Consider the following 115,343-nt stretch of genomic DNA (forward strand, 5'->3'; position numbering starts at 1 on the left):
TGAGATTGAGAGTGCGCGCGATACGACGCCCTCCGCTAATTTCTCGGTGAATGACTAAAGCTTGCCCCAAAACTTCCAAAGCTTTGGGCCTCAAACCCATTTCGCCATAAGCTTCCCCCATATTATTGAGGGTTTCTCCGATTCCCGCTTGGTCGCCGAGTTGCTTGCGGATTGCCAAAACTTGCTCAAAAGTCTCGATTGCTTCTCTAAACAAACCCTCGCGGTGCTGTTTTACTCCTGTTTCAAAGAGTGCGTCTGCTTGCGTTTTGGGGTCAGTTGCCTGAGCGCGTGAAGCGAAGCTATCCCGTAGGGAATCGCTCGCTTGGGCGCGCCTCGCATTTATAATTGGGGCATAAGCCCGGGCGTCTGAAATTGCCAGCAAGCTGAGTGCGGGCGATAAGACAATACTTATAGCTGCGAGATAGCTGAAGTGATAAGAGCGGCAGTGCACCGATCGAGTCCTCCAATAGCTAAGTGATAACTATTAAGATAGAGCTTTTTGGGGTGTTCCTGCCAAATTTTTTCTCAATCTGTAGGTTCTGATACCAGTTTCAAAAAAGAAGGCAACTGTAGACCCGTGCTTCAAACCCATACACAATCAGTCATTCCCAATTCTTCAATCCCAAATCTCAAATCTAAAATCCCATGACTGGGTTTTTGTGTTGGCTGAGTGTCAGAATCAGCGGCATATTGTTGAGAGCGGATATGACAGCAAAGTTTTTGCTGGGTGGAAGCGATGCTTTTTCCTGGCTGTGCAAGATGATGTCCTGTTGGTCAAGTGTGATCCAAGCAATTCCTGACAAAACTTGAATTTCTTGATTAGTTTGAGGCAATCTGTATACCTCGTTTCCCTTCAAAATAATGCGATCGGGCGCTGCACATTCGGAATATGTTTGAAGCATACCATCTCCTTTGGAATTAACACTCAAAAATCGCCAAAGTTTTTCCAAGTTTCCTAGTGATGAGTTCACCAAAATCCTTGATAATCGCAAACCCTCCATAAAACTATCCTCCATAGGGCTAACAATTTATATCAACTTTTATGCCAATATTTGTCTCATCAAAAATTCACAATTTTTTCGCAAATTCGTAGGCTTGGGCTCGCCAAAATCTTTGATAACTGCAAACAATCTACAAAAACCTGTCGCTACACAACCAACAAACTACTATTGGCAATAACGCCGATCGATCCAAGCGCGCATTTCATCATCCGTCGCCACGCAGGTAGAACGACCAGTCGCCCGATCGCAACCGTGCCACCAAGTGTTACCATAGCGATCGCACGTCTGCCAAATTCTCAGTTCGTCCTCACCCGAAATGAGGGAGAGCAAAAACTGCCCAATTTGATTTATAGCTGAAAAGAGAGATGGCCCTTTCTGTTGTTCGGATGGTTTAGCTCGATCGGCAATCGAAAAAAAACTCATTATTCGGGGATCTATCCAACTTTTGTAAGTAGACATAGCCAACACCTTAAAGGGATAATTTTTACAAAAATTGCACCAATAAAATTACCAAAAACAGCTTTTAACTGCAATAATTTCATCGCAATTAAAGCACAAAATTGTTGTCGTGCAAGTCCTGTAAAAGTCTATCTGTTACCTGATAAATTAACCTTAACTCTGGGGCAATTGACAATCAAAGCATTGCTTGCATAGGTTGTATGAATAAAATCGATATATCGAAGCCCTTGTGACAATTTGGGTACTACTGGCACAAACGCTATGAACGAAATCAATACGCGGCGGATGAAACTCTCTCAGATTCAAGCTTTGATAGCTGTAGCAGACTGTGAAAACTTTAGTGAGGCGGCTTTGCAATTGGAACTGTCCCAATCCGCCGTCAGCCACGCCATCGCCTCTTTAGAAACAGAATTGGGAGTGCAATTGTTCCACCGGGGGCGACACGGTGCTCAACTGACGCCAGTGGGGGAAAGGGTAGTGAGTCACGGGCGTCAAATAGCCTGCGCCTTAGAAATGATGGTCAAAGAAGCGGATTTAGAAAAAGGTTTGCAGGGAGGCCAGGTACGGATAGTTACTTTTCGGAGCGTTGCAACTCATATCCTACCGGGTATTATTGCTAAATTTCGCAGTTGCTTTCCCAAAATTGCCGTCAGCATTACCGAAGTTTATTATACCCAAGCTGTGGAAGAGGCTTTGCGATCGGGCAAAGCAGACATCGGCTTTGTCTCTCTTCCCATCTCCGCTGAATTTGAAACCAGAGAAATTTTACGGGATAAATATGTTGTGTTGCTGCCGCCGAAGGCGCAATGTAAAAGTGCTAAGATTACCTGGGAAGAATTAGCGGCTTATCCGCTGATTTTGCAGCCGGTAGAAAATGCTTGTTCGATACCGCTTCGCAAGTATTTGACAACTTCGGGGTTTCCCTTAAATATCGGTTACGAACTCAGCGAAGATTCAACGATTGTCAGTATGGTGATGCAAGGTTTGGGTGCAGCTATTCTGCCCCGTTTGGCTGCGGAACCGATACCTACTTCGGTGAAAGTTTGCAGTTTGCCTGCGGATTTTGAAAGGGTAATTGGGGTGGCTGTTTTGAGGGATGGGTTGTTGATTCCGGCCGTGTTTGCGTTCTTGGATTTAGTTAAAAGTGCCGCAGAGGTTGATAGTGAGGGCGAGTTTCCGATTAATCCTTCATGAGAAACCTCAGTCAGTTGTTATTGGTTATTGATTAGATTGGGATTTTGTTACCGCAGATATCAGCAGATGAACACAGATGAACGCGGATGGGTGTATCTGCGTTGATCTGCGTTCATCTGCGGTTTAAAAAAATCGCATAAAATAGTACGATCGCTGATTGCCTACTTCATGCGCTTAGCCACAACACTAGAACTGTCGCCTTGGTGGAATTTGACTCGACCATCTACCGAGTTTTTATCCTTGAATTTGAGCCAACCGCTACCGGATGCAGGATCGCATTCATCATTACCGTCCCAGGTAAACTCAAATCGCTGATTCTTTCCATCTTTTACGACTTCGCCGTCAATTTGACCTGATACTAAACCGAATTGAAATTCTCCTGAACCTGTTCGATCGATCTCGATATACGCTTCAACTTCCATGTCCAATTAATCAGTATCCCACAGTTCCATCTCTGTGATCCGCCATTTACCGCAATATTCCATTGCTTTTATCCTCCAGTTGTGTTAACGGGAACAAAACTAATATAGTCGAAACAGTTACGCTCAAGCAGTACGCAAACGCTCAATATCCCGGATCGGCGGCGCACCGAACATCCGAGAATATTCGCGGCTGAACTGTGAGGGGCTTTCATAACCCACCTGATACGCAGCATTTGCCGCATCGGAGTTTTCGGCAAGCATCAGGCGACGTGCTTCTAATAGTCTTAATTGCTTTTGATATTGAAGTGGACTCATCGATGTCACTTCCTTGAAATGGTAATGGAAAGATGAAGGAGACATATTGGCTTGTCCTGCCAAATCCTCAACACGCATCGGTTTTACAAAATCAGTTTTAATCAGTTTGAGCACCTCAGCGATGCGCTGCATATTGCTGCCAGATGTTGCGATTTGGCGGACAGCTTCGCTTTGTTCGCCTATTAAAAGACGATAATAGATTTCGCGGATAATCATCGGTGCCAGGATAGGGATATCCTGCGGTGTATCCAAAAGTCTTGTCAGTCTGAGGGCGCAATCGAGCAACGGTGCATCGGCGGTGCTGACGAACAAACCTCTAACAGAGTTTTCTTTCTTATTTGCACTTGGGTTGGTTTGGGCAGTAATAATGTCACAGAGTTGGCGTGGATCTAGATTCAGCTTGAATCCTAAATACGGCTTGTCTGGGGTAGCCTCTACAACAAATCCGTTAATAGGTAAATCAACTGAGATCACAAGATATTGAGCCTCGCCATAACGATAGGTTTCCTCACCCAGCAACGCTTCTTTTTGACCCTGAACGATGATGGCGAGAAGAGGTTCATAAACACCATGTAGTGCTGCGGAAACTGAAGATTCTCGCGTCAATTCCAGCTTATCTATAGCTGTTTTATGCAAACCGTTCCCCTTGCCTTCAGTGTGCCGACTTACTAATGCCGCCAATTCTTTACATTGATTAGCGATTGCATCTTGGTTTATTACTTGGTTGAGCATTTCAATTGCCCTGCTAGTTTTTTGATTGATTTAACCATTTCCTTTTGCTCATCATACAGCATCTTGAGCCATTCCTAAAATATGGGTTTGGAGGATTAGGCAATAAATTGCGAGGTCTGTGTATTCAAAACCCTTGCTTTTACTCATACGATGAACACATCTGAATGAAACAGTAAAAGGATAAGGCAATGACCAAAGACCAGACAAAAATCGCATTGGTAACAGGGGCGAGCCGAGGACTTGGCAAAAATACCGCTTTGACTCTTGCCAGAAAAGGAGTCGATGTCATCGTGACATATCACAACAGCGATGAGGATGCCAAAAATGTCGTATCTGCGATCGCCGATATCGGAGCTCAAGCGGTTGCCCTGCAACTGGATACTTCAAACACGAAAACCTTTGACGGTTTTGTGGAACAAGTCAAGGAGTCACTTCAAGATAAATGGCAGACAGAGCATTTTGATTTCCTCGTGAATAATGCTGGTATTGGGGTTCATGCGTCTTTTGCTGATACCACCGAAGATGATTTCGATCGCTTGATGAATATTCATGTAAAAGGCGTTTTCTTCCTCACGCAGAAACTTCTGCCTTTGATCAATGATGGAGGACGGATAGTCAATATTTCGTCGGGGCTTGCCCGTTTTGCTCTACCTGGCTATGCAGCTTATGCAAGCATGAAAGGAGCGATCGAAGTTTTGACTCGATACATGGCTAAGGAATTAGGACACAGACAGATTGCTGTGAATGTGGTAGCCCCAGGCGCAATTGAAACGGATTTTAATGGCGGTGCGGTGCGTGACAATCCTGAGATTAACAGCTTTATCGCTTCGCAAACTGCCTTGGGTCGCGTCGGTATGCCTGATGATATCGGCGGTGCGATCGCCGCTTTACTATCCGAAGACAACAGATGGGTGAATGCACAGAGAATCTAAGTCTCTGGCGGTCAGTTTCTGTAATTCAAACTAATCTCAACATAAGGGAAATCATGAAGGGAAAGTTTTTAGCTTTAACCGTAGGGGTAGTTTTAACTTTAACCATAGCGGGAGCAATTTTTATTGCTTCACCTATGGAAGCGCAAAAAACAGTTCCGCAACCTTCACAAACGCTGACACGCCAAGAGCGTGGCGAAAGAGTTGTGAATAGTCTTACGGGTGGAAAAGGACTACCACCGCATTTTGAACAGCTTCAAAGGGATTTCCCAGAACTTGCCGACATGACTCTCAAATATGCGTTGGGCGATATCTGGGCGCGTGAGGTGCTGGACAATAAAACCCGTCAGCTTATTTCTCTGGGGGGATTTGCCGCACAGGGCACGATGCCGCAGTTCAAACTTCATGCACAATATGCTCTCAATTATGGAGTTACACCACAAGAACTGATGGAAGTCATTTATATCACCACCGTGACATCAGGTTATCCCCGTGCCTTGATTGCAGCAGGAACTCTCAAAGAGCTATTTCAAGAAAACCAAATCAAATTCCCAGTAACATCACAAAAATAGGAGATTTCAATGTCTAACTTAAACGGGAAAGTCATCATAATCACTGGAGCCAGTAGTGGAATCGGTGAAGCCAGTGCTAAGTTGCTTGCTAAAAAGGGCGCAAAAGTTGTTTTAGGCGCACGTCGCACCGATCGCCTAGAAGCGATCGCCAAGGACATTCGTGCGGAGGGTGGAACAGTCGAATACCAGGCTCTAGATGTGACGCAACGCAGTCAAATGGAGGATATCGTTCAATTGGCCCAAAGTAAGTTCGATCGCGTAGATGTCCTGATTAACAATGCTGGCATCATGCCCCTATCCGCACTCGAACAACTGAAAGTTGAGGAATGGGATCGCATGATTGATGTCAATATCAAAGGTGTTTTGTACGGCATCGCGGCGGCACTTCCTGTGATGAAAGCCCAAAAGTCTGGTCAGATTATTAATCTTTCTTCAATCGGCGGACACGCGGTTTCTCCTACTGCTGCTGTTTACTGTGCTACTAAATTCGCCGTTAGAGCCATCTCAGAAGGCTTGAGACAAGAAGTTGGGGGCGACATTCGGGTGACGGTGATTTCTCCTGGAGTAACCGAGTCTGAGTTAGCCGAGAGCATCACTGATGAAACTGCAAGATCGGGAATGCAAGAATTCCGCAGAATAGCTATTCCTGCTGCTGCGATCGCGCGGTCGATTGTATTTGCGATCGAACAGCCTGACGATGTTGATGTTAGCGAAATTATCGTCAGACCAACAGCCAGCCCTTACTAAGTAGGTTAATTTAATTAAATCTAAAAGGCGATGGTTATTAGATAGCCGACTTCTTGAAGAAGTCGGCTATCTGAGTATTCTGCTTTTTTAATGTGACTTAGTTAGCTTACCAATTCCCATTGATAATTACCAACTTTTCCTTACACAATTTAAAACTATTCACGGTATCTTTGCCGCAAAATAAATTCCGCTAGTGCTAAATCTACGGGTGTGGTGACTTTCAAATTCGTCTCTTCCCCCTCCACAATTCGGACTGGTAAACCGCATTTTTCAAACAAAGCCGCATCGTCTGTAACTTCCCAACCTTTTTGTCGCCCTTCTTCGTGACACTGCTTTAACAATTTCACTTCAAATCCTTGGGGAGTCTGGGCCGCCCACAAATTGCTTCTGTCTGGGGTGTCTCGCACAATCCGACGCTCATCTACGACCTTAATCGTATCCTTGACCGGGACGGCGACAATCAAGCCCCGACAGGTCAAGAGGGCCTGTGCAGATCGATCGAACAATTCAGCAGTTGCCAAACACCTCGCGCCGTCGTGAATCAACACTCGATCGGCATTGGGCGGCAACGCCTGCAAACCGTTGTAAACTGACTCTTGCCTGGTAGCGCCACCTTGAATCAGTTCCACGGGCTTGACCAAAGATAAATCGCTCAGAATTGCTTTAAAATCAGGAAAATCGTCTGGCTGGCCCATGATGCCAATCCAGCTAATGTGCTGCGAAGCTTCAGCAGCAGCCAAAGTCCAACTCAGCAAAGGTTTTTCCAGCAAAGTCAACAGCAGTTTGTTCCGCTGACTCCCCATCCGTCGCCCCGAACCCGCTGCAGGAATTAATAAGTGCATTTACTAACCGTTTTTAACCCAACTAGATATATATAATAAGAGCGTCCTGTACTTTTGAGTCAGTTGTTTAGCTGTCAGCCAGTAGCTTTTAAGGTCTAGAAATACTATAAGCTGATAGTTGAGAGCCGATCTCTGAGAGCTACCTCGATCAATAATAGCCCGATCGTTTATGATGCGAATACTAGCACTTGTCCCTGGCGGGATTGGCGACCAAATTTTATTTTTCCCCACTCTTGATGACCTCAAGCAGTCTTATCCCGACGCGCAAATTGATGTCATCGTGGAACCGAGGGCAAAGGGTGCTTACCGAGTCTGCAAATCCGTCAAAGAAGTCTTGACGTACAATTTTAAAGACCGCAACGCTATGGCAGATTTGGGCAATTTACTGGGCGTAATTCGCGATCGCGAATACGAAGCAGTTATTTCCCTAGGCCAGCGGTGGACTGTAGGGCTGCTGCTGTGGCTGACCGGCATTCCGCAGAGAGTTGGGTATTCGGGAACCAACGGCGCTCGATTTCTCACCGCTGCGATACCGCTGAAAACTGAACAGTACGCGGCTTCAATGTACCACGATTTGCTGCAAGGATTCAACATTAAAAATCCTTGTCCGCCACTGGCAATTAATGTACCTAAACAGGACATTCAGTGGGCGGAAGCCGAACAGCAGCGGTTGGGAATCAAAGAAAGCGGTTACATTCTAATTCACGGCGGTTCGAGTCAATTAGCTGTGTCTAAAGGTATTGACAAAATTTACCCTACAGACAACTGGAAGCAAATAATTGAAGATTGTCAGCAGCGGCAGCCGAATTTGCCCGTTGTTGTTGTGAAAGGCCCCGAAGATGCAGACTTCGTGAAAAAGTTAGTCGAGTCATGTCCAAATGTAAAAGTTATCTCGCCGGATGATGTCGGCAAGTTGGCTGCCACTATTGCTGCTGCTAATTTGATGATATGTACGGACAGTGCGCCGATGCACTTAGCTGTGGCGGTTCAAACTTATACAATAGCTTTGTTTGGCCCGACTGAACCGGCGAAATTGTTGCCAAAGAGCGATCGATTTTTGGGCATTAAATCTCCTACTGGCAAAATGGCGGACATCTCTCCTCAAGAGGTTTTAAAGAAGGTTTGGGGCGGCTAAAAACTAGGATATCTAAGTCAGGACACGGCGCTGTGCCGTGTCCCTACAATTTAGCTGGTTCCCAGGCAAAGCCTGGGAACCCATATCTAGAGGCTCTGCCTCGCTTATCGCGGCTTCACAGGAGGCATAGCCTGGGGACGAGGAATCATTTTCCGTAATTCCTCTTTCGCTCTTCGTTTTTCAACAAGCTCCATCATCTCCTGTAATTCCTTCTTCTTTTGGTTTGCAAACCGAGTGGCGGCAACAGTTGTTACTCCTCCCGCTGCAGTAGTGATAGCACCTTCCCGAACTTGATTAACATAAACAAGTCCCACACCTACGAAAGCAAGAATTGCCGATGTACCGATGACGGTAAGGGCGACATTGTAGCTTTGGCGAACTTGTCGCAGCCATTCTTCCAGTATTTCTTCTGCAATGTCGCTATAATCTTCATCAGGGTGCGATTTGCCGAATAACTTAAAATTCATTTTAGTGACCTCTCTGGCAGATAAGTAATTGTTTTGTGGATAATGAAATTCTGGCATGACTTGAATGGAGTTAAGTTGACTAGAGGTATAGACATTGGTATATTAAAAGTAGGTATATCCAAAGTATATTCAAGATCTAATTAAAGTATAAAAAATATTTTTTTTGGACTAACGTACACTCCAACATAACGCCAGATATTAATTATTAATTGACTTGTTTTTTTGCAGATGTTATAATTAAAGATTGAAATTGCAGGTTGACCTAGATGAAGTGGAAGGAATTTATTGAAGACCAAGCTGGGAGACATGGGTTATCTGGGGAACAAACAGAGACATTATTAGAAGCACTGCCCTTTTCTGATAAAGCACCAGCAACTCAGGAAGAGATTAGAGCCAAATTAAACATCGGAATACCTGCTGTAAAAGGGCGGATGAAAGATATTTACAAAATATTTGAAATGAGTTTCCCTCTACTTATTGACAAAAAAAGTGCAGGCAAGTTGAAGTTTTTGCATACTGAATTAAAAAAGAAGTATTATCAACCACCACAACCAGTAACTGAGGAGCAACCTTCTAACTTATTTCCCTACCCAGAACAATTTAGATCGTTAATAGAAGAACAAAATAGGACATTTTGCGGTCGTCGATTTGTTTTTGAAGCTTTTGAGAAATTTATCAGCACCAATGCCAAAGGTTATTTTATATTAGAAGGGTATGCAGGAATTGGTAAAACCTCTCTCGCTGCCAAGTATATTTATGACAATCTAGGGGTAATTTGTTACTTTTTTTTAGAGGGAAATGAAAATAAACCAGAGCAATTTTTAAGTTGTATTCGCCAACAACTTATTAACCGTTATAATTTGGATAATTCAGAAGAAGATAACTTACCTTCTTTGCTATCTAAAGTTAAAAACAACCCGAAATTTAGTAAACCCTTAGTAATTGTTGTTGACAATCTTGATGAAGTTAATCAATACACAGCAGGAGGAAAAAATATTTTATATTTACCTAAAAATCTGCCAGATGGAGTTTATTTTTTTCTAACAAGACAACCTTCTAATCTTAGGACCGATACCGATTATTATAATCTTAATAAAGATTGTTTGAGTACGGGCTCAGGTACTGAAGTATATAAATTTAATTTAAATTCTCAAGATTATATGGAATTCAACTATAAAGATGTGACTCAATATATATCATATGTTAACGAGCAAGACAATCAATTAAATAGGAAAATTAACTGTTGGATCAACAGCCACAATCTCACCAGAGAAGCAATTATTGATATGATAGCTAAAAAAAGTGAAAATAATTTTAGATGTCTCAATTATTTAATAAAAGCTATTGTTAATGAATTTTATGAGCAACCAATTTTTAATAAGTTATCGCCCGATCTGAGCAGCTACTATCAAACTCATTGGCTGGACATGGGAATGCAGAATCATAAAGATGAATCAAGAAGGCAAATTCTATTGTATATATTGGTTTATAAGGGTGGGTGTCAGATTCCTATCGATCAACTTCATGTAATTGCCGGTGAAGAGGAATCTTATATTGAAGATGTTTTGAAGGATTGGCTTAAGTATTTGAAACACAAAACAATATCTGATAAACACTACTATACTATCTGTAATGCCAACTTTATTGAATACATACAATCTCAACATATTATGAAATCAAACCGAGCTATCTTTAAAATAGTAAACCACAAGATAAATGAGTATTTAAATTTAATTTAAATTAAATTAAACTACTTGATTAAATTTGAAAAAACACCAACCCTACCGAAAAGAATACTATGCGTCAACCCGATAAAGTTCAATCGAGTGCAACTGGAAAAATTAAGCTTAGAGAATCATACAAGAAAGCTGGATTAACTATCGAAACACTAGCGACGAAAGCTAATGTTTCCTCGGACGCAATTAAGCGTTTACTCGGTACAAAAAACAGTCCCAAGGGCGTAGCAAGAGGGTTAGTGACCAATATATCTAAAGTATTAGGTATACAACCCACAGATATTGTCGCCCCCCAAGATTGGTACGGTTACAATCCGCTGCCGCTAGAATTTGAATCACTGATAGCAGAAAAAATTCGGACATTTTGCGGTCGCCAATTTGTTTTTGATCATTTTCAGCAATTTATCAGCGCAAATCCTTGCGGTTATTTTACGATCGTCGGTGCTGCGGGAATGGGCAAAAGTTCGATCGTTGCCAAATACGTCTCCGAACATCAATCTCCCTGCTATTTCAATATTCTGGTAGAAGGACGCAACAGACCGGAATCGTTTTTGAAGAGCATTCGCGAGCAATTAATTGACCGCTATGAATTGCCAAATTCAGAAGAGGCTGATTTACCGACTTTACTGGCAAAGGTGGCGGGAAAACTCACTGCTGGCGAACGTTTGGTAATTGCAGTTGATGCACTGGATGAAGTCGAACAAGAACCGGGACAAAATCTTTTACATTTGCCAAAAACTCTGCCAAATAACGTTTATTTCCTACTAACGAGGCGACCTTATAACCTCGGTAATGAGCGGCTGTCTGTATCTCCGAAAGTTCCGGTAAAAGAGTTATATTTGAGCCAGTATGGCAATTTTAATCAGGATGTTATTAAAGAGTATATCCAGTTTGCGATCGATGCCGATTCTGACTATAAAGATGGATTGAAAAAGTGGATTCATGAGCGCAGCATTGCAAATGATTTTTTTGTCGAAGAACTGGCCAACAAAAGCGAAAACAATTTTATGTATTTGCGGTATGTTTTACCTGCGATTGCTAATGGCGATTACAATGACTTGAGTTTAAAGCAATTGCCTGACGGGCTGCAAGAGTATTATCAAAATCATTGGGTGCGGATGGGCATGGAAGCTAAGCCTGCGCAATTGATGGAGATTATATTGTATATTTTGCTGGAGATTGGAACACCGATTCCCTGCGAGATGATTGCGGGAATAGCCGAGGTGGATAAATGCGATGTAACACAGGTTTTAGAAAATGAGTTGGTTGAGTATTTGAAAAAGCAGAATGTAGACGGAGAAATCTGCTACAGCATTTATCATTCTAGCTTCCTTGAGTTTCTTAAAAACAAAAGAATGATGGATTCAAAGCGGAAGATATTTAAGGAAGTTCATCAACGAATCACTGAATATTTATATAATATGATGCCCTGAGATGGGAAAAATTACTGAGAAGCGTGCGGGCTAAAAATATGATTGTAATTTTGAATTAAAATAGCTATACTATGATAGTATAAACCAACTAGAAAAACATAATGTATGGATGTCAACAAAATTTAATCAACCCAGATAAAGACTTGGTGGCAGTTCTAGAATTTTTATGTAGCGAAGCCTCTAAATTGATCAATTGTGGGGTTTATTACTCCCGCCAACTATTTTTCAAAACAGGGAAAGTGCCTAATCGCGCCAAATTGCATAAAGTCTTAGGTACGGAAAATCAGAACATCCATTACAAAGCTTTCTATTCCGATACCGCACAACAGATCCTAACTAGCGTAGCAGAATCTTTTCAATCCTATTTAGGATTATTAAGTGGGATCAAAGAAGGGAGTGTAACACAACGCCCTAAGCTTCCTGGATATCGTCAAGGCGGACTTGCTCTTGTAACATTTACAGGTAGGTCGGTAAGGCTCAAAGATGGAATGCTGCGGTTTCCACTAGGTAATAAAGTTAAAGCCTGGTTTGGCATGGATTCCTTCTACCTTCCAATGCCGTTAAACCTAGAACATTCTTCTATTAGGGAGTACAGAATATTACCGAGAAATGGATGTTTCTATTTAGAGCTAGTTTATCAAAAACAAGCTATCCAAACTGATGTAAATCCCGAATCGGCATTAATGATTGACCACGGGATGGACAATTGGATAACTTGCGTTAGTAACGTGGGAACTTCATTTATTGTAGATGGAAGGCATCTCAAATCTATAAACCAAGGCTACAACAAGCGAGTTGCAGCGTTGATGTCGGGGAAAGATAATGGATTCTGGTCTAAAAGATTGGAACGATTGACCGAAAAAAGGAATCGAACGATACGAGATGCTATTAACAAAGCTGCTCGTAAAGTAATCGACCATTGCCTAACTAACAAAATTGGTACAATTGTATTCGGCTGGAACAAAGGGCAAAAAGATTCTATCAAGTTAGGTAAAAATACCAATCAAAAGTTTGTACAGATTCCGACAAGTCGATTGAAAGATAGAATCGCTCAATTGTGCGAACAGTACGGAATTAAGTTTGTAGAAACTGAAGAATCGTACACATCCAAAGCCTCGTTTGTCGATCTTGATGAACTGCCTAAATTCGGCGCAAAACCTGAAGGGTGGAAATCAAGCGGTGCGAGAATCAAACGTGGATTATATCGCACAGCAAAAGGATGGTTGATTAATGCAGATTGTAATGGATGTGCAAATATTGGCCGAAAAGTAGCAACAATACTTGGACTCGATTTAAGTGGAGTTGGTAGAGGTGACTTGTCAGCACCTGTAAGACTTAAATTATGGTCTTATAAATCTTTTCGCCTTTAGGCATGGAGAGTTGTCAATGCTGATGGCAAACGTGTGATTCTTGGTTCAAACAATACTATCAAAGTCTGGGATTTGTCGAGTGGAAAGGTTATTGCCAGTTTCACGGCTGAAAGCCCGATCGCATCTTGCGCGATCGCCCCCGATGGAGTCACAATTGTGGCAGGCGACGAATCCGGCCGCGTACATTTCCTGCAGCTAGAAGGGCTGAAATCACTTCCCATCTATACCGTTGCTGACCCAAAGGAATTTCAGCAACTCCTGCGAGAAAAAACCGAGAATTTTGTCGGGCGCAAGTTTGTTTTTTCTGCGATATCCGACTTTCTGCACTCCCACAGCCGCGGTTATTTCACAATTGTCGGCACTCCCGGCTGCGGCAAAAGTTCCATCCTCGCCCAATATGTCAGGGCCCATCCTCGCAGTATCTATTACAACGCTGCAGTTGAGGGCAAAAATCGAGCTGAAGATTTTCTCGCTTCTGTCTGCACTCAACTGATTGACAAATACCTTGCCGCCAATGGGGAAACATCCGAAATCCTCAAGCTCAAATCTCAACTTCAAAATCTCGAATCCGATGATGGGAGTTGGTTTCTGTCTTTGTTGCTTCAGCAAATTAGCGATAAATTAAACGATCGCCAACGGTTGATAATTGTCATTGATTCTGTAGACGCGATCGCCCGCACGAGTCAGCCTCCCAGTACCAATCTGTTTTATCTGCCGAGATATTTGGGCGATCGTACTTATTTTATCCTCGCCCGCCGCCCGTTTTTGAGAGAAAAATCTGGTTTGTTAATTGAAACGCCCTCTCAAACTCTCGATTTAAGAGATTATCCCGCCCAAAATCGCGAAGATGCCCTTAACTACATTCAGCAATACCTATCAACCGCACCCGATTTAACTCAACCGGAATTCGGCCAACAACTCGCCACTGTCAGCGAAAACAATTTCATGTATCTGACTCAGATGTTACCTGCCATTAACGAGAATTCACACCCCGATGCTAATCTGGGGGAGTCCTCACTTGTCTGTGAACTTCCTCCCGGTTTAGCAGCGTATTATCAAAACCACTGGCTGCGGATGAGAGGTGATGGCTTATCGGCGATCGAGTTGTCTGTGGTGAATATTTTGGTACAATCAACAGCAAGTTTATCTGTAAGTGCGATCGCCAATATAATTGATGAGGATGAATACGATGTTGAAAAAGCGTTAGATGATTGGATCGAATTCTTAAATAAGCAGGAAATCGGAGGAGAAATTTGCTATAGTTTCTATCATGCTAGTTTCCGCGAATGGCTGGAAAAACAATCTCTTTTAGAATGACGAGTTTACCTAGACTTGCATTTCTTCTCTTCAATCCGCGCAGGCGGACTTTGTTTGTGTAGACGCGATTTCAATCGCCGAGTTATATCAAATATAGTACAACAATGAAACGAGCAGTATTTCTTGACAGAGATGGCGTTCTCAATATCGAAGCCGGCTACATTCACAAAGTAGAAGATTTGCATTTAATCCCCGGAGTAGCACAAGCTGTACGCCGTTTAAATGACAAACAAATATTTTGCTGTTTGGTTTCCAATCAATCCGGCCCGGCGAGGGATTATTATCCAGTTAGCCACGTAGAAGCTTTGCACAAACGCCTTTGTCAGCTATTAGAAAATGAAGCAGGAGCCAAGTTAGATGCTCTTTATTACTGTCCTTATTTAAGCGCAGCCGAAGGCGGAACCAACCCAGAATTTACGCGGTATACAACGTGGCGAAAACCGAATACAGGGATGTTGGTAGCGGCCGCTTGGGAACAGGATTTAGACTTGCGAAATAGTTTTATGGTCGGGGATAAAGCGACTGATGTTGATATGGCTCACAATGCCGGCTGTACTGGTATTTTGGTGCAGACTGGTTACGGAGAAAGTGTGTTGAGTGGGGAGTATCAGCACCATACTAAACCGGATTTTATTGCAGCAAATTTAGCCGCAGCGGTGGAGTGGATTTTGCAACACTTTGATTAGTGTTTGTAGTGGTGTTTAAGTTGTTTCTCGTTGAGTCCTACAGGAAAGTGCTACGTAAGGAAGCGCGACTGTGAAGGTTGTACCGACGCCCATTTTGCTTTCGCAGGCGATCGCCCCTCCTTGCAATTCCACAGCTTTTTTAACAATTGTTAATCCCAAACCATTACCTTTAATCTTTCCAGTATTCTTGCAGCGGTAAAACATTTCAAATATTTTCCCTACTTCAGTTTCTGGGATACCGATACCTTCGTCTCGGATACGCAGAATTAGTAAGGGAGAGTTAATATTTGTAAATAGGGAATTACCAAACAAACACTGAGGAGACAAGCAGAAAATAGCTTCTTTGTCTCCCTCCCCTGCTTGACGGTATTCCAATTCCAAGGTGACTTGCCCGCCGTTTGGGGAATATTTGATGGCGTTGACGATTAAGTTAGAAAGGATGCCGTGCAGCAATTGTTGATCTAACATCGCGCTGGTAACATCTGACGGGATTAATGTTAGTTTGTGCTTGGCTTCATTTCCTAACTGCAATTGAGCGAGCAAGTCTTGACAAAATTCGACTAAATTTATCGGTAATGGATTGCATTTGAGTTGGCCTGATTCTGCTCTGCCCATGAACAGCATATCGTCGATTAGCTGGTTCATCTTTTGGGTAGCTGAGTGCACCAGCCGCAGGGTTCTAACTTGGGCTTCGTCACTGCTGCGAGTTCGATCGAGATCCAGAAGTTCCGCAGAAATTAAAATCGCGTTGAGCGGGTTGCGCAATTCGTGAGCGGCCATTGAAATATACTGGTTTTGGCGGTGCGATTTTTCTTCCACCGACTCTCTGACTGCTTCCGCAGCTTTGAGAGATTCTCGCATCTTGGTTTCGATTTCGTGTCTGTGCAGGGCAATCTCGATCGCCACCCGCAAATCATTTTGTTGAAATGGTTTGATAATATAACCGAATGGATCTGTAAGTTTCGCTCTTTGCAGCGTTTGATCGTCGGCATAAGCTGTTAAAAATACTGTCGGCACATTCCTATTAGTTCGGATTTTTTCTGCCGCTGTTACTCCGTCCATGTCACCTTTAAGCACAATATCCATCAACACCAAATCTGGCGGGTTTTCTATAGCTTTTTGAATTGCTTCTGCTCCTGAAGAAACTGTAGCTGTTACTGCATATCCGAGTTTTTTTAATCGACCTGCTATGTCTTGGGCTACAATAACTTCGTCTTCTACAACCAAAATTTTTATAGGGTTCATTTTTCCTTAAATGCGCTGCCGATAATTTAACTGTTTAAAAACTAGAGTGTAGCAGATCCCACACTTACTGTCAATTGCAATAGTTGCCTCTAATTGATAAGCCAACATTCTCACTAATCGTAATCCTAATGTTTCAGTATTTTCTACGTCAAAATCAGCCGGAAAACCGCTACCGTTATCTTGAATAATTAATTTAAATTGCTGTGAATTTATTTCACAAAAGCTAACAGTAATCAAACCTGTTAAACTTTTAATGAAAGCATATTTTAAGGAATTAGAAACCAACTCGTTAATAATTAAACCGCAAGGAATTGCTGTTTCTATGTTTAAATAAATGGGGTCAACGTTGAGATTGAATTGGATGGCTGTGTTACCACAACCAAAAGATTGATATAAATTAGCAACCAAGTTCTCGACGTAGGGGGGAAGGTCGATGCAATCGAGATGTTCGGATTGATAAAGTTGCTCGTGAATCAAAGCCATTGAATGGATGCGGGTCTGGCTTTCTTCAAATAAAGTTAGCGTTGCTTCGTCTTCAATGTATTGAGCTTGAAGTTGCAGCAAGCTGGAAATTACCTGCATATTATTTTTGACTCGGTGGTGAATTTCTTTGAGCAATACTTCTTTTTCGCGGAGTGCTGCTTGGATGCGGGCTTCGGTCAATTTGCGATCGCTGATATCTTCGCAAATACCGGCGATGCGGTAAATTTTGCCCGATTCGTCGTAAATGGGAAAAGCTCGATCGCACACCCAGCGAATTATGCCGTCTGGCAGAAAAATCCGATATTCGATATTGGTGGACTCGCCCTGCAACACTCGCCCCATTGCCTCTTCCAAGAAATGTTTATCTTCTGGATGCACCCACTCCATCATTTTTAAGGGCTCAGCATACAATTCTTCGCGACTCCGCCCCCAGATTTGCTCGTAAGCTGGACTCAGATACAATAAATCGGTGAATTCCGCAGACATTAGCCAGAAGGAATCTTGGATATGTTCTGCTAACTGGCGGAAGCGTTCTTCACTTTCGCGGATGGTTTTCTCTGACTGTTTGCGTGCGGTAATATCTACTGCAATGCCCACGATGCGGTAAACTTTATCAGATGGATTTCTAATCGGAAAAGCCCGATCGCGAATCCAGCGGATTTGACCGTCCGGCCTGACAATTCGATATTCTATCTCGTCTTCAGACTCAATTTGTTTAGTTACATTAGCAATAACCCGCTCGCGATCTTCTGGATGGAGGGAATCTGCAAAAAAGTGCCCGTAAGCATACAAATCAGCGCAGCTTCTGCCCCAAATTTTTTCGTAAGCCGGACTGATATAAATAATTTCATGGGGTTGAACGTTGACCATCCAAAACACGCTTTCAATGTTTTCGGCTAGCTGTCGGAACCTTTCTTCGCTTTCTTTCAGCGCTGCTTCGGTTTTTTTGCGATCGCTAATATCGCGCTGCACGCCAAAGTACCCCACGATTCTGCTTTGAGAATCGTAAATGCAAATATAGTCGCCTTCCACCCAAATTAAAGTCCCATCAAACTTGCGATTGTCATTTTCGACGTGAATTCTGCCAGCATCAAAAAATTCCCTGATTATCTCTCTACCGCCAGTCAAGTTGTGCGATAAAAAAGAGTAAAGCGTCCTGCCAATAAACTCTTCTCTACTACCTTCGTATTGAGCTATCAAAGCATCGTTTGCCTTCGTTACTCGTCCTTTAGCAAATACGTAATCCAAGACTTTTTCTTTGTCAACTGTATCGTCCCAGTGCACTGGTTCCTCCAGCATCATAAAGAAAAAACCCTCTAAAGATTGAGAGAAAAAGAATTCTAGCTGTTCCTGGCTTTCCCGCAGAGCTTCTTCGGCCCGCCCGCGAGAGAGAATTTCTTCCTGCAATTGATTGTTGGCTGTTTTCAAGTCTTCAGTGCGCTTTTGATATTTAATTTCTAGCTGATTTTTGATTTCTTCTAGCGCTATTTCTGCCTGTTTTTTTTCGGTAATATCTTGAGTAACGACCATTCCTGCAAAAATTTCTTCCCGGTCGTTTTTGACGGGCGCAATTGTTGTTGAATAAACGCGGCCGCCGTATTTATATTCAAAATTATTCTCTTTGCCTGCCAAAGCAGCGCGATATGTAATCTCAAAAAGGGGCAAATCTTCAGGTGGCGATACTTCCCACAATGTTTTGCCTTCCAACAGTTCTTTAGACAAACCAACTACTGCCAAACCTTGGCCGTCAACCAGAGTATAGCGCAAATCGCAATCGAACAAAAACACCGAACCATTCGGATAATGTTTGATGAGAGTTCGGTACATTTCCTGGCTTTTTTCCAGAGATGCGATTAACCGAAGGCGATCGTCCTCGGTGATATCAAATTCAGTTACGGAACCCGAAAAGCCAGCATTCTCGACTGCTTTGAGTTGTGCTTCTAATTTCTGGCACAATTCTCTCTGCTGCTGCAAATCCTCTTCTAGTTGCAGAATTTTTACTTTTTGCTCTGCTACTAATGCTTCGCAGGTTTCCAGAGGTCGATCGCCCTTTGTAGGATCAATACACATAATGCTCTATGTTTTGCAGTTGCGGGCTTGAGCTTTTTCAAGCCCATACTAACAAAGCTCAAGCCTTAACTGGATTAGCAAAAGTTTTTCTTAACTTCTGCCTTCTTCCTTCATTTAGGAACTCCCGCCGTCAAGACTTCATGGCCCTCAAGTGTCACCAAAACATCATCTTCAATTCTCACGCCAATACCGCGCCATTTTTCAGGAACCTCCGGCTGTCCTTCAACTGGTTTAATATAAGGAGAAATATAAATCCCCGGTTCCACAGTCAGCACTTGTCCTGCCTGCAAAACTTGCGGATTTTCACCGTACTGATAAACGCCGACATCGTGCACATCCAGTCCCAGCCAATGACCAGTGCGGTGCATATAAAATGGCTTGTATTTCTCTTCTTTAATTATCTCTTCAATGTCGCCCACCAAAAGTTTTAAATCCATTAAGCCTTCCACCAAAACGCGCACTGCTGTTTCATGAATTTTGCTGTAAGGATTTCCCGGATATACTTGACTAATTGCCTGCAATTGTGCTTGCAAAACTAAGTCATAAATTATCTGTTGTTCAGTTGTAAATTTGCCGCTAACAGGAAAGGTGCGAGTAATATCAGCGTTGTAATAGCCACAAGCACAACCGGCATCTATTAGCAACAAATCGTTTTCCTGCATTTGGCGGTTGTTTTCGATGTAGTGGAGGACGCAGGAATTGTAACCGGATGCAACAATTGAAGGGTAAGCGGGAGTGCAGCCATTCATGCCAAAAATATGTTCGATTTCTGCTTGAATTTCATATTCGTATCTGCCAGGTTGGGCGAATTCTTGGGCGCGGTTGTGCGCTGCAACTGAAATATTAGCCGCTTTTCGCATTAATGCTAATTCTGTTTCGCTTTTCACCAGCCGCATCGGGTGTAAAATAATGTTGGAATCTTCGATTGCTGTCGGGCCTGTGCCGCGTTTCGGGTAGGTTGCCATCAAGCGCTGCCAGTGATTGAGAACTGTTTGGTCGAAACTACGATCGCGCCCGAAGTGATAGTATATTCGATCGGCTTTTTCTAAATATTTCGGCAGTTTTTCGGCAAGTTCCTTAATCGGGAAAGCTTCATCCGCGCCGTACAATTCCTTAGCCCCTTCTACTCCGGCGCGATAACCGTGCCAAGTTTCTTTTTCCAAGTCTTTTGGCTGCACAAACAACACAAATTTGTGTTCTTCGTGGTGCGGCGCGAGCACTGCTACCGCCGCAGCTTCATTGAAACCGGTTAAGTAGAAAAAATCGCTATCTTGCCGATAGGCGTATTCTACATCGTTGTGCATGACGGCTGCGGGGGCGCTGCGAAATATCGCCGTCCCACTGCCAATTTTTGCCATTAACTGTTCGCGTCTTTGCCGGTATTCGGTGGGGTTTGTCATTCGATTTTAGATTTTAGATTTTAGATTTTAGATTGAGTTTAATATTAACACTCGGCGGTTTCAAGTGCTGCTTGTCAGACTTGCACCCGCAAGCCTAGGGTTGAAGATATAGGTGATGTGTCTTTTTTCTTGGTCTACTTACTTATTTATTCTCTTGTTCTGCGATCGCCAATTTACCAGACAGAATTGGTTTAAAGCCCCAAGCCTGATCGGGAGAAATTAAAAGAAGACTATTCATTACTCTAATCTTCTTCCTTCGAGGTAGAGGTCGCTATCAACTGTCAACTGTCAACTATCAACTATCAACTGTCAACTGTCAACTGTCAACTGACAAGTATAGTCAACCAGCCGAGACAAAGACGACTTGCGATCGACTAAAATCCATCTCGGATCAAAATTCGACCAATTTTCGCCATCTTCGCTAACTCTGACAGTTCTAAACTGTCGCTGCTGGCAGTTAACTTCCATTTGCGCCAACAATTTCTCGTTACTAAACTGTTGAGTTCCTAAAATAGTTCTGACTGGATAAGAAGGAGCACCGGGAATATCCGATTTACTTAATTCAACGCTGCTGGGGTCGATGCAAATATCTACAAAACATCTTAATTTCTCGGCGCTGGCGCTCAAAGTAGTGACGGAAATTAATGTTGAAATTACTATCAAACAAATCGATGAACTCTTAATCATATAGCTGCAGGAAGAAGTTTCTTTTGACAAGCGAATTTCAAAGGTGGTACCCGCCACGTCATTTATCCGTGGAATCAATCCAAAATCTAAAATCTAAAATCCTCAAGCCCCCGCATTTATCCGTGGACTCAATCCAAAATCTAAAATCTAAAATCTAAAATCGAATGACTCGGCGGTTGAAACCGCTGCTACACAGACAAAACCCGCCTGCGCGGGTTGAATTTCTTCAGTCCGCGCAGGCGGACTTTGTTTGTATAGCAGCGAATTCTATTCGCCCTCAATATTCACTCTTCTTTTTAAAGCTGAGGAACGTATTGTTCTTTTTCAGGAACAAAAGTGTATTCAGAGACGATTAGGCGCAACTCTTCGCCGTCGATGGTTTCTTTTTCGATCAACAAATCGACTAAGCGATCGATCACGGTGCGATTTTCGCGAATAATTCGGCGGGCATCGTCGTAGCAGTGATCGACAATTGCTCGAACTTGTCCGTCAATCCGAGAGGCTATTTCTTCGGAATATTCCGATCGCGCTGTGTAGTCGCGGCCGAGGAAAATTTCGCTTTGCTGGGCTTCCAGGGCGATCGGGCCCAAGGTAGACATCCCATAGCGAGTCACCATTTGCCGCGCCATGCCGCTTACTTGCTGCAAGTCGTTGCCGGCACCGGTGGTTACTTCGGCATCGCCGAAAACTACTTCTTCGGCTGCGCGGCCACCTAAAGCACCGCTAATTCGGGCTAAAATTTGCGATCGAGAAATCAAACCTTGGTCTTCGCTGGGCATGAACCAAGTCAAGCCGCGGGCCTGTCCGCGAGGAACTAAGGTAACTTTTTGAACTGGATCGTGGGCTTGAATGATTGTACCGACGATCGCGTGGCCGATTTCGTGGTAAGCAATCAAGCGCTTGCTCTTGCTGTCTACCAAAGGAGTGCCTTCCATACCTGCTACCACGCGATCGACTGCATCGTCAATTTCGAGCATCGTAATCGCTTCTTTTCGGCGGCGGGCGGTTAAAATAGCGGCTTCGTTGAGCAAGTTAGCCAAATCAGCGCCGGTAAAGCCAGGAGTACGGCGGGCGATGGCGTCCAAAGAAATCTCTGCAGACAGCTTCTTGTTGCGCGCGTGAACTTCCAAAATTTCCAAGCGACCTTTAATATCCGGCGTATCTACGGTAACTTGGCGGTCAAAACGTCCCGGACGCAGCAACGCTGAGTCGAGCACGTCGGGGCGGTTCGTGGCAGCAATGATGATAATGCCAGTATTGCCCTCAAAACCGTCCATTTCCGTCAGCAACTGGTTCAGGGTTTGTTCCCGTTCGTCGTTACCGCCGCCGATACCTGCGCCGCGCTGGCGGCCGACTGCATCGATTTCATCGATAAAGATGATGCAAGGAGCATTTTCTTTAGCTTTCTTGAACAAGTCCCGAACGCGGGAAGCGCCGACACCGACGAACATTTCGACAAATTCCGAACCGGAGATGCTGAAGAAAGGTACGCCGGCTTCGCCTGCGATGGCTTTTGCCAGCAGGGTTTTACCGGTTCCGGGAGGGCCCACTAGCAGCACGCCTTTGGGAATCTTCGCCCCGACTGCGGTGAAGCGTTCGGGTTTTTTGAGGAATGTCACCACTTCTTGAAGTTCTTCTTTGGCTTCCTCAACGCCTGCTACGTCGTCGAACAGTACGCCTGTTTTAGCTTCCATTTGAAAGCGAGCTTTGGATTTGCCAAAATTCATGGCTTGGCCCGGGCCGCCGGGAACGTTGCCACCGCGGCGGAAGAGGAAAAACAGGCCTCCTACTAATAAGAGGGGAAACACTAGATTGCCTAAAAGTCCCCAGACAGCGCCGTCGTTGCGTAGTGGGTGAGTGTCGAAGCTGATTTTGGAGTCTCTGAGCCTAGAAACCAGTTCCGGGGCATTTGAGGGCAAGTCTACCCGCCACCGCTGCTCGTGATTGTCCAGTTCGGGATCGACTGCTAGGACAATAGCCGTCCGACCTCCGTCGTAAAGGTCAACGCTGGTCACTCGACCGGCGTTTAAGTAATCTAAGAATCTACCGTAGCTCAGGCGGGTGCTGGCGGTGTTCTTGCTCATTTCTGCGGGGGATGGGGCAAAGGCCCCCTGCCACAAGAAAAAGCCGATGACTAAGGCGGGTAAAGTCCAAAGTAGTATAGTTCGCCAAGAAATTTTCATAAATGCGGATGCCTTGAATTGGGGACAGATCGGGTAAGATCGCGGTGTCGGAGAAGTGCGACAAAAGTTTACACTCAGAATCTTAACTAAATTTAACTTAACAATGCACTCTCAGGCAACAGGCCGTATTGCCGCGATCGATCGAGAATACTCCTCGACCGAAACCATCCAGGGTACAAGCCCCCGGACCGCGGCCCCTGTTGTCGCCTCTAAAATCTAAAGTCTAAAATCTAAAATCTAAAATCTAAAATCTAAAATCTAAAATCTATTAAGGGCGATCGTCCCGAATATAATGTTTGGTGCTGATTTCGATACCGATCTAGGTAGAGTTAGAAGAATCGCCGCTTTCACCCACTGTCTTTAAGCGTGGCAGTGTCAAGGGATAAGGCATGATAATGGTGAGGCTCAGTGAGGTAACACATTTCAATGACAACTAGACAGCTTGTTCCTAATTCGGCTATGCTGACCCAGCAGACTAAAGTCGCTTCTAACAAATCGATTATTAGTGCTGATTTGGGTCGGACGGCAACTAAAGCTTGCGTGAGTCGCAACCCGAGTAGCGTTGTTTTCATCCCTGCCAACGTGGCTACTATGCCCGTGGAAAAGGTGCGGGGTGGCAGCTTTGAGTCCAAAGCAACAGACCCTCTGTTGGATATGTGGCTGGAGTACCAGGGCAAGGGTTACGCTATAGGTCAATTGGCTGCAGATTTTGGCGCTAATCTCGGTGGCGCTGACCAGTCGAAAGTAGTAGATGCTTTGGTTAAGGTCTTTTCCTGTGCTGGATATTTCCAGATGAAGGGCGAAATAGCAGTTGTGCTGGGTTTGCCGTTTTATTCGCAGGATCAGTTTGAGAAGGAAAAGGAAGAGATTATCAGCCAACTGCGCTCTCCCCACGTTGTGGTGTACCGGGGCGAGCGTGTCGATATTAATATCAGTCACGTTTGGGTGATGCCGGAAGGGTTCGGCAGCCTGATTTGGTGCGAGGCTCAAGATAACAAGGAGTTTACGCCGGAGTTGCCCGAACTGTCGGTGGCTGTTGTGGATATCGGACACCAAACTACCGATTTGTTAATGGTCGATCGTTTCCGGTTCGCCCGGGCAGCTTCTAAGAGCGATTCCTTCGCAATGAACAAGTTCTACGAACAAGTTGCCTCAAAGATTCCGGGAGCAGACCCTCAATCTCTGTCTTTACTGGAAGCGGTGAATAAACCGGAAGGCCAGCGTTTCTACCGTCCGAGAGGAGCGACTAAGCCGACTAATTTAGATCCGATTATTAAGGATTTGCGAGAGGCTTTCGCTAACGAACTGTCCGAACGTTTGGTGCAGTGGCTGCCGGAACGTGTGACGGATGTTGTTCTGACTGGCGGGGGCGGCGAGTTTTTCTGGGAGGTGTTGCAACCTTTGCTTAAAGACGCCAATCTTAAGGCTCACTTGGCTCAGCCTTCCCGGAAAGCTAATGCTTTGGGACAGTTTATTTATGCTGAGGCTCAGCTAGCCACGATTAAGTAACGCATTAAGGCTTGAACCCTATGGCACTGTGGGCAAAAAATAAGGCGAATTTCTCGGTGGCGTTTACGGAAGATGCTGCGGATCAAACTTTGCTGGCCGCTATTGAAAAAGAGTTGGCTTTCACCAAGTATCAGACTTTCAGCAATCTCTGCAAGCAGGCTTTGTGGCAGTTTTTGTCTGTATCTGAGTCTACTAGCTCTACACAGAGCTTTCAGCGGTTGGAACAGCGTATTGCTGAACTTGTGGTCAAATTTGCTGAGTTTGAGCACAATGTTTCGGCAGAGGAATTAAGCCGTTTGGAGGGACTGGAACATCACCTGAGTAAACTCAGCGCGCAGTTGGATCAATTGCAGGGGAGTGTTAACAGTAAGTTTGCTCAAGTTTCTTTTGCCCCAGTTTCAAAAGTAGTAGAGCCTGGCCCCATTGAGTCTGAGCCTGTCGCGGATGATAATGTAGTGTCTGATGCTGAAGTTGCTCCTCCTCGGAATTCCGATCCTTTGTTGGAGCGTTTAAGTTCTTTGTTACCCCAAGATTTCTAAAATGAGGTAGACCCAGGCTTAAAAGCCTTGAAATGTAATGTTAGTGGCCCGCTGTTGGCAGCCGGTACTGAATACAGAAACAAAGCGATCGCTCTTTTGAAAAAAAAAGGGCGATCGCTTTGTTATATCAATTCATCTGCGTTAATCTGTGTTTATCTGCCCTCATCTGCGGTTAAAAAATAATTTCGTAACCGCAGATGACAAGAGATTAACGCTAATTCACGCAGATGAAGAGAAGAAAGATAGGAATAATTCCGATGCTAACAGATTTATTTGATATTATTTGTCATTTGTCAGTTTACAGTTGACTTTGGTCGGTTTTCTGTGGTTACAAATTACAAATTACCAATTACCATTATTCGATCAATCCTAATTTTTGTAATCGCGAACGAATGGCACTAGGCTGTCGCTGAAATCTCTGAGCTAATTCGTCAATTTGTTGACCGCTAGCATATTCTTTTTTCAAATTTTCGTCTTCATCCTGACTCCACTTGACGTAAGCTCTGGGATATTTCTGGCGAATTTTCTCATTCTGGGTTTTAGGTCGATAACCATTCTTTTGAGCGGCATTCAAACCCGAACCAAACTGTGGGTTAATTTCCCCACTGCGACTAGCTAGCGCCTCTTGCACGCGGCTGGGAATCACAGCAATTTCTTCTGAGAGTTCAGCCAAAGCATTGTCTACTTTTTGCTGAAGTTCTGTTAGCTGCCGCTGCTGCAAACTGCCCCACTGCGGTAGTTCGTTGATAAACTGCTGCAAGTCGAGAATTATTGTTGTCAAAGTTTCGACTTGTTGCAACTCCGGCCGCTGTTTGAATTGGCGGCTGGTGAGTTCGATCTCGCTTTGAATCATTTTAATAGTTTTTTCTAAAATTATTAGTCGCTGGCGCAGGTTCTCAATGGCTGAAATGAGAGAGTGTACGTTTTCTCCAGGCCCAACACTGAGATTTTCGCGAGATGTTTGAGCAACAGCTTCGTCTAAAGCATTTACAGCAAGTTGCAATTGCTCGATCGCGCGATCGGTAGTAGCTGCTTGTTGATTTACGCGATCGAACGTGGCCGCCGTACTTGCTTTAACTTGCTGGTGCAGCTTCTGCCGGTTCACAAAATTCAACACCAATGAAATCACTACAGGCACTTGAGCATAAACGCTCTGCCCCCAAACCAAACTAACAGCCAATCCCACAGCAGAGGCAGCAATAAAAACCACTTCAGCAGTTTCTAACAAATTGCTCGACTTGGGATTTTGGATTTTGGTGGGTGAATTGGATGATGACATAGGCTAATACCATTTTAGATTTTAGATTTTAGATTTTAGATTTTAGATTGGGAATGACTGAGGAAGCTCGGAGTTTGGATCGCGAACCTATAGTTGCATTATTTTTTTCAACTGGTACAAGTATGCGGATAAAAATAAAGTAAGCGCGAGCGCACCTATCCGGTATGGAATCGGACGCCGACCCCCAAATTAGCAGTGGTGAAAAACAGATTAAGTTTTTTATTCACAGCCATCTAATTAAATATATTAAATCTGCAAAATTAGTCGAGCTAAAGTGAAATAAATCAATACCCCAAGGACATCAACTGCGGTGGTAATAAAGGGAGCAGACATTAAAGCGGGGTCTAAACCCAAAGAACGAAATAGAAACGGCAGAGCTGAACCGGCAATAGAAGCTAAAATTGCGATCGCAAACAAACTCACTCCTACCGCGAGTGCCACTGCTAAACTCCCTTGCAGAGTATAAGCCCAGCCCGTCGCTACAGTCCCCAATATAGCTCCTAGCAGCGCTCCCGCCATCCCCTCGCGAACAATTACTTGAAACGGGCCCATTGCTGTAATTTCATCAGTGTTCAAACCGCGAATTACAACAGTTGAGGACTGAGCTCCGACATTGCCTCCAGTGCCAGTCAACAGGGGAATAAAGGCTGCTAGGGCGACTACTTGGTGCAAAATATCTTCTTGAGCTCTAATAATTGCGCCGGTGACAGTATTAGTTAAAAGCAGAACAAACAGCCACACGACCCTTTTCCGGGCAACGGTGATTAAATCGGTCTGAAAATAATTATCACCGCCGGACTGGACACCGCCCAAGGTATAAATATCTTTGGCTGCTTCTTGTTCTAAAATGTCGATCGCGTCGTCAACTGTAATGATGCCGACCAGACGCTGTTCGCGGTCTACAACGGGCACAGCTAAAAAATCGTAACGCTGGATCAGCCTAGCGACTTCTTCTTGATCCGTGCCAGTTTGAACAGAAACTACGTCGCGGGTCATAATTTCGCCGACAGTTTTGTCGAGGGGGGAAGTGACTAAATCCCGCAAAGATAAAATACCGGTCAAGCTGCGTCCGGCGTCGGTGACGTAAAGAGAATAAATTGTTTCGGTAGTTTTAGCCAAAGAGCGAATTCGGTCTAAAGCTTGGGCGACGGTAAAGCTTTCTTTCAGAGAAATGTATTCTGGGGTCATGATCCGACCGGCGGTACTGGCTTCGTAACCCAACAGTTGAGCCGTAGCTTCGCGTTCCGTTGGGCTCAATTCCCCCAACAGGCGACGGACTAATATTGCCGGCAGTTCGTCAAACAGTTTAGCTCGATCGTCCGGGGACATTTTGTCTACAATGTCAATGACTTCTTGGCGTTTGAATTTTTCGCAGAGGGACTGCTGAACGCTGGAGTCGAGATATTCGTAAACTGCGATTGCTTCGTCTTTGGAAAGCAAGCGGAAAGCTATTACTTGCATGGTTTCTGGCAAACCTTCGATAGCTTCAGCTATGTCTGCTTCCTGCACCGGGTGCAAAATCGCTTTTGCTCCTTTAAAGTCTCCTTCTTCCAACAGGGCCCTTAACTGCGATCGAACTAATTCCCGGAGTTCTTTTCGCGCGTAGGTGGGTAGAGAAGACGATTGATAATTTTTTTCTGTTGTCACTGATGACCCTCCTAAACCTGTGCTGCGCGCCTTCCTGAATCCAGTTTAGAGCCTATTGACGCCACTGGTTGCAGCGATCGGACTTGCCCTGACAAGATCCGCACCTGACCCCTATTCTTCTGGTGCGCGCCGAGCACCTTGCGCGATTTAGGATCAAATACATTTATCTTGATCTGCGACACTCATCGGTAGGAAAGGAGAATTGCGTCCGAGCACTTTTTCCAACAGGTTCGTCGCACTTTGATTGCGAATATAATTATTGACTGTTTCTTGCCATTCAGTGTCACTTGCTGGCAAGATCATGCCGTAAGAAATGCAGGTTAAAGGCTGCTCCGGTATAACAGAATATTGGCTGGGAGTTAAACCCTGTCTCAGCGCTTCTCCTACTAACAGCATTCCGTCGCTAGCGAAGGCATCGATTGCTCCTGATACTGCATCTTTTACACCCGACTGTCTGCCCGCGATACCTTCATAAATTCGCTGGTTGGCTAGTTGATATCGGCCTGCAATGAATTGTTGGGTAACAGAACCGCTTAGCACGCCAATGGTCACGTCTTGCAGGAATCCCGAAGGGTTGACTCTCAGTCTGTTTTCTGGCTTGACTAACAGATAAGTGCCGCTGTATAAAAAAGGCAGTGAATATGCAATCCCGTTGGGAGGATTTTTTAGAATTGTATTAGGCCCGCATTCTAGGTGAGTCCGCTTGCTGGTTACGCTGCGGAAGCGCCCTTTTTCCGCTGATTCGTTTAGATCTGTTTCTACTTTTTCTAAGCGGATGGAGCGATTTAATTTTTTTTCTAAGTCAGCTCGGAAAAGTTCTAAGCCTTCCATGCAAACTCCTTGCCATTTTTCACCTTCTAAGTAGCCGAAGGGAGGGGCATCTTTTCGGATGCCAACTTTTAGAATGCCGGTTTGCCGAATTTCTTCCAGTGCTGTCTGGGCTGAGGCAACTGTAGGTAAAGCTGCAGGAAATAATATCGAAAATATGGCTGTAAATGCTGCGAACTTGAGGTTTTTCTTGGTTAGCGTTGAGTTCATTTGTTCAGCATCCGAATAGATATTTTACGGGTTTTTAATATAATACGCAAAAAAACCATATTGTCAATATATTTGGGTGGTTGTATTTTGGGTGAGCGGTGTGTTGTTGGTGGTGCGATCGGCTAACTTCAACCAGCACCGTCTAAAATTAAGTTTCGGGGGCTACGTAAACCTTTTTTCTGCCGCGTCACGGGTTATACACACAAAGAAGTTTTGGGCAAGAATTGGTTTGACAACTTATTACCTTGCTATAGTCAACAATTAATTAAAACTGTCAATATCACCTGCCAGCAGTGATAGTGAATCCCCTCGCTCCAGCTATACTTCCTGTTCAAACTACCAATGTGTTGGGCTGGGATTTAGACTCTCAAAGCAAGGAACAGGGAACAGGAAGGGATCATCTCAATGAAAGCAGCCCAGCCCAAAATTGGAGTTTTGAGGCAGGAGGAAAGAGGAACAAGGAATGAGGAAGAAGGAATGAGCCAAAAGAAGTGTTTTTACACATATGAGATGCTCTTGAACAGGAAAACCCTTTTATGTAGGAATGGGTTTCAAAAGCTGCATCTGAATAGTGTAGAATTATAACACACCAGAGGGGACATTAGAAGGTGCGTATTGTGGGATAAAAATTCTCTGCGATCTTAATTTTATTACGTAATGTTTAAAATTGTATCTTTTCCTTAACCCTTTTATATTCTTTACCAAATCTTTATTTTGTTTCGAGAGTCTTGTTATGGTTGCTTCTAGCGAGCTTAGAGCACTTTGCAACAACAGTGAAATACCCTTTAGTTAAAAAAGAGGTCTTTATGACACACTGCCCCTGCTGCTCCAATCAAATGCTGCGTCACGTTTGCGATCGCCAAATCTACTGCTTTTGTCGTCAATATTGGCAAACAATACCTATCTACAATCTGAACAGATGTGGCTCATCGCCCTCTATAAATCTAGTTAAACGGCTAGGGGTTAAGGAACAACATTCCTTACAGAGGGAAGTTAACTGATCAACTTAGCGGGTATAAAGTTTAGAGAGTGCCTTATCGCTAACTGGTTTTCAGGCTCAATACTTAGTTTTATTGCATCATTGAATTACCTAAGTATAGCCCAAAAAATTGCAGACAGCTCTATTCATCTATTGCTTAATTTATGGTAATCCCTCGACGCAAAGTAATTATCAGTTTAGACCAAACAAAACTTAAACGATTGCTACCTCTTTTGCTTGGTGTGGTGGCTTCTCTTGCTGTTTTATTTACGTGGCAACAGCTAACCATCAACGGACAAATTCACATGGAGCAGTTAATTCAGCAGGAAGCCAATGCGATTCAGTCACAACTGAGCGAAGGATTATCAATTCGGGTGTTAACACTTCGGCAAATGGCGAATCGCTGGCAAGCTAATGGCGGTACACCAAAGGCTCTTTGGGAAGCCGATGCTGAGGCTTATTTAAAGGATTTCTACGGTTATCAGGCGATCGCATTAGTCGATCCATCATTTCAAGTGCGATGGGTTGTGCCACTAGCTGGGAATGAGGCAGCCCAAAACCTAGAGTTTAATCGGGAACTGCGTCGCAAAATCAGTTTGCAAGTAGCTCGTGATTTGCGTCAACCTATCTTAAGTCGCAAGATTTCACTCGGTCAAGCGGGTCAAGGAATTCTAGCAAATTTTCCTTTATTTGTAGGTGAACGTTTTGATGGGTTTATTGTCGGAGCTTTTGAGTTTAAAACTCTATTTGAAAGTATTTTAAAAGTCTCACCAGGGTACAAGGTGGCTATTTATGATGGCACAAGTTTGCTCTACGGTCAAGAGTCTTTTTCTCAAAATTCCGATCGTAAAACAGTTGTAGTGAAAGCCTATGGTGTAGACTGGAGAATAGATGTTTGTCCAGATTTAGATTTAGTAGAAAGAGTCAAGTTTTATTGGCCTAGAATTGTATTAATTGGTGGCTTAGTTTTAGTGGGGCTGCTGATGTGGGTCATGTATCTCGCACAAGTTAGTTATTGCAAAGTCGATAAATTCAAAAAAGCCAATCGCCAGTTGCAATGGGAAATTCACCAGCGACAACAGGCAGAAATTGCGATCGCTCGACTAGCTGCGATCGTTGAATCTTCGGAAGATGCCATTCTCAGTAAAGATTTAGAGGGTGTAGTTACAAGTTGGAATGTAGGAGCAGAAACAATTTTTGGCTATACAGCGGCCGAAATAGTAGGGCAATCAGGGAAAAAACTGATTCCTGCAGACTATCGAGATGAGGAAAACGAAATTCTCACCAAAATCCAGCGAGGAGAACGCATCGAACACTACGATACAAAGAGGCTGAGGAAAGATGAAACATTAATCGATGTCTCGATGAGTGTCTCCCCCATTAAAGACCAAGCAGGGAATATAATTGGAGTCTCAAAGATTGCCCGGAATATTGCTGACCGCAAACAAGCAGAAGCAGCACTACGTGAAAGTGAAGAACGCTGGGAACTTGCTGTACGCGGGACTAACGACGGCATTTGGGATTGGAATGTTCAAACCAACGAGGTCTTCTTCTCTAGTCGCTGGAAGGAAATGCTGGGCTATGAAGACCACGAAATCCAAAACATTGTAGACGAATGGAGTAAGCGGGTACATCCCGATGATTTGGGATGGGTGATGCAAGCCATTCAAGACCATTTTGCCAAGAAAACTCCTTTTTATATCACAGAACATCGCGTTCGCTGCAAAGATGGTTCCTACAAGTGGATTTTGGATCGGGGTCAGGCACTTTGGGATGATGCAGGTAACGTAATTCGGATGACTGGCTCTCACACCGACATTACCGAGCGCAAGCAAGCTGAAGCTGCTTTACAGGTAAGCGAAGCCAGATATCGGCAATTGATCGATAACTTAAATGCGGGTTTTGTGATTCATTCGACAGATACCAGCGTCCAATTATGTAATGAAACGGCCGCTGAATTACTAGGGTTTTCAATGGATCAAATGCTGGGAAAAACCGTGAGCGATCCGGCATTGCATTTGGTGCGGGAAGATGGCAGCGTTATGCCCCTAGAGGAATATCCCGTGAATCAGGTTTTATCAACTGGAAGTTCCCTCAAAAATTATGTTTTAGCAATTAAAAAAGAAATTAATAATTTTGTTTGGGTATTAGTTAATGCCTACCCAGAATTCGATAAGAACGGTCAAATAAAACAAGTGGGAGTTACGTTTATTGATATTAGCCAACGCAAAAAAGTAGAGCTGGAAATCCAACAAACTCGCAATTTCTTACAAGCACTGCTGGATAATCTACCGATTGCGGTTTTTGTTAAGGACGCACAGCCTAAACAATTTGGCGTATTTCAGTTTTGGAATAAAACCAGCGAACGGTTATTTGGCATTTCAGCCGAACAAGCGATCGGCAAAAGTGGCTATGATTTTTTCCCCACAGAACAGGCTATCTTTTTTGACCAAAAGGATAGAGAAGCCTTTGAGAAAGGTAAGAGTGAGGATATTCTCGAAGAAGTTATTGACAGTCATAGTTTGGGAAAACTTTGGCTGCATACGGTGAAGATTCCCATTTACGACGAGCAGCATCAGCCACAGTACCTACTTTGTTTTTCAGAAGATATCACAGATCGCAAACACGCAGAAGCAGAGCTTAGAGAACTGAGTGAGGTGATGAAAAATGCGGTGTCCGGCATTTCCAAAGTGGATGTACAAGGACGTTACCTCTATGTGAATAAAGCTTATGCTGACGTGACAGGCTATCAGCCAGAAGAAATGATCGGGATGTCTTGGGAAAAAACCGTACATCCCGATGAGTTGGAAAAACTGGTTGCGGCCTATTGGCTGATGGTGCAAGAGGGCAGAGTTGAAGTTGAAACGAAAGGAGTCCGTAAAGACGGTTCGGTTTTTTATAAGCAATTGGTGATGATTTCAACTTACGACGAACAGCACCAATTTATGGGGCATTACTGCTTCATGAAAGATATTAGCGATCGCAAAAAAGCAGAACTTGCCCTAGAACAGGAACTCCTGCGGACTAAAACACTTTTCAACACTTCAATGGATGGTGTTGTGGTCATGAATCGCCTCGGAAAAGTCGTCGAAGCCAGCCCCAGTTTTGCGCGGATGCTGGGTTACAGCCTAGAAGAAACCATGAATATGAGTGTCTTTGATTGGGATGCTCAATTGACAAAAGAAGAACTACAGCTTTTCATCCTCAGAGACGAGATTGTTCCTCTGTTTCAGACGCGACATCGCCGCAAAGATGGTTCCATCTATGATGTGGAAATTAGCTGGGATCGGGTAGAATTAGAAGGTGAAATGATGAACTTCTGTATCTGCCGGGATATCACGGAACGCAAACAAGCGGAAATTGATTTACAAATCTCTCAATCGCGATTTGCAGGAATTTTAGAGATTGCCAGCGATGCGATTATTTCTATCAATACCAATCAGCAAATTACTCTGTTTAACAAAGGAGCAGAACGAATTTTTGGTTACGCGGCTGAGGAAGTTTTAGGGAAACCCCTGGCGATGTTGATGCCCTCGCGCTTTGCAGAGGTTCACCATCAGCACATCAGCGAGTATGCCCACAAGGGAGCCTATGCAAGGCAAATGGCACAGCGAGGAGCCATTTTTGGACGGCGCAAAGATGGCACAGAGTTTCCGGCAGAGGCTTCCATTTCCAAAATCGAGATCGGCGGTGAAATTATTTTTACTACCTTTCTGCGAGATATTACGGCTCGCCAACGCAGCGAAGCGGAACGTCAACAAGCAGAACAGGCACTCCGAGAGAGTGAAACTCGCTTCCAAGCCTTCATGAATCACAGCCCTGCTGTTGCCTGGATTACCGATGAAAATGGTGTAATGCTCTATGCCAGCCAGACTTATCTCAATACCTTGGAGTTACCCAGTGAGGATGTGATTGGAAAATCCATTTTTGAACTTTACCCTGCCGCCTTCGCCCAACAATATCTAGACAATATCCAAACGGTTGTTGAAACCAACGAGCTAATTGAAACGATTGAGATGGCGTCCCGTCGAGATGGGACTCTGGGTGAGTTTTTGGTTTACAAATTTCTCATCCCCGACTTACCTGGGCAAATGCTAGTAGGTGGTGTGGCGATCGATGTGACGCGACAGCATCAAGCTGAAACCGCCTTACAACTGAGTGAGGAACGCTTGAAACTGGCACTAGAAGCTTCTGGAGATGGACTATGGGATTGGGACATTGAAACTGGAAAACTTTACGTGAATTCCTACTACCAGGAGATGTTGGGTTACAAGCCGGGTGAATTGGTGATGGATGTGAACGTCTGGGAACAGATGATTCACCCTGATGATAAATTCTGGGTTTTTGAGGCTCTCCATAGTAACTTGCAAGATAGCTCAGTTAAGTATGCCTTTGACTATCGTGTGCGTTGCAAGTCAGGTGAGTGGAAGTGGATCGCTAACTACGGGAAAGTCGTTGCCTACGATGAAGATGGTAAGCCTTTACGGATGATTGGAACGCACAAAGACATTAGCGATCGCAAACAAAAAGAACTGGCACTGCAGCACGCAATGGAAGCAGCAGAAGCAGCGAACTTGGCAAAAAGTACCTTCCTAGCCAATATGAGCCACGAATTACGCACTCCTCTCAACGTAATTCTAGGATTTGCTCAGGTGATGACCCATGACCCATCCCTAACTCCCAACCAAAAACAAGACCTGCAAACAATTCGACGGAGTGGAGATCACCTCTTGAGTTTGATTAACGATGTGCTGGATCTCTCGAAAATTGAATCGGGACACTGCACAGTTGAACAAAGCGGATTGGACTTAATTGCGCTGCTGCATTCCCTGCGAAATATGTTGGCGGAACGAGCAACTTCTAAAGGACTTAACCTTTGTTTCGAGATTGCGCCAGAAGTTCCCCAATTTATGCTTGTCGATGCTCAAAAACTGCGCCAGGTTTTGCTGAATCTGCTGAGTAATGCCATCAAATTTACCGATCGAGGAAGCATTACTTTGCAAGTCAGCATTGAGGCTTGCGGTACAGTGGCATTAAGCACAACTCGGCCGATTCTCCAGTTTGTAGTCGCTGACACAGGTTTAGGGATTGCACCGATCGAACTCGATACCATCTTCGATGCGTTTGTGCAAGCTCAAGCTGGGAAGCGATCGACCGGCGGTACGGGGCTAGGTCTAACCATTAGCCGCAAATTGTTGGAACTCATGGGCGGAAAAATTTCTGTCAGCAGCACTGTGGGACAGGGGAGTACCTTCACCTTTACCCTTCCCGTCAGCCCCATCAGTGGAGTTAATGTTACACCCGAAGAGAATAATCGCCTCGTGATTGGGCTGGCTGCAGGTCAACGGGATCATCGCATTTTGGTGGTTGACGATCAAGCAGAAAATCGCTTGCTAATGGTCAGATTACTGACACAATTAGGATTAGAGGTAAAAGAAGCTACCAACGGACAGCAAGCTGTGCAGATTTGGCAACAATGGCAACCCGACCTAACCTGGATGGACATTCGGATGCCCGTGTTAGATGGATACGAGGCTACGAAGCAAATTCGGGCAATGGAAGACGGACAGAACAGTATCATTATTGCACTTACGGCCCAGGCTTCCCAGAGCGATCGCGCGCTCGCCTTGGCTGCTGGCTGCAACGACTACATCAGCAAGCCGTTCCGGGAACAGACCCTATTTCTTAAGATGGCGGAATACCTAGGTTTAGAGTATGTATATCAGGAAGAGGAAACAGAAAAAGGGGAACGGGGAACAGATGGTTTTCCTTCTTACCTCTGTTCTGTTGCCTCTTCCGTTTCAGATTCCCTCGATCCAATGCTTCTGGCGACATTACCAAAAGTATGGGTGGTGCAGTTGGAAGATGCTGCTTTATGTGGGGATGATGTTGCGATAATTGAACTGGTAGCTCAACTTTCCTCGGAACTCGCTCAATTCGGTACTCATCTGACGGAACTCGCCAACCAGTATCAATTTGAGAAAATCATTAATCTAATTCAAGGTAATTTCCCAAGTGGAATTCCTCCATTGGATTTATAAGCTGTTGTGCAGTTAAACGTTTGATTAGGACTAGGGAATTAGGAACAGCCAACAATAAATAATACAATTTAGTTATTGGTAATTCTTGACCAAAGTCTCCTTAATTTTTATTGAAAATTACTGCTATAATGCCTCATAAAATTACCAAAATTTCCCAAATCCCTCCTTTAACTTTAACAAGTTTAGAGGAATGCAGCCAAGAATCCGTGTATGATGCCGGTCATATTCAGCCCCACGGAATCGTTTTATTGATGCAAGGAAAAAGCCTCAATATTTTACAAGCGAGCGAAAATGTAGAACAGTTTTTTGGCATTTCTGCCCAAGAATTGCTAGGTCAGCCATTACCAGATTTATTGGGTCACGAGCAAGTACAAGAAATTGTCAGGCATCTCAATCAAGAAGAAGTCAACATTCATAATACTTTCGAGCTAAAAATACCTCTAAAAGACGGCAAAATTCAAACATTTAGAAGCACACTGCATCAACTACCAGATGAGTTGATTCTGGAGCTAGAACCCCAATTGACTATTGAAAATAATCATTCAATAGATTTTTATCAGCGTCTGCAAACAGTTATCCTCAACTTTCGTAGTGCGCTCAATATTTCGGATTTAGCTCAAACCATTGCTAAAGAAGTAAAAGCCATGACCGGTTTCAATCGCGTGATGATCTATCGTTTTGAAGCAGATGAGCATGGCGTGGTGATTGCTGAAGAGAAAGAAAGCTATCTAGAAAGCTACCTGGGATTGCATTACCCGGCGATCGATATTCCCGTACCCGCCCGCAAATTGTTTTACAGCAATTGGGTGCGCCAAATTCCCAATATCAATTACACCCCGGCCCGCCTAATTCCTACCAACAATCCCCTAACCGATACACCCCAGGATCTAAGTGCTTGTGTGTTAAGGGGAGTATCTCCCTGCCACATTGAATATTTGCAGAATATGGGAGTTGCTGGGACACTGACGATTTCGTTAATTGACGATCGGCGCCTCTGGGGATTAATTGCCTGTCACCATTACAGCTCGCGATTGGTAGATTACGAAACTCGCAAAACCTGTGAATTTTTAGGACAATTTGCCTCGATCGAACTGGTACATCAGCAAGAGCGAGAATTGAACGTTTACCGATCGCAAGCGAAAACTATTCAGGATCAACTTCAGCAGGCGTTCCGGCGAGATTCTAATTTTATCGAACAGGTGTTGACCGAAAATGCTTCTCAATTGCTAGATTTAGTTCATGCTCAGGGAGCTGCAATTATGCTCGATGGTCGTCTGACATTGGTGGGTCAAACACCATCTGAAGCTGAGGTTGACGAACTCCTGCAATGGTTGCTGGAACAGAACAAAGAACGAGTATTTGCAACAGCTTCTTTGTCTCAGTTGTATCCCCAAGCGAAGCAATTCAAAGAGCGAGCTAGCGGTGTTTTAGCAATCTCAATCTTCTTATGCTACGCCATACAAAAGTCATACCATATCCTTTGGTTCCGACCCGAACAAATTCAAACCATAAACTGGGCAGGTAATCCACAGGATGCTGTGTCGATCGACGAAATTGGAAAAATGCACCTGTGTCCCCGCAAATCCTTTGGACTGTGGCAAGAGACAGTGCGGGAGATGTCTTATCCGTGGCAAATTGCAGAGTTAGAAGCTGCTGCTGAAATGAGACATATCCTCATGCTGGCGGTGTTAGAATTTTCGCAAGCTGCCCTAGAACACGCTGCAGAAAGGGCAGCTATAGCCAACCGTGCCAAAAGCCAGTTCCTTGCCAACATGAGCCACGAGCTCAGAACGCCACTCAACGCCATTCTGGGATTTACCCAGCTTATGAACCGCAGCCCCTATATTCCAGAAGAATTTCAAGAGCATTTAGGGATCATTACCCGTAGTGGAGAACACCTGCTGACACTGATCGACGATGTTTTGCAAATGTCTAGGATTGAAGCAGGGCAATTGGTACTAAGTGCAAGCTGTTTTAATCTGCATCGACTGCTGGGTTCTATTAACGAGATGTTCACCCTCAAAGCGGGTGAGAAAGGGTTACATCTAAGCAGCGAGTGGGATGCTACTGTCCCCCGTTATGTCTGTGGCGATCAAGCAAAACTTCGCCAAATCTTGATTAATCTGCTGGGGAACGCGATCAAATTTACAACAGCAGGAAGCATAGCCCTGCGCGGACGAGCTTTTTCATCAGATGATATGCCATCCGGTACAAATGGCGATCGCGCCACTCATCAACCCGACGTTCAACCAACTATTACCCTGTGTCTCGAAGTTGAGGATACCGGATCTGGCATTTCCCCCTCAGATTTAGAATCAATTTTTGACGCATTCATCCAAACCAATCGCGGTCGTCACGATCGAGGAACAGGTTTAGGACTGTCTATCAGTCGTGAGTTTGCGCGTCTGATGGGAGGCGATATCACCGTGCGAAGCACCCTGAATCTAGGCTCGACTTTTACCTGCCAAGTCGTTTTGGAACTACCAGAGTCCGTTGATTTAGAGGAACCTGAAATTAGCGATCGGATTATCGGGATCGAACCTGGGCAACCTATCTACCGAATTCTAGTAGTAGAAGACGTTCCAGAAAATCGGCAACTGCTGGTGACGCTGCTGGAATCAGTTGGGTTTGATGTGTGTGCGGTGGAAAATGGGGTAGAGGCGATCGCTTGTTGGCAAACATGGCACCCTGACCTGATTTTGATGGACATTCAAATGCCTGTCATGGATGGTTATGAAGCGACGAGACAGATTCGAACACAACAGTCATTAGTCATGAGTCATGAGTCATCAGCAGGTAACTCAGGGCAAATGTCACAGGACAAAAGACAAATTACACGCATCATTGCCCTCACTGCCTATGCTTTTGAAGACGATCGTATCGCCAGCCTGCAAGTCGGTTGCGATGACTACATTGCCAAGCCGTTTACTGAAGACACACTTTTCAACAAAATAGCTCATCACTTGGGCGCCCGCTACTGCTACGCCGAAAAAGCTGGGCCAGACTCATCAGCTTCCCCAGCAAAGATATTTACTCCTGACTTGAAAACCATGCCAACCAAGTGGATTGCAGAAGTTCATGAAGCAGCACTAGATCTTAGTGATAATAAGCTTTATGAACTTATTGCTCAAATTCCCAAGGAGAAACAAGATTTCATCGCGGCGATGACATCTTTGGTGGATAACTTTCAGCTTGAAGCGATCGCAACTCTCACCCAGATTTAGGAATAAGACCATGACAGCTTTATTCAAACTTGCGGCCCAAACGAATATTCTCATCGTCGATGATACCCCAGACAATCTGCGCTTGTTAGCCAAAATTCTAGAGTCACAGGGCTATATTGTGCGTAAAGCGCTCAACGGCCGAATGGCACTCCAAGGTGTTCAGCGCGATCCACCGAGCCTGATTTTACTTGATATTAATATGCCGGAGATGAACGGGTACGAAGTCTGCCAAAAGTTAAAAGCATCGGAAACGAGTTCTCAGATACCGGTTATTTTTATCAGTGCGCTCGAACGACTGGAAAACAAGGTACGAGCCTTTGAACTGGGGGGTGTAGACTATATTACCAAACCATTTCAAGAGCAGGAAGTGCTGATGCGAGTAAAAAATCAATTACTCATCCAACAGCAACGCCAACAACTGATAGAACAAAATCAACGTTTAGAACACGAAATCCAGGAACGTCTGAGGGCAGAAGCCGAAGTAAGGCAGCTATCTGTGACCGATGAATTAACTGGATTATATAACCGACGAGGCTTCTTTTTACTAGCAGATCAACAACTAAAAATTGCTCGACGCACGCAAACATCCTATTTTATTTTGTTTGCTGACTTAGATGGTTTGAAAAAGATTAACGACACTTTAGGACACGAAATGGGAGACAGAGTAATCGTTGACGCAGCTCAAATATTGAAGCAAACCTTTCGTGAGGCGGATATTGTGGCTCGACTGGGAGGAGATGAATTTGCTTTATTTATTCCTAACTTTTCTGGCGATCCATCTACTAATTTCCATTCTCGGCTGCAAGAAAATATAGATCGCTTTAATCAACAGTCCGAGCGAGCTTATATATCAATAAGTCTTGGTGTGGAGTTTGGCGATTTAAACAATGAATTTTCATTAGAACAATTGCTGGCAAAGGCTGACAAACTCATGTACGAGCATAAACGCACCAAACGCTGTTTAAATCCTCAACCGTTCTTTTGATAACAAGGATATTGGAGCGCCATAAGCATTATTTATTAAACGTGAGTTCAACCGAGAAAGAGTAAACTGAAAACAAGATAGGTAAACAGCTTGCAGACTTTAGCCCCTGGGCCGGAAAACACGATGCAGTACACATCATCACACCTAAACCTGACAGGGTACCAACCGGGTTAAAAGCTCTCTCTGTATTAGGTTAATGGTGTGATAAAAAGATGTCGTAGGTATTGTCCAAAATCCTGAGCTAAAATTGACTGACTGATGCTGTATGGGTGGATAGTTTGCCTACAGTTGCATTCTTTTTTTAAACTGGTATTATTGGCACCAAGCGATTTTATCTATTTTCCTAATCGCGCTAAAATGATGCCTAACTGAACTGCAATTACTCCTAGTATGGCACTGCCTGCCCAGTAAAAAGCGGCGATGCGGTAAGATCGATCGCGCCATAAGACATTCGTCTCTAAACCGTAAGTTGAAAAAGTAGTATAAGCACCCAAAAAGCCCGTTGCTACCATTAACCGTACTTCCGACGGAATAGTCACCACCCGTTCAAAAGCGAGGGTGATAAAAAATCCCATAGCCAAGCAACCCGTGATGTTAATAAAAAAAGTTCCGTAGGGAAAAGCCGTCCCGAAACGATTGGCAAACCACAAGGTGATATAATACCGGCTCAAAGCGCCGGCAACGGCACCTAAACTAATTGCGATCGGGTGGCGCAGATTCGGGTCTTGCAGCATACAGCTATTAAATATTTGGTACTTGATATAGAGATGAATTTTAAATTCAGCCGACTTATGTAAAGTATTGTAGGATTAAATTGGCGATCGCTCTAGCTGTTCGCAATTAAAATTAAGAGAGAGTATTTATGCAAATTGTGCTAGCTACCTTAGACGATGGTTTAGTTAGAGCGTGGGAAAGCACTTGCGGCAGTATGGAAAATGTAAAGATACATCACGGTTCAATATTTGATGTCAAATGCGATGCTATTGTTAGTCCGGGGAATAGTTTTGGTTTCATGGATGACGGCTTAGATTTAGAAATTTCGGAATATTTTGGAGGGCAGGTTATTGAACGCTTGCAAAAAATAATTCAGGCTCGACATCACGGCGAACTTTTAGTAGGACTGGCAGAAATTGTAGACACCGATCATGCTGAAATTCCCTATTTAATCGCGGCACCAATTATGCGGGTTCCCACAGTTTTAAGAGAAACAGTAAATGTTTATCTAGCAACCCGCGCTATTTTGACTCTCGTAAAATTTGGCTCAGTCCCAGATGGAACTCCAGTCAAACATATCATTGAAACTATCGCTATTCCAGGCATGGGTACGGGAATGGGCAAAGTGCCTCCACATATCTGCGCCAATCAAATGAAAGTTGCACTCGAAGAGATCCTCTTATCTAAGTATGAATTTCCTCAATCTTTACTGCACGCTCAAAGATGTCACCACTTGTTATATACGGACGGAAGCGAAGATTTGCAGTTGGAAAATTAAAGCTCTTAAATTGGCCCATTTTATTGTGTTGAGAAACCAAGTGTATTAGTGTGTCTTTTTTTAGGTATAGAGACCGATCGCAAATTTAAGTGCGCTAAACCGTACCTGCAAGTTGGCGGTATCCTACACAGGACAGCAACTTTGGTAGATATAATGTAATAGAACTGAGGTCATTCCAACTAGGTAAGCGCGGATACAAAAGTTGATAAAGCTGGAACAAGAATTGCCTAGTTTTTATTAAATGTCAGAATTCCTTCTGGCGCTACACGTACAAAGTCTGTATAAAAGACCACAATTGTTTCTGGCGCTACACCTACAAAGTCTGCATCCAGGGACTGTTAGTTTTTTTCAAAATGTTTACTACCAAAGGAGAAGATTGATATGACAGATCCAAAAGTAACCGAAGAACCAATTTTAGAGGCAACTCTCGAAACGACGGATCTCGTCAAAAAAGAGATGCCCGACGCGACTGATGAGGCGATCGCAGAAACTGCAGCGCTGTTTGAAGCAATTAAAAAACGCGCCACCGCCGAAGTGCAAGCAGCGGGCGAACTCACCCGCGAAGCTTATTTAAAAGCTGTGAATAAGGCCTCCGGGGCGATCGAAGAAAATAAGGATCTCGCCCACGAGAGATTCACAGAAGCAGTCAGGCTGATTAAACAAGAAACTGAGAAAAATTGGCTGGTGATAGATGCGATTAAAACGCGGGCGCAAGCGCAAGTCCAAGATGCAGGCGTTGTCAGTCGCGAAGCTTATTTGAAAGCAGTGCGGCAAGCGCGAGAAGCGGTGGAACAAAATAAATTGATCGAACGATCTCGCATCGAACAAGCTGTCGATCACATTCACACGGAAGCTGAAAAGAATTGGCACGTTATTGTGAAGCAAATTGAGTCGATCGGCACTCGCTTGACGGATGCGGCTAAGTCTGCATGGAACGCGCTGACGGCGTTTTTTGACAAGTCTCACAGCGATCGCGGGGATTCGTAGAACATGGTATTTTTGGGGCGGGCGGGACGCCCACCCCACAATAATTTCATCAGCATTGACTGTAAAATTGAGATGCGCCTCTGCTTAAAAATCGTCCGGGCATTTGCATTCAGCAGAAGTTTCAGGCATACTGCATAATTAAAAAGCTTTATTTTTAGTCCACAATCCCCAATTATGAGAAGTTACTACTGCGGCGAACTGCGAAGCGAACACATCGGAGAGACTGTCACCCTTTACGGCTGGGTGGATCGCCGCCGCGATCATGGCGGGGTGATTTTTCTGGATGTGCGCGATCGATCGGGTATCGTGCAAATTGTCAGCGATCCTGAACGCACTCCCGATTCCTATCACGGGGCTGAGGCTTTACGCAGCGAATACGTGCTTAAAATTACGGGTAGAGTCAGCAGCCGCCCCGAAGATTCCCTCAACCCGAAATTGCCTACGGGTGAGGTGGAAATTTACGCTGACGAAATTGAGTTGTTGAATGCGGTTCGCAAACAGTTACCGTTTCAGGTAGCGACGGCGGATACCGAAAGCGTGCGGGAAGATTTGCGGCTGAAATATCGCTATTTGGACTTGCGGCGCGATCGTATGAGTCGCAATTTGCAGCTTCGCCACCAAGTTGTGAAAGCTATGCGCCGCCACCTGGAAGATGTCGAAGGTTTCATGGAAATTGAAACGCCGATTTTAACTCGGGCGACTCCCGAAGGTGCGAGAGATTACTTAGTTCCCAGCCGCGTCAATCCCGGTGCATGGTATGCTTTGCCGCAGTCGCCGCAGTTGTTCAAACAATTGTTAATGGTGTCTGGTTTTGACAGATATTATCAAATTGCCCGCTGTTTCCGCGATGAAGATTTGCGCGCCGACAGACAGCCAGAATTTACGCAATTGGACATGGAAATGAGTTTCATGTCTGTGGAAGAAGTAATTGCCTTAAATGAAGGTTTAGTCTGCCATATTTTCCAAACTGTCAAAGGCGTTGAATTGCCTTGTCCTTTTCCGCGTTTGACTTACGCAGAAGCGATGGATCGCTACGGTAGCGATAAACCGGATACTCGCTTCGGTATGGAATTAGTCGATGTTTCCGATTTGATGAAAGATTCGGGATTTAAGGTATTTTCCGGGGCGGTTGCTGCGGGCGGAATTGTGAAAGTTTTGCCGATTCCGGGCGGGAATGATGCGATTTCTAACGTGCGGATTAAACCGGGCCCGAAAGGGGATTTGTTTAAGGAAGCCAGCGAAGCGGGTGCGAAGGGATTGGCTTACATTCGGGTGCGGGATAATGGCGAAATTGATACGATCGGCGCTATTAAGGATAATTTGACGGAAGCACAAAAACAGCAATTGCTCGATCGCACGGGCGCGCAACCAGGTCATTTGTTGTTATTTGCTGCGGCTGATGCGATAACTGTCAATAAGACTTTGGATAGATTGCGTTTGTTTGTCGGTAACGAATTGGGATTGATTGACAAAGAGAAGATGAATCTGCTGTGGGTGACAGATTTCCCGATGTTTGAATGGAACGCTGACGAGAAGCGTTTGGAAGCTTTGCACCACCCGTTTACTGCGCCGCATCCTGACGATATTAATGATTTGAAAACTGCGAGAGCTCAAGCTTACGATTTGGTGTTAAACGGTACAGAAGTCGGCGGCGGTTCTCTGCGGATTTATCAGCGGGAAGTTCAGGAAAAGGTGTTTGAGGCGATCGGCTTATCGACTGAGGAAGCTTACAATAAGTTTGGCTTTTTGTTGGATGCGTTTGAGTATGGAACTCCGCCCCACGGAGGTATTGCTTACGGTTTGGATCGGTTGGTGATGCTGTTGGCTGGTGAGGAATCTATTCGCGATGTGATGGCGTTTCCGAAGACGCAGCAGGCGGGTTGTTTGCTGACTAATGCGCCGTCTGGTGTGGATGAGAAGCAGTTGAAGGAGTTGCAAGTGCGATCGACTTATACGCCCAAGTCATAATTGTATAAAACACCTTGACAATTTAACCATTTGTAAATTCCTGACTTCTTTGAGAAGTCGGGAATCTGGGTAGTTCGAGTTTGGTCTCATTGATGCAGAGGAGTTGGAGAGTTTGGTTGAGGTTGGTTTCGGTGAGTTGGGGAAACCAGGATTTGGGGAAGTTGGGTTAGGTTAAGGGTTGGGTGTGGCTATGCCATAATGAATGAGAGAATGAAATCAACCATTAACCATGACAACCACCGTTGAACTTAACGAAGAATTAGTTAAAGAAGCCTTTCGCTTAACCAATTTCAAAACAGAAAAAGAATTGATTGACTTTGCTTTGCAAGAATTAATTCGCACCCGTAAAAAGCGGAATTTACTCGATTTAAGCGGACAAATTCAATTTTCGACTGACTACGACTACAAAGCTTTGCGGGAAAACCGAAATGTTTCTGATTGATACCTCAGTCTGGATCAGCGTTTTCCGCGACAGGACAGGTGTAGTACGCGAATCCCTGGAAGCAATAATTAAAGATGAAAGTATTTTTTTGAACCGATTTACTCAGATGGAACTTTTGCAAGGTTGCCGAGACGATCGCGAGTGGACACTATTAGAAACTTATCTCCAAGAACAAGATTACATCGAGTCTACGCCTAATACTTGGGTAGCGGCTGCTCGGATTTACTACGATTTGCAACGACAGGGGTTGACGGTTAGAAGTAGTATCGACTGCTGCATTGCCCAACTCGCGATCGAACACCAACTTATTTTAGTTCATAACGATCGCGATTTTGAAACTATTCAGAGAGTGCGATCGCTCAATTGTTTGCGCTTCCGGCCTGACAATTAATGAATATATAGCGGTTCTCAAAAAAGTGAGGTATGCCCTATGCCCTATGCCCTATGCCCTATGCCCTATGCCCTATGCCCATCTTTCTGAGAAAGGCTATAGTTTAGGATAATAGTTTTAATTAATTTTGCCTAAAAAATCTTTGTAAGTTAAAATTTCCGTCCCCTCAAAATTCACCAAACTCAATAAATCTCCATCTCCTGTAATCAAAAAATCAGCTTGACTATCTTTCGCTAAAGCCAACAAATAATTATCTTTATCATCTCTACAAATAGAGACTTCCGAGGTTATTTCTACCCATAAACCAATAATTCTCAACAATTCCAGCAATTCTTGGACTTTCGTTAGCGGAAAATATTTTTGAAGTTTGGGTCTTTGAGTTACCAGATTGATTTCTTCGATTATTTGTTCGCACAAGACAACTTGGATAGCTTGATCCACTATTAATTTTTTGAGATTAGCTAATTCTTTGCCAATCAAGAAGCTAATCCAAAGATTAGTGTCTATAATTACTTTAATGGCTGGTTTTTCTGGCATGAATTTCGCTTCGGACTGCTTCTACTTCTTGGGTGATAGTTTCTAAAGAAAGCTCATCGGTACTAAATGACTCCAAAAGAGCTGTTAATTTACTATTTAATACTTCTTTTTCCAGCTCTTGACTTAACTGCAATTTTTCTGGATAGGGCAGTTGTTTGACTAGGGCTAAAATTTGCTCAAAGTTTAGGGAAAGTTGATAGTTGGCTAGAGTCATTGTTCGTTATGTTTAGGGCTTGTCGATATTTTATCTCAATTTTTTGGATTGAGGATGGCTTTAATAGTGCTGGACGCACGGCTGGCGAGAAACCGGGTTTTTTCTAGAATACTTCGTTCCACCTGGCAGAAACTGCTAAAAACCTGGTTTCTTTGGTTTGCGGGTAGTCAGAAACCAGTTTTTTTTCCTAGAATACTGCATCCGGGCCTTTAACTGTCGTGAAAAACCGGGTTTCTTTGGTATTTATTGGTAAGCCCTAAATGAGACAGAAAGGGCGATCGCACTTCTGGAATTCGTGCGATCGCCCTCAACAATTACTCTTTCCAGTAACGGGTTAAAATCCGAATCACCTCACCCGCTATCGGCGATGGTAGAGGCGGGCTCCATTCTCCAACTTCTGCAAAACCTAAAACGTGCAACAGATTAACGATGCTGTCTACCGCTTTGGGAACGCCACACAACAGCAAACGAATCGGTTGCTTACCTTGAGGTACATCAGGAATTTCTTCCCGGAGCAGTTCGGGAACTGACTTTGGCTGTGATATCATAGACTTTGAATTACACGAATAGTGGAATTGCGATCGCCCTCAAGTTTTCCAGGCCAGGGGCGATCGCTTTTCCGTTTGTACATCCTCAGTCTAGCACAGCTATGGGAATATGGGAATAGGTAACTAAGGGAATTTTAAACTTTTCACACGTAAACGTGTGAAAATAAAGTTATGGCAAATGAAAAAGACACCATCAAACTTGTAATTCCCAAGGCATTGAAGATCAGGTTCAAAGCCTTGTGCGTTCGTGCGGAAAGGGATATGAGCAGCGTCGGAGGTCAACTAATAGAAAACTGGTGTCAAGAGCAAGAGCAAGCCCAGGCGAAACGGGATGAGTCAAACACCTGAAGGGGCGGCACCAAAGAGGCGTACAAAGAAAGTACGATCGATGTATGAAGTAAATTCCCAGTTGCCTAACTTGCCAGCAAAAAACCTAAAACGAGTCACCAGCTACGTTCCTCCAAACGCCTACAACGTCTTGGAAGATTGGGCCAAGGAAGAAGACCGGACAGTCAGCAATCTCGTAAGTCGGATTGTCTCTCAAGCTGTAGATGCTTACTTGGCTAAAAAGACTACAGAAGATGAACCCAGCAGCAATTAACCTTTGATCTCTACGCTGATGGGTCATTCTCAACTGCCAACCTGTCGGGCCGTTTATTTTGTGTTGGAGTTGGGTTTTGTTTTTCCTCTAACCCGAAACCCGATCCACAGGGTCAAATTCAGCAACCTGTTTTTGACCAAGAGAGGTAATCGCTAAGACTAAAACACTTAACGTCAGGCCTAAAATCGCATAACTCGGTAGTGAAAAAATAGTTACTTTAAACAAATAAGGCAATTCCCCCCCCTTCCAGTTCCACCGCTTTCCTAGAAACACCAACAGCCCGCCATGAATCACAGCGGTTTGCACCATGACACAGCCAACGCCCAATAACCAAACCGACATTCTTTGCCTAGAGAAGGCACAATTTTTAATCTGAAAACATAAATCATTCAGCAAAAAAACCACCGTCGGTGCTAACATCACAGAACTGGTTGGCTGAGAATAGTTGATAGCAATACTCAAAGTGGAAATTAGCACCATTTCAGATAAGTCAACTTTTTTTGACCAAGCATTGCGAGATTGTTTTTTGTAAAAATACCAACTCACTAAACCAACTAGCACTAGACAGATCGAGTCAGAAAATAGCTTCGCCGCGAAGGGACTATCGGGGAAAAATCTCGGCCCCATAACCCTTAAATCAAGGCGACTCATAGAAATATAAGCATTATTCGATGGATCGTTGAGCCAGAGTGGAAATCCACGAATCGCATCCTGTAGAAATCCTGTTAAGGAATTGCCCGTTACAGCTAAACCTATAACTGCCAAAAAAGTTACCGTGACTATAGATATAAAAACTAGCTTAAACCGTCTTTTGATTAAAAAATAAGGAATAAACAATATAACTAAAGTTGGTTTAAAAAGGGCAAATCCTAATAAAACTCCTGCAATTATATCCTGACTTTTTCTAGCACAAATAAACATCCATAACAGCAGAACCGCAATAAAAGTTGCTACATTGCCAACTTGAAGATCGAAGACAAAACCGTAGAGGAATGCAACTGATATACTACAAATAGTCCGAAAAGCTCGTGAGTGCGACACCAACAAGATATTCGCTCCCCATAAAACAAAACCTGTGGCAATAAGATGCAGCCAAGTCCAGATTGTGAATGCAGTCTTCATCGGGAAATAGCCCAAAAACCAGAGGGGAGGAATGATATTAGGTGGATAAACAAAAGATGGAATAAACCCACACACTTTTGTGATGCGACAGAAAGCGCTGTTAAACACCTCCACATTAAAGGGACTCAAATGCTGATGGGCTAATTTACTCGCTACATAAAACCACTTAAAATCCCAGTAAGGCGGATCGGGCCGATGAGTCAGATTGTAAACCAACCAACCGGTATAACAGAGAAATCGGGTGAGAACTAATAAAATAACTGCTTGCAAAATAAAGTTAACGATAGGTTGACGAAAAAACTGAGTCAACCTTTGGATCGAAGGATGTTTTAAAAACAAAGAATCTTGCCATGCTTTTTTTTCGCTATCTAGTCGCCAATTATAATTGAGAAACAAAGCGACTGTAATTAGAATAATTACATTCCAGAATCCAAAGCTAATCATAGTAAATATTTTTAATAAATTTACTCTTGGATGATATCACAACCCGAAATTATATCATGTCCGATCGATTAACAATAATATCCCGGCAGGGGCGGGTTTTTAAGATGGTAAATTATTGGCAGGTATTGTTGGTGAACCCGCCCCTACAAAAATCGCGGTTGCTCGATCGGACATGATATTATCAACTAAAACTCACCCTTTTCACCTAGACTCTAGACCTTTATTCCGGGTTTTTACCTAACTCTCTTTTCTCTCTTTTCTCTCTTTTCTCTGCGCCCTCTGCGGTGAAAAAAAAATCTTATTCACAAACGAAATAGGATTGCTATCTAAAAGCCCGATCGCACTTTAGCCCCTTATAACCCTGTTCACCCCCAAACATATGCGTTACCCTAGTTGACTACAACTTGTACTGCACTCCCCAACTAAATTCATGCTTCCCCGCATCCAAGAATTAGCCGCCACCCTCGCCCCCCGCTTAATCGAAATTCGCCGCCACATCCACTCCCACCCCGAACTCAGCGGCCAGGAATATCAAACCGCCGCCTACGTAGCCGGAGTTCTCGCTTCCAGCGGAGTTCACGCCATCGAAGGAATCGGCAAAACAGGAGTCATCGGCGAACTCAAAGGCAACAGCAGCGAGTCCCGGTGGCTGGCAATTCGCACCGATATGGACGCTTTGCCGATTCAAGAACGCACTAACTTAGAATTTGCCTCCCGCAACGAGGGAGTGATGCACGCCTGCGGCCACGACATCCACACCACCGTCGGTTTGGGCGCAGCCATGATATTGTCTCAGCTCGAAGAAAAATTGCCCGGTCACGTCCGCTTCTTGTTTCAGCCGGCGGAAGAGATAGCCCAAGGTGCTCAATGGATGATTAAAGATGGGGCGATGCAAGATGTTGACAGCATCCTCGGAGTGCACGTTTTCCCGACGATTCCCGGCGGTTGCATCGGTATCCGCCACGGGGCACTGACGGCGGCTGCAGATGACCTAGAATTGATTGTGATGGGCGAATCCGGCCACGGTGCGCGCCCCCACGAGGCGATCGACGCAATTTGGATTGCTTCTCAGATAATTACCACTTTGCAGCAGGCCATTAGCCGCACGCAAAATCCCTTGAGGCCGCTGGTTTTGACGATCGGGCAAATTAACGGCGGACGTGCGCCCAACGTGATTGCCGATCGAGTAAAATTGCTGGGAACCGTGCGATCGCTGCATCCAGAAACCCACGAAAAACTACCGAATTGGATCGAACAAATTGTCTCCAGCGTTTGCGCGACTTACGGCGCTAAGTACGAACTCACCTACAAGCGCGGCGTGCCCGGAGTCCAAAACGACCCAAAACTCACACAATTAGTCGAAAGTGCGGCTTTAGAAGCTTTAGGTCGATCGCGCGTCCAAATTTTACCAGAACCATCCCTCGGCGCGGAAGATTTTTCGATGTACTTAGAACACGCACCGGGAACCATGTTTCGCTTAGGAGTGGGACTGACTGACAAACCGAATTATCCCCTCCATCACCCGCAATTTGAGGTTGATGAAGCCTCCATTGTGACGGGCGCTGTCACCTTAGCCTATGCCGCCTATCAATATTGGAAACAGCAAGCAAGTAAGTGATATCGTTTCTAATCGTAGCTGTAGGGTGTGTGGCGATCGACAATCCCTCAACTAATAGTGACAATCTAATAGCGACGCACCTTACCAAATAGCTAACTCAGAATGAAAAATTCTCAATTCGCGATCGCGCTCCCAATTATTTTACTGCTTTTGTGGAAAGATTGCGCGATTTATCCACAGTAACCGCACAAGAAGTGAAGATGAATCGCAGTCAATCTCTTCGGTGTCATTCGATTAAGTGGCGAGAAACAACTGAACCCAATGGATTTGGTATTCCCAACGAAAAAGAATTAGTAACAATTCCTTATCAGTTTTCTCTTTCAACTAATGAACACGGTCGAGTGCAAAGATTCTTTATTGAAAATGTGTTTTATATTGTTTGGTTAGATACGAACCATAATCTTTATCAGTAAGCACTCATTGTCAGAAAGTGAGATAGAAAGGGCGATCGCTCTTTTTCAGAAAGTGGAAAGTGAGGGGCGATCGCGTGATTTAATGATACTTGTATGTGATTCAATTAATTGATGAGTGGAATTAAGCGCCAAATCACCCTTGACAGCCGGCACATTGCTAAACATTTGCCAGACACGCCACAAATGAGAAGATTACTTAATAAAGGACGTGCTGCTCATATTTTTAATGATGAACCTACAATGAATCAGGTAGCTCAAGCCATAATAGAAGATGGAGACTTTACAGGTACGATTCGGGGCTACGATCGTTATGGTATGTTTTTTATTGAATCAATTGGTTATAGGGTTGACCCGGATGGTAGCCGTCTTTTACTTTATTACGGAGAGATAAAAATTGATGATGAAAACCGATACCACGTTACGCCTCGAAGCAGACCTAGTAAAGAATAACTGGGAATTTACAGAGGTATGGATCGATCCAAATCTTTCACCCCCTTATCTGCTTTTGTTACTAAGTGATGCTGAGGGAAATAGTCGGATTTACGATCCGGCTGAGGGTTATAAAATTGTGTTTTCTAGTAAGAGTTATGATGAGGCACAGTATTGGCTTTTAGAAGATGAGTATGAGCCCATAGAAGGGCGACTGAGAATGTCAGAGTTAGTTTGAATAGTTTATGTTGAAAGGGCGATCGCGCTTTTTTCAAAACTGGGAAATAAGTTGAGTCGGGTTTCAACCCCTCGATAAATCGCAGGGGTTGAAACCCTCCTACGCTATTTCCGATAGCGACAGGCTACCAGCCACCATAGCAGAATCCTCAACTGCTGATAAAGTCCGCTGCTGTCAAGCTCGCTGGTGTTAGACGAACACCAACCGTTGGACTTCGCTCCAAAAGTCCAATAATTCGATTAGTTGATTTAACTCGTAGAGCTAGATCTTGATCGGCACCAGCACAGATGCCACAAAAGGCATTCCAGGGTTCAAACTGCCTTTCCACGAAACGTGGATTCAACCGAGCAGTTTCAAATGTCAGGACTTCGATGTCAGCAAATGTCAGACCTTGTGGAAGTGCAATTTTGTCTTCCCCAGGGAAGAAATCCTGTAGAAAATCTACTGTATTAGTAGCGACTTCATCTTGAATAATAAACGTGTCTCGTCCAGCTCCTCCATTCAGAACATCAAAACCTAAATCTCCCGATAAAATGTCCGCACCCTCGCCACCCAATAGCAGGTCGTTATCACGCCCCCCAAACATTTGATCGTTGCCGCGTCCACCAATAAGAGAATCAGTGCCCGCATTCCCAAACAAAACGTCATCGTCAAGTCCACCGTCAAGAGAATCTGCATCTTTACCACCGTAGAGGGTATCGAACCCGCCCTCACCATCTAGTGAGTCACGGCCCTGATTCCCGAACAGTTCATCATTGCCACCCAAGCCACGGATTCTGTCATTACCCCCCAAGCCCAGCGTTCTGCGGCTGCCATCAGTATCACGAATGAAGTCATCATCCTCTGTGCCTTGTGCATCGGGAGTATTTGCAATATTGATGTTAGCCATTGTTTCTTAGAAATTGCTTAAATTTATTGCGTGCTGATTTTTTAGCATATATAAAAAATATACTCAAATCAAGTCAAATCAATAGGATTTAGTAGGCATTTTTTTACCTGTCCCGATTTATCTCAGTGGGATCAAGTAGGATTTAGTGGCTAAAGTATCAAACGGTAGGATAAAGTAGAATCGCAACAGGCAAAACAACAACCCCGACTCTACCTATGGATGTTCAAGAAGTTTTAAAATTGGCTGACGACATCGTATTCGCTAAGACAGGAAAACACCTCAATCATCTGCAAGAAGGTATATTGCGCGGTACTTGGCAACGCCAGAAATACCCTGAAATTGCCAAAACCTGCCACCGTAGCGAACCTCATGTCAAGAAAGTCGCAGCAAAATTATGGAAACTTCTATCAGAAACATTAGGTGAAGACATCAATCAATCTAACTTTGCATATACAGTGGAAAGATGGCAATTTTCAATAGTTTCATCACATTTTGGCGACAATGCACAAGTTGGTAAGTTTAAGGTGTGTGGAAACCCTCCTAAATCCTTAGAAACTCCCAACTTAGAAAAACAAAATCAGGAAACCTCTAGCAAAACTCAGCCCAAACAGCGATTAGACTTATCCGATGCACCAGAACCCAACTTATTCTATAACCGCACATCCGAACTCACCACCCTCAAACAGTGGATTTTGGAAAACCGCACCCGCCTCATCACCATATACGGCTTATCCGGTATCGGCAAAACCACCCTGACTCTCCAACTAATCCCACAAATTCAACACGAATTCGATTATATTATTTACCGCAGTTTCCGCAATTCTCCACCCCTGCAAACCCTGCAAACAAACTTAATTCAATTCCTCTGTAGGGGCGGTGCCCCCGTGCCCGCCCCCGAAGAAAGGGCAACCACGGGGGGATTGCCCCTACTAAAACATTTGCTTTCATCCCGCTGTCTCCTAATCCTCGATGACATACAAACGATTTTCACCAGCCGCCAACTCGCAGGCCACTACCAACCAGGCCATGAAAATTACGGCACATTCTTCAAACAACTAGCCGAATCGTCCCACAACAGTTGCTTAATTTTACTCAGTTGGGAAAAACCCAGAGAAATTGCCGCCCTAGAAGGCGAAAACCGCCCATGTAAATCGCTACAACTCAACGGTTTGGGCGCGGAAGCAGGGGAAATATTCCAAGAAAAAAGATTAGCTGAAGAGGAGAAATGGTCACAACTGATTGACCTTTACCGAGGCAATCCCCTATGGTTAAATATAGTTGCAAATATAATTCAAGATTTATTCGGGGGCAGCGTTTCCGAGTTTCTCTCCTATGATACCCTATTTTTAGGTGATTTAGAATCTCTGCTGCACCAGCAGTGCGATCGCCTATTTGACTCAGAAAAACAAGTGATATCCTGGTTAGCTAGTGAAGTCGAACCAGTGGAAATATCAAAAATTTCAGCCAATCTCCAATTATCTCCATCAGCCTTATTACAAGCTGTGCAATCCTTGGGACGGCGTTTATTAATTGAAAAAGTCAAACAAGGTGAGAAAACGCTTTTCACACTCCAGCCTGTATTGATGGAGTATGTGAAAAACCAGTTCCTAAAGGTTGGATAGTTTCAGGGCTTCTCGTGGGAGGCTAGAAACCGGGTTTCTACGAAATTTTGTGTTTAGTAGCGAGAAATCACGCAAGAAACCCGGTTTCTGAGGACACAACTATTTTGCAAGGTGCGTCGCTGCTCGAAAAGTCGCTCTTTTTTAGGGATTTATCGCAGGCGACACACCCTACGGCTAGCTCAAGCGTATTGCCCTATCTTCGGCAATTCCCCTATACCAGCGGCCAAATGTGCTAACCTACAATCAAAAACCCCCCATCTTCAACTATCGCGAGACAGATAACCGTGTTCGCTCAAGCACCTCCAACTCCCAATTACAAATGGTTTAGCTGCATTTCTAGCACTGTGTTCACCGCATTGTGCCTGTGGCCCATTTTTAGCGCTGCGGGATACGCCCAAACTCCCCAAAATAGACCCATCAAAATCGGCGTAGTGCAGCGGTTTGGCACAAAAGCAACCGACAAACTGACGCTGAAAGCATTACCGGGCGACAGCTTAACTTTGCGTTACAAAACTCCTCAAGGCATAGAAACGAAAACTGCTGCTAGCGTCAAGTTAGAAATAGCCCCGAAACCGCTGGAATCGCCGGCAGTAGAAGAACGAGTGGTACTAAGTTCTCACCGCAGTTTTGAGAGTGCGGAAGACAGCGCCAATCAGTGGCGCGCTAAGGGCATTGAAGTAGAAATTGCTCAACCTTTGCGCTGGCAAGTTTGGGCGAAAAGAGATGTTTATAACTCTCCTATAGTGCGGCGCTGGTTGTTGCAAAGTTTGCAAGATCAAGGTAACAAAACCGCTTTTTTGGATTCCAAAGTTATTAAACAAATACCCCAGGCATTTTGGGTTTTAAACGGCTTTCGCTTCAACCGCAATGAGTTGGATGTGACGGCGGGGAAAAATGTGATTGAGGTATTGGAACAAACTACCCAAGAGGCGACAGCCATTGAACCCGAAAAAGCTATTCAACAAACTCGCCGTTATGGTGGGAGTTTGCACCTGCAAAAAAATTCTTACGGCACTTATACTTTGGTAAACAAAGTGCTGACGGAAACTTATTTGCGGGGTGTTGTTCCTCACGAAATAGGGGCTTTTTCGCCTTACGCTGCGATTGTCGCTCAAACTATTTTGGCGAGAACCTACGCCCTGAGAAATTTGCGCCGGTTTGCTGTGGATAATTATGAGTTGTGCGCTGATGTTAACTGTCAAGTTTATCACGGTTTGACCGAGGTTTACCCGCAAACTGATAAGGCGATCGCCCAAACGAGCGGTTTGGTGCTAACTTACGAAAATCAGCTAGTAGACGCGCTCTATTCCGCGTCTAGCGGCGGCGTCACAGCCTCTTTTAACGATGTGTGGCAGGGCGCGGAACGTCCATATTTGCGATCGATCGTCGATTCGCCTAATAATATTTGGGATTTGTCCAAGCAGAGTTTGTCTGACGAAAATAACTTCCGCCGCTTTATCAGTTTGCAAAAAGGGTTTAATGAGGAAAAAGAAGACACTTTTCGGTGGCGCGAACCAGCTTCTTTGACCGCGATTGGTGGATTTCTCAAACAGTATCTTCAGAAGAAACAGCACCCACTGGCTAATCTTAAAACTGTCACTCAAGTGGAAGTGGTGGAAAGGTCGCCTGCCGGTCGAGTTTTGAAAATGAAGGTTCAAACTGACTTGGGCCCCATCGATATCGACAAAGACGAGATTCGCAATGCTTTTTACCCGCCGATTAGCACGCTTTTTTACCTAGAACCAATTTACAATCCCGACAAAACTCTCAACGGTTATGCTTTTGTCGGAGGCGGTTTCGGACACGGGGTAGGAATGAGTCAGACTGGTTCTTACAATTTGGCTAATTTGGGCTGGAACGGATCTCAAATTCTGAGCTTTTATTTTCCCGGCGCTCAAGTTGTCCCTCTCAGCGATAACATTACATTTTGGCGCCAATAGTCGATCGAATTCTGCCTAAGAGTCGGCGATTTAAATCGCTACACAAACAAAGTCCGTGCAACGCGAGACTAAATATTAGTCCTAAAACTTTTAGATTTTAGACTTGGGATTCTAGATTGGTTTCACAGTTAATCTAAAATCGGCCATCTAAAATCTAAAATTATTTGGTCAGCTATCTGCTCAAACAGCTATGAATTCATAGATGGGAGTGAGAGACTGCTGGCGGCTTTATTGCAGTGTTAGACACAGAAACCCGGTTTCTTAACATAATTGCGCTATTTCAGCTTAATTTGGGAAACGAGAAACCGGGTTTCTTAGGGTATCACGCAGAGCGTCCTTTCTTAGTAGAGCGATTCTTCTTTGTGAGTTTCGATCGTACAGTCAGACTTGGGATAGGCGACGCAGGTGAGGACAAATCCGGCCTCGATTTGGTCGTCGTCCAAGAAAGATTGGTCGGATTGGTCAACTTCGCCTGCGGTGATTTGGCCGGCGCAGGTGGAGCAAGCTCCAGCGCGACAAGAGTAGGGGAGGTCGAGTCCTGCTTCTTCAGCAGCATCAAGAATGTAAGTATCGTCATCAACGTCAATGGTCTGGTTAATTCCTTCGGCTTCGCTGATGAGGGTAACTTTGTAAGTCGCCATGCACTAATCCTCTCAAAAATTCAACAAGATTTATAATTTTTCCTAATGCAACCTTCAAGGCTCTATTAGCTTTGAGGTTAGCTCTTAGGTTTGTTCCCTCTATGATAGTAGGGGATAGAAGGGAGGTTGACACACTTATTTACAAAACATTTGAATGGGATTAGTTATAACTTTTTCTAATTTCATCTTGATTACTTATACCTATGTTGGGTTCAGCCTTGTGATACTGTTGCCGCAAGACTTGCGCTAAACCACCGGGTTTCTAGGAAAAATCCTATTTTGATCCCTACAGTACAAAAACCGGGTTGTTGGTATGCGGTGTGTCGATCGAGTTTTGGCAATACTTGCTGCAAAGCAAGTCTCTGCAGGCGGTGAAATGTATAGTGAGATCGCATCAATACTTGGATGTTGAAGGCTCGATCGAATAAATCGCACCACAACCACAGCTTAAAATCGGGGCGACAGAACCCTAAAGCCCTGCACCGCAAGTCTGTAACTATCTAAAATCTTAAATCTCAAATCCCATGACTAATATTGATACTCACTTTGGTTTTTCGGTTAATTCTCCAATTCGCGTGGGGATTGTGGGTACTGGTTTTGCCGCTAAGTTGAGGGCCCAGACAATTCAAGCTGATGGGCGATCGCACTTGGTAGCGGTTGCGGGCCACAGCCCGGAGAAAACCGCAGCATTTTGTCAAGGGTTCGGGGCAGAAGCTGCGGTTTCCTGGCGCAAGCTAGTAGAAAGAGACGATTTAGATTTGGTAATTGTCTGTACGGTGAATCGGGATCACGGGGCGATCGTCCTGGCGGCGCTAGAAAATGACAAGCACGTTGTGGTGGAATATCCTCTATCTTTAGACGTATCTGAAGCAGAAAGGGCGATCGAACTTGCCACCCAAAAGCAAAAACTCCTCCACATCGAACACATCGAACTGTTAGGCGGGTTGCACCAAGCAATCAAAGAATCTTTGCCCTTAATCGGTAAAGTTTTTTACGCCCGCTACATTACTATGACTCCTCAACATCCAGCGCCGCAGCGGTGGACTTATCAACATTCCCTCTTTGGCTTTCCCTTAGTTGGTGCAATTTCGCGACTGCACCGATTTACCGATTTGTTTGGGGAAGTGGCAAGCGTTAACTGTCAAGCTCAATTTTGGGACAGTCAGCCGGATTTCTACAAAGCTTGTTTGTGCAATGCACAGTTGCGCTTTGCCAATGGCGTTGTCGCTGAAGCTGTTTATGGAAAAGGAGAGAATTTTTGGCAGTCGGAAAACATTTTTACCATCTACGGAGAAGCAGGAACGCTGGTTTTCACTCCTGAATCCGGTCAATTAATTCAGGGAGAAAATCGGCGCAACCTCAAAGTAGGGACGCGGCGCGGTTTGTTTGCCAAAGACACCGATATGGTGTTGGAATATTTGTCAAACGGTACGCCTTTGTACGTAAATGCTGCCAGTAGTTTGTACGCTTTGAAGGTCGCAGATGCTGCGAGGCGATCGAGTAAGACGGGGCAAAATATAGCGATTGGTAATTTACCATCGGACATGATAATTTTGCAGTAAGGAATTCAGTCCTCAGTTGATGCTTTTAGTCAATTAGGATTCTTCGTACTTACTACGAACAACTTTTATTTATGTGCGATGCTAATATATCGAGGTTGATTTTTTACTCGCTCGATCCAAGTTTGAATTGCCGGAAATCTGGTTAAATCAAATCCGCCCTCTCCCGCAACGTGAGTGTAAGCAAATAAACCGATGTCAGCAATAGTATAGCGCTCGCCAACAAAAAAAGCATGGTTTTCTAAATGCTGCTCCATCACCCCCAAAGCAGCATAACCCGGTGCTTGTTTTTGTTGAAGTGCTTCTTGATATTCCTCAGCTTTACCTGTCAAATACCAAAAACGAGAAGTCGCAATAAAAGGTTCATGGCTGTATTGTTCAAAGAATAACCACTGCATGACTTGGGCACGTTCAATTTTATCACTGGGGAAAAACTCTGTTCCTTCGCTCAAATAAAACATAATTGCATTTGATTCAAATAGAAATTTATCCGGTTCTATTTCTAAAACAGGAATACGCCCGTTAGGATTTTTAATCAAAAATTCAGGAGTTCGACTTTCTCCTTTTAGAATATCAATTTCCAGCCGCTCGAAGGGAATATTAAGCTGAGTTAAAAGCAAGCGAATTTTGTAGCAATTCCCAGAGGGAGAATATTCGTAAAGTTTCAACATGAGTATTTTTTTTTATATACGGCAGAGAACACAGAGCACGCAGAGTTAAGAAAGAAAGAGAATTTCACAACTTATTATTGTAGCATTTGGGGGTAAGAGCAGCATTGCTACGTTCAGAAGTAATATGGGTTAGGTGCAACCCAGAGCACCCTAAATTCATCAATATTGGAGAATCAATGAAATTATACTGGAAAAATCCTCCCTTAAATAGCGTTAGGGAAGGGGCACGGAAATGGACGATGAGCTTCAATAGTGGTATAAAAGTAATGATGGCGATGGAGCTCGCCGAAACCGCCCTTCGTTATTCATAATCTTCATAACGTTTAAAAGGCTGATGGCTCCTACTGTTCCGACTTGTGGCGGAAGGGTAGGATGGTGCGGATGCCTCGATCGATCTTTCCCCTACAAGTCACGTTCATCCATTCAGCTTCAAGGTGGCGTGATGTTAGAAAGTATAATCTGGATTTTATTAATGGGCTTTTTTGTCGGGCAGATTGCTCGACGTACGAAAGCTCCAGCACTCGTAGGTATGGTGCTGGTGGGCATTTTATTAGGCCCGCAACTGGGGAATGTCATTAGCCCAGAGGTTTTGGCCGCAGCCAATTCCCTTCGCACCATTGCCGTGATGGTGATTTTGATGAAGGCGGGGTTAGGACTCGATCGCGAAAAGCTATCCCAACAAGGAACCGTGGCGCTGCGATTAGGCTTTCTGCCTGCTGCTTGCGAGGCCATCGCCATTGCTGTCGCTGCGATGTGGCTACTTCAGTTTGATTTTTTGACGGGGCTACTGCTAGGCTGCATCATTGGCGCGGAATCTCCAGCAGTAATTGTTCCCGGAATGCTGCGGTTAAAAAGTTTAGGTTGGGGAGTAAAAAAAGGAATTCCAGATGCGATTCTGACGGGAAGTGCCTTGTCAGATGTATTGCTGTTGCTGGTGTTTAGCCTACTGCTAGCATTTCTGTCCCAAGGGAAAGCTACAGCCCTTACCTTACTGGGAGGAATTACCCTCAGCCCTCTGCAATTGCTGCCATTTCAAATCCTCATCCAAATTACCTTGGGGGTGCTTTTGGGATGGGTAACTGCTCGAATTTTGGTGTCACTATTAGTCAAGCAAAACTGGACTCAAACTGCGGTTCAGGACTCCCTAGTCGCTGCTGGCTTTGCCCTAGGGCTGGTAGTATCAGCCGAACATATTCCGGTTTTCTCTGGCTATTTAGCTGTCATGGCGGCGGGGTTTTTCCTGATTGAGTTGGATGCGCCTTTAGCACGAAGATTGCGGGGCGGCTTTGACAGTTTGTGGACGATCGCGGAAATTATTTTGTTTGTGCTGCTGGGAGCCAGTCTTCAACTTAATGTCTTAGGAAATACATTGCTGGTTGGTTTGTTGGTGTTGGGGATCGGGACTCTGATTGGGCGAGCGCTCGGTTGGTATCTTTCCACTTTAAGTAGTAATTGGACTGGGAAAGAACGGCTGTTTTTGCTAGCAGGAAATTCCGCTAAGGCAACGGTACAGGCGATTGGGGCGATTCCCCTAGCTCATGGCATTGCTGGTGGCGAGACGATTTTGGCGATCGCAGCTCTCTCAATTCTAGTAACCGCTCTCTTGGGTGCTTGGGCAATTCCTACCTTTGCTCCCAAACTATTAGAAAAAGGCGAAGTAGACCCGACCAAAGTAGCTATTTCCGGTCGTCCCGTTTTTCTCGCAGCAGTAGACGCTTCTCCCCTAACAACAGATGTTTTAACTAAGACCGCAGACTTAGCTCGGCGCAGTGATGGGGATGTGATTGTTTTGTATGTAGATAATCTGGGAGCTCAAAGCACCAACTTACAATTACAACAACAAGCACAACGAACCTTATCAGATATTCGCTATGAGTTTCTGAGTCTTTCGGGTACAGTTCCAGAGGAGATTATCCGCGTGGCGCCAGCTCGGCAAGTGACATATATTGCGATCGGAAAACGAGGGCATCAACCTTGGGAAGAAGTGCTAGTAGGTTCGGTTTCTCAAGCCGTCTTAGAAACCAGTCCTATTCCTGTCATCTTGGTGGAATCTAGTTACAAGTAATACCAAATATGGGTTTTATATCCCCTTGAGCCTCTTCTCCCCTCTCTGTGTCCTCTGCGTCCTGTGCGGTTCATAATCAAGGCGGTAATTAACGCAGATTTAGGCTCGCTCGCAACGAGCCTAAATTTATCCACAAGAATCATTTCTTATGAAACGTCTCCCTCAATTTGAACAGTTCCCAGTCATTCCGCAACTCCGCAAGTGGTTCATTATTTCTTGTATCGTTGGTATGCTTTCCGGTCTTGGTTCCGCCCCTCTCCTCGCATCTTTAGAATGGCAACTAATTGGCGAGAATCTCATGTATGGGCGATCGCCTTGGCAGCATCTCATATTTGTAAAAACACTTCTTGTGGCTCCTTCCTTCTGACTCTTTCCTCCTGGCTCCTGGCTCCTGGCTCCCAACTCCAATTTAGGGCTTGGCTGCTTTCATTAATATCCTCCCGACAGATCTCGTTTCAAAACTTAATTTTTATTCATATTTGCTACTTCGTAACCTGTAGGAGCATCATTTTTTATATCCATATTTTAGTTTTAATTTACGTACTTTAATTTTTCTAAAGTGAGAGTTTATGGCTGCTCGCTCCCCTTCACAGCACCAAGATACCACTACTTGAGATCCTTTCGGTCTAACTCCTCCGCAATGCCTTCCTGGCTGCCAAGTTCAATCCTATATGCAGAAAACTTAGTGCGGTTTAGTCTAGTGTTAGGTGAGTAAAGAAAGCGATCGCCCAAAAAAATCATTGTTTAGGTAAAATGACAGCGATCGCCTATTTCCTCCAAATAGTTTCTTCAAGTTAATTTATGCAGACCAACCTTCGCGAAAGTCAGCATAGAGGGTCAATCCACCATCAATATAGAGCGTTTGTCCCGTAATATAAGCCGCTTCATCTGATGCCAGAAATGCCGTTGCTGCTGCCATTTCCTCCGACGTGCCTGCCCGTCCCATTGGGATATGGCTTTCCACTACTGCCTTTTGTTCTGGATCGTCCGTCCAGCTTTCATTAATCGGTGTAATTGTTGCACCGGGCGCAATAGCATTGACGCGGATGCCTCGGTTTGCGTATTCCAATGCTAGGGTTTTAGTCATATTTCCCATGCCGCCTTTGCTGATGGAATAGCTGATATACATCGGGCGGGGAATGATTTCATGCACACTCGAAATATTGATAATCACCCCAGAGCGCTGCTGCTCTAACAGATGCTTAATGGTTTCCCGGGCACAGAGATATGCACCTCGCAAATTGACGGCAATTATGCGATCGAATTCATCGGTTGGGACTTCATGGGATGCGCTTTCTGTTTGAATCCCAGCATTATTAATCAGGATATCCAGACTACCAAATTTATCAATGACACTCTTCACCATACGAAGGATGTCGTCTTCTTTGGAGACATCTCCCTGAACTAATAGCGTTTCAACCCCGCATTCCGATGCTTGTCCACAGGCTTTTTGCAGAGCTATTTCTTCAGTATCTTCTGCCTCTTCTAAGCTTTTTCGATAGTTAACGGCAATGTTGCAACCTTCTTGAGCAAGACGAATGGCGATCGCCTGCCCAATGCCTGAACTCGCTCCAGTAATTAGTGCGTTTTTTCCCTTTAAACCTTTCATAATTGCTCTCCCAGAGATTTAAAACAAAATATCTTAACCGAAACCTCAAGCGAACTAGCTTCAATATCAACCAGAAGGTTGTTCTGTCTTTTTCCTACGCATTTCATCAATATCCAGAATGCCGATCACCACGCCCGCGATCGGGAGGGAGCATCTCATATTTGTAAAAACACTTATTCTGGCTCATTCCTTCTTCCTCTTTCCCCGCAGCAAGGGAGCCTCAAAACTCCTGCCTCAAAACTCCAATTTTGGGCTTTGCTGCTTTCATTGAGATGCTCCCAGTGCTATATACCTTATTGATGTGATTTATGCTTACCTAATTATTGAATTTTCCACGCAATCAGACCTACAAGCACAATCAGACCTAATGCTCTACGAAAGTAATTCACCCCTTGAAATAATTCTTCCCAAGCCCAAGTAAACAAAGAGCCAAAGGCTACTAGCTGCAACCCTAAATTAATTTGACCTGTTGTAACAATGAGGGTTAATAAAGTAGCTACAATCCCGACACTCAGTGGTAGATTGGGCATCTGAGCTATAACAATTTGGCCTTCGCTGTCCCGGAATGTGCGATCGAACAATGTGTTTTCCATGAGTTTCTCCTGTCAATGTAATAAATAGAACCAGGTTAACATTCAATACTGCGGGCTTTTTGGGGAACGATACTACAAGCTTTAGAAGGCAAGGATCATAAAAAACTCGAATTAAATACAAGTCAGGAGGGGAGATGACATTGATTTAATTATCCACAGTGGCTCAAAGTCATATAAAATTAGCCATTGGACTCTAGAAAAGCTATCAACCATTGAACAGTTAAATCTGGGATTTATCCTAGCTCAAGTTTTTTTGATTCCCTAGCATGAATTTATTCAGCTTATTTTGCCATCCTTTTAATGGTTTTTATTTGACTTGATAAATGGTATTTTTATAGTAAAATTTCCAATTTCAAATTTCATCTCTCGGTTGGAATAGTTTAGATTAAAAGGTTATCTATAATTGGATAGACATCATCGTTTCTGTAGTATCGCATCGAGATCGATCGACCTCATGCTCAAATCTCTGGTTAGCAATTCACACGTCTAAACCTTTTCGTCAAGCAGACTTGAACCTTGGGAGTGCAGTAATTTCTGTTTGCAGAGCTTGAATTGATTGTGTAGCCGCTATTTCTGCTCGATCGCTCTCAGCATCCTGACTCACAAAAAAAGTGACCAGCGTTGCTGTCAAATAACCACATATCGCGATCGCACACAACGCCAGGAAACAACAAAGCACCTGCCCTTGGGCTGTTTTCGGGTAATCACAGGCGATCGTGCTCATCAGCATTGCCGTCCACCACAGCGCAGTGCCATAGTCATTAATCCCCCCATTACCATTAGGAAGTTCGTGCTAAAACGCCTAACTTCCAGCCGATCCAATTAGGGTGACGAGCGCTATCAGTTTACAGAATAATTCAGAATTCAGGAGCCAGAATGAATTCTGTGCGACAGGATGGAGAATCGAGGTTGAAATCCCCCAATTTTAATCGTGGAGCCGAAAAAATTATTTTCGTGACGCATTTATGAGAGTTCCAGACTTGTGAAAGGAAATCAGATTATTCTTATCCCAAGCGTATTGGGGTCAATGCTTCAATCTAAAATCTAAAATCAAAAATCTAAAATCGATTGACTCCTGCTTAAGCAAGATGAGCAAACCGCTTTAAAAACAGAGCAGGCACAATGACTGGAAGCCCTGCACCGATACAAATGAGAGCTTGGATAAAACTAAGCGGTTGGGTAGCAAATAGCGGGTTTATGAAAGTCAACTGGCTAAAGAAAACTTGAAAAAACACACAAGCCACACCGATCGCAGGAATAAAAGCAATTTCTTGAGTGCGATATTTTAAATACGCAAACAGAGAGGGAAGACATTGGCTAATACTCAATACGTAAAAGGTTTCTGCGGAAACCAGCGTATGGACTGCCCTTGTCCGAGCCAAATTAATATTACCTGTGGTTTGCGAAACCCATTCAAAAATGCCAAGTACAGCAATGAGATTGAAGATGGAAATAATCAGGATACGCCACAGCAATTTTTTCGTTAATAGGGGTTCATTGGGGCGGCGGGGCGATCGCTGCATAGTCTCAGCCGATTTGGGATCAAACGCTAGAGTGGCACTCAGGGCGACGGAAATCACCATATTCAGCCAGAGAATCTGCACCGGCAAAATTGGCAGGGTGGTACCAGCCAAGATTCCCACCAATATCGTCAGCGCCTCTGCACCATTGACGGGTAGGATAAACCCAATGGTTTTCAGCAGGTTGCCATAAACGGTGCGTCCTTCTTCTATGGCGGCTTCAATGGAGGCAAAGTTATCATCGGTCAACACCATATCCGCCGCTTCTTTGGCAACTTCCGTGCCTGTAATCCCCATCGCTATGCCAATATCCGCCTGCTTTAGTCCTGGGGCATCATTGACCGCATCTCCGGTCATGGCAACAATTTCACCCTTGGACTGCAAAGCTTCCACCAGTCGCAGTTTCTGTTCAGGCGCCACCCGGGCAAACACATTACTAACTTCAACGGCATTGCTGATTGACGGTATGAATTAAGTTCTACGAAAAGACTCCAAGGCACAAAAAGTCTGTCTTCGGCAAAGATTAAAAAATGTACATTCATACTAAAGTTCAGCAACGCCAACACTTCTTCTTCCTCCTTCCTTCTGACTCTTTTCTCCTGACTACTGGCTCCTGGCTCCTAACTCCTATTTTGGGCTTGGCTGCTTTCATTGAGATGCTCCCGCTCCAACTAACGCATCTATGATTCATCTAATAATAGCAGTTGCCATAAATTTAATAAATCCTCAGCATTTAATAAATTGGTTGGCTAGCGGTTGCTATTGCACCTCATAACCGCGAAAACTGCTGTATGTATATCGCCCTAAAGAACAGAAAAAAAATATCGCAGACGGAGTACCTTTAGCGCTGATTGAGATGGAGAGCTGTGAGTCCATTATCTGGCTCAATATTCAGTAGATGTGCCAGAATTAATGAACCTAACTCCCAATAAACTTTGCTTTTCTCAACAGGGTATACAAGCTGCAACCCTTATTTAGTCTAGTTCCTAGGCCTCTTTGTCACACTCCCAGATGAGTCAGTTACAATACTTCTGACACTTTGGGGTAAAATGGCTGGAATAGTTGATTTTTCCTGAGTCGTGACTTGGCTCAAACCCTAATTATGCCGTAGAGAATCAAAAACTGTCCGAAGTCTTGAGTGAGTTACACAAATGAAACTGTGAAATCAGGGTTTATAATTAAAAAACCTGCCGTTGATGAAAAAACTAACTTACAAACAACTCACTTTTGGATAATTGAGCAATTGCATCAATGTAGATAAAATTTGAAATCAGAGAAAATTAAAATGAAATCTTTCAGCAGAAAACTTGGTTTTGTAGAAATGTGGATGGCGCTAGGCCATGAGGTGGGAGGTGGACTAATTGTCAATGTTGTCTATCTGGAAGGAATTTTAACAGCAGAGCTTGTTGAACAAGCTCTTAAATTAGTCCAACAGCGTCATCCCATGCTCCAAGTTTACATTGTTGAGTCTGAAGATGGATTATATTTTCAATCGACAGGAATAACGGAAATTCCGGTACAAGTTATATACAAACAAGATGAAAATGAAGCAATTAAAATTGCTGAAAAAGAACTACATACAAAATTTACACCAGGCAAGAATCCTCTGTGTCGCCTAACTCTTTTGTATTCTCATCAACATCAAAATAGCTGTGAAATGATTATTACCTTTCATCATGGAATTGTAGATGGCATATCATGTATGCGTTTTATTGATGACCTGTTATTTTATTATCAGCAAATTAATGAAGGAGAGAATATATTTCAAGTAGAACCCCTAGAATTTATTCCTCCCATAGAAACTATAGTTAGTTATAATATTCCCAGTCAAAACCCAAGGGAAAATCATCAACTCGTAAATGAACAACCAAGTCTACCACCACAATTAATTATTGAACATCAAGCATCCGCCAACGAACGTTTTACTCGGATGCTACCGCGAATGCTTAGTCAAGAAAAGACTAAGATACTAATTGATAAATGCAAACAAGAAAAAACAACTGTGCATGGTGCTATGTGTGCCGCAATGCTATGTGCTGCTGGTAAATTACTATCAATAGATACACAGGTAAATTTCTCCTATGGTTTACCTGTAAATTTGAGAAAATATTGTGAGCCTGAAATCACAGACCAAAATCTAGGTTGTTTTATATCTGTGCTGGGGTTTAATCAGTTAGTTGAGCCAAATACATCTTTTTGGGATTTAGCTAGAGAATGTAAATCCCAAATACATGATTCTTTAATTAGCGGTGTCCATATAACTAAACTACAACAAGGTAAATTACGTAATTCTGACAGCTATTCCCTGAAGCAATTCGTGATTCACTATATGTTTAGTAAAGAAGATACTATGGGAAGAAATAATTTTTTTTCAATTTCCAATACAGGCAAATTTAAATTCCGATATCAAGCGGGTAAGCTGAAAATAAAGGAATTATACTTTGCTTTTCCTCAACATATTAGTGGTGATTGTTTTTGGTTAGGCGTTCTCACTCTAAATGAGCAGTTATTTTGCAATTTTATTTATGTACAACCTGTAATCAGCGAGCGAACAGCACAGTTATTTGCTGATGATGTGATGACAGTCATAGAAAAAGTGTGTATTAATCAAAATTCGACATTAACAATGTTGTGTGAGTCAGTGACACAAAATTAAATACTCTTGATTTCAAATTTTATTTGATAAGACCATAATTTTAGTATACAATATTTATATCAAAAATTTTGTAAAACTCCAATAATATCAACTGGGACAATAAGTCAATTGTAATTTATTCCTATTTTCCATTTCATGTAGAAGATTTGTCTCCTTTATCTGTAAATAAAGGTATTGGCGGAAGCGAGGAAGCGATCATTTACTTAAGTCAAGAATTAGTTAAGTTAGGCTACGCGGTTACTGTTTTTAATCGATGCGGTGATATGGAAGGGGAATATAATGGAGTAGTTTATCAGTCTGTTGATAAATTTAATCCCCAAGATAACTTTAATGTCTTAATCTTTCATCGGGCTTGGACACAACCTATGCTAATGAAAGTGAAAGCCAGAAAAACTGCGGTGTGGATGCACGACAACCCGCAATTATTTCCTCCTGTAGAAGAGTTTCAGCGTTTAGAATTTCTGGCAAGTTTTGACAAACTTTTATGTTGTCAAATTTTCATAAATCTCTGCTGCCAGACTGGATTCCTGGAGACAAGATTTTTTTAACAACCAATCGGATTAATCTCGAAGATTTCAACTTAACAGGAATTGCTAGAAATCCCAAGAGACTAATTTCGATTAGTGATTACACAAGAGGCATTGAAAATTTACTGACTCAATGGGATCGAGTTATCAAAGAAGTGCCCGATGTTGAATTACATATTTTTTATGGTTGGCAAGGAATTGATGCTTTAATTAATTCACCTTATCTTGAGAGATTTCCATGCTTACCAGATAAAAAGCAAAAACTTTTACAACTTTTCGCGCAGGAAAATGTCTATGAACATGGCAGGATTGGACACAAGGAGTTATACTAATTTTTTATGAGGTTGCATAGAATCCGATCCCCCCTAGCCCCCCTTATTAAGAGGGGGACAAGATTCTTCTCAAAGTCCCCCTTATTAAGGGGGATGCGAGGGGGATCGAGTTATGTGCAACTTCACATTAAATTGGTATTAGTGGAAGAATTATTCAAATCAGGAATCTGGGTTTATCCTTGTCATACTGCGATAGAAATTTTCTGTATTAGTGCTTGGAAAGCACAAGCCGCTGGTTGTGTTCCGGTGGTGACAACTTATGCAGGTTTAGATGAAACTGTGAAATCAGGTATCAGAATTAAGGGGCCTGCTGGCGATGAGGAAACTAATAATGCTTTTATTGCAGCAGTGATAGACTTGCTAAAAAATCCTGAAAAACAATAAGCTTGAAGACAGGAAGCATTATATCTTAAAGATTCATTCGGCTGGGATAGAGTCGCTCAACAATGGCATCAGGAGTTTATATCCGCTGAAATTAAGTAGAAAATAATGAATCAACAACCCGTATTTTGAATGTGGTTCAGGGTTCAGGTGATTCAGCAGACGCACCATACAACCGCTATCTTTAAGCCATCAAGATGGTAAAAAAGTCCTGCTTATTTATCCTTTTTTTGACGAAATGGATCGAAACCAGCCACTTCTGCCAGCGTATAAAGTGGGCGGCCCTTCACCTCCTCATAAATACGCCCTATATATTGACCCAAAATCCCAATACTGACCAACTGCACCGCACCCAAAAAGAAAACCGCCATAATCACAATTGTCAAACCAGTTAATGCCGAACCCGGAGAGAAAAGACGCCAATACAAAACCAAAAAAGCCATCAAAACAGACACCAAAGCCGAAAATAAACCCAAATAAATCGACAATTGCAAAGGAACCTTTGAAAAAGAGACTAAACCATTCATCGCTAAACTAAAAGATTTTCTGAAGGTATACTTAACCTCGCCTGCAAAGCGCGGATCACGTTCAAACTTAACCGCCGTTTGTTTAAAACCAATCCAAGCGCGCAATCCCCGAATGTAGCGGTTGCGTTCAGGCATAGCATTGAGCACGTCCACCACGCACCTATCCATCAAACAAAAATCTCCGGTATCTATGGGAATATCAACATCAGCAAGATTCCGCAAAATGCGATAATACATATAAGCTGGCAACCGCTTAAACCAACCTTCTTGACGGCGTTGAGTGCGCTGAGCGTAGACAACTTGATAGCCCTGCCGCCACTGTTCTACCATATCTATAATTAGCTCTGGCGGGTCTTGCAAATCGCCGTCCATGATGACTACTACTTGACCTCTAGAAAAGTTTAAACCAGCAGTTACAGCTATTTGATGACCGAAATTGCGGGCCAAACTGAGGTAACAAATTCGTGAGTCTTTTTCGTGCAATTCTCGCAAAAGTTCGAGAGAGCGATCGCGACTGCCATCATTGATTAAAATTAATTCTACTGGGCCGTCCATTCGATCCATCACGGCCCTAATTCGCCGATACAATTCAGCGAGATTTTCTTCTTCGTTATAGATAGGAATTACCAAAGAATACTTAGGTGTATCGTTCATTGCTGTTTCTGTTTAAAAATCGGCTTTTCAACTGTTAAATCAAAAGTTTATTTTTCCCAAACACCCCGGCTGGTTTACGAGAGAGGTTCGGCACGTAATTTCGCTTTTTTAGCCAGACAACAGCAGCCCCCAAAATAGCAGCATACCCAAAATTATCTATTTTATTAAATACGAAAAATAAAAGATACCATAAGACTGACACACGCCAAGTGAAAACATCTGTTATCATAGATGTTTAGTCAGACTATAAAAATTACAATCATAACCCATAAATTCAAAATTGCATGACAAATTCCAATTATCTTTGGCAAGCAAATCAAGACTTAAGCGAAGCTTGTCTGCAACATCCCTTTGTCAGAGGCATTGCTGACGGCAGCCTCCCCCAAAATAGTTTTGCATATTACGTTGCACAAGACGCATTTTTTCTGGGAGCCTTCGCTCGCGCTTATAGTATCGCGGCCGCAAAAGCACCCGACTGGGAGGGGTTTGAAATCCTCCACAATCTCGGTAGTGGCGTTTTAGATGAACTTCGTTTGCATCAAGGATATGCAGCAAAATGGGGGGTAAACTTGCAAGAGGCAAAACCGGGAATCGCTACCCGCCGCTACACAGATTTTTTATTAGCGACAGCCTGGGGAAGTGGTGTAGGTTTGACAGCAGCCGCGATGACTCCTTGCTTGCGGTTGTATGCTTTTTTGGGACAGCAGCTAGCTAAACCTAATATACCGGAACACGCCTTTAGCGAGTGGATTTCCACCTATAGCAGCCCGGATTTTGAGATTTTAGCAAAACGGCTGGAAAGTTTGGTCGATCGCTACGCCGAAGCTGGGCCAGAAGTAGAAGCAACCTATCGCTACGCTATGCTGTGCGAAAGAGACTTTTTTCAGGCAGCTTGGGAAATATAAGAATCCTTGCAGGAGTCGTAATTTTTTTACCCCACCCAACCCTGCCCGAACCAGCCGGGAGAAAGTAAGAAATTTACCAATGATGCGAGGATTGCTATAGAGTAAATTCAGTTGGTGCAAGAAATATAGAAAACTATCTTAAGCTAGCTACACGCAGTAAATTTAACAGCTATTTACAGCAGTAATGCAGCCAATACTTCTATTTACCGTCCTAATGCGAAAACAGTTCCCGGCCAGTTTTAGGGAGTCAGCCGCTGACAAAACCTCGATGCTGCAATCCCATACACGGGCTATTTCTTACAGAGTAAATGAGCAATTACCTGCATCCCGATCGCCCTTATCGATCGGCTTAGAAACCACATAGCAATTACAAAAATTAACCCATCCCGGCTTTTGGAGCGCTCCAGGCGCGGAATTACTTCTAGCCCTAAATCAGTATTTGTCATGGCTAAAACAGCCCAAGACTGTAGATTTAAAATTAAAGTATAGTCCGCTGCCGAGCGATCGCCAAATATATACGTAAGTACCGCCGTACTGCTAATTTTAACGTCCGAGTTTATTGGGAATCCCTTCGCAGCCGCCGGGAATAGTCTCTCTCGACTTCGCTCCGCACCAAGCGCAGCAGTAATAGCGCTGCTCCTCCGACAGCCGCTTGACAGCCGTGAAATCAGCGCGTTCAACCACAGCGCCGGTATGTTCACCCGTTTGATAGTTGGGAAATTCGGTACGGCTGCGGGGGGATGCAGTTTGTGCCGAGCCGTAGAATAATGCGGTGGCTCTCATGTCGGCGCGAGCGAGATTGGCGTCGTACAAGACAGCGCGCGAGAGGTTGGCTTTCACTAAATCGCACTTGCTGAGATTAGCGCGGACGAGGTTGGCTTCGCTCAAATCCGTCCACCGCAAATCGGTGCCAGCCAGGTCAGCACCCGCTAACATGACATTGAGATCGATAACGCGGATACCGTGATCTCTATCTTCAGCGTAGCCGCCGTCGCCGTCAAGGATGGGGCGGCCTAAAAGCCGATCGCGCTTCAGCGGAGTAACCAATCTCGACTGCGACAAAAACCGCAGAATTTTAGCTTTACCTTCAGCATCTACACTGCTCATAATCGCAGCGGTGCGGCCTTCTGCGATCGCCCTTTCCTGCGGCCAGTCTTCCAAAAACCCTTGTTCGTCAAGGGCTAAGTCGGAAACCCCTTGAAAATAAGCATCGATCGTTTGCTGCTGCGTAATTCGATTTTGCTGAATCGTCAAATCTTTCGAGATCACGTACTGCCGCCAAGCCACGTAAACGCCCAAAATTGCGATCAAAATTTGGCCCAAAGCGCCGATCAACTCGCCGAGTGCGCCGATGGCGTCCCAGTTGATTTGGATGTTGCGGCTTCCCGGTTCAGTATTACTACCGCTGAGCATCAGCAAGCCAACAATCCCAGCTAAAAGCCCGAAGCAGGCGACAATCAGCGTGCGCCAAGTCGGCGGAATTACCTGCGCCCAGATTTTGCCCCAACTCGGCCACATCAGCCGCAGCGATAGGCCGATCGCACCGATGGCGCCAATTAAGCCCAGCCAAATGTTGTCATTTGCCAGCCCAAAAATCATCGCTGCGATCAACCCCAGCGTCAGCGCCGACCCCGACTTCTCAGTAGTCGTTTGTTCCGGCTGCGCCGGCAAAAAAACCTTGCGAGTTGGAGGCGGCTGCACCGGTTTTTCCGGTTCAGCAGTAACGACGATTGTCCCTGATTCTGGTGGCACAGTAGGGCTCGCACCGTTCTGACTTTCTACAGTCACGTTAGACTCAGGGCGATTGGGTTGAGAAGAGTTGTTTTCTGGTGTCATGCGTTGAGGCAAATTCTAATTTTAGCCGGTCACTAAAACGATTTTAACTAACCAAGCAGGATTCTAGATAATATTACAATATAAATCTCCACTAATTACACTCAAAAGAGGTGACATACTATGACCCTGGTACTTCCCAATCTGCAAGAAAAACAAATGGGTCAAGTAATCACTACAATCGCCGTCACAAATTTCATCGATCTAGTTATGGCTGAACGGGGATTTATTGGTGCTGAGGAAGTTCGCTCTGTTACCCTCGATAACGTTGTTGTCGATACCGGAGCCACTCTGCTTTCCTTGCCAGCTCCTATTATTAGCCAAATAGGTTTAAGACAAGTAGGAGAAAGAGATGTAGAAACATCAGCGGGCATCAAAAAAGGTCGAATTTTTGCAGGCGCTCAAATTATTGTAGAGGGCAGAGAGGGCAGATTTGATTGTTTAGAATTACCCGAAGGCGTTTCTGCTGTTTTGTTGGGCGTGATTCCAATGGAAGAACTAGGCTTAGAACCTGATTTAAAAAATAGACGATTGCGAGTATTGCCGATGAACAATCAGCAAACATATCTGATGGGTTAGTTGAGCGGCATTTACCGTAGCACAAACCTCTCGCGTGTGATTACTATCATGTCCCTTCAATTACCCGCCCTCAAAAAAGTTTGTACTGAGGACTCAACTACTCATAAAATTTACATGACTTTATTCCTCAATACCAACTAATTTATTTTTATATAAAAATATTACTTACAGTTAAAAACATCATACCCAAAAATTTAATTTTTGGGTATGATGTAAGTTTTTTGCCCTACATCTAGCGAGCAGAATAAGCCTTGAGCAAATACACGCCAACCGTCCCAAATATCAAAACAATTATCCCCAAAATTAACCCCACACTAAACCTTTGAGCATTGCCCAAAGCGACAAGAATTTGCTGCCGCACCACAAACGCCAACAGCCAGCAAATCTGGGCCTTCAGCCAAGCCAAAAGGCCTCGCCCCAACAGATATTGCCGATGAGCGTTCTCAGAAGTAATCGGTACCGGATAATTAAAATTATGGGGATAGCGCGAAACCGCAGTTAAAACGGCAAAAATAATGGCAGCAACCGCCGGCACGATCCAAATCATCACCTTGTCTCCCCAAGCATCAGCCAGCCCCCCCAAGCCGAAATGAATCGGAATTCGATCGGGCAAAACCGCCCAAAACTTGACGATGAGCAAAACAGCCAGCAAAATCGCGATCGCACCCAAAAGCTCTACCGCCACTAAAACGGGCGAAAGTCCCAGAGAAATAACGGGCCGTTGGTTTGGTGTGTTTCCAGTCATGGCTACTGAAAATTAGATTAATATTGAAAATAATAGTATTGGTTCCCATTTCATCCCCCAACAGCTTTCGTTGGGGGTTTCCAAACATCCCGCGAGGTTCTATGACGGCTCAGGTCTTGATTGAAAAGAAAAAGTTAGAAAAACCGCCCCTAACAATACACACATTAGGCGATCGCGTCCTGCGGCAGCCAGCCAAGCGCGTCAAAAGCGTCGATGCAGAAATTCGGCAGCTAGTCCGAGAAATGCTGCAAACCATGTACAGTGCCGACGGTATCGGTTTGGCTGCCCCCCAAGTCGGAGTCCACAAACAAGTAATCGTCCTCGACTGCGACCCGGAAAACCCCGCCACACCCCCAATTGTTTTGATCAATCCCACCATCAAAAGTAGCAGCAGCGATATCTGCAGCTTGCAAGAAGGGTGTTTGAGCATTCCGGGAGTTTATTTAGAAGTCAAACGCCCAGAAGTCATTGAAGTATCCTACCGCGACGAATACGGCCGCCCACAAACCCTGATAGCGACAGACTTACTGTCGAGGGCAATTCAGCACGAAATGGATCACCTCAACGGAGTGCTGTTTGTAGACAGAGTAGAAAACAAGCTGTCACTAAATGAAGCATTAGTCAAGCATAAATTTTCTCCAAAGGCAGTAAAATCAGTATGATGGCAGGAACTCCGAAAAGTGGTTTACTCTTAGCTCTTTCGTGCATCACTGCGATCGCGGCAGTCGGCTCCATCTTTGAGCTGTCATCGGGAGAAGCTCAACTTGGCAATTTAGTCACGGGCATCATTCTCGCCCTTAGCGTACCGCTAACTGGCATATTTTTCTATGCAGCCGTTCAGGATGCCAGGGCAAATCTATAAGCAGAGTTTTTAGTCATTAGTCATTAGTCAGCAGTTATTAGTAATTAGTAATTAGTAATTAGTCAGCAGCTAACAACCAATAACTGTGGAATAAAGACTGCTCAAAAATAACATCACCTAACAGCTCGCGAGCTCATGACCAATGACTAATGACTAATGACTAATGACTTATAACTCATGACTAATGAAATCGGATTTCTGCGACAAGTGCCAGCCAAAGATGCTGCGGGAACCCCAGCATCCAAGTACCAACTTTCTGAAGAAGGGGAATTGGTCATCGGACGCGATCGCAATTGTCAAATAGCTTTAGAGTCGATCGCCCACGGCATGGTTTCCCGCCGCCACGCCGCAGTCCGTCCCCTAACTCAGGGTACTTTGACGAGATGGGAAATTTGCGACCTCAACAGCGCTAACGGAACTTATATCAACGGAAAAAAGCTCTCTGGCTGCCAAACTTTAGAAACAGGCGATCGCATCAGTCTCGGCCTTGACGGCCCTGAATTTATATTTGAATCTCCCGTAACCCCTTACCAAAATCAACCCGGATTAAGATCACAACAGACTGGCAATTTTGCGGGTAGCGAAAAAGACGCTCTCACTTTAACTCAATTATTCCCGATCGCCTCCACTGGCAAACAATTAAGCCAAAAAGCTTACTTATATCCAGGTATTGCCACAGTTATTGTTGTCGTGTCGATGTTTGTCGCGGTTGGAAATTCCGCAGCATTCAACTTGCTGCTGTCAGCTTACCTCGCCGGTGCGGCTTACTACTTTATCTATCAACTGTGCGGCAAACACAAGCCTTGGTGGGTATTGCTTGGTTCGGCTTTAGCTACAGTCCTGATTGTGATCAGCCCCTTATTAATTGGATTTATATTAGTATTTAGAGAAATTTTGCCCGGTCGCCTGCCAACCGAAGGCGAAACAATCAGTTTTTTGCCTTTTTTGACCAGAATGTTTTTCGGGGCGGGTCTAATGGAAGAATTGCTGAAAGCCCTGCCCGTTTTGGGAGCCATGTTACTGGGAAATTGGCTGAAAAATCCGTGGCGCGATCGCATCGGCGTTTGGGAACCTTTAGACGGAATTCTGTTAGGAAGTGCCTCAGCAGTCGGCTTTACACTGTTAGAAACTCTGGGGCAGTACGTTCCCAATGTCATCCAAAATGTCACCCTGCAAGCAGGGCAGGACGCGGGACAATTAGTAGGATTGCAGTTGCTAATTCCCCGCATTTTGGGTTCGGCTGCTGGACACATGGCTTACAGTGGCTATTTAGGATATTTTATCGGTTTGAGCGCCCTCAAACCTAGGAAGCGCTGGCAAATTTTGGGCGTAGGCTATTTCAGTGCTTCCGCACTTCACGCTTTGTGGAATGCGTCAGGAGCCGCCAGCGTACTTTTGCTGGCGTTGGTGGGAGTTTTGTCCTATGCGTTTTTGGTAGCCGCGATTTTGAAAGCCAGAGCTCTGTCTCCGAATCGAGAGCAAAATTTTGCAACTCGAATATTCTTTGAAGGCAGAAGGTAGCAGATCAAGTTTTGAATTTTAAAGTTGTTTCCTTCCTCTGGCAATTTTGAGGTTATGCACATTAGTCACGTAATTTGACCTACCCTTACCATAAAGCGTAGCTTGTGTCAATAAAGAATTTCTACAAATTTTACCGTCTACCGTCAGCCGTCAGCCTTCTGTCGTCTTGATCCTTCCTTCTCTTAGAAATTCTTCACAAATAGTTTGACTGTGGTACTATCTGGATGGCTGTGAGTAGCTGAGGGAAGCCAAGGGGCTTGATTCCTGTGGTGGTGGAGGAGAATCCAGGAGTGCTAGATAGGATGTCATTGGGATACGCAAACGTTTTCGCCCAGCGAAGTCAACTCGAACCCCTCCGCATTGGGGTGATTGGGGTTGGCAATATGGGCCAGCATCACACGCGAGTTCTGAGCTTGCTAAAAGATATCGAACTCGTGGGTGTTGCAGACATAAATGTAGAGCGGGGAATAGATGTAGCAAGCAAATACCGGGTTCGCTTCTTTGAAGACTACCGAGATTTGCTCGCCCACGTAGATGCAGTTTGCGTCGCCGTTCCAACTCGCCTGCATCACCCTGTGGGGATGTCTTGTCTCCAAGCGGGTGTTCACGTTTTAATTGAAAAGCCGATCGCGGCTAGCATTGCCGAAGCCGAATCTTTGGTCAACGCGGCTGCTGAGGCCCACCGGATTTTACAAGTGGGTCACATCGAGCGCTTCAATCCAGCTTTTCAGGAACTCGGCAAAGTGCTGAAAACTGAAGAGTTACTGGCATTGGAAGCTCACCGGATGAGTCCCTATTCCCAGCGGGCTAACGACGTATCGGTAGTTTTGGATTTAATGATCCACGACATCGACTTGCTTTTGGAATTGGCAGATTCCCAAGTGGTGAAGCTGACCGCCAGCGGCAGCAGGGCCTCAGATTCAGGTTATTTAGACTACGTGACAGCGACGTTGAACTTTGCTAACGGCATTGTCGCCACCTTGACTGCCAGTAAGGTGACGCACCGCAAACTCCGTTCAATCGTGGCTCACTGCAAGAATTCTCTGACAGAGGCAGATTTTCTCAACAACGAAATCTTGATTCACCGACAAACAACCGCCAATTACGTGACGGATTACGGTCAGGTGCTTTACCGTCAAGATGGGTTGATCGAGAAAGTTTACACCAGCAATATTGAACCGCTCCACGCAGAATTGGAGCATTTTATTAATTGCGTGCGGGGTGGAAATCAGCCCTCTGTGGGAGGAGAACAAGCTCTCAAAGCTCTGCGGCTTGCGAGTGTGATCGAGCAAATGGCTCTCGACGGTCAAGCTTGGTATCCGAAAGAGCTAGAGTCTACTTTGCAAGTTAGCTAAATCGAGACAAATCCTGTCGTTTCCGGGTGCTTTTACAGTTTGGGTTTGTTGTTCGTTGAAGACGGTAATTGTTCCCATGCAACCGGATTCGATATCAGTCGATTTGAGATTGGACAATTCGGCGTGAGAAGTTCGGCGAGTGCGATCGTCGAGTTGCCCTCGGTCAAAGGATTTTAGACTTTAGATTGACAATCAAGCATCCAGGATACAAGCCCCCGGATTCATCCGTCCAGAAATAAAAAACCTGTATCCGATGAAATTTGCCCCCCGAATTTATCCGTGAGGTGAATGCTTCAATTCTAAAATCTAAAATCTAAAATCTAAAATCGATTGACTCTGCAGATGAATGTGGGGGCTTGAACTAAGGTTTAAACTTTTTTGCCCTCGACAACAGGAGTCGTGGGCAAGTATCCGTCTTTAGGTGAAGTCACGATTTATGCCAAAAAAGAGCGACTATTTGACGACTGATGGTTTTGCTAACTAGCTGATTTCCTTGAGGACTCAGGTGAATGCTGTCTCGATACAAAGTTGGAAATTCGGCCGCACAATTGAAAATGGGAAGAAAATCTATGTAAGTAATTTTCTCTGTTTCTACGAGTTCGGCGAGACGCGCTCTAGCTTTGACTTCCCAGTCGCGAGGGCCCAGGCCGCCGAGTTCGCCCCGCTTCGGCGTGACGGCTAGCAAAAACTCGACGTTGGCGGATACAGCTATTTTCTGGATTTGGCGAATAGCTTCTAAGTTGGAGCCTACTACATCGCTGCTGGTGGCTGCGGGTGCTGCCAATTGGGGAGTCGGCACTGCCGGTAGTAGGTAGCGGCTCAATAACTCTAAGGTAGCCGATCGGGGTTTGTGATCCGGGTAAGATCGATCGCGCCCCACAACCAGATCACAAGGAGCCGATGCAAACAAATCGTCCGTATTAAGCAGCAAAACCACAGCCTTTGCCCCAAAAACACCGAACCGCTTGGCGTAAGCAAGTTGATTCCTCGGCCCCCAAGAATTGGCTGAGGCGTTGAGAACTTCAAAATTTGAATAGTTGACTTGTGAACCTAATTGTGCATGGCTCGCCAGATTCTGTACGAGCAGTCTTAAATTCCGAGTCATAATTTCCGAGATCGTATCTGTCTGATGTGTCCACCAACCGCCGTTGGCGACAGAATCTCCCAACAGCAAGACGCGCAGAGTTTCTGGAGAGGCGATCGGGGCGATCGCTGGGCTACGCATAGAATACTCGTTAATCTCAATCCGGTTGCCCAAGCGACGCACCTTCTGGTTCGGCGCCAACAAATAGCCACACTCGGCATCGGCAATGTAAATCAAAGGATTACCAAAACCCAGCAGCACCCGCAGCAGCACTTCGATTGCCGCCCCCAATCCTGCGGTGACAGCCAAAATTATGAGAACAACTTTCACCACTTAACCTCGAGAGAGAAGGATAAACCCCTGCCGACACCAAGGTATAAAAAAGAATGCAACAGCAGTCAAGCTCTCAACCCCGATTGTAGTCAGTAGATTTTAGATAAAAGATTAAAGCATTGACTCCACAGATGAATCTGGGAAATCTCCCTAAAATCTAAACTTTTTTTGCTGTCGAGGACTCCTGTCTTGAAGCAAGTATCCCTCTGGGAGTGAAGTAAGTAGGTCGTCCTTGTAAAATCTAAAATCTAAAATCTAAAATCTAAAATCTAAAATGTTATGGCTTAGGGGTTTGAGCAACTTGGCGACCCGATTAAGTCAACCGAATCGCCCCCGTGGATATAGAATTCTAGAATATACCGTGACTCATCCGCCGTCAGCAGTCAGTGAACTTGGTGGTTTCAGGAAAATCCGTGGACTTAAAACAAATATTCAAAACGCCGAATCCCATAATCGGTGTCGTACATTTACAGCCTTTGCCAACTTCTCCCCGCTGGGGCGGAAACCTCAAAGCTATTATCGGAAGAGCCGAGCAAGAGGCTACAGCGCTGGCTTCTGGTGGCGCAAACGGTATCATAGTCGAGAACTTTTTCGACGCTCCTTTTGCTAAAGACAGCGTAGATCCGGCGGTGGTAAGTGCCATGACTCTGGTAGTTGAGAGGCTAACAAATCTCGTGACGCTGCCGATCGGCGTTAACGTGCTGCGAAACGACGCCCACAGCGCGATCGCCATCGCCTCCTGCACAGGAGCTCAATTCATCCGCGTCAACGTCCTCAACGGCATCATGGCTACAGACCAGGGCTTAATTGAAGGCCAAGCTCACCAGCTACTGCGCTACCGCCGGGAATTGGGCAGCGATGTCAAAATATTAGCAGACGTGTTAGTCAAGCACGGGCGACCCCTAGGCAGCCCCAATTTGACCACAGCCGTCCAAGAGACGATCGGGCGCGCTTTAGCCGACGCCGTAATCCTTTCCGGCTGGACAACTGGCAGCCCTCCCAATCTCGAAGACTTAGAACTCGCGAGTGCAGCAGCGGCGGGAATTCCAGTTTTCATCGGCAGCGGCGCATCGTGGGAAAACATTTCTACCCTCATGCAGGCGGCTGACGGCGTAATCGTATCGAGTTCCCTGAAGCGAAACGGCCGCATCGAGCAGCCTATAGATCCGATCCGCGTCAGTCAGTTTGTAGAAGCCGCCCGCCGCAGCTTGTCCCAGAAAGAGCGCGAACAGGAAAATAGAGATGCTAATGGCTCAAGAGGGCCAACACCGGAACCGGGCAAACTCACAAGTAAAACGTAAAATGGGAATTGTTGACAGTTGACAGTTGGCAGTAGTCATCAGTCATCAGTCAACAGTTATCAGTCATCAGTCATTAGTTAACCATTAACCGTCATTAGTCAACAGTCAACAATTCCCAATTATCAATTACCAAATCAAAAAATGATTCGCCGACGTTCCACCCCTTGGATTCATCGCTGGTCTAGGACTCTGATGGCAGCGATCGCAGCCATAGGCGTCGTAGAAACGGCCTATCTCACGATCGCTAAATTCACGAATGGCTCGGTCATTTGTCCCACCAGCGGCTGCGACAAAGTTCTCAACAGTCCCTACGCTACAGTCTTTGGCACCGTGCCTTTAAGTTTGTTAGGCTGTCTGGCTTACCTGAGCATAGCAATCCTGGCATTGGCTCCCAAAGGCGTCAATCCCAACACCAATAAAGGACTGCACTCTCAACTAGAAAACACAACTTGGCAAGCGCTATTTATCATCACCGCTGCGATGGTAATTTTCAGCAGCTATTTGATGTATTTGATGGCTTTTGAAATTCAGGAACTGTGCATTTACTGCATCACATCTGCCTTATTTGCGCTGTCGCTGTTTGTGTTGGTGCTAGTCGGGCGCGAGTGGGAAGATATCGGACAGTTGGTGTTTACAGGCATTTTAGTGGCAATGGTGAGTTCGATCAGTGCCTTGGCACTTTATAACAGCGTCAACTCACCTCCTCCTACTGTCTCTACCCCCGGAATTGTACCCCCTGCCGTCACTACAACCTCCGGCCCGGCACAAATTGCTTTGGCCCGCCACCTCCGACAAATTGGCGCTAAAGAGTACGGCGCTTATTGGTGTCCCCACTGCCACGACCAAAAAATGCTGTTCGGCAAAGAAGCAGCCAAAATAATTGATTATTTTGAATGCGATCCCAGGGGGCAAAATTCCCGCGCTGAAATTTGCCAAGCTGCTGCTGCGAATGTTAAAGGTTTCCCGACTTGGGAGATTAATGGTAAGTTTTATGCGGGGACACAATCTTTGGATAAACTCGCTGATTTATCAGGTTACACCGGCCCGCGCAACTTTCAAAACTAACAGGAAAGTTGGAGATGTTAGATGACAGATTTTAGATTGATGGGCAGGGAATATCCTGGTTTTTAACTTAGTTTATCGTTGGTTCTTGCTGCGAAATCAATCTAAAATCGTGCATCTTTAATAAATAAAAAATAGTCTAATTAGTTAGAAGAGAAATTTTAAAACAAGTGGTGGCTTTTGAGTATTTAGATCGGCGAATAACTACTAAAAACTTTACATAAAAATGCAAGAAACCGGGTTTCTGCTTCCAGAGTGATTGTTGAAATGACATATTTTGGTTGCGAAATCCGGTTTCTGCTGTTGCAGCCCGATCGTACCGAAAAACCAAAAAATTGGATAATCTAAAATCTAAAATCTAAAATCGACTCGCCCCACCGAAAAACCAAAAAATTGGATAATCTAAAATCTAAAATCTAAAATCTAAAATCGACTCGCCCCCACCGAAAAACCAAAAAATTGGATAATCTAAAATCTAAAATCTAAAATCGACTCGGAGATGTAAAACCTATAGGTAGTAGTAGTTTAGATGCTCACAGGGCGAGCCCCCAATCCCCAAAATATGCTAAAAACTATCAAAAAATGGGTCGATCAAGAACGCCGAGTATTGATTACTGCGAGTGCCGTTGCTAGTACGGTCATTGTAATGCGCTGGTTAGGATGTTTTCAGGTGTGGGAATGGGCTGCTTTCGACCACTTTGTGCGCTGGCGGCCGGCCGAACCAATTGACTCGCGCATCGTCATTGTAGAAATTAAGGAAGCTGACTTGCAAAAATACGGCTACCCAATTTCGGATGCTGTCTTGGCCCAATTGCTGCAAAAATTGCACGCGGGCAAGCCACGGGCGATCGGCCTTGACGTTTACCGAGATTTGCCAACTCAACCGGGTAACGCCGAATTGCTCAAAACTTTTAAAACTATTCCCAACTTAATCGGCATTGAGTTGATGCCAGACGAAACCCGGCTCGGAGTTCGCCCGCCTCCGGTACTTGACAAGCTCGATCGAATTGGTTTCAACAATGTTGTCATCGACGCTGACTCAAAAGTGCGGCGAACTTTGCTCTACGCTTGGCCCGGAGACGGCAAAACTCATCAAAGTTTCGCACTCAGACTGGCTTTGCTTTACCTCAAAAGCGAAGGAATTTCCCCTCAACGAGCAAGCGTCAATCCTAAATACTTGCAGTTAGGCAAGGGGGTTTTTCGGCCTTTTCAACCGAATGACGGTGCTTACGTTCGATCGGACAGCCGCGGCTATCAAATTTTGACCAACCTGCGCGGCCCGCGAGGCAGTTTTCGCACTGCATCAATGAGCGATGTGCTCTCTGACACAGTACCTGCTGATTTTGTACGATCGCGCGTTGTCTTGATCGGCTCAAATGCCCCCAGCCTCAGAGACTTTTACCAAAATGCTTACAGTTCCGGTTGGTTTGGTCCTCCCCAACAAATACCGGGAGTCGAGCTTCAGGCTCATTTCTTGAGCCAAATTTTGAGTGCAGCCCTCGACGGGCGCGGCGGTATCAATGTCTGGCCAGAGGCTGCGGAGTTGCTGTGGATTTTACTGTGGTCTTGGGCCGGAGCAAATGTGAGTTGGAATTTGCGATCGCTGGGTCGATCGGCTTACTGTTTATTAAGTATCTGTCTAGGTCTGAGTTCTAGTTTATACTTAGTATTCTTAATAGGTTGGTGGCTACCGTTAATTCCTCCAATCCTCAGTCTTGTGGGTTCTGGTGTCGCAGTTGTGGGTTATCTGGCTCACTTGCAAGAAGAATTAAAACGGTCTAAAGAATTTTTACAATCGCTAATCGATACAATTCCCGACCCCATTTTTGTCAAAGATAGAACTCACCGCTGCGTAGTTTTGAATCAGGCATATTGTCGGTTTATTGGCTATCCTTTAGAAATTTTAACTCGCCGAACCGATTACGAATTATTTCCCCAAGCCGAAGCCGAGATATTTTGGCAGCAAGACGAATTAGTATTTCAAACTCACCAGCCGCGAGAAAATGAAGAATATTTTACTGACGCTCACGGAATGACGCATCTGATTGCGACTAAAAGATCCCTACATAAAGATGCTGCCGGCAACCTATTTTTAGTCGGAGCAATCAGAGATATTACCGAGCGCCAACTCCGGGCAAATGCCCTAGAACAAAAAAATGCTGAGCTCAGCCACCAAGCTTATCACGATGCTCTTACCGGTTTGGCCAACCGCCAAATGTTCTACGAATGCTTGCATAAGTCTCTAGAAATAGCCTCCAGCACTCAGGAATTGGTAGCTTTACTGTTTTTAGATTTAGATGGATTTAAATCAATCAACGACACTCTCGGACACAATGTGGGTGATTTACTCTTAAAAACAGTTGCCAGTCGGCTCAAAAAATGCTTGCGCGGCAGCGATACAATCTCGCGGTTGGGCGGCGACGAGTTCACAGTCATTTTGCCCGCAATTCCAGGTCGCGAGGAAGCTGCGAAAGTAGCTGAAAAAATTTGCGACGCCATCATGCAGCCTTTTATTTTAGAAGAACATACCGTTTCTGTAACTACAAGTATTGGCATTAGTTTATATCCCATTGACGGTCAAGAGCCAGAGATGTTAGTTAAGAATGCCGATGTTGCGATGTATCGTGCTAAGGAAAGCGGGAAAAATCAATATCACTTTTATTAATTAAGAGGAGTTAAAAACTTAATGCCACTGTAGGTAAAGTCCCCACCCCCTTCTTGATAAGCCTGTGCAGCTAACTTAAAAAAATAGCTAGCTCCTTAAACTGTAAGCCCTATAAGCTTTTTGAAACCGTTGAAAAAAATGTCCAAAGTAGTGAAATATCAAATCTAAAATCATGTAATTTAGAATACTCTAATCTGTCATCTGCCCTTAGATATATTTAGCCAAATATAAAACTTATGAGAGCAACTTGCCGTTTTCTCTAAATGTTACAAAATATTAAAATAAATCACAACATGAAACCAAATTCAAACCGCCAAAAAGCCTTAATGAAAAAAAATTTATGTAAACTTATGAAAGTTAATTAAAGTAAATGTAAAGATATCCGTGGAAATACGGAAATTGATAGATATAATAGGTGGTACAGACGTGGATCGATTGCGGTGATTTGAATAAGGCTGTGAATACTATGCGTACTTTGATTCAGCTCACAAAAACGGCAACCCTGGCGGCCTGCCTGCAAGTGAATATAGTCGGCACTGCAAATGCGGCTCGACTTGCCAGCAACTCAACTAGCAATTTCACAAAGGCCCGTAGCGCGGGCGAGAACCCGACGCCATCGACCCCCAGAGTTTGGACAGTTACACCAACCTCTAGGTTTGGAAATCCCAAAGAATACGAACCACCCCCGAACGGGAACCCCGAAAGTGACGGTACGGGAACGCGCTGACCCTAAATTTTCAATAAATTTTCAATCTTCTATTCGCGGAGATTTGTACCAATTGGATTGGTTAATTAAAGTATGGCTGCACCAATCCGGATCGGTGAGGGGATAGTCCACTCGGTAATGACCGCCGCGACTTTCAGTGCGAAAGGCAGCACTTTTGACAATTAAATAGCCGATATCCAATAAATTCCCCACTTCTCCCCAATTTCGCAAAATCGAGCTATTTTCCGCCTCAGCAGGGGAAAAATCAATAATTTGTCCGGGCCTTAAATTATCAAGCGTTTGACTCAAAGCCAACGAAGCAAATTCTTGCCGCCAAATCTCAAGTTGGACGATCGCACTTTCCAAATCGCGTTGTCCCCGGCAAATTCCCGCACTCTGCCACACCAAATTAGGCAATTCCACCCGCAACTTTTCGATCGCCTCAATGTCCTTTTCAGAAATCGATTTTTCCAAGATTTCCCCCGCCTCGAACTGATCGGCCAATGCCTCGGATATTCCATCTTCTAGCTGCAAAAGTCCCATCTGCGCCCCAAAAACCAGACATTCCAGCAGCGAATTACTCGCCAACCGATTAGCGCCATGTACCCCCGTGCTCGCAGTTTCGCCCACCGCGTACAAACCCGGAATCGAAGTTTGGTTGAACTTGTCAGCCACAATCCCTCCCATCCAGTAATGGGCGGCGGGCGTCACCGGCACCGGTTCGGAAAAAATATCAATTCCCCAATCAGCGCACACTTGAATAATATTGGGAAACCTGTAGCGCAGTCGATCGACCGCAATCGGGCGCAAATCCAGCCAAACATGAGGTTCACCCGTCTTTTGCAAGTGGCGGAAAATTGCGCGGCTGACAACATCCCTAGGGGCGAGTTCCCCGCTGGGGTGAGAGTCAAAAGCAAAGCGATATCCCTTACTGTCAACCAAATGAGCTCCTTCTCCCCGCACCGCTTCGCTAATGAGAAACCGAGGTGCGCCCGCTGTGCTCAGCGCCGTCGGGTGAAACTGCACAAATTCTAAGTCTCGCAGCAGCGCCCCGGCGCGCCACGCAATTGCCACCCCGTCCCCGGTACTTACCGACGGATTGGTCGTTTGAGCAAAAACCTGTCCGCCGCCGCCTGTCGCCAGCACCACGGCCCCGGCCTGCAGCCACTTGACTTGTGAGCCACAAATCGAACTAATCCCCTGACAGCGCCCGGTTTCGTCTAGCCACAGACTCAAAGCAAAGGCAGGAGATACGAGTTGAATGTTTTTGCGGCTCAATACTTTTGCTGTCAGCGTACTGATCACGGCTTTGCCTGTAGTGTCGGCGGCGTGGAGAACTCGGCGGCGGGAGTGGGCTGCTTCTAGGGTGAGGGCTAAATCTGGGCCGGTGCGATCGAATGCAACGCCCATTTTCACTAGGGAGTCAATGCAGGCTGAAGCTTCCTCGACTAAAAATTTCACCGCCTCCAAATCGCAAAGACCGGCTCCCGCAGCCAGTGTATCCTGAATGTGCAGTGCTGCCGAATCTTCAGGGGCGATCGCTGCCGCAATCCCTCCTTGAGCCCAGTCACTAGCAGAAACAGGCAGGGTATTTTTATTGATCAAGCCCACCTGCAAATGCTCTGGCAGGCAAAGTGCTGTGTACAAACCCGCCGCGCCAGCACCTATTACCAATACGTCAAATTTGTCAGTCATAAGTCTGCCGCCAGTCAATTTTAGATTTTAGATTTTAGATTTTAGATTTTAGAATTGAGTCTACAGATGAATCTGGGGACTTGAACTAATGTCAGTCAAGGGATTTTAGATTTTAGATTTTAGATTTTAGATGAATCAGGAGAACCCGCTTATTTAAATCTAGCGAATTTGGGTCGGCTTTTGCCCAATGGTGGTTGAAAGTAAGTCTCTAGAAATTAAAGGCAGAAGTCATCAGCCTCTAGAAAAAAAATATTTTCTTTCGGCCGTTTGCCTTCTGCCCAATGACTTCTGCTTCAAATAAGACCCGCTGCTACCTAGTCGTAGAGACCATTATTCAACCGATTGTCTCCTTCAATAAAGACTGATTCAACATCAGTTACGGTGAATTTGTCCATGTTAGCTTGCAGCACTTTTTTCTGAGCATCCGTCAAGTCTGAAATATTGAGTACGTCCTCAACATTTTCGTAAGGAGCATTCTTAATAATTAGTCGAGCTAAAGTGGGATACAACCCTCGAAATTCCCGAAAGTCCCGGACGGCGCTGTTGTTCAAATCAAGTTTTTTGCCGTATTCTGTGGCAAGCTTCTCATCGGCGCGATTGGTTCTAGCCGGAGCTTCAACAGCTAGGAGCGAGGATGATGGCAAGACGATACGGCTTAATGACGCCGCGATCGCGCTTTGGTCTCCCGCCCATGCAAAGCAGCCCAGCACTAAGCCCAATACTGCCAATAGACGACCCAATCGTTTCATGAAGTTTTGTCTCCCAATTTCATACACAGCATTTATGTAGAGACTACCATTTTGCTTATGCAGTTTTTCAGATAAATCCGCAATAGGTAGAGGGCTGTTATAAACTTTACATTGAGGTATTGACAACGCGAACTATATGTGATAATGCCAGACTTTTAAGCATCGCAGGCAAGTTTATAAAAGGCCCTCCAAATTAAAAACTCGGACTGCCATTTTCAAGGGTTAATTTTTGCCCTGCACCCAATTTTCTAGCTATCGAGAACTCTTTCCTTTCGTTTTCAGAAAAGCGTTCAAGTCAGCATAAGTACCGCCGTAAGCCACGCTGGGATGGTCGTAACCCTTCAAAGAAACGGTGTGCTGCTCGAAAGCGCCCTGGGCCCCCAATTGCGTCAGGTATTTGTAGGTAGTTTCTCCCACAGCGATATCCTTGCCAAGTTGCTTGGTGCAAGACTCCAGGCGAAATGCTGCGTTTACAGTATCTCCCAAGGCGGTATAGTCCGATCGGTCGCTGCTGCCAGAATTTCCCACCATTGCATAACCGGTATTGATTCCGGCCCCGACTCGCAAAGGAAAAGGCAGGGGGTAACGGCTGCTGAGTTCGTCTGTTGCCTTGTGCAGTTCGCTTAAAGCTTGGCAAATCCGCATCATTTCCTCGCTGCTGACACCGCTGGTTTTGTGGAACCAGACGGCCATGATGGCATCGCCGATGTATTTGTCCACCCAACTGCCGTGTTCGCGAATGATCTGTCCTGCTTTGCGGAACCAATTGCCGATGACTTCTGACAGCAGGGTTTCGTCTAGCTGCCTAGTTAAAACTGTAAAGTCTCGGATGTCCATTACCATGACGCTAATCAGGCTACGCACCGTCAAAGTCGCCGTAAAATCATCCGAGTCTGTATCGTGTATGGGATCGTGCCGATGGCCCGCGGTTGGGTTGTAGAAGTCCAATTCGGTTTGACCGAAAATAATCCGATCGCCATTTCTGAGAGTTACAGGAATACTGACCCGCCGCCCATTGACAAAGGAACCATTGCGGCTACCCAAGTCGATCAGGTAGAACTCTCCTGTCTCCATCTGCTGTAACATCGCGTGATTACGGGAAATCCAGCGATCTGTCAGTACAAAATTATTGTCATCGCTCCGCCCTACTGTCCAGCAATTGCTGCCGGAGAGCGGCAAGTAGCGATTGCCGCCTTCTGTGCGAAGTACCATATGTGGATTGGGTTGCACTCGTCACAACAGTCCTAGAAACGACACAAAATTAACCGATTTGAAATTTGAGACTTCAGATTTTAGATTTTTTAGTCCATCGTAGATGCACCTAGCCCCTGCAGGATTTCAGAACCATAAATTCGATCGAGCGAGCGAAGGTATTTATGATTCGATCTACCAAAGCCGCCAGTAAAAACATACTGTCTACCAAGATTGTACCTGATAATACTGCCTGCCCCGGAGCGGAGACAACTTTTATTTATTTTGATGGGCCAGAAAAAAGTGGGAAAATGGCTCTCTGGCTAGCCGGCTACCCTATACACACAAGTCCGAAATCTTTCAACACAATTCCTGAAACCCAAGTTTCGCATGAATCTCAGAAAGGAAGCTTATTTTCATGAATTTTAAGTTATTGATTCGGCCAAACGAGAAATCAAGATTCTAGGAAACAGGGTTTCTAGAATATGGGTCAGCGAGCAACTTGTCTGTACACGGTAGAGCTAGGCGGGGCGTAGGGGGTGTGGCCTGGTATGCAGATCAAGAGTTCTGTGTACGACTCCCTCTGGTGTAAGCTTCCAATTTCAACCGGAACAGCCGCTCATACCGAAGATTTCCTTGCAACCATCAGACTGACATTCCGTCCCTGGGCAGTAGTGCTAGTTCCTAACGCTAATAATCCCAGCCCTTCATCGCCAATAATGATAGCAGAATTCACATCTCTATCGTGGTTAGTTTTGCAGTTGGAACAAGTCCAGCTACGCACTTCCAACGGAAGGCGACCCACCTGATTCAAACCTACGTGGCAACTCTTACTCGTTGGTGCAAAAAAACGACCAGTGTCTAGGTAAGTTTTACCGTCTTTTTCAGCCTTGTATTTCAACGATCGGGTCAAAATTGACCAGCCGCAATCGCTATTTTTTTGGGCGATATTTTTTTTATCAAGTTATTAACTGCCAGCTTTTCAACAAGGATGACTTGGTTTTACTGCACAAATTTGGGAGATGTTTTTTCCTGGACGTTCTCACGAGCGGTTGCCATTTTTCGTGATAAATCACAATTATACGGGCTTGATGGCGAAGATTTGAATCTTGATATTTGTGAGATAGTTTATGCTGCTTACGGTTTATATGTTTATAATTTATGGTGGATTTTAGCAAAACAAAACCAGCTTTCCTAGAAACTTGAGGAATTTCTCACAAACAATTTGAACTTTTTGTGGGGTACTGAATTGATTGGCCTGCCTTGACTAGAACTTCGGGAAAGATGCCGGTTCTTCAAAGAAGTGGATGAATGCTGTGCATAGGTTTAGTGAACTCAACTGATGCAGTTTTGGGTGACAGGGCAATCGCATCTGGTAAATAGCACTTTGTGAAGCAAAACTGAGCTAGCGGGGTAACAAGCAAGCTGGAAAACTTAGCCGGCAATGGTTGAAGGGAACCGTCTCTGAGCGCTGATATATTTTACTGTGCATTGTGCGATCGTTACGATCGCCATTCTTGGGGGTAGCAATAATCATTATAAATTAACCTGTTTTCTCAGTATTTTTACTTACAATTCCGAGAGCAATTCACCCCCATCAACTCGAAATAACCGATGTGAGAGTTGAGGGTGCGGAAGGAAGTTATAAATTTACCTAAATTTTCCTTTTCTTGCGGATGAACATAGTTAGGTCTAGTAAATTATGTAAGCCTATGTCACGACCAAAAGTTTGGTGTTATTAATTACTGCCTTTGCAAGCAAAATAAAGACGGTAAAGCACCAGCAATGGCTAGCTAATCAATGCTTAACATCCTACAGAGCGTCGTGAGCTAGGTTCGTAATAACTTATTTATCCAGGTTTGTAATGATAACCAGCGAAAAACTCAGCATTCATAAGTTAGTAGAATCCCAAGTAAGGCAAACACCAAATGGTATTGCTGCTATTTTCAATAGCGAGCCAATAACTTATCAATAATTAAACAATAAAGCAAATCAATTAGCACATTATCTGAAAAGCTTAGGAGTTAATTCAGAGACGCTTATTGGAGTATGCGTTGATCGATCACTGAATATGTTAATCGGACTTCTGGGAGTCTTAAAAGCCGATAGTGCTTACGTCCCTCTTGACCCAACTTATCCCGAAGATAGGTTAGCATTTATGTTGGAAGACTCCCAGCTTCCGCTATTACTTACCCAAACCCATCTTCTCAGTTGCCTACCTAAAAGAAATGGTATGCGAGTGGTATGTTTAGACTCAGATTGGCAAAAAATTGAGCAATTTAACCAAAATAATTTAGATAGCAAAGTCACACCTGATGATTTAGCCTATACAATATACACTTCGGGTTCAACGGGTAAACCAAAAGGCGTGCAAATTATTCACCGGGCTGTAGTCAATCTTCTCCTCTCGATGAAACAAGAACCAGGATTGACAGAGCGAGATGTACTACTAGCAGTCACTACGATATCCTTTGATATTGCTGTTTTAGAACTTTTCTTACCATTAATAGTTGGGGCTCGCGTTGTGATCGTTAGTCGCGCAGTCGCCATCGATCCAATGAAGTTATCTAAAATAATCACTGAATCTGGCGCTACAGTCATGCCAGGGTAAACGCATCTAAATTAAGTTGACAGAAAATCATATTTGTGCGTGAGTATTTTTCTAAAAATATCATTCTTAAAACTCTTAAATCCGATGGAATTAACCAGTAAAAATCGAGCTTTAAGAACTTCTAAATTCTCGAAGCTGAATCAATTTATATCGGGAATCTGTTTGAGTTTTCGAGCGTTAAATGGCAGAGTTTAAGATTTGGACTAAATAATTATTATCCATTCCCGCCAGATACCGCTTCATTTTTAAACTTCCTTTAAATCCTTTTTCTTGTTTAAGAAAATTGATGGCACTCGCGACGTAGAAGAGCAAAGTTTTCAGGAGAATTATCTTTACGAATCCGACTCTTGTCTTCACAAAAAGTAACATCTAATGTCCAATGTAAGCTATTTTCAATACCCCAATGACTGCGAATTGCTTGAGAAATCTTCTCGGCATTACTGGCTAAACTACTCAAATAAAACCGAACTTCTGTGGTCGTTTTATTCCACAAACGTCTTTCACTTACGATCATCACAACCGTTTTTAATCCCGTCCATAATGATTGATTATGAAGAGATGGAAGCTCTGAGACTGCCACCGTCCAAATTTGTTTTTTTTTAACTCGATGATGCCCGGATTCTATTTGTTGATAATAGCTATGCTCTCTGCCACCAAACTCTTCTTTTCGAGCTAATTCAAACCAGTTTTTTACGTCTTCATGAAGAAGTTTTTTATTCCATTTTAGCGCTAAAACATCATCTCCTTTCTTCTTAATTATGAGTGCTGCTATTTCTGTCTGACATCCCAAAGCATCAATGTTTATTATGCTTCCAGCAATTTCTAGCATCTCTAACAACGCCGGAATTGCTGTCACTTCATTGGATTTTTTATTGATTTTTTTTGCCCGGAAACTAATTGATGGGATGAAGACCATGCACTAACTATATGCAATGGTTTTTGGCTGTGATGCCGGTCATAAGATTGTTTCATTGTTTTGCCAGCGATGGCTATGACTTCTAGCTCCATTTTTTTGGTGATTGAATTTATCCAACTCAAAAAACACTTTTGAAACTGCTGCGGTTCAATTCGAGCAAAGAAGGAGACTAAATGTATCATGAGAAGGAATTCCATTCGGCAGTTCTAGAAAACCTTTCAGCCCTTCATATTTGGTTGTTCCATAGAGTTCTATTGCTCCCCATCTATCTGCACCGCTGATGACAGCTAGAATCGCAATTGCTACAATATCTATTAATAAAGGCTTTTTACTTCTTTCTATTCTGGGAGCGGTCAAAGTCCCAAAATAATTTAAAAAACAAGCGTTCAATAACTGTGTCGGGCTCGATACACCTATTGTTTTTTGTTGGGCAGTTAAAGTCGAAGTAAACCCTTTCGCCATCGCTCGCACCTAATTACGCACTTGATTGAGCACAATACTTCATCTTATCATGTTTGAGGTTGAAATTAAGATGCGTTTACCCTGTCTATGCTAGAGTAAGCTGCTAAATGCCATATATCTCGGTTTTGACGGCTTTGTTGTGGCAATCGTTGGGGCATTTATGATGATTTATCAAATTTTTAAAACGAATTTTATTTATTGTTACCGTCTTGTGATAGGTGAGAGATTGGTTATTTCTTGCCTGTTTTACTCGTTCTCCAGCTAGGAGTCCAGACCACAAACAAAACGGCAAAAAACAGCCCTGGCTTTCCTTCCACCGCTAAGATGAGTACAGTTATAGCGGGGGACTTCCCGCCGAGTAAGTTAAATTGGAAGAGAATTGTATGTTGTCGAAAAGAATTTTACCTTGTCTGGATGTGAAAGCCGGTCGCGTGGTCAAAGGTGTCAATTTTGTCAATCTTCAGGATGCTGGCGATCCGGTAGAAATGGCTCAGGTTTACAATGATGCGGGTGCTGACGAGTTGGTGTTTCTGGACATTACAGCGACTCACGAAGACCGGAATATTATGATCGATGTGGTGTACCGAACGGCCGATCGAGTATTTATCCCTTTGACGGTGGGCGGCGGTATCCAATCTTTAGACACAATTAAAAGTTTATTGAGGGCGGGCGCAGACAAGGTGAGTATTAATTCGGCGGCGGTGCGCGATCCGAGTTTAATTGACAAAGCCAGCGATCGATTTGGCAATCAGTGCATTGTAGTGGCGATCGACGCCCGCAAACGGCAAGACGCAGATAATCCTGGTTGGGACGTGTACGTGCGCGGAGGACGAGAAAATACCGGCCTAGATGCGATCGCCTGGGCCAAAGAAGCCGAACAGCGCGGGGCGGGCGAAATTCTGGTGACAAGCATGGACTCGGACGGCACTCAAGCCGGTTACGATTTGGAATTAACTCGAAGCATTGCCGAAATTGTCGAAATTCCCGTTATTGCTTCCGGCGGCGCCGGCAACTGTCACCACATCTACGAAGCCGTGACTGAGGGCAAAGCAGAAGCAGCCCTGCTGGCTTCCCTGCTGCATTACGGGCAACTCAGTGTAGGAGAAATTAAAACTTATCTAGCAAAATATCAAGTTCCGGTGCGACAGCAGCAGCCATTAGTTATTAGTCATTAGTCAGTGGATAGTCGGGCGCATCTCATAATCTTGCAACATTTTCCACAAACCGCTCTGCGGCTTACACTCAAGCGCCATCTAACAGGGCAAACAGGCTAAATAAAGCCGCCCCCACCCCACGATGACCGCACCAGTTACTGACATTGATACCGCTATGTGAGGCGCATCCGAAGGCACTTATAGAGAATTTTTGTGATTCTACACAAGTGCCTTCTACATAAAGGTCTTGGGGCGATCGACCCCAGTCATCTAGAAATATTCCCTGAGAAGGATTTCAAATACCACCTTTTTCAGCTAAATATTATATATTAGCTCAGTTTGAAAGAAAGCAACGGTTGCTTTTCTCAAACTTGAGTTAAAGATTGTGCAGAATATGAGTGAGCTTCAGCCTGTTAACAATCTTAGCGATCAAAACTTCTAAAAACGGAGAAATTTTGTATGTCTTTTATCAGCTTTAACTTCCCTGCAAAGCGTTTAGTCCGCACTTTAATAGCTGTTTGTTTTTGTGCCTTGATGTTTGTTTCTAATGCTTTCCCGGCTTTTGCAGTTACTAGCAGCCCCACCAAAGGTGAAGACCAACTTTTAGGAATTGAAAAAGAATCTCAAGAAGCTGTACTGAAAAAACCAATGTCCTTGGAAGAAACTCAAGAAAAAGCCAGCAAAGGACCCAACGAAGTTCAGGGGGACGCTGACATTGAAAAAATGAAAAATCCTTCCAATACACAAGCTACATCCTTTGAGCAACAAGTCAAAAAAGCTGTCAACAAAATTAAAGACTAACTCAGCGCGCAGTAGTCAGCGGACAGTTGTCAGTATAAAAGATTAGGGACGCGGCGCGGTGCCGTGTCCCTAGATTTTTTTTGTAGAAACACCGCACCGCGCCACCTCCTTGGAAAAGACGTATCCAATCTAAATTTAGCTTTAGTTTTCAGAATTGGTCTTAGATGGAATAAAAAAGTGGAAAGGACTTGGCATCTTTCGGCTTTACAAACACTCTTTGCTGGGGCTGCAAGTTCAAGCTATCGAATCTTTCTCTAGTCAAATTAGCATTTACTACTTGACCGTCATCTAAGGTTAATTCTACCTGAATTTCCCATCCCAAATGAATCAAGCGACTGATTCTTGCAGGCACCGTTGCACTATTTTCTATAGTTTCAATTACTACATCGTGAGGGCGCAAGAAAATCTCTGGGTTGGCTGAGTCAAAGCCGTTGTCTTGAAACATTCTTGAACTGCTGGGCAATACATTGACTGGCCCGATAAAACTCATTACGAAAGCACTAGCTGGATGGTCGTAAATTTCTGCGGGTGTGCCGACTTGTTCGATTTTACCTTTATTCATTACTGTAATTCGATCGGCAACTTCCATCGCTTCTTCTTGATCGTGCGTCACAAAGACTGTGGTAACGTGAACTTCGTCATGAAGTCGCCGCAACCAAGCGCGCAAGTCTTTGCGAACTTTGGCATCGAGAGCTCCAAAAGGTTCGTCTAGCAGTAACACTTTCGGTTCCACAGCCAGGGCTCTGGCGAGGGCCACGCGCTGTCGCTGGCCTCCTGAAAGTTGCGACGGGTATCTATCGCCCAATCCTGCCAATTGCACTAAATTCAACAATTCTTCTACCCGCGATTTGACTTTCGCAGGCGGTGTTTTCTGAATTTGCATCCCGAAAGCGATGTTTTTTCGCACTGTCATGTGCTTGAATAGCGCGTAGTGCTGAAACACGAACCCAATTTTGCGCTCTTGGACGCTAGTATTGGTCGCATCTTGGCCTGTCAGCCAGATTTTGCCGGAGTCGGGCATTTCTAAACCCGCAATCAGCCGCAGCAGTGTAGACTTGCCGGAACCAGACGGGCCCAGCAATGCGACTAGGGAACCTGATTCAATTTCTAAGCTGACTCGATCGAGTGCTTGGAAACTGCCAAACTGTTTTGATACGTTTTCTACAACGATGCCCATAGGTAGGAAGAAGGAAGAGGGAAGAGGTTCGAGGGAAAAGGCAGGATACAGGAAGCAAGAGGCAAGAGGCAAGAGCGAAAAATGTTAATCTCCGGTTTGTGGATGGATTAAGGTAAGTTTTTTTATACCACGATCGCACATCAGTTTGTTAATTTTAGGGTTTTGGCGATCGGTCAGTCGATTTTAGATTTTAGATTTTAGATTTTAGATTTACTTGCAGCTTTGAATCTGGAAGATGGCACTTTGGTCTAAAATGTTGGGCTCTCCAGGAAAGGAGTCGGGGCTTTGTATCCGTTTTTGGGCAGGTCAAACAGCGGAAAATTAACAAAAATGCACCTCCAAAACAAAACAACACAATTCTTTGCCACCAAAGTTGGCGTTTGGTACTACAATGCAGCAAAAGTTCAAGCGTTTTTGACTTCAACGGCTGAGGGGATAAAGGAAAATGGGAGATGTTGGACGTGTGCCTGTAGGAATTATCGGCGCTTCAGGGTACGGCGGCGTGCAACTTGTGCGACTGCTGGCGGATCACCCAGCGGCTGAAGTAGTGTATTTGGGCGGGGATAGCAGTGCGGGAAAACCTTTTTCCAGCCTTTATCCGCATTTGACTAACTGCATTGATTTGACAGTCGAGGCGATCGACCTAGACAAAATAGCGGCAAAATGTGAAGTTGTGTTTCTGTCGCTGCCGAACGGTTTAGCTTGCAAAATGGCACCGACGCTGCTCGAAGGCGGCTGCAAAGTCTTGGATTTGTCGGCTGACTACAGATTTGAAAATCTGGAAACTTACAAAGCTTGGTACGGCGGCGAGCGATCGGACTCATCAGTGGCGGCAACGGCTGTTTACGGTTTGCCAGAATTGTATCGCGATCGAATTAAAGACGCTCAGTTAGTAGGCTGTGCTGGCTGCTACGTCACTGCTAGTTTGTTAGCGCTGGCACCTTTGCTCAAACAAGGTCTTATCGTGCCAGAAACGGCAATTATCGACGCCAAATCAGGCACTTCTGGAGGGGGCCGCAAAGCCGAAGTTAATCTCTTGTTGGCTGAAGCAGAGGGTTCTCTGGGCGCTTACGGCGTTGGCCGCCACCGCCACACGCCAGAAATCGAGCAAATTTGCAGCGATTTAGCGGGACACGATATTAAAGTTCAGTTTACTCCCCACCTCATTCCGATGGTGCGCGGAATTCTGGCGACTGTTTACGCAACTTTGCGCGATCCGGGTTTGGTGCGGGAAGATTTAATCACAATTTTCAGCGCTTTTTACCGCAATTCTCCTTGGGTAAAAGTGTTACCTGCTGGAGTTTACCCGCAAACAAAATGGGCTTGTGGCACCAATCTTTGTTATATCGGTGTGGAAGTCGATCCGCGTACTGACAGGGTGATTGTGCTATCGGCGATCGACAATTTAATTAAGGGACAAGCCGGCCAAGGCATCCAGTGCATGAACTTGATGATGGGCTGGGAAGAAACTTTGGGTTTGCCACAATTGGCTTTCTATCCTTAATTGGTAAATTGGTAATTGGGCATTGGGCATTGGGCATTGGGCATTGGGCATTGGTGATGAAAATTAAAAACTAACCGATTACCGATTACCAATTACCCATTCCCAATTACCGATTACCAATTACCCATTCCCAATTCCCAATTATCCAGTGTTATTTTGGCCCGTAACCGATCGACCCAGCATAAATTGCCCGATCGCCCAATTGGTCCTCAATCCGCAATAAACGGTTATATTTGGCAACTCGTTCGCTGCGACACAAAGAACCAGTCTTGATTTGGCCGGCGCGAGTCGCTACCGCTAAATCAGCAATTGTGGTATCTTCAGTTTCACCGGAACGGTGGCTGATGACTGCTCGATAGCTGTTCCGTTTGCCGAGGTCGATCGTATCCAAAGTCTCCGTCAAAGAACCAATTTGATTCAGCTTAATCAAAATCGAATTGCTAGCTTTCAAATCAATTCCTTTTTGCAGCCGCGTGCGATTAGTAACAAACAAATCGTCACCCACCAATTGAACTTTGCTGCCCATTTTCTGCGTCAGCGCTACCCAACTGTCCCAATCGTCTTCGTGCAAACCATCTTCAATGGAAACAATCGGATATTGACTCGCCAAACCATCCAAATAATCGATTAATTCTGCCGGCGAATGAGCCACACCGTCGTAAGTGTACTGCCCATCTTTGTAAAATTCGCTAGCAGCAACATCCAAAGCTAAAGCCACTTGTTCACCCGGTTTGTAGCCAGCTTTTTCAATAGCTGCAATCAACAAATCCAAAGCTGCTTGATTGGATTTAAGATTAGGCGCAAAACCGCCTTCATCACCCACACCAGTCAGCAAACCCTCAGCTTTTAAGACTTTACTCAAGGATTCAAATACCTCTGCACCCCAGCGTAAAGCTTCTTTAAAAGAAGGCGCACCCACAGGGACAATCATAAATTCTTGAATGTCCACATTATTGTTAGCGTGAGATCCCCCGTTGATCACGTTCATCAGTGGTACGGGCAAAACGTTCGCTAAGGGGCCGCCCAAGTAGCGGTAAAGGGGGAGTCCTAAAGTTTCGGCGGCCGCCTTTGCTGTGGCTAAGGAGACTCCGAGAATCGCATTTGCGCCGAGGTGGGATTTGTTGGGGGAACCGTCCAAGTCAATCATGGTTTTGTCTACCAGTGCTTGGTCGATCGCATCTAGATTAGCCAAAGCGGGGGCAATTTTGTGTTCGACGTTAGCAACGGCTTTTAAGACTCCTTTGCCGCCGTAACGGGTTTTGTCATCATCGCGGAGTTCGTGGGCTTCAAAAGAGCCTGTAGAGGCGCCGCTGGGGACTTGGGCGAGCCCCACAACACCGTTGGCTAGGTAAACTTCAGCTTCAATGGTGGGGCGGCCGCGGGAATCGAGGATTTCTCTGGCTTGAATAGATTCGATCGCAGTGTCTAGCATATTAATTATTCCGAACTTAACTCAAGGTTTCATGACAATTAGCAGTCTGTGGATTTTCCCACGCTGACTGCTGACGGGTAATAGAGTACGCGATCCCCAGAATTATTGGTACACAGTTCAAAATATTTGCGGATTTGGACGAGCAGATTGGTGTCAATAAGCTAGGCTTGTTGAACAATGCTCTCCGGCAATTTTGACAATAATTTGATTGTTGTTACCCCAGATTCCCGCAGATTTCTTAATTGGAACCTTTGTTAAAATCAGAATATCAACAAAATCAATCAAAAAAGGATAAACTTAGGATGTTAGAAACAAATCTCGGAGAAATTAGAGCATTAGCTGAAAATTCAGACCCAATTATTGCCGATCCCCCAAACATCAAATTACTCACAGGGCCATTGCCAAATCCAGGCAGCGACTCCAACTTTTTTGACTTAACTCCCAATGACGACGCATTTCAATTAGCAAACGGAATTCTGCGGAATACTCCCGGAGGTTTGCGGGCTTTAGATGGTAACGATTTTGTCAGAGGTTCCGGTGGTGCGGAACTGATGAACGGTAACAGTGGCACCGATACTTTAATCGGAGGTTGTGGCAGCGATACTATTCGCGGTGGTCAAGATTTTGACATTCTTTATGGAGAATGTGGCAGCGATTTTGTCAGCGGAGATCAAGGTAATGACTACGTTTATGGAGGCACGGCAGATGACTTTATTCGCGGCGGTAAAGACAATGATGCTGTAGTAGGAGAGAGTGGAAACGATACTCTAATCGGTGATGCTGGAATTGATAGACTTTGGGGAAGTGAAGGTGCAGATTTGTTTGTCCTCCGTACCGAAGTGGGAACAACTTCGGGGGAAATTGGTTCGCTTCAACCGCCTCCTAGTGGCAATTTTGATGTAGATGAAGTGCCTGCCGATTTTATTCTCGATTACAATCCGGTTGAAGGTGATGTAATTGGATTGGCGGGAGGACTGACGCGAAATGATATTGTTTTGAGCGAAAGGTTTTTAACAATTGGTGATGCCAGAGATTACGATAGCAGTGGCCCTTTTCCTCCGGGAATTCCTCGAACGGCTGATTTTAGAATTTTAAATACTAAGGCGACGGTGATTCGGGAAGCTAGCACCGGCAATATCTTGGGTTTGGTGAAGGAGGTTTCGCCGGATCAACTTCAGTTTATATCTGTATCGGATGGGGCGATCGCTCTCGGATAATTACCAACTTTAATGCGTAAGGTGCGCAATGCGCCCCCTACAAACTACAAACTCAGTAAGGTGCGCAATGCGCACCCTACAAACTACAAACTCAGTAAGGTGCGCAATGCGCACCCTACAAACTACAAACTCAGTAAGGTGCGCAGTAAGGTGCGCAATGCGCACCCTACAAACTACAAACTCAGTAAGGTGCGCAATGCGCACCCTACAAACTACTAAAATTTTTAACATTGCCAGAAATCCGCCACATCATATCCCATTTCGGTGAGCATTTGCCGCAGCAGAGGTAAGCTCAAACCGATCACATTTGTGTGACATCCTTCGATTTGTTCCACAAAAAAGCCGCCCTTACCTTCCAGTGCAAAACAGCCTGCACATTGCAAGGGTTCTCCGGTGGCGACGTAGGCCGCTATTTGGCGCGAGGTAACTTCCGCAAAATGAACTTTTGTAACTTGACAGCGAATGATCGATCGCGACCTAGCCTCATCCAAGTCATCGAATCTAGTATCAATTAAAGCATGACCCGTATACAGTTGGCCCACCTTACCGCGCATTTTCTGCCAGCGCGAGATTGCTTCTTCCGCATCCTTGGGTTTGCCGTGAATTTCGCCATCTATGAGCAAAATTGAATCGCATCCCAACACCAAACAAGATTGGGGATTAGGAATTTGCGGGTGAGAATTAGCCAATAAAAACTTAGCTACAGCCTCAGCTTTTCCCTCTGCTAAAACCTGCACTAATTTATTGGCATCCCTCATTTGTATTTGCGCTTCATCAAAATCGCTGGGGCAAATCACAGCTTGAATGCCGGCATTTTCTAGCAGGCTACGGCGCGCTGGAGAAGCTGAAGCTAATACAAAAGTTGGAATTTTCATAAGTTAAGAAGTTCAGTTGACAGTTGACAGTTGACAGTTGACAGTTGTCAGTTAACTGTGGTGAGGTTTCCAGCGAACAGTCCACAGTCAACAGCGAACAGTCAACAGTCAACAGTCAACAATGCCCCATGCGCAATTCCCAATTCCCTAATAAACAGAGAAAGATTTAACAACTTTCTCAAAAGCTTCTTTTACCTTCGGCCAGCGTTCTTCGGTAGTGGAAACGTTAAGCGTAAAAAGTTTGCCGCGGCTGACGGCTACACTTGCTAAGTTGTGGCGTTCTTGGTTTGGCAACTTAACGGCGTATTCTAAAATGTAATAGCTTTTCGATCGCGATTCACGAGCTTCTGCATTGACTAATTCAGCTTCGCGGCCCGAATCAGCCGGGGCGATCGCACTTTTGCTGAGCTTGTATCCCACATCCGTCGGCGATCCCAAATCCGCCAGAGTTTTGTCCTTCGCGACTGGACTGATTACCACGCTGACGTTCTCGGTTTGCTGAATCAAATCGCGGAACACCACATCGGGCCCGTTAGAAACCGCGATCGGCAGCCAGCCGTTAGGATAGAGAAATTGATAGCCGTCGCCAGTATCAACGTAGCTTTTGAGTCCAGTGACTTTAGACACACAACCGGTCAAGGTGAGGCTTAGAACCACCAGAAGTATTGCCGCAATTCGTTTGAGCATTCTTTTTACGGGTAGGGTAAAACAAAAATATTTAATTTTAATTGTCTCACCAAACCTTGCCCCTCAAAATAGTTAAGCTATGGATCGCTGTTTGTGTACCGCCCGCGATCCATAGCCATATAGTTTAATTGTTAACAAAGTCATTACAGGTGAGTCAGCCAGCTAATCAGCCCGTGCTTGGTCGAAACTTCTAAAGCCAAGAGAGAAACAAAGCCAATCATGGCAAGGCGGCCGTTTAAGCGTTCTGCGTAGGGGGTAAAGCCGGTGCGGGGTTCGTCATCGACATATACTTGCGGCTCGATCGCAAAATTGTTCATTTTGCCTTGGTCGTCCAGCATTAAGCCTCTGTTACTCATGTTTTTTTCCTAAATGGTTTTTAGTGTACTGTAAATAAATGTAACAGACTTGTGAAGATATGTAAAGGATTGTGAGAAATTTTTTTAAAAGACCTCGCTCTGACACCAGTTAATAAAAAAAATGCAACTGTAGGCAAGCTCTAAACCCTTATCTAGTCAGTCTTTCCCAAATCTAAAATCTAAAATCTAAAATCTAAAATGGTATGACTGTGGGTAGACTCTGGGCCCCAGAGGGGGGAGGATAGAGTGGAGAGGCACAAAAGTCGATGGTGTATGGCAAATCCAGTCTGGGTTTGACGAAAATTGTGGAACGGAGGAAAAATTTATGCGGGCCAGTCTGGAAATGCGGTGGTTTTATAGCGGTGCACTGCCAAAATCGATCAATCAATGGTTTGGAAGCGAGAGTCTCGGCGGGTATCTTTCGCCTCCCGAAGAGCGGGAAGACATATATTTGCTAGTACCTAACTGCGACTACTTGGGAGTGAAGCTTCGTGGGAAAACCTTGGAGGTAAAGTGGCGTCAGGCAGAGTTAGGGGCAATGCAGTTCGCCAATCGCTGGGAAGGCAAAGCCGAGAAGTGGCTGAAGTGGGTTTGTGCGGACACGATTGCGCCGATACCGGCGGATATTGTGGCGACAGGAAAGTGGGTGGGAGTCAAGAAAAAGCGAGCGCAGCGTCTTTATCAAGTTTCGGCCCCTGGTTCCCTGATGTCTGTGCCTGTGGAAGCCCCAATTCCCCAAGGTTGCACCGTGGAACTTACTCAGTTGAACATTAACGGCAGCGCGTGGTGGACTTTGGGATTTGAAGCGTTTGGCAGCGAAAGTTGTTTGACAGAAAGCCTGCAAACTGTGGCTAGTTGGACTAGCAAGAGTTATCAGGCGCAAAAGTTAAAAGCTGAGGATTCTTCTGCTTATCCGATTTGGCTAGGCAGCAAGTAATATCAAATCCGGCTTGAATAATACCTCCTGTATTTTTTAGTTTTCCTCTGCTGAAACGGGAGGCAAGTTGAGACCGGGTTTCAACCACCGAGTCTGGCCGTCCTGGACGCCACGGGCATATATAGTAAGGTGCTCTACTACCGGAAATCTTCCATAATCTTTCAATAACGGAGTCTGAGGCACTTGAGATGTTGCACCATTTTCAATTAGGTTTTTTACGGGCGGGCTCTTCGACCCACCTCACAAGAAAACTCACTCTTTGTGGAACAGGCCGGAAAGCCTGTTCTTGAGAATGGTGCAAGATGCACCCTAAAAATCGATCGTCCTGTGACAGTTGGCCTTAGTCTTATCTAATCGAGGGGGTTTCTAACTATTCCCCCTCTCTCCCATTCTCCCCCTCTTTGATTTTCCCCACTCTGCCAGCACTTCTGAGAATTTGACAAGCCAAAATTGCCGCCCCAAACCCGTTATCAATATTCACGACACCCACACCAGCCGCACAAGAATTGAGCATAGTTAAAAGAGGAGCAATCCCGCCAAAACTCGCGCCGTAACCCACACTTGTCGGCACAGCAATCACCGGACAATCTGCTAAACCCGCAACCACACTTGCCAAAGCGCCTTCCATACCCGCAACCGCAATCAACACATCAGCATCGGTAATTACGTGCCGGTTGCTCAGCAAGCGGTGAATGCCGGCAACTCCCACATCCCACAAACGTCGCACCTGAAAACCGCAAAGTTCCGCAGTTATTGCCGCCTCTTCCGCTACAGGCAAATCCGCCGTTCCCGCACTGATAATAGTCACGGTACCCGGATGCTGCTGAGTTGGGGAATTAGCAGAAATTGCACAAATTCGAGCCTTTTGGTAGTAGCACAAATCGGGTATTTTTTGTTGCAATTGCTCGAAAACTTCCGGTTCGATTCGTGTCGCCATCACCGCAGAATTTCGCCCGCGCATCGCCTCGATAATTTCAACAATTTGGTGTGGCGTTTTCCCCGGACCCCAAATTACTTCAGGAAAACCAGTTCTCAGAGTACGGTGGTGGTCGATTTTGGCAAAATCGCCGACTTGTTCAAAGTCAAAATGCTTTAATTTATCCAAAGCTGCGATCGGGCTAATATCGCCGGCTGCAACTGATTCGAGTAACTTTTGTAAAATTTCAGGTTCCATGAATTAATGACTGACTAATGACTGCTGACTGGTGACTGGTGACTATTCTGTTATTTTCAGCTCGTACAAATTCCAGAAAGCACCGCCGAGGGCACTATAGCGAATTCCCGAAACGCGATCGCGCACCGCCTCAAAAGTCAGCGGATTCACCATATAAATGAAAGGCAGTTGTTCTGCTATAATCCGCTGCGTTTCTCCATAAAGCTCCTTGCGCTTCGCCTCATCAAGCTCCTGAGAAGCTTTCACGTAAAGGTCATCGATTTTCTGCTCCCAGTCGTCAACTTTCCAACCCTTAATCGGCGGTTCTCCGGCTTGCGGGCCCTGGTTGAAACTGTGCAGCGTGCCATTAACAGACCAAATATTGTAGCCGCTGTGCGGTTCAGTACCTCCCGTAAAACCACCGAGGTAAGTATCCCAATTGCGCGTCAACCGCAGCTTTTCCACATAAGTGTTAAAACTCAGGAACTGTGTATCAATTTGCATCCCCAGTTTGCCCAAGTCTTGCTTTATTTGCGTTCCCATTTGTTCCCGAACTTTTTTACCCGCAGCCATCAACAAAGTAAATCGTACCTTGTTGCCCTCTGCATCCAACAATTCGCCGTTAGGATTGTACTTGAAGCCTGCGCTTAACAGCAACTGTTTGGCTTTTTCCAAATCGTAACTGTAAGTTTTCAATCCCTGTTCGGGGGACAAGTAGAACGGGCTTTGCGCCGGAATTGGGGAATGCAGCGGCGCGCCAAGTCCGCGATAAATATTGTTAGTCATCGCCTCGCGGTTGATGCCGTAGGCGATCGCCTGCCGAAATTCTTTACTCGCGAACCAGCGAGACTTAACCGGGTCTACAAAAGGCTGATTTTGAGCATTGCTGCCCTTATTCAGATTGAAACATACAAAGACGCTGCCAGTATCCGGGCCGCCGTTGAAGACCGTATATTGGCCGCGTTTTTCCTCCCGTTTCAGCAGCGGAAACACTTCCGGCTCCACGTTCAGAGTATCCAAATCGCCCGAGCGAAAATTCAGCAGTTGATTGTCAGTATTTTCGATAATTTGCCAAACAATTTGCTGGATGTAAGGCTGAACATTTCCCTCAGCATCTTTGCGCCAAGAATACGGATTTCGTTCCAACACAACGCGCTGATTAGGAGTATAACTCAGCATTCGGTATTGACCGTTGCCGACAATTTTTTTAGGGTCAGTATCAGTCGCCCAAGTACTCAGGAATTTAGGATTGCCCTCTGCATCTGTATTTTCGACCGCTTCCTGTAAAATATGAGCTGGTAAAATCGGGATTCCCCCAGCATATCTAATAAATGGAGCAAAGGGTTCTGCAACGGAAAATTCAACGCGGCGACTGTCAAGTTTTTTGACTTTTGGGAATTCGCGACTCATGCCAATCCTCAAAATATCTTTCAAACCACTAGGAATTTTGTCATTGAAATAAATCTTTTCATAGCTAAAGATAATGTCATCAGTAGTCATCGGTTCGCCGTCCGACCATTTCAACCCCTCTCGCAGGGTGAAGACAATCTTTTTGCCATCTTTAGAAACTTCCCAGGACTGGGCTAAACCGGGTTCTAACTCCGATGTCAAGCCATTTTCGTTGATTAATCCCTCGTACATATAGCCAAAAACGCTGTATGCAGATTGATTTAGGGGGTAGTTAAAGGTAGCTGGGCCGCTGGGGGTGGGAACGATGAGTCTGTTTACTAAGTTAGTCGATCGCGCGGGGCTGCAAGCAGAGAGACTGATGGCGGCAATTGCAGCCAGCAGAACAGCCAGCCAGGGGCGCTTTGAATGTAAAATAGGGAAAATTTTCATAATAATTTACTGTACCACCTACGTGCAACTATGACTGAGATTGTAGCCAACCTAGAAAGTTTTTAGTGACAGAGAAATACTTTGTAATCCCGGCTTCTCGCAAAATATCTTGAACTTCCGGTATGCCAAATTCTTTGACGTTACCGCTGAGAAATACTTTGGTTTCTGTAGAATGCGATCGGGCATGACTGAGGATACAGTGTAGAATCAAATTGTCTGTTGGGTCTTTTTCGATCAAAGTTTCGTTTAAGCTTGCTTCGATAATCTCTGGATTTAATGCAATCATTTCTGCATTTCGCGACATCAGACTTATCGCTTCCCGCAAGCGAAATTTAATTTCATCTATTCGATACCCATAGTAAACTAATGACTCTTCTAAGTGAAAATATAGAGATGTGGCGTATTCAGATGTCACATCTCGCTTTGTTTCGCTAACTTGACGACTTAGCTGTTGCCCAAAAGAGTTTTGTCGCTTCAACTCATCTTCTAAAGCTGACAAAGCCTCCATGTAACCAATGCTCGGTATTACCAACTGAACTGATGAGGACAAATCCCTGAGCAACATAATTGCTTCAGCCTCACGCCCTGTAGTAATACTCATCAGAAAGTTGGTCTCGATATATATAATTGCCACCTAATTCCACTCCTGATTTTGTTGTTCCACCTGCAAGTAACGGCAGCAAACCGATGGCTGCTATCTGTTCCGATGCTGGCGGGTTTTCTGATTTCCAGTTATAATCTAAGTCATGCAGCCACGATTGAATCACCGTCTCAATGGTACTTTTAAAGAGCCATTTACTGCCAAACATAGGCATATAATAGCGACCTATTTCACCAGTATTGAGAGTGCAAACAGGCTCCGATAAATTCACACCATCCCATTTGAAAATCAAAATTTGTTCCGCGTCAATAAACATAGCATAGGGAACGAGCGCGTTTCTTTCAGACAGCTTTGCTAATACAGCTTTGAGCCAATCGATCGCGCGATCGACAATTTTCTGTTTCGCGGCTGCTTCTTGAGCTTGAATAATTTTAACCTCAATTAGCACGACTATGCGATCGTCCTTATCCAACGCGATGACATCAGCGTCTACAGGAAATTGTAATTCCCAGGTGTCAGTGTCCATGATTTCAGGTTTCCTAGCGATTTTGGATTAAAGAATTGACTCCACTATCAATTTTAGATTGTAGAGTTCTATTTTTTGCCCAGCAAAACTACAGCATAGGCTGCAATTCCTTCTTCTCTTCCCACCGGCCCTAACTTTTCGTTTGTAGTAGCTTTGATGCCGATTTGGTCTGGTTTTAATTGTAGGACAGCAGAAAGCCGATCGCGCATTTGCTCAATATGCGGTTTCAGCTTTGGACGTTCCGCCACCACCACCGAATCAATATTACCCATTTCCCAGCCTTTATCTAATATTAACTGATTCACTTGTGCGAGCAATACGAGACTATCAGCACCTTTCCATTTCGGGTCAGTTGGCGGGAAATACAGCCCGATATCTCCTAAGCTGAGAGCTCCTAGCATAGCGTCCATGATAGCGTGGGTAAGTACGTCGGCGTCGCTGTGCCCTAATAAGCCTAATTCGTGGGGAATGTGAACGCCGCCAAGGATGAGGGGGCGTTCGGGAACTAAGCAGTGAATGTCGTAGCCGTTGCCGATGCGGATGTTCATGTAAAATTGAGGTTTGGGAAGTATAGCAAAAAACAATTATTTCATATTTGCGGGGAGATAGCTGAAAAAGAATGGTCTTGATTTACGGACTTTGCGGTAATTGTAGCAAAGACATACAGATGTCGGTTGGTCAGTCTGTCTTCGACAAAAAAGTTGTTTTGCATCTATCTTATAGCTGCTCTCATTGTGGGGAGGCAATCGAGTTAGATGATACTCATGCTATACCTGACGAAATAAGAGAAGAGATTTTAGCCAAAGAAGGGAATTGGAACTTGATAGTTTTGGAAAAAGAACAACGTGCAACAGTTGTAACAAAAATCCTGGGTCAGGCTATGGAATTGTCATTAGCTGAAGCGATGAACTTAAAAAAGAAGATGCCTGGTTCTGTTTTTGTCGGAACTAAAGCTGAGACCGAGCGACTAAAACATCTTTTAGCTGCTGAAGGCTTGAAAGCTTCAATAACCAAAAGTGTAACTTAGTGCTGCCTGGGGAGTTTTATTAGCTTTAAAGTACTCATCATCCCTGAAGATCCAACTAATAACGGCTACATCCTCAAATCTTATTCTCCCCTCTCCTGCAACCACCGATCGTACAAATCGGATCGGCGCGATCGAGTTCTTTCAATTTGCTGTTCCCTGCGCCAGCGAGCAATTTCTGCGTGATTACCAGACAGCAACACGTCGGGCACCTTCAATCCCCGAAAATCCGCCGGTCGAGTGTACTGCGGATAATCCAAAAGTCCGTCCTCAAAACTCTCAAACTTTAGGGAATCTTCCTTCGCCACAGTTCCCCGCAGCAATCGCAAAACCCCATTAATCAAAGCTAAAGCCGGAATTTCGCCCCCCGTGAGCACAAAATCCCCCAAAGACACCTCGCGAGTGACCAAATGCAGGACTCGATCGTCCACACCCTCATAATGACCGCAAATCAAGACCAACTGATCGCGCGCGGCAGCCAACTCCCGAAACATCGCCTGCTGCATCGGTTCCCCCTGGGGAGTCAGCAAAATCACCTCGCGTCGCGGCAAAACCGGCAGCGACTCCACCGCAGCAAAAATCGGTTCCGGTTTCATCAGCATCCCGACTCCGCCCCCGTAAGGCTCATCATCGACTCGCTGGTGTTTGTCTGTGGTAAAATCGCGGGGATTGACAAAATTCACCTCAGCAATCTTTTTAGCTAAGGCTTTGCCCATCAGTCCCGACTCTAGGGGAGCCCGGAAAAATTCTGGAAATAGGGTAACAACGTCAAATCGCACAATTATTGGAATTTCATTGATACATCATCTCTAGTTTGACCTTTAGAGGGAGTTCAGTTTTCAGTAATTGCTTTATTCTTTATAATTTCTTATAATTTCTGAGAATTTTGGCAAGTTAAATTCTCTTCCTGTGTCCGCGGGCAGGTTTTGTACAAAAATAATCTGTTTTTCATGACAGCGACTGCAAGTAAACTCGCCCCCAAACAACTGCGGGATAGTGCGATCGGCGATCGCACCTCACTGGCACAAACAAAAATTTATTCTTAAAAAGCCCTATTGTACCCACAGCAACGGCAAAATTGAATTTCACATCCAACAGAGGAAGACACACCATGCAGCAGTTGACATCTCAAGCCCTTGAACACAATATTCCCCAGCGCACAAAAACCTCGATTATGGTCATCGGGGGAGCCGAAGACAAAGTTCACGGGCGAGAGATTCTGAACACCTTTTTTTGCCGTGCTGGGGGTGCAAACGCTCGGCTAGCGATCGTTCCGTGCGCTTCGCGAGATCCCGAAGGAATTAGCAACCGCTACCGCACCATATTTGACGAAATGGGCGTTAGCGCAGTCAAAGTAGTGGACATCCGCGAACGCGAACAAGGGGAAAACCCCGTCTGGAAAGATTACTTAGAAGACTGTACGGGCGTATTCATTACAGGCGGCGACCAACTGCGGCTCTGTGGACTGCTGGCGGACACCCCGCTGATGGAAAAAATTCGCAAAGAAACTCTCGAAGGCAAGATTACCCTCGCTGGCACCAGCGCGGGTGCTGCTGTGATGGGATATCACATGATTGCAGGCGGTGGGAGTGGGGCGTCACCAAACCGCTCTTTAGTAGACATGGCAAACGGACTTAACATTATTCCTGAGATCATCGTCGATCAGCATTTTCACAACCGCAACCGCATGGCTCGCTTGCTGTCGGCTGTGGCTTGCCATCCAGATCGCCTCGCTATTGGTATTGACGAAGACACCTGCGCCTTGTTTGAGGGAGACGATACTATGAAAATTCTCGGTAAAGGCACTGTGACTATTGTTGATTCTAGGGAAAATTTTTATACCAATGAGTCTATGGTAGGAGCGACAGAACCCTTAAGTCTGTTCAATATGCGCTTGCACGTTCTATGTCACGGAGATTGCTACAATATGCCCCTCGGCAAACCAATGCCATCAGGAGCCTGTTCCGAGTCTGGCTGGCCCCCCGAATGCCGCACAGCCAACTAACTTAGAACATCTCTTGTCATTGATTCGGCAGAAATTAGGCGGCATTCCGGCCGAATCATGGATACAAAAATAGAATAGATTCCGAAGCAGCCACGGTCTGACCCCAGGCCGAACCACAGAAAATTCTAGCTTTGGGCTTTGAGTTTTGGCTAGCCATTGGCCTGTACTTGTTTTTAGCCGATCGTAGGGGCATAAATTTTCAATTGGGTAGCCCATAACTGGAAATTCACTCCCAAACTGTTCGTAGCGAACAGTCGATCGAGCAATCTAGATCGAAATTGAATAAATGCTCCAATTATCTATAAGATTTCGCGCCCCATACCCCTCTAACTGCCATGAAAATACTTAAAATCCAGACGTTACGCGGCCCCAACTACTGGAGCATCCGACGCCAGAAACTCGTCCTGATGCGTCTGGATTTAGAGGAGTGGGCAGATAAAACCACAGCGGAAATTCCTGGCTTCTACGAAGGGTTGATCGCCGCACTTCCGAGTTTGAACGACCATCACTGTTCTCCAGGCCATCAGGGAGGATTCCTGCAACGGGTCAGAGAAGGGACAATGATGGGACACGTAATCGAACACGTCGCCCTAGAACTTCAGGAAATGGCAGGAATGCCGGTCGGGTTCGGTCGCACCCGCGAGACTGCGACCCCAGGCATTTACCAAGTAGTAATCGAGTATCAAAACGAACAAGCAGGTCGCTATGCAGCCCGGGCGGGCGTGCGGATGTGCCAAAGCATTGCCGAGACAGGCACTTATCCAGCAGCAGAATTAGTCCAAGATTTGAGAGACCTGAGAGATTTTGCTGCGTCGGCGGCCCTGGGGCCGAGCACGGAAACACTGATTAAGGAAGCAGAAGCGCGCGGCATTCCTTGGATACCTTTGAGCGCCCGGTTTATGATTCAACTCGGCTACGGGGTTCACCAAAAGCGGATTCAGGCAACTCTGAGCAACCGCACGGGAGTTTTGGGGGTGGAACTTGCCTGTGACAAGGAAGGTACCAAAAATATCCTCGCCAGCGCCGGTGTACCGGTTCCCAGAGGAACGGTGATTCATTATTTGGATGAACTCCGCGGGGCGATCGAAGATGTCGGCGGTTATCCGATCGTCCTCAAACCCCTAGACGGCAACCACGGCCGTGGCATTACGATCGACATCAATTCCTGGGAAGCAGCAGAAGAAGCCTACGACTTAGCCAGCGCGGCATCAAAAACAAAAAGCGTGATAGTCGAGCGCTATTACGTCGGTCGCGACCACAGAGTATTGGTAGTCAACGGGCAAGTCATAGCAGTCGCAGAACGAGTCCCCGCTAACGTCGTGGGTAACGGCAAGTCTACAGTAGAACAGCTTATTGAAGAAGTAAACCGCGACCCGCAGCGAGGAGACGGACACGACAACGTACTTACCCGGATCACGATCGACAAATTGTCCCTGGATTTGCTGCAAAAACAAGGATACGCGATGGACTCCGTAGTGCCGGCCGGCGAAAGAGTATTTTTGCGCGCGACAGCAAACTTGAGTACCGGTGGAATTGCAGTCGATCGCACCGACGAAATCCACCCAGAAAACGTCTGGCTGTTTTCCAGAGTCGCCAAAATTATCGGTTTGGACATCGCCGGGATTGACGTAGTAACTCCCGACATCTCCCAACCGCTGCGCGATGTTAACGGCGTCATCGTCGAAGTCAATGCAGCACCGGGTTTCAGAATGCACGTCGCCCCAAGTCAAGGTTTGCCCCGCAACGTCGCCGGCGCCGTCTTCGATATGCTTTTCCCCTCGCCTCAACCCAGCCGGGTGCCGATTTTAGCGGTAACGGGAACCAACGGCAAAACGACAACCACTCGCCTGCTTGCCCACATTGTCAAGCAGACCGGTCAGATTACCGGCTACACGACTACCGACGGCACTTACATCGGCGATTATTTGGTAGAAAGCGGAGACAATACCGGGCCGCAGAGTGCTCAATTGATTTTGTCTGACCCGACGGTGGAAGTGGCGGTGCTGGAAACGGCTAGAGGCGGAATTTTGCGATCGGGCCTCGGCTTCGATCAGTGCGATGTCGGCGTCGTCTTGAACGTCGCGGCCGATCACTTGGGAATTGGCGACATCGACACCGTGGAACAACTAGCCAAACTCAAGAGCGTCCTCGTCGAGTCGGTAATGCCCAAAGGCTATGCAGTTTTAAATGCAGACGACCCGCTAGTATCACAAATGGCGCAGCGTGTCAAGGCTCAAATTGCCTATTTTTCGATGAACCCGGACAACGAACTGGTTGCCAAACATACGGCTGCGGGCGGGCTGGCAGCGATTTACGAAAATGGGTATTTGTCAATCTTGAAAGGCGATTGGACGCTGAGAATTGAACAGGCTGTGAACGTGCCGCTGACGATGGGCGGGCGCGCGCCGTTTATGATTGCTAATGCTTTAGCAGCTTGTTTGGCGGCCTTTGCCCAAGGATTGAAAATAGAAGATATTCGCGCTGCTTTGTCCAGCTTCCAAGCATCGGTGGGTCAAACTCCCGGACGGATGAATTTGTTTAAATTGGGCAACTATCACGCTTTGCTGGACTACGCCCACAACCCCCACAGCTACAAAGCTTTGGGCAGTTTCGTGCTGAATTGGCAGGGACAGCGGATCGGGGTTGTCGGCGCCCCGGGCGATCGGCGAGATGAAGATTTTGTCACGCTGGGCAAACTTTCGGCCGAAATGTTCGATCGTATTATTGTGAAGGAAGATATTGACAGGCGCGGGCGAGAACCCGGTGTTGTGGCAAAGTTAATTTGCCAGGGAATTGCAGAGGCGATTTCTGCAGGAACCGCAAACAAATCTCAAGTTGAATACGAGTTGATTCTCGACGAAACAACGGCCGTTAACAAGGCTTTAGACGAGGCGCCGGCCGGCAGTTTGGTAGTGATTTTACCGGAAGGTGTCACGAAAGCTCTGGCTTTAATTGAAGCGCGGAAACCGATTAAGGAATCTGTGGTAAATGCCAGTAATGTCGATCGCGTTTCCGAGTCGCGAGACAGTTTAAAACCTTCGGTGGTTAACCAAGGCTAAACTCTGAAGTTTAATTGAATTAATAGGTTGGGTTTAACACCATTAAACCCAACCTATTTGTTTGAGAAATTACGTAATTCCTGATTTCTATGAAACCTGGTATACTTAAGAAAAACTTTGTAAATCTTCCTCAGATAGCTGAGCTATTTTCATTAATGCTCTCAAGGTTCCAACTTTCAAATCTTGATTTCGGTGAACAGGAATTGACAAAATTTGTTCTAATTCGGGGTTTTCATAGATATGATGACTGCCGGTAACTCTTTTCAAAACCCAACCTTTCTGCTCTACTATTTTGCAAAGTCGCTTGCCCGAAATAGATTTCATACAGCAATTTCCACAACTCGATCTGTGGAGGCAATTGCTTCACGACTATTAGCAACTTCGAGCCAACCTTCGATCGCATCTTTTAAATTAATTATTACTTCTTCTATCGTGTCTCCTTCAGTAATGCAGCCGGGAAGCGCTGGAACTTCTGCCCAATAGCCACCTTCTTCTGCGGGATGTACGATCGCTCTAATTTTCATACATTTATTGAGGTATTTTTCAAGCACTAAAGCCATAAAAACCCGGGTGCTACGCAAAATCTTCGTTGTGAACGATCGACTTTAAGGCAGAAGCCGGGTTTTTGACTCCGCCTGTATCTAGGAATATCGTCAAACATATTATAGCAAATATCAATAGTAAAGCGTCCTAACCGCCAAGGCGGTTGCTATAAAGCAAAATCGAGAGTTCGATCGCCAATCCGAACCGATCTAATTATAAAATAAGAAAAAAGCAAGCAGCAGGATTGAAACATGAATGAAGTCGATCGCACGCGTGTCGAAACATTCATCACACGCTGGGAAGGTTCGAGCGGTAACGAACGGGCAAAATACCAGTTGTTTTTTGCCGAAATGTGCGATGCGCTGGGAGTCGATCGCCCTTTTGATAAAGGCAGAATTCCTAACGATCCCTACTGCTTTGATAAGGATGTCAAAATCTTTCACCCCAGCGGCAAAGTGACTCCGGGGTTTATTGACTTTTACAAAGCCGAGCATTTTTTAATAGAGGCAAAACAGGGCGGAACAACGAGCAAAAAAGGAACGGCAAATCGCGGGACAAATACCTATTTGCGAGAGATGGAAAAAGCCTTTGTGCAGGCAGTTGCCTATACTCGAACTCTCACCAGTAAACCACCGTTTTTGTTAACTTGCGATATTGGCGATCATTTTGAATTGTGGATGGGGTTTAGCGGCGACTATGGCGGCTATGGGGCGCGGCGAGAAATCGGGTTAATCGAGTTGCAGAAAGCCGATGTTTTCGATTTGTTTGTCGATATTTTCACCAATCCGCAGCAGCGCAACCCGGAGAAGATTGCGGCGCGGGTGACGCGGGAAGTGGCGGCAGATTTGGCAGAGTTGGCGAAGGGAATGGAGGCGAATGTCGATCCGCAGCAAGTCGCCCAGTTTTTGATGCGCTGTATTTTTACTATGTTTGCTGAGGATGTGGGATTGCTGAAGGAACATCTGTTTACTCAGGGGCTAGAAACGCGGTGGATTCTCAATCCGAAGACTTTTAAGCCGGAGGTAGAGGCGCTGTGGGAGGCGATGAATGAGGGGACGAGTTTTGGCTTTCATGGCAAACTGTTGCGGTTTAATGGCGGATTGTTTGCGGATTCTGGGGCGTTTGCGTTGACGAAGACGCTGTTGGCGGTGTTGTTGCAGGCGGCGAAGCGGGATTGGTGCAATGTGGAACCGGCGATTTTTGGGACTTTGTTGGAAAGGGCGCTGGATGCGCGGGAAAGAAGTAAGTTGGGGGCGCATTATACGCCGCGAACGTATGTGGAACGGTTGGTAAAACCTGTGGTGATGGAGCCTTTGGGCGATCGCTGGATTGCGGTACAAGCGGAGGTTAAACAGTTGCTGAACGCGGGGGAATCGGAACCGACTGCAAATCAAAGGAAAAAGGCGCAATCAGTTTTAGAGGCATTTCTGACGGAGTTACAACAGGTAAAGATTCTCGATCCGGCCTGCGGATCGGGTAATTTCCTGTATGTGACGTTGGATTTGTTGAAAGGGTTGGAATCGGAGGTGTTGCGCCGCTTGGAAGATGTCACCGGATCGGCGCAGTTGCGGTTAGATATTGC

Annotated in this window: 103 protein-coding genes, 2 pseudogenes and 1 riboswitch (2 of these 106 running past the window's edge); of the genes and pseudogenes, 54 read left to right on the forward strand and 51 right to left on the reverse strand. The window is 45.0% G+C overall.

The genetic code is table 11. The features are described from left to right. The 3 genes from QUB77_RS05805 to QUB77_RS05815 form a co-directional block, all read right to left on the reverse strand. Nucleotides 1-451: the start of a tetratricopeptide repeat protein gene (locus QUB77_RS05805; protein ID WP_333170580.1), read on the reverse strand. Its footprint begins 638 nt before the window's first position; the window shows 451 of its 1,089 coding nt (coding positions 1-451); its start codon is at nucleotides 449-451; its stop codon lies off the left edge, out of view. A 184-nt stretch (nucleotides 452-635) separates the two neighbouring features. Further along, nucleotides 636-902 (reverse strand): hypothetical protein, encoded by a 267-nt coding sequence (locus QUB77_RS05810; protein ID WP_333170579.1) that lies wholly within the window; start codon nucleotides 900-902, stop codon nucleotides 636-638. Nucleotides 903-1,166: 264 nt separating this feature from the next. Beyond that, nucleotides 1,167-1,424, reverse strand: coding sequence for a hypothetical protein (locus tag QUB77_RS05815; protein WP_333170578.1), 258 nt, complete (start codon nucleotides 1,422-1,424; stop codon nucleotides 1,167-1,169). Nucleotides 1,425-1,721: 297 nt separating this feature from the next. Here QUB77_RS05815 and QUB77_RS05820 point away from each other — a divergent pair, with 297 nt between their 5' ends. Continuing rightward, nucleotides 1,722-2,654: a LysR family transcriptional regulator gene (locus tag QUB77_RS05820; RefSeq protein WP_333170577.1), complete on the forward strand. Its 933-nt coding sequence runs from the start codon at nucleotides 1,722-1,724 to the stop codon at nucleotides 2,652-2,654. A gap of 161 nt (nucleotides 2,655-2,815) precedes the next feature. Here the strand turns inward: QUB77_RS05820 and QUB77_RS05825 are convergent, their stop codons facing one another. Further along, complete coding sequence (locus tag QUB77_RS05825; RefSeq protein WP_333170576.1) at nucleotides 2,816-3,076, reverse strand: hypothetical protein; 261 nt, start codon at nucleotides 3,074-3,076, stop codon at nucleotides 2,816-2,818. A gap of 123 nt (nucleotides 3,077-3,199) precedes the next feature. Continuing rightward, the gene (locus QUB77_RS05830; RefSeq protein ID WP_333170575.1) at nucleotides 3,200-4,123 is read right to left on the reverse strand and encodes an AraC family transcriptional regulator; all 924 of its coding nucleotides are present in this window, start codon (nucleotides 4,121-4,123) and stop codon (nucleotides 3,200-3,202) included. 188 nt (nucleotides 4,124-4,311) lie between these two features. Between QUB77_RS05830 and QUB77_RS05835 the strand changes: the two genes are divergently transcribed. Genes QUB77_RS05835 through QUB77_RS05845 form a run of 3 tightly spaced genes read left to right on the forward strand, consistent with a single transcriptional unit; the run spans nucleotide 4,312 to nucleotide 6,371 of the window. Next, a complete protein-coding gene (locus tag QUB77_RS05835; protein WP_333170574.1) occupies nucleotides 4,312-5,055 on the forward strand; it encodes an SDR family oxidoreductase in 744 nt (247 codons plus the stop codon). 53 nt (nucleotides 5,056-5,108) lie between these two features. Then, nucleotides 5,109-5,624: a carboxymuconolactone decarboxylase family protein gene (locus tag QUB77_RS05840; protein WP_333170573.1), complete on the forward strand. Its 516-nt coding sequence runs from the start codon at nucleotides 5,109-5,111 to the stop codon at nucleotides 5,622-5,624. 9 nt (nucleotides 5,625-5,633) lie between these two features. Next, nucleotides 5,634-6,371 carry an SDR family oxidoreductase gene (locus QUB77_RS05845; RefSeq protein WP_333170572.1) on the forward strand — a complete coding sequence of 246 codons (738 nt, stop codon included), beginning with the start codon at nucleotides 5,634-5,636 and terminating at the stop codon, nucleotides 6,369-6,371. Nucleotides 6,372-6,526: 155 nt separating this feature from the next. On the opposite strand, the gene ispD is transcribed toward QUB77_RS05845, so the two are convergent. Beyond that, complete coding sequence (gene ispD, locus QUB77_RS05850; protein WP_333170571.1) at nucleotides 6,527-7,213, reverse strand: 2-C-methyl-D-erythritol 4-phosphate cytidylyltransferase; 687 nt, start codon at nucleotides 7,211-7,213, stop codon at nucleotides 6,527-6,529. Between the two features lie 172 nt (nucleotides 7,214-7,385). Here ispD and QUB77_RS05855 point away from each other — a divergent pair, with 172 nt between their 5' ends. After that, a complete protein-coding gene (locus tag QUB77_RS05855; protein WP_333170845.1) occupies nucleotides 7,386-8,348 on the forward strand; it encodes a glycosyltransferase family 9 protein in 963 nt (320 codons plus the stop codon). Nucleotides 8,349-8,452: 104 nt separating this feature from the next. On the opposite strand, the gene QUB77_RS05860 is transcribed toward QUB77_RS05855, so the two are convergent. Next, nucleotides 8,453-8,815 carry a TRADD-N-associated membrane domain-containing protein gene (locus QUB77_RS05860; protein WP_333170570.1) on the reverse strand — a complete coding sequence of 121 codons (363 nt, stop codon included), beginning with the start codon at nucleotides 8,813-8,815 and terminating at the stop codon, nucleotides 8,453-8,455. Nucleotides 8,816-9,081: 266 nt separating this feature from the next. Between QUB77_RS05860 and QUB77_RS05865 the strand changes: the two genes are divergently transcribed. The 5 genes from QUB77_RS05865 to QUB77_RS05885 all read left to right on the forward strand — a co-directional run bounded on the left by QUB77_RS05865 (nucleotide 9,082) and on the right by QUB77_RS05885 (nucleotide 15,357). After that, nucleotides 9,082-10,554 (forward strand): hypothetical protein, encoded by a 1,473-nt coding sequence (locus tag QUB77_RS05865; protein WP_333170569.1) that lies wholly within the window; start codon nucleotides 9,082-9,084, stop codon nucleotides 10,552-10,554. A 59-nt stretch (nucleotides 10,555-10,613) separates the two neighbouring features. Then, nucleotides 10,614-11,984 (forward strand): NACHT domain-containing protein, encoded by a 1,371-nt coding sequence (locus tag QUB77_RS05870; RefSeq protein WP_333170568.1) that lies wholly within the window; start codon nucleotides 10,614-10,616, stop codon nucleotides 11,982-11,984. Nucleotides 11,985-12,085: 101 nt separating this feature from the next. After that, complete coding sequence (locus QUB77_RS05875) at nucleotides 12,086-13,354, forward strand: transposase (protein WP_333170567.1); 1,269 nt, start codon at nucleotides 12,086-12,088, stop codon at nucleotides 13,352-13,354. Nucleotides 13,355-13,387: 33 nt separating this feature from the next. Continuing rightward, nucleotides 13,388-14,671, forward strand: a complete 1,284-nt coding sequence (locus tag QUB77_RS05880) for an AAA family ATPase (protein WP_333170566.1) — start codon at nucleotides 13,388-13,390, stop codon at nucleotides 14,669-14,671. A 104-nt stretch (nucleotides 14,672-14,775) separates the two neighbouring features. Continuing rightward, nucleotides 14,776-15,357 (forward strand): HAD family hydrolase, encoded by a 582-nt coding sequence (locus tag QUB77_RS05885; protein WP_333170565.1) that lies wholly within the window; start codon nucleotides 14,776-14,778, stop codon nucleotides 15,355-15,357. 15 nt (nucleotides 15,358-15,372) lie between these two features. On the opposite strand, the gene QUB77_RS05890 is transcribed toward QUB77_RS05885, so the two are convergent. The 5 genes from QUB77_RS05890 to ftsH2 form a co-directional block, all read right to left on the reverse strand. Beyond that, nucleotides 15,373-16,602: an ATP-binding protein gene (locus tag QUB77_RS05890; RefSeq protein ID WP_333170564.1), complete on the reverse strand. Its 1,230-nt coding sequence runs from the start codon at nucleotides 16,600-16,602 to the stop codon at nucleotides 15,373-15,375. 6 nt (nucleotides 16,603-16,608) lie between these two features. After that, nucleotides 16,609-19,155, reverse strand: a complete 2,547-nt coding sequence (locus QUB77_RS05895) for a PAS domain S-box protein (protein ID WP_333170563.1) — start codon at nucleotides 19,153-19,155, stop codon at nucleotides 16,609-16,611. A gap of 110 nt (nucleotides 19,156-19,265) precedes the next feature. Next, complete coding sequence (locus QUB77_RS05900; protein ID WP_333170562.1) at nucleotides 19,266-20,555, reverse strand: aminopeptidase P N-terminal domain-containing protein; 1,290 nt, start codon at nucleotides 20,553-20,555, stop codon at nucleotides 19,266-19,268. 309 nt (nucleotides 20,556-20,864) lie between these two features. Next, nucleotides 20,865-21,242 (reverse strand): hypothetical protein, encoded by a 378-nt coding sequence (locus QUB77_RS05905; protein WP_333170561.1) that lies wholly within the window; start codon nucleotides 21,240-21,242, stop codon nucleotides 20,865-20,867. A 296-nt stretch (nucleotides 21,243-21,538) separates the two neighbouring features. Beyond that, entirely contained in the window at nucleotides 21,539-23,425 is a 1,887-nt protein-coding gene (gene ftsH2 / locus QUB77_RS05910) for an ATP-dependent zinc metalloprotease FtsH2 (RefSeq protein WP_333170560.1), read from the reverse strand. Nucleotides 23,426-23,851: 426 nt separating this feature from the next. Here ftsH2 and QUB77_RS05915 point away from each other — a divergent pair, with 426 nt between their 5' ends. Then, the gene (locus QUB77_RS05915; protein ID WP_333041971.1) at nucleotides 23,852-24,934 is read left to right on the forward strand and encodes a ParM/StbA family protein; all 1,083 of its coding nucleotides are present in this window, start codon (nucleotides 23,852-23,854) and stop codon (nucleotides 24,932-24,934) included. 20 nt (nucleotides 24,935-24,954) lie between these two features. Continuing rightward, nucleotides 24,955-25,473, forward strand: coding sequence for a hypothetical protein (locus QUB77_RS05920; RefSeq protein ID WP_333170559.1), 519 nt, complete (start codon nucleotides 24,955-24,957; stop codon nucleotides 25,471-25,473). Nucleotides 25,474-25,828: 355 nt separating this feature from the next. Here QUB77_RS05920 and QUB77_RS05925 read toward each other — a convergent pair whose 3' ends face one another. The 3 genes from QUB77_RS05925 to QUB77_RS05935 form a co-directional block, all read right to left on the reverse strand. Beyond that, nucleotides 25,829-26,752, reverse strand: a complete 924-nt coding sequence (locus QUB77_RS05925) for a hypothetical protein (protein WP_333170558.1) — start codon at nucleotides 26,750-26,752, stop codon at nucleotides 25,829-25,831. Nucleotides 26,753-26,998: 246 nt separating this feature from the next. Beyond that, nucleotides 26,999-28,399: a magnesium transporter gene (gene mgtE / locus QUB77_RS05930; protein ID WP_333170557.1), complete on the reverse strand. Its 1,401-nt coding sequence runs from the start codon at nucleotides 28,397-28,399 to the stop codon at nucleotides 26,999-27,001. A 153-nt stretch (nucleotides 28,400-28,552) separates the two neighbouring features. After that, complete coding sequence (locus tag QUB77_RS05935) at nucleotides 28,553-29,437, reverse strand: amino acid ABC transporter substrate-binding protein (protein ID WP_333170556.1); 885 nt, start codon at nucleotides 29,435-29,437, stop codon at nucleotides 28,553-28,555. Nucleotides 29,438-30,580: 1,143 nt separating this feature from the next. Between QUB77_RS05935 and QUB77_RS05940 the strand changes: the two genes are divergently transcribed. The 3 genes from QUB77_RS05940 to QUB77_RS05950 all read left to right on the forward strand — a co-directional run bounded on the left by QUB77_RS05940 (nucleotide 30,581) and on the right by QUB77_RS05950 (nucleotide 40,666). After that, the gene (locus QUB77_RS05940; protein ID WP_333170555.1) at nucleotides 30,581-36,457 is read left to right on the forward strand and encodes a PAS domain S-box protein; all 5,877 of its coding nucleotides are present in this window, start codon (nucleotides 30,581-30,583) and stop codon (nucleotides 36,455-36,457) included. Nucleotides 36,458-36,585: 128 nt separating this feature from the next. Beyond that, nucleotides 36,586-39,681 carry a response regulator gene (locus QUB77_RS05945; RefSeq protein ID WP_333170554.1) on the forward strand — a complete coding sequence of 1,032 codons (3,096 nt, stop codon included), beginning with the start codon at nucleotides 36,586-36,588 and terminating at the stop codon, nucleotides 39,679-39,681. 10 nt (nucleotides 39,682-39,691) lie between these two features. Next, complete coding sequence (locus tag QUB77_RS05950) at nucleotides 39,692-40,666, forward strand: diguanylate cyclase (RefSeq protein WP_333170553.1); 975 nt, start codon at nucleotides 39,692-39,694, stop codon at nucleotides 40,664-40,666. Nucleotides 40,667-41,001: 335 nt separating this feature from the next. Here the strand turns inward: QUB77_RS05950 and crcB are convergent, their stop codons facing one another. Beyond that, a complete protein-coding gene (crcB, locus tag QUB77_RS05955; protein WP_333170552.1) occupies nucleotides 41,002-41,400 on the reverse strand; it encodes a fluoride efflux transporter CrcB in 399 nt (132 codons plus the stop codon). Between the two features lie 128 nt (nucleotides 41,401-41,528). On the opposite strand from crcB, the gene QUB77_RS05960 reads away from it, so the two are divergent. The 5 genes from QUB77_RS05960 to vapC all read left to right on the forward strand — a co-directional run bounded on the left by QUB77_RS05960 (nucleotide 41,529) and on the right by vapC (nucleotide 45,946). Continuing rightward, a complete protein-coding gene (locus tag QUB77_RS05960) occupies nucleotides 41,529-42,158 on the forward strand; it encodes a macro domain-containing protein (RefSeq protein WP_333170550.1) in 630 nt (209 codons plus the stop codon). A 381-nt stretch (nucleotides 42,159-42,539) separates the two neighbouring features. Further along, the gene (locus QUB77_RS05965) at nucleotides 42,540-43,145 is read left to right on the forward strand and encodes a hypothetical protein (protein ID WP_333170548.1); all 606 of its coding nucleotides are present in this window, start codon (nucleotides 42,540-42,542) and stop codon (nucleotides 43,143-43,145) included. A 174-nt stretch (nucleotides 43,146-43,319) separates the two neighbouring features. Further along, nucleotides 43,320-45,113 carry an aspartate--tRNA ligase gene (gene aspS, locus QUB77_RS05970; protein ID WP_333170547.1) on the forward strand — a complete coding sequence of 598 codons (1,794 nt, stop codon included), beginning with the start codon at nucleotides 43,320-43,322 and terminating at the stop codon, nucleotides 45,111-45,113. A gap of 229 nt (nucleotides 45,114-45,342) precedes the next feature. Then, complete coding sequence (locus tag QUB77_RS05975; RefSeq protein ID WP_006633402.1) at nucleotides 45,343-45,555, forward strand: type II toxin-antitoxin system VapB family antitoxin; 213 nt, start codon at nucleotides 45,343-45,345, stop codon at nucleotides 45,553-45,555. Continuing rightward, the gene (gene vapC, locus QUB77_RS05980) at nucleotides 45,542-45,946 is read left to right on the forward strand and encodes a type II toxin-antitoxin system VapC family toxin (RefSeq protein ID WP_333170545.1); all 405 of its coding nucleotides are present in this window, start codon (nucleotides 45,542-45,544) and stop codon (nucleotides 45,944-45,946) included. Before QUB77_RS05975 ends, vapC begins: the two co-directional genes overlap by 14 nt. A gap of 117 nt (nucleotides 45,947-46,063) precedes the next feature. On the opposite strand, the gene QUB77_RS05985 is transcribed toward vapC, so the two are convergent. The 3 genes from QUB77_RS05985 to QUB77_RS05995 all read right to left on the reverse strand — a co-directional run bounded on the left by QUB77_RS05985 (nucleotide 46,064) and on the right by QUB77_RS05995 (nucleotide 47,245). After that, on the reverse strand, nucleotides 46,064-46,483 hold the full coding sequence (locus tag QUB77_RS05985) for a putative toxin-antitoxin system toxin component, PIN family (protein ID WP_333170544.1): 420 nt from the start codon (nucleotides 46,481-46,483) through the stop codon (nucleotides 46,064-46,066). Continuing rightward, nucleotides 46,461-46,697 carry a type II toxin-antitoxin system VapB15 family antitoxin gene (gene vap15, locus QUB77_RS05990; RefSeq protein WP_333170542.1) on the reverse strand — a complete coding sequence of 79 codons (237 nt, stop codon included), beginning with the start codon at nucleotides 46,695-46,697 and terminating at the stop codon, nucleotides 46,461-46,463. The genes QUB77_RS05985 and vap15 overlap by 23 nt, the downstream gene beginning before the upstream one ends. A 314-nt stretch (nucleotides 46,698-47,011) precedes the next feature. Then, on the reverse strand, nucleotides 47,012-47,245 hold the full coding sequence (locus tag QUB77_RS05995; RefSeq protein ID WP_190663608.1) for a hypothetical protein: 234 nt from the start codon (nucleotides 47,243-47,245) through the stop codon (nucleotides 47,012-47,014). A gap of 171 nt (nucleotides 47,246-47,416) precedes the next feature. Between QUB77_RS05995 and QUB77_RS31685 the strand changes: the two genes are divergently transcribed. Further along, the gene (locus tag QUB77_RS31685; protein ID WP_332983430.1) at nucleotides 47,417-47,593 is read left to right on the forward strand and encodes a plasmid partition protein ParG; all 177 of its coding nucleotides are present in this window, start codon (nucleotides 47,417-47,419) and stop codon (nucleotides 47,591-47,593) included. After that, on the forward strand, nucleotides 47,577-47,846 hold the full coding sequence (locus QUB77_RS06000) for a ribbon-helix-helix domain-containing protein (RefSeq protein ID WP_333170540.1): 270 nt from the start codon (nucleotides 47,577-47,579) through the stop codon (nucleotides 47,844-47,846). Before QUB77_RS31685 ends, QUB77_RS06000 begins: the two co-directional genes overlap by 17 nt. Nucleotides 47,847-47,933: 87 nt before the next feature. On the opposite strand, the gene QUB77_RS06005 is transcribed toward QUB77_RS06000, so the two are convergent. Further along, on the reverse strand, nucleotides 47,934-49,412 hold the full coding sequence (locus QUB77_RS06005) for a glycosyltransferase family 87 protein (RefSeq protein WP_333170539.1): 1,479 nt from the start codon (nucleotides 49,410-49,412) through the stop codon (nucleotides 47,934-47,936). A 430-nt stretch (nucleotides 49,413-49,842) separates the two neighbouring features. On the opposite strand from QUB77_RS06005, the gene QUB77_RS06010 reads away from it, so the two are divergent. The 3 genes from QUB77_RS06010 (at nucleotide 49,843) to QUB77_RS06020 (ending at nucleotide 51,893) form a co-directional block, all read left to right on the forward strand. Further along, nucleotides 49,843-51,030, forward strand: coding sequence for a M20 family metallopeptidase (locus QUB77_RS06010; protein WP_333170537.1), 1,188 nt, complete (start codon nucleotides 49,843-49,845; stop codon nucleotides 51,028-51,030). Between the two features lie 200 nt (nucleotides 51,031-51,230). Further along, nucleotides 51,231-51,443: a hypothetical protein gene (locus tag QUB77_RS06015; RefSeq protein WP_333170536.1), complete on the forward strand. Its 213-nt coding sequence runs from the start codon at nucleotides 51,231-51,233 to the stop codon at nucleotides 51,441-51,443. 111 nt (nucleotides 51,444-51,554) lie between these two features. Next, complete coding sequence (locus QUB77_RS06020; RefSeq protein ID WP_333170535.1) at nucleotides 51,555-51,893, forward strand: DUF6972 family protein; 339 nt, start codon at nucleotides 51,555-51,557, stop codon at nucleotides 51,891-51,893. A 365-nt stretch (nucleotides 51,894-52,258) separates the two neighbouring features. Here QUB77_RS06020 and QUB77_RS06025 read toward each other — a convergent pair whose 3' ends face one another. Next, a complete protein-coding gene (locus QUB77_RS06025) occupies nucleotides 52,259-52,999 on the reverse strand; it encodes a calcium-binding protein (protein ID WP_333170534.1) in 741 nt (246 codons plus the stop codon). Between the two features lie 215 nt (nucleotides 53,000-53,214). Here QUB77_RS06025 and QUB77_RS06030 point away from each other — a divergent pair, with 215 nt between their 5' ends. Next, nucleotides 53,215-54,621, forward strand: a complete 1,407-nt coding sequence (locus QUB77_RS06030; RefSeq protein ID WP_333170533.1) for an ATP-binding protein — start codon at nucleotides 53,215-53,217, stop codon at nucleotides 54,619-54,621. A 284-nt stretch (nucleotides 54,622-54,905) separates the two neighbouring features. Then, nucleotides 54,906-56,561 carry a SpoIID/LytB domain-containing protein gene (locus QUB77_RS06035; RefSeq protein ID WP_333170532.1) on the forward strand — a complete coding sequence of 552 codons (1,656 nt, stop codon included), beginning with the start codon at nucleotides 54,906-54,908 and terminating at the stop codon, nucleotides 56,559-56,561. 341 nt (nucleotides 56,562-56,902) lie between these two features. Here QUB77_RS06035 and QUB77_RS06040 read toward each other — a convergent pair whose 3' ends face one another. Then, nucleotides 56,903-57,202 (reverse strand): ferredoxin, encoded by a 300-nt coding sequence (locus QUB77_RS06040; protein WP_333170530.1) that lies wholly within the window; start codon nucleotides 57,200-57,202, stop codon nucleotides 56,903-56,905. A gap of 524 nt (nucleotides 57,203-57,726) precedes the next feature. Between QUB77_RS06040 and QUB77_RS06045 the strand changes: the two genes are divergently transcribed. Beyond that, on the forward strand, nucleotides 57,727-58,764 hold the full coding sequence (locus QUB77_RS06045) for a Gfo/Idh/MocA family oxidoreductase (RefSeq protein ID WP_333170529.1): 1,038 nt from the start codon (nucleotides 57,727-57,729) through the stop codon (nucleotides 58,762-58,764). A gap of 65 nt (nucleotides 58,765-58,829) precedes the next feature. On the opposite strand, the gene QUB77_RS06050 is transcribed toward QUB77_RS06045, so the two are convergent. After that, nucleotides 58,830-59,432, reverse strand: a complete 603-nt coding sequence (locus tag QUB77_RS06050; RefSeq protein WP_333170528.1) for a glutathione S-transferase family protein — start codon at nucleotides 59,430-59,432, stop codon at nucleotides 58,830-58,832. Nucleotides 59,433-59,694: 262 nt separating this feature from the next. Continuing rightward, a riboswitch (Fluoride riboswitch) is annotated at nucleotides 59,695-59,783 on the forward strand. 91 nt (nucleotides 59,784-59,874) lie between these two features. Between QUB77_RS06050 and QUB77_RS06055 the strand changes: the two genes are divergently transcribed. Then, complete coding sequence (locus tag QUB77_RS06055) at nucleotides 59,875-61,497, forward strand: cation:proton antiporter domain-containing protein (protein WP_333170842.1); 1,623 nt, start codon at nucleotides 59,875-59,877, stop codon at nucleotides 61,495-61,497. Nucleotides 61,498-61,645: 148 nt separating this feature from the next. Beyond that, nucleotides 61,646-61,864, forward strand: coding sequence for a hypothetical protein (locus QUB77_RS06060; RefSeq protein ID WP_333170527.1), 219 nt, complete (start codon nucleotides 61,646-61,648; stop codon nucleotides 61,862-61,864). 432 nt (nucleotides 61,865-62,296) lie between these two features. Here the strand turns inward: QUB77_RS06060 and QUB77_RS06065 are convergent, their stop codons facing one another. From QUB77_RS06065 to QUB77_RS06080, 4 genes are all read right to left on the reverse strand, one after another. Next, complete coding sequence (locus tag QUB77_RS06065) at nucleotides 62,297-63,106, reverse strand: SDR family oxidoreductase (protein ID WP_333170525.1); 810 nt, start codon at nucleotides 63,104-63,106, stop codon at nucleotides 62,297-62,299. Nucleotides 63,107-63,426: 320 nt separating this feature from the next. Next, a complete protein-coding gene (locus QUB77_RS06070) occupies nucleotides 63,427-63,699 on the reverse strand; it encodes a hypothetical protein (RefSeq protein ID WP_333170524.1) in 273 nt (90 codons plus the stop codon). Nucleotides 63,700-64,198: 499 nt separating this feature from the next. Further along, nucleotides 64,199-64,465 carry an ion channel gene (locus QUB77_RS06075; RefSeq protein ID WP_333170840.1) on the reverse strand — a complete coding sequence of 89 codons (267 nt, stop codon included), beginning with the start codon at nucleotides 64,463-64,465 and terminating at the stop codon, nucleotides 64,199-64,201. 313 nt (nucleotides 64,466-64,778) lie between these two features. Next, a complete protein-coding gene (locus tag QUB77_RS06080) occupies nucleotides 64,779-65,651 on the reverse strand; it encodes an HAD-IC family P-type ATPase (protein WP_445251718.1) in 873 nt (290 codons plus the stop codon). A gap of 853 nt (nucleotides 65,652-66,504) precedes the next feature. On the opposite strand from QUB77_RS06080, the gene QUB77_RS06085 reads away from it, so the two are divergent. The 3 genes from QUB77_RS06085 (at nucleotide 66,505) to QUB77_RS06095 (ending at nucleotide 69,118) form a co-directional block, all read left to right on the forward strand. Beyond that, nucleotides 66,505-67,875, forward strand: coding sequence for a condensation domain-containing protein (locus QUB77_RS06085; RefSeq protein ID WP_333322846.1), 1,371 nt, complete (start codon nucleotides 66,505-66,507; stop codon nucleotides 67,873-67,875). A 484-nt stretch (nucleotides 67,876-68,359) separates the two neighbouring features. Beyond that, complete coding sequence (locus tag QUB77_RS06090) at nucleotides 68,360-68,734, forward strand: hypothetical protein (RefSeq protein ID WP_333322848.1); 375 nt, start codon at nucleotides 68,360-68,362, stop codon at nucleotides 68,732-68,734. A gap of 114 nt (nucleotides 68,735-68,848) precedes the next feature. Beyond that, nucleotides 68,849-69,118 (forward strand): glycosyltransferase, encoded by a 270-nt coding sequence (locus QUB77_RS06095; RefSeq protein WP_333170520.1) that lies wholly within the window; start codon nucleotides 68,849-68,851, stop codon nucleotides 69,116-69,118. Nucleotides 69,119-69,330: 212 nt separating this feature from the next. On the opposite strand, the gene QUB77_RS06100 is transcribed toward QUB77_RS06095, so the two are convergent. Beyond that, on the reverse strand, nucleotides 69,331-70,296 hold the full coding sequence (locus tag QUB77_RS06100; RefSeq protein ID WP_333170519.1) for a glycosyltransferase family 2 protein: 966 nt from the start codon (nucleotides 70,294-70,296) through the stop codon (nucleotides 69,331-69,333). A 284-nt stretch (nucleotides 70,297-70,580) separates the two neighbouring features. Between QUB77_RS06100 and QUB77_RS06105 the strand changes: the two genes are divergently transcribed. Next, a complete protein-coding gene (locus QUB77_RS06105) occupies nucleotides 70,581-71,201 on the forward strand; it encodes a TenA family protein (protein ID WP_333170518.1) in 621 nt (206 codons plus the stop codon). Between the two features lie 290 nt (nucleotides 71,202-71,491). Here QUB77_RS06105 and QUB77_RS06110 read toward each other — a convergent pair whose 3' ends face one another. Together QUB77_RS06110 and QUB77_RS06115 are read right to left on the reverse strand one after the other, a co-directional pair. Next, on the reverse strand, nucleotides 71,492-71,647 hold the full coding sequence (locus QUB77_RS06110) for a hypothetical protein (protein ID WP_333170517.1): 156 nt from the start codon (nucleotides 71,645-71,647) through the stop codon (nucleotides 71,492-71,494). A 97-nt stretch (nucleotides 71,648-71,744) separates the two neighbouring features. Continuing rightward, nucleotides 71,745-73,037 carry a pentapeptide repeat-containing protein gene (locus tag QUB77_RS06115; protein ID WP_333170516.1) on the reverse strand — a complete coding sequence of 431 codons (1,293 nt, stop codon included), beginning with the start codon at nucleotides 73,035-73,037 and terminating at the stop codon, nucleotides 71,745-71,747. Nucleotides 73,038-73,157: 120 nt separating this feature from the next. On the opposite strand from QUB77_RS06115, the gene QUB77_RS06120 reads away from it, so the two are divergent. Further along, nucleotides 73,158-73,613, forward strand: coding sequence for an aspartyl protease (locus tag QUB77_RS06120; RefSeq protein WP_333170515.1), 456 nt, complete (start codon nucleotides 73,158-73,160; stop codon nucleotides 73,611-73,613). Nucleotides 73,614-73,845: 232 nt separating this feature from the next. Here the strand turns inward: QUB77_RS06120 and QUB77_RS06125 are convergent, their stop codons facing one another. Beyond that, entirely contained in the window at nucleotides 73,846-74,358 is a 513-nt protein-coding gene (locus tag QUB77_RS06125; protein ID WP_333170514.1) for a DUF1648 domain-containing protein, read from the reverse strand. A gap of 101 nt (nucleotides 74,359-74,459) precedes the next feature. Here QUB77_RS06125 and def point away from each other — a divergent pair, with 101 nt between their 5' ends. The 4 genes from def to QUB77_RS06145 all read left to right on the forward strand — a co-directional run bounded on the left by def (nucleotide 74,460) and on the right by QUB77_RS06145 (nucleotide 78,096). Further along, on the forward strand, nucleotides 74,460-75,020 hold the full coding sequence (gene def, locus QUB77_RS06130) for a peptide deformylase (RefSeq protein ID WP_333170513.1): 561 nt from the start codon (nucleotides 74,460-74,462) through the stop codon (nucleotides 75,018-75,020). Continuing rightward, nucleotides 75,020-75,220 carry a hypothetical protein gene (locus tag QUB77_RS06135; RefSeq protein WP_199292547.1) on the forward strand — a complete coding sequence of 67 codons (201 nt, stop codon included), beginning with the start codon at nucleotides 75,020-75,022 and terminating at the stop codon, nucleotides 75,218-75,220. Before def ends, QUB77_RS06135 begins: the two co-directional genes overlap by 1 nt. A 177-nt stretch (nucleotides 75,221-75,397) precedes the next feature. Then, a complete protein-coding gene (locus QUB77_RS06140; protein WP_333170512.1) occupies nucleotides 75,398-76,741 on the forward strand; it encodes a PrsW family glutamic-type intramembrane protease in 1,344 nt (447 codons plus the stop codon). Nucleotides 76,742-77,043: 302 nt separating this feature from the next. After that, nucleotides 77,044-78,096, forward strand: coding sequence for a Gfo/Idh/MocA family oxidoreductase (locus QUB77_RS06145; protein WP_333071385.1), 1,053 nt, complete (start codon nucleotides 77,044-77,046; stop codon nucleotides 78,094-78,096). Between the two features lie 427 nt (nucleotides 78,097-78,523). On the opposite strand, the gene QUB77_RS06150 is transcribed toward QUB77_RS06145, so the two are convergent. After that, nucleotides 78,524-79,510, reverse strand: a complete 987-nt coding sequence (locus tag QUB77_RS06150; RefSeq protein WP_333170511.1) for a GDSL-type esterase/lipase family protein — start codon at nucleotides 79,508-79,510, stop codon at nucleotides 78,524-78,526. A gap of 416 nt (nucleotides 79,511-79,926) precedes the next feature. On the opposite strand from QUB77_RS06150, the gene btpA reads away from it, so the two are divergent. The 4 genes from btpA (at nucleotide 79,927) to QUB77_RS06170 (ending at nucleotide 85,268) form a co-directional block, all read left to right on the forward strand. After that, the gene (gene btpA, locus QUB77_RS06155) at nucleotides 79,927-80,814 is read left to right on the forward strand and encodes a photosystem I biogenesis protein BtpA (RefSeq protein WP_333170510.1); all 888 of its coding nucleotides are present in this window, start codon (nucleotides 79,927-79,929) and stop codon (nucleotides 80,812-80,814) included. 141 nt (nucleotides 80,815-80,955) lie between these two features. After that, complete coding sequence (locus QUB77_RS06160; protein WP_333170509.1) at nucleotides 80,956-81,879, forward strand: vitamin K epoxide reductase family protein; 924 nt, start codon at nucleotides 80,956-80,958, stop codon at nucleotides 81,877-81,879. A 526-nt stretch (nucleotides 81,880-82,405) separates the two neighbouring features. Further along, nucleotides 82,406-84,541 (forward strand): CHASE2 domain-containing protein, encoded by a 2,136-nt coding sequence (locus QUB77_RS06165; RefSeq protein ID WP_445251717.1) that lies wholly within the window; start codon nucleotides 82,406-82,408, stop codon nucleotides 84,539-84,541. Nucleotides 84,542-85,007: 466 nt separating this feature from the next. After that, the gene (locus tag QUB77_RS06170) at nucleotides 85,008-85,268 is read left to right on the forward strand and encodes a hypothetical protein (RefSeq protein WP_333295873.1); all 261 of its coding nucleotides are present in this window, start codon (nucleotides 85,008-85,010) and stop codon (nucleotides 85,266-85,268) included. A gap of 21 nt (nucleotides 85,269-85,289) precedes the next feature. On the opposite strand, the gene nadB is transcribed toward QUB77_RS06170, so the two are convergent. The 4 genes from nadB to QUB77_RS06190 form a co-directional block, all read right to left on the reverse strand. Then, on the reverse strand, nucleotides 85,290-86,942 hold the full coding sequence (nadB, locus tag QUB77_RS06175; RefSeq protein WP_333170506.1) for an L-aspartate oxidase: 1,653 nt from the start codon (nucleotides 86,940-86,942) through the stop codon (nucleotides 85,290-85,292). A gap of 314 nt (nucleotides 86,943-87,256) precedes the next feature. Then, the gene (gene psbU / locus QUB77_RS06180; protein ID WP_006635850.1) at nucleotides 87,257-87,691 is read right to left on the reverse strand and encodes a photosystem II complex extrinsic protein PsbU; all 435 of its coding nucleotides are present in this window, start codon (nucleotides 87,689-87,691) and stop codon (nucleotides 87,257-87,259) included. Nucleotides 87,692-87,943: 252 nt separating this feature from the next. Continuing rightward, the gene (locus QUB77_RS06185) at nucleotides 87,944-88,903 is read right to left on the reverse strand and encodes an adenylate/guanylate cyclase domain-containing protein (RefSeq protein ID WP_333170505.1); all 960 of its coding nucleotides are present in this window, start codon (nucleotides 88,901-88,903) and stop codon (nucleotides 87,944-87,946) included. Between the two features lie 598 nt (nucleotides 88,904-89,501). Next, complete coding sequence (locus QUB77_RS06190) at nucleotides 89,502-89,795, reverse strand: zinc ribbon domain-containing protein (protein ID WP_333170504.1); 294 nt, start codon at nucleotides 89,793-89,795, stop codon at nucleotides 89,502-89,504. Between the two features lie 27 nt (nucleotides 89,796-89,822). On the opposite strand from QUB77_RS06190, the gene QUB77_RS06195 reads away from it, so the two are divergent. Both QUB77_RS06195 and QUB77_RS06200 read left to right on the forward strand, forming a co-directional pair. After that, on the forward strand, nucleotides 89,823-90,080 hold the full coding sequence (locus QUB77_RS06195; protein ID WP_333170503.1) for a hypothetical protein: 258 nt from the start codon (nucleotides 89,823-89,825) through the stop codon (nucleotides 90,078-90,080). Between the two features lie 789 nt (nucleotides 90,081-90,869). Continuing rightward, a pseudogene (locus QUB77_RS06200) lies at nucleotides 90,870-91,493 on the forward strand (AMP-binding protein); the annotation flags it as partial. Nucleotides 91,494-91,767: 274 nt separating this feature from the next. Here QUB77_RS06200 and QUB77_RS06205 read toward each other — a convergent pair. After that, a pseudogene (locus tag QUB77_RS06205) lies at nucleotides 91,768-92,606 on the reverse strand (ISAs1 family transposase). Next, nucleotides 92,557-92,871 carry a transposase family protein gene (locus tag QUB77_RS06215; RefSeq protein ID WP_333170502.1) on the reverse strand — a complete coding sequence of 105 codons (315 nt, stop codon included), beginning with the start codon at nucleotides 92,869-92,871 and terminating at the stop codon, nucleotides 92,557-92,559. The pseudogene QUB77_RS06205 and the gene QUB77_RS06215 overlap by 50 nt, the downstream one beginning before the upstream one ends. 383 nt (nucleotides 92,872-93,254) lie before the next feature. On the opposite strand from QUB77_RS06215, the gene hisF reads away from it, so the two are divergent. Both hisF and QUB77_RS06225 read left to right on the forward strand, forming a co-directional pair. Continuing rightward, nucleotides 93,255-94,046 (forward strand): imidazole glycerol phosphate synthase subunit HisF, encoded by a 792-nt coding sequence (hisF, locus tag QUB77_RS06220; protein ID WP_333170501.1) that lies wholly within the window; start codon nucleotides 93,255-93,257, stop codon nucleotides 94,044-94,046. Between the two features lie 438 nt (nucleotides 94,047-94,484). Next, nucleotides 94,485-94,826: a low temperature-induced protein gene (locus tag QUB77_RS06225; RefSeq protein ID WP_333041098.1), complete on the forward strand. Its 342-nt coding sequence runs from the start codon at nucleotides 94,485-94,487 to the stop codon at nucleotides 94,824-94,826. Between the two features lie 160 nt (nucleotides 94,827-94,986). Here QUB77_RS06225 and QUB77_RS06230 read toward each other — a convergent pair whose 3' ends face one another. Continuing rightward, nucleotides 94,987-96,003, reverse strand: coding sequence for a sulfate/molybdate ABC transporter ATP-binding protein (locus QUB77_RS06230; protein ID WP_333170500.1), 1,017 nt, complete (start codon nucleotides 96,001-96,003; stop codon nucleotides 94,987-94,989). 445 nt (nucleotides 96,004-96,448) lie between these two features. Here QUB77_RS06230 and argC point away from each other — a divergent pair, with 445 nt between their 5' ends. Continuing rightward, nucleotides 96,449-97,507, forward strand: coding sequence for an N-acetyl-gamma-glutamyl-phosphate reductase (gene argC / locus QUB77_RS06235; protein ID WP_333170499.1), 1,059 nt, complete (start codon nucleotides 96,449-96,451; stop codon nucleotides 97,505-97,507). 151 nt (nucleotides 97,508-97,658) lie between these two features. Here argC and eno read toward each other — a convergent pair whose 3' ends face one another. Beyond that, nucleotides 97,659-98,939 (reverse strand): phosphopyruvate hydratase, encoded by a 1,281-nt coding sequence (gene eno / locus QUB77_RS06240; protein WP_445251716.1) that lies wholly within the window; start codon nucleotides 98,937-98,939, stop codon nucleotides 97,659-97,661. Nucleotides 98,940-99,241: 302 nt separating this feature from the next. Between eno and QUB77_RS06245 the strand changes: the two genes are divergently transcribed. Then, nucleotides 99,242-100,156, forward strand: a complete 915-nt coding sequence (locus QUB77_RS06245; protein WP_333170498.1) for a calcium-binding protein — start codon at nucleotides 99,242-99,244, stop codon at nucleotides 100,154-100,156. Between the two features lie 224 nt (nucleotides 100,157-100,380). Here the strand turns inward: QUB77_RS06245 and QUB77_RS06250 are convergent, their stop codons facing one another. From QUB77_RS06250 to QUB77_RS06260, 3 genes are all read right to left on the reverse strand, one after another. Next, a complete protein-coding gene (locus QUB77_RS06250; RefSeq protein WP_333170497.1) occupies nucleotides 100,381-101,031 on the reverse strand; it encodes a nucleoside triphosphate pyrophosphatase in 651 nt (216 codons plus the stop codon). Between the two features lie 147 nt (nucleotides 101,032-101,178). Further along, nucleotides 101,179-101,718: a photosystem II reaction center PsbP gene (gene psbP, locus QUB77_RS06255; RefSeq protein ID WP_333170496.1), complete on the reverse strand. Its 540-nt coding sequence runs from the start codon at nucleotides 101,716-101,718 to the stop codon at nucleotides 101,179-101,181. A gap of 143 nt (nucleotides 101,719-101,861) precedes the next feature. Beyond that, entirely contained in the window at nucleotides 101,862-102,074 is a 213-nt protein-coding gene (locus QUB77_RS06260) for a high light inducible protein (protein ID WP_190659021.1), read from the reverse strand. Between the two features lie 325 nt (nucleotides 102,075-102,399). On the opposite strand from QUB77_RS06260, the gene QUB77_RS06265 reads away from it, so the two are divergent. After that, nucleotides 102,400-103,011: a hypothetical protein gene (locus tag QUB77_RS06265; protein WP_333170495.1), complete on the forward strand. Its 612-nt coding sequence runs from the start codon at nucleotides 102,400-102,402 to the stop codon at nucleotides 103,009-103,011. A 370-nt stretch (nucleotides 103,012-103,381) separates the two neighbouring features. Here the strand turns inward: QUB77_RS06265 and larB are convergent, their stop codons facing one another. From larB to ispF, 5 genes are all read right to left on the reverse strand, one after another. Further along, nucleotides 103,382-104,185, reverse strand: a complete 804-nt coding sequence (gene larB / locus QUB77_RS06270; RefSeq protein WP_333170494.1) for a nickel pincer cofactor biosynthesis protein LarB — start codon at nucleotides 104,183-104,185, stop codon at nucleotides 103,382-103,384. 42 nt (nucleotides 104,186-104,227) lie between these two features. Next, complete coding sequence (locus QUB77_RS06275) at nucleotides 104,228-106,003, reverse strand: ABC transporter substrate-binding protein (protein ID WP_333170493.1); 1,776 nt, start codon at nucleotides 106,001-106,003, stop codon at nucleotides 104,228-104,230. A gap of 28 nt (nucleotides 106,004-106,031) precedes the next feature. After that, entirely contained in the window at nucleotides 106,032-106,604 is a 573-nt protein-coding gene (locus QUB77_RS06280; protein WP_333170492.1) for a PIN domain-containing protein, read from the reverse strand. Further along, nucleotides 106,582-107,130: a hypothetical protein gene (locus QUB77_RS06285; RefSeq protein WP_333170491.1), complete on the reverse strand. Its 549-nt coding sequence runs from the start codon at nucleotides 107,128-107,130 to the stop codon at nucleotides 106,582-106,584. Before QUB77_RS06285 ends, QUB77_RS06280 begins: the two co-directional genes overlap by 23 nt. Nucleotides 107,131-107,198: 68 nt before the next feature. Further along, entirely contained in the window at nucleotides 107,199-107,678 is a 480-nt protein-coding gene (gene ispF, locus QUB77_RS06290; protein WP_333170490.1) for a 2-C-methyl-D-erythritol 2,4-cyclodiphosphate synthase, read from the reverse strand. Between the two features lie 71 nt (nucleotides 107,679-107,749). Here ispF and QUB77_RS06295 point away from each other — a divergent pair, with 71 nt between their 5' ends. Continuing rightward, nucleotides 107,750-108,157, forward strand: coding sequence for a hypothetical protein (locus QUB77_RS06295; protein WP_333170489.1), 408 nt, complete (start codon nucleotides 107,750-107,752; stop codon nucleotides 108,155-108,157). An 80-nt stretch (nucleotides 108,158-108,237) separates the two neighbouring features. On the opposite strand, the gene trmD is transcribed toward QUB77_RS06295, so the two are convergent. After that, nucleotides 108,238-108,933 (reverse strand): tRNA (guanosine(37)-N1)-methyltransferase TrmD, encoded by a 696-nt coding sequence (gene trmD, locus QUB77_RS06300; RefSeq protein ID WP_333170488.1) that lies wholly within the window; start codon nucleotides 108,931-108,933, stop codon nucleotides 108,238-108,240. A 332-nt stretch (nucleotides 108,934-109,265) separates the two neighbouring features. On the opposite strand from trmD, the gene QUB77_RS06305 reads away from it, so the two are divergent. Beyond that, complete coding sequence (locus QUB77_RS06305; protein WP_333041076.1) at nucleotides 109,266-110,159, forward strand: cyanophycinase; 894 nt, start codon at nucleotides 109,266-109,268, stop codon at nucleotides 110,157-110,159. Between the two features lie 335 nt (nucleotides 110,160-110,494). Continuing rightward, nucleotides 110,495-113,218, forward strand: a complete 2,724-nt coding sequence (gene cphA, locus QUB77_RS06310) for a cyanophycin synthetase (RefSeq protein ID WP_333170487.1) — start codon at nucleotides 110,495-110,497, stop codon at nucleotides 113,216-113,218. A gap of 105 nt (nucleotides 113,219-113,323) precedes the next feature. On the opposite strand, the gene QUB77_RS06315 is transcribed toward cphA, so the two are convergent. After that, nucleotides 113,324-113,542 (reverse strand): type II toxin-antitoxin system HicA family toxin, encoded by a 219-nt coding sequence (locus tag QUB77_RS06315; RefSeq protein WP_332970499.1) that lies wholly within the window; start codon nucleotides 113,540-113,542, stop codon nucleotides 113,324-113,326. Then, nucleotides 113,539-113,742: a type II toxin-antitoxin system HicB family antitoxin gene (locus tag QUB77_RS06320; RefSeq protein WP_293181169.1), complete on the reverse strand. Its 204-nt coding sequence runs from the start codon at nucleotides 113,740-113,742 to the stop codon at nucleotides 113,539-113,541. Before QUB77_RS06320 ends, QUB77_RS06315 begins: the two co-directional genes overlap by 4 nt. A 270-nt stretch (nucleotides 113,743-114,012) precedes the next feature. Between QUB77_RS06320 and QUB77_RS06325 the strand changes: the two genes are divergently transcribed. Further along, nucleotides 114,013-115,343, forward strand: partial view of a DNA methyltransferase gene (locus QUB77_RS06325; RefSeq protein ID WP_333170486.1) — the 5' portion only. Its footprint extends 2,107 nt past the window's final position; 1,331 of the gene's 3,438 nt are visible here — the first part of the coding sequence; its start codon is at nucleotides 114,013-114,015; its stop codon lies off the right edge, out of view.

The organism is Microcoleus sp. AT9b-C3 (genome assembly GCF_036705485.1).
Classification (GTDB): domain Bacteria; phylum Cyanobacteriota; class Cyanobacteriia; order Cyanobacteriales; family Microcoleaceae; genus Microcoleus.

Coding starts and splice junctions, on each gene's coding strand:
- QUB77_RS05810 (WP_333170579.1), bottom strand. CDS start 902: ATGCTTCAAACATATTCCGAATGTGCAGCGCCCGATCGCATTATTTTG.
- QUB77_RS05815 (WP_333170578.1), bottom strand. CDS start 1,424: ATGAGTTTTTTTTCGATTGCCGATCGAGCTAAACCATCCGAACAACAG.
- QUB77_RS05820 (WP_333170577.1), top strand. CDS start 1,722: ATGAACGAAATCAATACGCGGCGGATGAAACTCTCTCAGATTCAAGCT.
- QUB77_RS05825 (WP_333170576.1), bottom strand. CDS start 3,076: ATGGAAGTTGAAGCGTATATCGAGATCGATCGAACAGGTTCAGGAGAA.
- QUB77_RS05830 (WP_333170575.1), bottom strand. CDS start 4,123: ATGCTCAACCAAGTAATAAACCAAGATGCAATCGCTAATCAATGTAAA.
- QUB77_RS05835 (WP_333170574.1), top strand. CDS start 4,312: ATGACCAAAGACCAGACAAAAATCGCATTGGTAACAGGGGCGAGCCGA.
- QUB77_RS05840 (WP_333170573.1), top strand. CDS start 5,109: ATGAAGGGAAAGTTTTTAGCTTTAACCGTAGGGGTAGTTTTAACTTTA.
- QUB77_RS05845 (WP_333170572.1), top strand. CDS start 5,634: ATGTCTAACTTAAACGGGAAAGTCATCATAATCACTGGAGCCAGTAGT.
- ispD (WP_333170571.1), bottom strand. CDS start 7,213: ATGCACTTATTAATTCCTGCAGCGGGTTCGGGGCGACGGATGGGGAGT.
- QUB77_RS05855 (WP_333170845.1), top strand. CDS start 7,386: ATGCGAATACTAGCACTTGTCCCTGGCGGGATTGGCGACCAAATTTTA.
- QUB77_RS05860 (WP_333170570.1), bottom strand. CDS start 8,815: ATGAATTTTAAGTTATTCGGCAAATCGCACCCTGATGAAGATTATAGC.
- QUB77_RS05865 (WP_333170569.1), top strand. CDS start 9,082: ATGAAGTGGAAGGAATTTATTGAAGACCAAGCTGGGAGACATGGGTTA.
- QUB77_RS05870 (WP_333170568.1), top strand. CDS start 10,614: ATGCGTCAACCCGATAAAGTTCAATCGAGTGCAACTGGAAAAATTAAG.
- QUB77_RS05875 (WP_333170567.1), top strand. CDS start 12,086: ATGTATGGATGTCAACAAAATTTAATCAACCCAGATAAAGACTTGGTG.
- QUB77_RS05885 (WP_333170565.1), top strand. CDS start 14,776: ATGAAACGAGCAGTATTTCTTGACAGAGATGGCGTTCTCAATATCGAA.
- QUB77_RS05890 (WP_333170564.1), bottom strand. CDS start 16,602: ATGAACCCTATAAAAATTTTGGTTGTAGAAGACGAAGTTATTGTAGCC.
- QUB77_RS05895 (WP_333170563.1), bottom strand. CDS start 19,155: ATGTGTATTGATCCTACAAAGGGCGATCGACCTCTGGAAACCTGCGAA.
- QUB77_RS05900 (WP_333170562.1), bottom strand. CDS start 20,555: ATGACAAACCCCACCGAATACCGGCAAAGACGCGAACAGTTAATGGCA.
- QUB77_RS05905 (WP_333170561.1), bottom strand. CDS start 21,242: ATGATTAAGAGTTCATCGATTTGTTTGATAGTAATTTCAACATTAATT.
- ftsH2 (WP_333170560.1), bottom strand. CDS start 23,425: ATGAAAATTTCTTGGCGAACTATACTACTTTGGACTTTACCCGCCTTA.
- QUB77_RS05915 (WP_333041971.1), top strand. CDS start 23,852: ATGACAACTAGACAGCTTGTTCCTAATTCGGCTATGCTGACCCAGCAG.
- QUB77_RS05920 (WP_333170559.1), top strand. CDS start 24,955: ATGGCACTGTGGGCAAAAAATAAGGCGAATTTCTCGGTGGCGTTTACG.
- QUB77_RS05925 (WP_333170558.1), bottom strand. CDS start 26,752: ATGTCATCATCCAATTCACCCACCAAAATCCAAAATCCCAAGTCGAGC.
- QUB77_RS05935 (WP_333170556.1), bottom strand. CDS start 29,437: ATGAACTCAACGCTAACCAAGAAAAACCTCAAGTTCGCAGCATTTACA.
- QUB77_RS05940 (WP_333170555.1), top strand. CDS start 30,581: ATGGTAATCCCTCGACGCAAAGTAATTATCAGTTTAGACCAAACAAAA.
- QUB77_RS05945 (WP_333170554.1), top strand. CDS start 36,586: ATGCCTCATAAAATTACCAAAATTTCCCAAATCCCTCCTTTAACTTTA.
- QUB77_RS05950 (WP_333170553.1), top strand. CDS start 39,692: ATGACAGCTTTATTCAAACTTGCGGCCCAAACGAATATTCTCATCGTC.
- crcB (WP_333170552.1), bottom strand. CDS start 41,400: ATGCTGCAAGACCCGAATCTGCGCCACCCGATCGCAATTAGTTTAGGT.
- QUB77_RS05960 (WP_333170550.1), top strand. CDS start 41,529: ATGCAAATTGTGCTAGCTACCTTAGACGATGGTTTAGTTAGAGCGTGG.
- QUB77_RS05965 (WP_333170548.1), top strand. CDS start 42,540: ATGACAGATCCAAAAGTAACCGAAGAACCAATTTTAGAGGCAACTCTC.
- aspS (WP_333170547.1), top strand. CDS start 43,320: ATGAGAAGTTACTACTGCGGCGAACTGCGAAGCGAACACATCGGAGAG.
- QUB77_RS05975 (WP_006633402.1), top strand. CDS start 45,343: ATGACAACCACCGTTGAACTTAACGAAGAATTAGTTAAAGAAGCCTTT.
- vapC (WP_333170545.1), top strand. CDS start 45,542: ATGTTTCTGATTGATACCTCAGTCTGGATCAGCGTTTTCCGCGACAGG.
- QUB77_RS05985 (WP_333170544.1), bottom strand. CDS start 46,483: ATGCCAGAAAAACCAGCCATTAAAGTAATTATAGACACTAATCTTTGG.
- vap15 (WP_333170542.1), bottom strand. CDS start 46,697: ATGACTCTAGCCAACTATCAACTTTCCCTAAACTTTGAGCAAATTTTA.
- QUB77_RS05995 (WP_190663608.1), bottom strand. CDS start 47,245: ATGATATCACAGCCAAAGTCAGTTCCCGAACTGCTCCGGGAAGAAATT.
- QUB77_RS31685 (WP_332983430.1), top strand. CDS start 47,417: ATGGCAAATGAAAAAGACACCATCAAACTTGTAATTCCCAAGGCATTG.
- QUB77_RS06000 (WP_333170540.1), top strand. CDS start 47,577: ATGAGTCAAACACCTGAAGGGGCGGCACCAAAGAGGCGTACAAAGAAA.
- QUB77_RS06005 (WP_333170539.1), bottom strand. CDS start 49,412: ATGATTAGCTTTGGATTCTGGAATGTAATTATTCTAATTACAGTCGCT.
- QUB77_RS06010 (WP_333170537.1), top strand. CDS start 49,843: ATGCTTCCCCGCATCCAAGAATTAGCCGCCACCCTCGCCCCCCGCTTA.
- QUB77_RS06015 (WP_333170536.1), top strand. CDS start 51,231: ATGAATCGCAGTCAATCTCTTCGGTGTCATTCGATTAAGTGGCGAGAA.
- QUB77_RS06020 (WP_333170535.1), top strand. CDS start 51,555: ATGAGTGGAATTAAGCGCCAAATCACCCTTGACAGCCGGCACATTGCT.
- QUB77_RS06025 (WP_333170534.1), bottom strand. CDS start 52,999: ATGGCTAACATCAATATTGCAAATACTCCCGATGCACAAGGCACAGAG.
- QUB77_RS06030 (WP_333170533.1), top strand. CDS start 53,215: ATGGATGTTCAAGAAGTTTTAAAATTGGCTGACGACATCGTATTCGCT.
- QUB77_RS06040 (WP_333170530.1), bottom strand. CDS start 57,202: ATGGCGACTTACAAAGTTACCCTCATCAGCGAAGCCGAAGGAATTAAC.
- QUB77_RS06045 (WP_333170529.1), top strand. CDS start 57,727: ATGACTAATATTGATACTCACTTTGGTTTTTCGGTTAATTCTCCAATT.
- QUB77_RS06050 (WP_333170528.1), bottom strand. CDS start 59,432: ATGTTGAAACTTTACGAATATTCTCCCTCTGGGAATTGCTACAAAATT.
- QUB77_RS06055 (WP_333170842.1), top strand. CDS start 59,875: ATGTTAGAAAGTATAATCTGGATTTTATTAATGGGCTTTTTTGTCGGG.
- QUB77_RS06060 (WP_333170527.1), top strand. CDS start 61,646: ATGAAACGTCTCCCTCAATTTGAACAGTTCCCAGTCATTCCGCAACTC.
- QUB77_RS06065 (WP_333170525.1), bottom strand. CDS start 63,106: ATGAAAGGTTTAAAGGGAAAAAACGCACTAATTACTGGAGCGAGTTCA.
- QUB77_RS06070 (WP_333170524.1), bottom strand. CDS start 63,699: ATGGAAAACACATTGTTCGATCGCACATTCCGGGACAGCGAAGGCCAA.
- QUB77_RS06085 (WP_333322846.1), top strand. CDS start 66,505: ATGAAATCTTTCAGCAGAAAACTTGGTTTTGTAGAAATGTGGATGGCG.
- QUB77_RS06090 (WP_333322848.1), top strand. CDS start 68,360: ATGTTGTCAAATTTTCATAAATCTCTGCTGCCAGACTGGATTCCTGGA.
- QUB77_RS06100 (WP_333170519.1), bottom strand. CDS start 70,296: ATGAACGATACACCTAAGTATTCTTTGGTAATTCCTATCTATAACGAA.
- QUB77_RS06105 (WP_333170518.1), top strand. CDS start 70,581: ATGACAAATTCCAATTATCTTTGGCAAGCAAATCAAGACTTAAGCGAA.
- QUB77_RS06110 (WP_333170517.1), bottom strand. CDS start 71,647: ATGACAAATACTGATTTAGGGCTAGAAGTAATTCCGCGCCTGGAGCGC.
- QUB77_RS06115 (WP_333170516.1), bottom strand. CDS start 73,037: ATGACACCAGAAAACAACTCTTCTCAACCCAATCGCCCTGAGTCTAAC.
- QUB77_RS06120 (WP_333170515.1), top strand. CDS start 73,158: ATGACCCTGGTACTTCCCAATCTGCAAGAAAAACAAATGGGTCAAGTA.
- QUB77_RS06125 (WP_333170514.1), bottom strand. CDS start 74,358: ATGACTGGAAACACACCAAACCAACGGCCCGTTATTTCTCTGGGACTT.
- def (WP_333170513.1), top strand. CDS start 74,460: ATGACGGCTCAGGTCTTGATTGAAAAGAAAAAGTTAGAAAAACCGCCC.
- QUB77_RS06135 (WP_199292547.1), top strand. CDS start 75,020: ATGGCAGGAACTCCGAAAAGTGGTTTACTCTTAGCTCTTTCGTGCATC.
- QUB77_RS06140 (WP_333170512.1), top strand. CDS start 75,398: ATGACTAATGAAATCGGATTTCTGCGACAAGTGCCAGCCAAAGATGCT.
- QUB77_RS06145 (WP_333071385.1), top strand. CDS start 77,044: ATGTCATTGGGATACGCAAACGTTTTCGCCCAGCGAAGTCAACTCGAA.
- QUB77_RS06160 (WP_333170509.1), top strand. CDS start 80,956: ATGATTCGCCGACGTTCCACCCCTTGGATTCATCGCTGGTCTAGGACT.
- QUB77_RS06165 (WP_445251717.1), top strand. CDS start 82,406: ATGCTCACAGGGCGAGCCCCCAATCCCCAAAATATGCTAAAAACTATC.
- QUB77_RS06170 (WP_333295873.1), top strand. CDS start 85,008: ATGCGTACTTTGATTCAGCTCACAAAAACGGCAACCCTGGCGGCCTGC.
- nadB (WP_333170506.1), bottom strand. CDS start 86,942: ATGACTGACAAATTTGACGTATTGGTAATAGGTGCTGGCGCGGCGGGT.
- psbU (WP_006635850.1), bottom strand. CDS start 87,691: ATGAAACGATTGGGTCGTCTATTGGCAGTATTGGGCTTAGTGCTGGGC.
- QUB77_RS06185 (WP_333170505.1), bottom strand. CDS start 88,903: ATGGTACTTCGCACAGAAGGCGGCAATCGCTACTTGCCGCTCTCCGGC.
- QUB77_RS06215 (WP_333170502.1), bottom strand. CDS start 92,871: ATGGCGAAAGGGTTTACTTCGACTTTAACTGCCCAACAAAAAACAATA.
- hisF (WP_333170501.1), top strand. CDS start 93,255: ATGTTGTCGAAAAGAATTTTACCTTGTCTGGATGTGAAAGCCGGTCGC.
- QUB77_RS06225 (WP_333041098.1), top strand. CDS start 94,485: ATGTCTTTTATCAGCTTTAACTTCCCTGCAAAGCGTTTAGTCCGCACT.
- QUB77_RS06230 (WP_333170500.1), bottom strand. CDS start 96,003: ATGGGCATCGTTGTAGAAAACGTATCAAAACAGTTTGGCAGTTTCCAA.
- argC (WP_333170499.1), top strand. CDS start 96,449: ATGGGAGATGTTGGACGTGTGCCTGTAGGAATTATCGGCGCTTCAGGG.
- eno (WP_445251716.1), bottom strand. CDS start 98,939: ATGCTAGACACTGCGATCGAATCTATTCAAGCCAGAGAAATCCTCGAT.
- QUB77_RS06245 (WP_333170498.1), top strand. CDS start 99,242: ATGTTAGAAACAAATCTCGGAGAAATTAGAGCATTAGCTGAAAATTCA.
- QUB77_RS06250 (WP_333170497.1), bottom strand. CDS start 101,031: ATGAAAATTCCAACTTTTGTATTAGCTTCAGCTTCTCCAGCGCGCCGT.
- psbP (WP_333170496.1), bottom strand. CDS start 101,718: ATGCTCAAACGAATTGCGGCAATACTTCTGGTGGTTCTAAGCCTCACC.
- QUB77_RS06260 (WP_190659021.1), bottom strand. CDS start 102,074: ATGAGTAACAGAGGCTTAATGCTGGACGACCAAGGCAAAATGAACAAT.
- QUB77_RS06265 (WP_333170495.1), top strand. CDS start 102,400: ATGCGGGCCAGTCTGGAAATGCGGTGGTTTTATAGCGGTGCACTGCCA.
- larB (WP_333170494.1), bottom strand. CDS start 104,185: ATGGAACCTGAAATTTTACAAAAGTTACTCGAATCAGTTGCAGCCGGC.
- QUB77_RS06275 (WP_333170493.1), bottom strand. CDS start 106,003: ATGAAAATTTTCCCTATTTTACATTCAAAGCGCCCCTGGCTGGCTGTT.
- QUB77_RS06280 (WP_333170492.1), bottom strand. CDS start 106,604: ATGAGTATTACTACAGGGCGTGAGGCTGAAGCAATTATGTTGCTCAGG.
- QUB77_RS06285 (WP_333170491.1), bottom strand. CDS start 107,130: ATGGACACTGACACCTGGGAATTACAATTTCCTGTAGACGCTGATGTC.
- ispF (WP_333170490.1), bottom strand. CDS start 107,678: ATGAACATCCGCATCGGCAACGGCTACGACATTCACTGCTTAGTTCCC.
- QUB77_RS06295 (WP_333170489.1), top strand. CDS start 107,750: ATGGTCTTGATTTACGGACTTTGCGGTAATTGTAGCAAAGACATACAG.
- QUB77_RS06305 (WP_333041076.1), top strand. CDS start 109,266: ATGCAGCAGTTGACATCTCAAGCCCTTGAACACAATATTCCCCAGCGC.
- cphA (WP_333170487.1), top strand. CDS start 110,495: ATGAAAATACTTAAAATCCAGACGTTACGCGGCCCCAACTACTGGAGC.
- QUB77_RS06315 (WP_332970499.1), bottom strand. CDS start 113,542: ATGAAATCTATTTCGGGCAAGCGACTTTGCAAAATAGTAGAGCAGAAA.
- QUB77_RS06320 (WP_293181169.1), bottom strand. CDS start 113,742: ATGAAAATTAGAGCGATCGTACATCCCGCAGAAGAAGGTGGCTATTGG.